The sequence below is a fragment of the Longirhabdus pacifica genome (assembly GCF_004115085.1).
GTDB lineage: Bacteria > Bacillota > Bacilli > Paenibacillales > DSM-105158 > Longirhabdus > Longirhabdus pacifica.
Genome location: NZ_QXJP01000004.1, coordinates 57,672 through 173,014, shown reverse-complemented (window position 1 = coordinate 173,014; position 115,343 = coordinate 57,672). Strand labels below are relative to the sequence as shown.

Below are 115,343 nucleotides of genomic sequence, written 5' to 3'. Positions count from 1 at the left end.
GCCGTCATAGATGAGCAGGGCAACTTTCACAGTGAGAATAAAATGCAAACACCTAAGCCAGGTAATGATGAAATATATAAAATACTTACGGATCAAATAGAACAAGATAAAATAAATTATAAAGTAAAAGGAGTCGCTTTAAGTGTACCGGGCGCGGTAGACATTCATACTGGTCATGTGTATTATACGGGATCAGTCATGGATTTTATGGGACAAAATATGAAAGAAAAACTTGCATCCGTTGGCTTGCCTATTGAATGTGAGAATGATGCACATTGTGCTGCATTAGCTGAAAAATGGCAAGGAAACGCTATAGATGTGAACAACTTCATTTGCATTACAGTGGGTACAGGGATTGGTGGTGCACTTTTTTTAAACGGTGATATTTATCGTGGGAAAAGAGGTATGGCAGGGGAAGTTGGTCTCATGATGCTGCATAATCCGTCTTACACTTTACCAGAGCAACTTGCTAACGTGATCCATACAGAGACATTAAGTAGATTGGGATCGACATGGAATTTACTAGATCGTCTTCGCAAAAAAAATATACATGTCACAGGTCAGGAAGTATTTAAGCTATATGAAGCCCAGCATAAAGATGTACGTAAAGAGTTGGATGCGCTCTATAATGCTTTGGCGGTTGGCATTTGCAATATAGCGCATAGTATTGCACCAGAAAAAATCATCATTGGTGGCGGGATTAGCCAGCAACCTTCATTTCTACATCCCATAAAAGATAGAGTGACCAACATTGCTCCTACATTACTAGAGTGGATGGAATTGGAACATTGTAGATTTTATAATCAAGCGGGACTGGTTGGGGCGTTGTATCACTTTTTAAAGATGCAAGCGAAATTACCAACCATAAATGACTTTCAAATATAAGCTAACGCAACAGGGAGGAGTATACACATGCTATTTGGTTCGATAGAAGCGGGAGGAACAAAATTCGTATGTGGGATCGGAAATGAAAAAGGAGACATTTTAGAGAGACTCTCTCTACCAACGACTACACCGGAGGAAACATTAGCAGGGTGTGAACACTTTTTTGAAGGCAAGGACGTTTCTGCCATTGGCATTGGCTCATTTGGACCAGTGGATCTAGATCCTTCAAGTGCAACATACGGTCATATCATGAATACACCGAAGTTAGCGTGGAAGCATTTTGACCTTTTTGGTGCAGCAAAGTTGCGCTGGAACGTACCTATTGGACTAGATACAGATGTGAATGCAGCCGCATTAGCAGAGAGTAAATGGGGTGCAGCTGCCGGATTACAAAACTGTTTGTATATTACGGTTGGAACAGGTATTGGAGCAGGTGCAGTGGTGGATGGACAGATGCTCAAAGGTATTTCGCATCCAGAAATGGGACATATACTTGTACGCAGACGTCATGACGATACGTATAAAGGTGGATGTCCATATCATACAGACTGTTTAGAAGGCTTAGCAGCAGGGCCAGCCATTGAAGCTCGTTGGGGCAAGAAAGGAGTCGAATTACAGGAAGATCATAAAGTATGGGAATTAGAAGCGTTTTATTTATCGGAAGCACTTGTGAACTACATCTTAACGCTAGCTCCCAAAAAAATTATTATGGGCGGGGGTGTAATGAAACAACGACAGTTATTTCCACTTATTCATCACCAAGTACAGCAAAAACTAAACGACTACGTTTTCTTTTCACAGTTAACTTCTGAAAAAATTGCTGATTACATTGTACCTCCACAATTGGAAGACAATGCAGGAATTAAAGGCGCAATGGCAATTGCACAACAAGCTTATGACGAGACATCTTAAAAAAATGATCACGCAGTATACTTATCTGACCTCCAATTTAAGGGAGGTTTTTTTATGCAAATATCTTGTAAGGCACACTAAATTGCAGTAAGATAATATTAAAACACGAATATTATATGATAAGAGGTGATCTAATGTTCGGTAATTACCGTACTAAAAAAATATTGTTGCTTGGGTCAGGGGAATTAGGGAAAGAAGTAGCAATAGAAGCACAGCGTCTTGGAGTGGAAGTTGTTGCTGTCGATGCTTATGATCATGCACCTGCTATGCACGTCGCTCATCGTTCTCATGTGATTGATATGCTAGATGCAGTACAGTTGCGTCATGTCATAGAAAAGGAAAAACCAGATTTTATAGTACCTGAAATAGAAGCAATCGCAACGGAGGAATGTTTAAAACTAGAGGAAGAAGATTACCATGTCATTCCTACAGCGAAAGCCGCATATTTAACGATGAATAGAGAAGGAATTAGAAGACTAGCAAGCGAAAAACTAGATTTGCCGACAGCGAATTACCGTTTTGCAGAAACGTTAGAACAACTTATTCAAGCGGTGAATGAGATGGGCATGCCATGTGTCGTCAAACCAATCATGTCTTCTTCAGGTAAAGGACAAAGTGTCATTAAAAGTGAAGGGGATATTGAAAAGGCCTGGCAACTGGCACAGAGTGATAAGCGTGGGAAAGGCGAGCGTGTCATTATAGAGCAATTCGTACATTTTGAATCGGAAATTACCTTGCTGACAGTAAGGGCGGTGAACGGGACATTCTTCTGCCCACCTATCGGTCATATCCAACAACAAGGTGACTATGTTGAATCGTGGCAACCTCACCCTATGTCAAAAGCGCAACTAGATCAAGCACAAGAGATGGCACGTAAAATGACAGAGGAACTAGGTGGATACGGATTATTTGGTGTGGAACTCTTTCTTACTGAAGATGGAGTAATATTTAGCGAAATCTCACCTCGTCCTCATGATACGGGCATGGTCACGATGGTAAGCCAGGATCAGTCTGAATTTGCACTGCATGTGAGAGCCATATTAGGCTACCCTGTGGAAAACATCGAAGTCCAGACACCTAGTGCTAGTGCTGTCATTAAAGCAAAAGAGGTGAGTGATGGGTACAGATTCACCGGCATGGAACAAGCATTACAAGTCCCAAGCAGTCAACTTAGATTATTTGGTAAACCAATAACGAAAGTAGGCAGAAGAATGGGCGTTGCACTTGCAAAAGGAAATACGATAGAACAAGCAAGGGATCGAGCGAAACAAGCAGCAAATAGGATTCAAATTCATACTGTTTAGAGACAGTGGACATCATTTATTGTTGATCTTGCATCATACCAGTTTACATCGTTAAAATACAGGTGCATAAACGAGAGTCTCTCGCATATATTTTCATTAATTTAGTAGCATCGGGAGGATGTGAAATATGAAATATGTAGCTTTAGGGGACTCATTGACCGTTGGTGTGGGAGATATATTAGGGGGAGGTTTTGTCCCTATTTATAGATCGATGGCACAGCAATATTTCAATAGAAATATTTTATTGTATGACATTGCTGTATCTGGTGCAACAACAGGAGATTTACTTGTTATTATAAAAAAAAATAAACAAGCTCGAGAAGAAATAAGATCAGCAAACATCATTACGATAAGCGCGGGTGGTAACGATCTGATTAATGCGGCAAAATTATATATATCGAAGGAGAAAAAAGATCCATTTCGCCCTTCTCTATCTAGTTGCAAAGGGAACTTTGGTGATTTAATTGGCATCATTAATCAGTTAAAGCGTGAGAGTAATGTCCCTTATATAATTCGAACGATGAATCTATACAATCCATTTCCACAAATTAAAATGGCAAAACATTGGGTGAAGCAATTTAATCTTTACATTGCTAAATTTCAAAATAAATGCAGTAAGATGGCAGATGTGTATACTGCTTTTAAAGGAAACGAGAGCCAATTGCTCTCCGCAGATCGTTTTCATCCGAATGGTCCTGGTTACGAGCTGATCGCCTATAAACTTCATCAGCTTGGTTATAAACCTTTAAGTTAAAGTAGAGAAACGATGACATTAAGATGTCATCGTTTTCTTTAGCAGTTAACAACGAAATATTTAAGCACACGATTTCCTACTTGAATCGTTGTTGTACCCGTATTTGCCGTATCGGCAGTGATACTGAGTGTATAAATCCCAGGTGGTGGATCAATAGTAGTATGCTTAAGATTGAGTAGCATGCAGTTCTGTATTTGCGGTGTTACCGCTAACTGACCGAAATTTAAAGAACGCTTAAACTGTTTAATGACAGCTCCTGTAGGGTCACTTAAAGTTAGACTAGCGTTTAATTCTACATTGGTGTCTTGTTCATCCTGAAATATATAACTAAAAACAACTTCACACAAGGCTTTAAAGCAGGCTTTGCCAGGGAATGCAGGAATGTTTAATAACAATATATCTTGGGTTACTCCTGGTGTTAAACCGACAGTGCCCGTGAGTTGTGTCCCTTCCTTCAGTGCTTGAATGGGTCCAGTCGCGCCTGTTGCCCCCGTTGCTCCAGTAGCTCCAATAGCCCCAGTATTACCGGTTGCTCCAGTAGCTCCAGTTTCCCCAGTATTACCCGTCGCGCCCGTCATCCCTGCTACACCAGTATTACCTGTGCCTCCAGTGACCCCTGTGAGACCCGTCGCGCCAGTAGCTCCCGTAATGCCCGTTGCCCCTTGGTTTCCTGACATCCCGGTCATTCCTATGCCTGTTACACCCGTGTTTCCAGTATTCCCTGTCGTGCCCATTTCTCCGTTACTTCCACTCGCTCCAGCACTCCCTGTAGCACCAGTTGTGCCCGTCGTCCCTGTCACACCCGTCGTCCCTGTCATCCCGGTTGCGCCTGTTGGTCCATTTGTCACTCGCAGTAACTCGACCGCATCGATAATCATGTCTACCGCATCAAAGGTAGACGTCTTAACAAATGTTAATACTGCTGTGGTTGCAAGTAATGGAACGGTATCGAGATTAATGTAGATGGTTTTAAAATCCCCGACCACTGCATTCGGTAAATTTCGTTGTAAAATAGTAAATGATTCACTGGAGAGCGGCATCATGCCATCGTCGAAGTATTCAATAGTGACTGAAAGTGCAGCAGAAGATAATGCGCCTCCCCCTTTATTAGCAGCAGAAAATAATAATTCATATTTTTCTCCTGGTACAACAGGAATAGAGGATTGCTGTAAAAACACCGGGTCTACTCCACCAGGTAACACTACAGCATAAGATCCATATAAATTAGGACTGTTTACGGGAGTGGGTGGGTTGAAAAATAATTGTACGTTCGCAGCAGGTACTCCTGTAGTCCATGGTGCAAGCAATCCAGTTTCAAAACCTCCATTCATAACTAAATTATGGATTGAAGTCAATACACTACCTCCTTTTTATGAAGCTAGTATATTGTATGTGTAACAATGAAAATTGCTTGGGTACCCCACCTTGAAATAAAAAACGATGACATTAAGATGTCATCGTTTTCTTTAGCAGTTAACAACGAAATATTTAAGCACACGATTTCCTACTTGAATCGTTGTTGTACCCGTATTTGCCGTATCGGCAGTGATACTGAGTGTATAAATCCCAGGTGGTGGATCAATAGTAGTATGCTTAAGATTGAGTAGCATGCAGTTCTGTATTTGCGGTGTTACCGCTAACTGACCGAAATTTAAAGAACGCTTAAACTGTTTAATGACAGCTCCTGTAGGGTCACTTAAAGTTAGACTAGCGTTTAATTCTACATTGGTGTCTTGTTCATCCTGAAATATATAACTAAAAACAACTTCACACAAGGCTTTAAAGCAGGCTTTGCCAGGGAATGCAGGAATGTTTAATAACAATATATCTTGGGTTACTCCTGGTGTTAAACCGACAGTGCCCGTGAGTTGTGTCCCTTCCTTCAGTGCTTGAATGGGTCCAGTCGCGCCTGTTGCCCCCGTTGCTCCAGTAGCTCCAATAGCCCCAGTATTACCGGTTGCTCCAGTAGCTCCAGTTTCCCCAGTATTACCCGTCGCGCCCGTCATCCCTGCTACACCAGTATTACCTGTGCCTCCAGTGACCCCTGTGAGACCCGTCGCGCCAGTAGCTCCCGTAATGCCCGTTGCCCCTTGGTTTCCTGACATCCCGGTCATTCCTATGCCTGTTACACCCGTGTTTCCAGTATTCCCTGTCGTGCCCATTTCTCCGTTACTTCCACTCGCTCCAGCACTCCCTGTAGCACCAGTTGTGCCCGTCGTCCCTGTCACACCCGTCGTCCCTGTCATCCCGGTTGCGCCTGTTGGTCCATTTGTCACTCGCAGTAACTCGACCGCATCGATAATCATGTCTACCGCATCAAAGGTAGACGTCTTAACAAATGTTAATACTGCTGTGGTTGCAAGTAATGGAACGGTATCGAGATTAATGTAGATGGTTTTAAAATCCCCGACCACTGCATTCGGTAAATTTCGTTGTAAAATAGTAAATGATTCACTGGAGAGCGGCATCATGCCATCGTCGAAGTATTCAATAGTGACTGAAAGTGCAGCAGAAGATAATGCGCCTCCCCCTTTATTAGCAGCAGAAAATAATAATTCATATTTTTCTCCTGGTACAACAGGAATAGAGGATTGCTGTAAAAACACCGGGTCTACTCCACCAGGTAACACTACAGCATAAGATCCATATAAATTAGGACTGTTTACGGGAGTGGGTGGGTTGAAAAATAATTGTACGTTCGCAGCAGGTACTCCTGTAGTCCATGGTGCAAGCAATCCGGTTTCAAAACCACCGTTGACAATGAGGTTTTTAATACTTACCAAATCTTCATTCCTCCTTTCTCTTTCTTTTACTTTTTGTTAACAGTCTACAATTAAAGCTTTTAATATTCTGTTCCCAATGATAAATCCACTGTCAGCTGGAATGCTTGTAGTAGGCGTTAACACTAGTTCATAAAGAAATTCTCCGATTGGAAGGGAATTAGGTTCTGCGGAATGAAGTAATTGTAATTCAAAACAGTTGTTAACTCCTGGTGGGAAAATACTGAATTGAAGTATCTCTTTAAAGGTTTTAATCTCTGTGGATGTGGCATTAGTAACAAATAAAGATAATGTACCGCCTGCAGCATATTGTGGTTGCGTAACACCAGTAGATGACATAATTTGCAATTCGCTTAAAGCTTGGAAACATACCTTCTGATTAGGTTGAACGTCTAGTGTTAAACCTAAAATCGTAATCCCTTCATTAAATGTTAAACCTACAAGAGGGAGTGCTTGTTGTATTCCTTCCTTAAACACTTGCGGTCCCGTCGGTCCCGTCGGCCCTGTTGGTCCCGTCGGTCCAGTTGCCCCCGTCGGTCCCGTCGGCCCCGTCGGTCCGGTCGATCCAGTTGCCCCTGTTGGTCCCGTAGGTCCTGTAGCCCCCGTCGGTCCGGTCGCTCCGGTAGGTCCCGTCTGCCCCGTAGATCCGGTCGGCCCAGTCGGCCCAGTAGCCCCCGTCGGTCCCGTCGGTCCAGTGGCTCCTGTTGGTCCTGTAGGTCCAGTAGCCCCCGTCGGTCCCGTCGGCCCAGTAGGTCCAGTCGCTCCGGTAGGTCCCGTCGGCCCTGTAACTCCCGTCGGCCCAGTAGGTCCAGTGGCTCCTGTTGGTCCTGTAGGTCCCGTCGGTCCGGTTACTCCTGTTAATCCGCCAGGAACAGCCAGCAATTCAACCGCATCTATGACCATATCCGCAGCATCAAACGTTGCGGTTTTGACTAATGTTAATGTTGCAGTAACACAACCACCTGGAACAGGTTGCAAATTACGATAAATTGTTTTGAAACAACCTTCTTCTGCGTTAGGTAAATTTTTCTCTAGTATGACGAAACTCTCTGATCCAATACTCATCCCATTGGAAAAGTACTCGATAATGACAGTTAATGAAGCAGAAGACAGTGCCCCTCCCCATTTGTTACCGACAGATAAAATAAGCTCGTATTGTTCGCCTTCCACAACGGGGATGGACGATTGTTGTAAAAAAATAGTATCCAATCCACCTGGTAATACTGCTGCATATGATCCATATAGGTTAGGAGAGTTTACAGCAGTTGCAGGGTTGAAAAACAGTTCCACCACAGCAGGTGGTGCTCCTGTTGTCCATGGAGCAAGACTGCCTGTTTCAAAGCCTCCATTTGTAATCAAGTTCGTGATTGAAGCCAATATATTACCTCCTTTTTATTAAGCTAGTACAGTGTATGTATGGAAATGAATTTTGCTTGGGTACCTATGGTTTGAAGCAGAAATTGATGCAAATGGAGTGGGGGAAGATACAACAGAAATAAGCCCATTTATAATAAATGGACAGATAGTAGTGGCAAATATATTAAGATGTAAATACCTAGCATCTCATTCGTTTATTCATCGTGCACAATCCTAACTGTAAATAGTCTCCACAGGGATAGAAAATGTTTTGCACGTGTTCTGTATATACGTGTCCAATTGCTCTGCTGGATGGTGTATCGCCTCACCGTGACAAATTTCTAATCTTTTCGGTTGCAACTGTTCGATGATCGTACTGCTTTTGACCGCCTGCTTCATATCTGCTGTAAACATAGGCATCGGGCGATGAAGTTGCCTTTTCTTCGAAATAAATAAATCTCCAGCTAGCAGCACATTATCTTCATGATGGTAGTAGACGACATGACCTGGAGAATGTCCAGGGGTATGATAGGGAGTCAGTCCAAATAAGGACATCAACGCTCCAGTATGTTGATGTGAGGGCAATGATGTTGTTAAACCTTTTTGTACGGTTTGTTGGGCTTTTTTTCTTCTAGGATAAGGATTTTCTCCTTCCATGTATGTCAATTCATCATGATGTGCATAAACAGGTACAGGGTATGTTGTCCTTATTTTATCAATGGCGCCCACATGATCGGAGTGACCATGTGTTAGAAGAATAGCCTGCAGTTCCCCTTGATGATGCTGTTCTATTGCTTTTACTATTCCTTTGGCCATATTACTAATTCCTGCATCCACTAAAACCATGCCTTCTTTACTTTGAACAAGCCATACGTGTATAGGAATGAGCATCCAACTTTTTAAACTCCATATATGTTTCGAGATTTTGCTAACTTTTACTCTCATCACTTGTTCCTCGTTTCTAACTTTTGTTTAAAACCAAGTAATAACAGATGGAAAGATTCCTTAAATGTTGCCTCAAGTCTACTTAATAATTGTTGCGGAGTTTCCTTGCTATGTTGGTAGGTAGTAATTAACCCCCACAACATGTAAAAGTATATTCTAGTAAAAGAGAGCAACTGAGCATCATCAGGTTGTAGTGAAAGAGATAGCTGAAGTGCTTGTTGTAGTTGATCAAAAATATTATTTCGCAATAAAGTTAAGGCAGAAGTACTATGTTCATCTACTCGTTCAGCGTTTTCTGTGAAAAAAATGGTGTATACATCCTTATGTGTAAAGCAAAATGTAATAAACAATAAACTTATATCCTCTATGATTGAATCACGTTGCATCGTTTTATGATGCAGCATGTGAAACATATCTGTTTTAAGCTTGTTTAATGGCTGTTTCGAGATGTGTAGCAATAATTGCTCTTTATCTTTGTAGTACAAATAGATGGTGGTGTGAGAGCACTCCGCTTCTTTTGCGATTTCCCGAATGGTCACATGATTGAAGCCTTTAGCTGCAAATAGTTTTGCTGCTGCAATTTCTATGGCTAGTTTCGTCTGTTGTGACCGTTGTTTTTGCTGCATGAAGTTGCTCTCCTTTTCTTTTCATATTAAAGAAATAACCGATGGTTAGTAACCGTTGGTTATATTATAACCATTGGTTATTTTTATTGTCAATGATATAAAACGCTGTAATTGTTAATAACAATAAAATAAAGTGTTTCAGCTGGGCTGTTGTACATTAAGGTGATTATCGTATGTAAATAAAGGGAGTAGACATATGTTACATATGGAATATGGTAAAGTTACAGGCATTATAGCGGAACGTGAGGGTCTCCAAACAGTAGAAGTAACGATGAAGAGTGGTGTACATACTGCATTGCATTATAGTGATACATTTGGGAAGTTAAAGATAGATGACGACGTCGTGTTAAATACGACAGCAGAAAAATTAAAACTTGGCAGCGGAGGCCATCATTTTGTAATGCATGTCGTTAAAGACGTGCAGATACATAAGAAAGAAGATAGAAATGAAAAAGAGGAATGTGACGCTCCACTTTTACAAAAGCATTTAGGTCATATTATGAAAATGCGATATACCCCTTATCAACAAAGTGTACTTACTGCAGAAGAGCAGGATAGCCCCTATCACGCGATGTTAAAAGAGAAGACAGATTTAAATCGTATGCCAGTTTTAATTGGTGAATTACATAGTATGTTGCCGATTGCATGTTGCTGGTTAAAAAAGCAGGAATCCAAAACAAGTAGAAATGTTAAAATAGCCTATATCATGTCTGATGGAGGTGCGCTTCCGCTTTCGCTTAGTGATCATGTAGCGACTTTAAAACAACTGGGATATGTTAACCATACGATTACATACGGTCACGCATATGGTGGGGATATGGAGACAGTAAATAAATTTACTGCGCTTATGGCAGCAAAAGTAATATGTAAAGCAGACATCATCATATGCTGCATGGGACCCGGATGTGTTGGGACAGGGACAAAATATGGTTATAGTGGAATAGAAACAGGAGAACTGGTCAATGCTGTTTCAATTTTGGGGGGAACGCCTATTGTTATTCCTCGCATGAGTTTTGCTGATGGTAGGTCAAGACACTATGGAATAAGCCATCATGTTTTACACAGTATGAGTGAGATAGCATTAAGAAAAGCCGTTATCCCTATGCCGAACATTCAGAACCAGGAAAAAGCACAGTACGTGCGACAACAATTAAGTGACCACGCTTTAATGCCTTTGCATCACATAAAATGGATGGAAGTAGCAGGAAATGAGCTGCTGCAAGCTATAGAGCATTATCCGAAGACGCTAACGTCAATGGGTAGAACGTATCAAGATGATCCTATTTTTTTTGCTGCAGTCGCTGCTGCTGCTCAGTACGGTTTGGATCTAATACTTGGGAAAGCTTAACATGAGGGGAGCTTGTCCGTACTAATTGATTAAAATAAGCTTTAATTTGCCAGGACTTTCCTACTAGATACAACGTTTTTTTGGATTGAACTTTAATCATTGTATTCCCTCCATTTTTAAGGTTTTAAGTCCATTTTCATTTATTATTCCCATTTTCACCTTGCTTAGGATCATGATGAAATAAAAATGCAGTAACGCATGCTTATTCTACATTTTTCAGACTTTAGTTTCTCAGCGACAATTGTCCGCTCTATGACTATAATGAGTATATGAATAACACTAAAAAATATGACTACCGTTAAGGAGAGAATGAAAATGGATGAGCGCAAAAACAAATATGAAGAGAAAACAACGCAAATTGAACCGATATATGATGGAAAGGTTATTTCGTTGCAACTGGAACATGTATCGTTGCCAAACGGAAATACATCGATAAGAGAAGTAGTAAAACATCCTGGTGCAGTCGCTGTGCTTGCTATTGTAGATAATAAAATGCTCGTCGTTCACCAATACCGTAAGGCATTAGAGCGAAGCATTATCGAAATTCCAGCAGGAAAGATTGATCCAGGAGAAGCATTGGAAAAGGCGGCAAAAAGGGAGTTAGAAGAAGAAACAGGATTTATCGCACAATCGTTGACGTTGATTAGTTCATTTTATACTTCGCCTGGTTTTGCCGATGAAAAAATATATGTGTACTTTACGGATGAAGTCCTAAGCGGAGAGATGGATTTGGACGATGATGAGTTTCTAGATTGTGATCAAATTACATTGCAGCAGGCGAAACAATATATCGCAGATGGAGACATTCAAGATGCTAAAACCATTTTTGCCGTTTATGCATGGGAGAAATACATATTAACAGGCACCTTAACATGAACCGTTATTTTGCTGATCTTCACATTCACATCGGTGTAACCGAGAAGGGACAAGCGGTAAAAATAACAGGAAGCAAGCAGCTTACCCTTTTTAATATTCTAGAGGAAGCTTCGGACCGCAAAGGGATGGACATCATCGGGATCATTGATTGTCATTCCCCGGGGGTACAAGCGGAGTTGCAAAGTTATATAAATAGAGGGGAGATGCATGAGCTTGCAGGTGGTGGCATTCGCTTTCGTAATACGACATTATTGCTAGGTTGTGAAATGGAAGTGAAGGAACCGGGCATGGGTCCCGTACATGTATTGGCATACTTTCCAGACTTGAAGACAATACAGCAGTTTACTACCATGCTTCGTTCTCATGTGACCAACGTGCATCTCAGTTCACAGCGGGTGTACATGCCGTCTAAACAACTCCAGCAAGAAATAGTAGATGTGGGAGGCATGTTTATTCCCGCACATATTTTCACTCCGTTTAAGAGTGTATATGGAAGCGGTACCGATGAAATGCAAAAGCTTTTTGATATGAAACATATTCACGCTGTTGAACTTGGTCTGAGCGCAGATACGACAATGGCTTCTTATTTGTCTGAACTCGATGATGTAACTTTTCTAAGTAATTCTGATGCACATTCTGTAGGTAAAATCGGTAGAGAATATAATGAATTGCAACTGAAGGAAGCTAATTTTCAAGAGTGGGTTAAAAGTGTCAAAAGAGAAGATGGAAGGAAGGTAACAGCAAATTATGGATTGAATCCTAAACTAGGCAAGTACTATCGAACGTGCTGCAGAAGTTGTGGAACTGTCTTCACTGGAGAAGAAGGTATTACGGATGGCTGTCCTACATGTCACCGTCAGCATATCGTATGTGGGGTAAAGGATCGTATTTTGAAGATAGCTGATCGTAAGGAGCCTAAGATTGCTAGTCATCACCCTCCTTATTTTCAACATATACCATTATCATTTATACCAGGAGTAGGTTCAAAAACTTTGGAAAAGTTGCTAGATCATTTTGGCACGGAAATGAATATCATTCATCGTGTTCCATATGAAAAATTAGCTGAATGTGTGAAGCAAGACATAGCTAGCAATATTGTAAAAGCTAGAAAAGGACTGCTTGATGTTAACGAAGGTGGCGGCGGAGTATTCGGGAGGATAAAAGGGTAGTTTTGCTTTGCAAAACTTGTAGTCCTCATCCTTACGAAGTAGTTTTGCTTCGCAAAACTTGTAGAAATAAGATTTCACTTTTTTTCTCATCCTTCCGAAGTAGTTTTGCGAAGCAAAACTTGTAGTCCGAAATCAGTGAAATAAGATTTCACTTTTTTTTCTCATCCTTACGAAGTAGTTTTGCGTTGCAAAACTTGTAGTCCGGATCCAGCTAAGCGAGCTTAGCTTTTTATCCTCTTTGCTTACGAAGTAGTTTTGCTTCGCAAAACTTGTAGTAATAGTTTCTCTTTCTGTTCATATATTAATAGTATAGTAGAACAATGGGAGGAATGGGATAATGCAATTACTCAAGCAGTTAAAGCAAATATGGACTAGTCAAATGCCAATTACTATTTTTATATGCGTGCTATTTTTAATGGGAGCTATTTTTGGAGCACTGATGGTTCAATCTCTTTCACTAGAGCAAGAGAATGCGCTGATGTCTGATTTTGCAACTTTTATGCAAAATGTTTTAACAGGGGAAGCAGCAACAGGGTACTCTCCTTCTTTTATGCACGTGTTCTCTTCTCATATCACATGGATTGTCCTTATTTATGTATTAGGTATTTCCGTTATAGGGTTTCCTCTTATTTTTATCGTTAATTTTTTAAAAGGAATTTTAGTAGGGTTCTCTTTCGGTTTTTTAATGGAACAACTTTCTTGGAAAGGAATTGCATTCGCACTTGTTACGGTTATCCCACAAAATCTAGTTGTCATACCAATTATCATTTTAGGTAGTGTATTGGCTGTTACTTTTTCTCTCTCACTTTTTCGAAGCCTTGTTATGAATCGAAAGTCATCTCCTAGCCAACCATTGCTACTTTACTCCATGACGTATCTACTTTTTGCTTCCTGTCTCTTTGTCGTTGCTTTACTTGAAGTATTCCTTACTCCAGTCTTGACGGAGTGGATTAGTGTCATGATCAAAAGTTAATGATTAAGGATATATAAATAACTTAATAAATAAATGTAAGTATAACAATAGTGAAATTTAATGATAAAAGGTTAAAATGATTATTTTTCATACTTATGTAACATTTTGTACTTTTTTGTAGAAACTATTGAGATATTGCATGATATTGGTATAGAATGTTTCTAATGTGAAAATTTCTCCATCTTATGGTTAGCGTTAATAAGTTGTCTGGATAAATTCATTCAACTTACTAATAGAAATGATGGAGCACAGTTTTAAGCATCAGTAGCCAGGCGTAAAGGTGGTGATGAAGAAAGTTTAAATAAAAGAGAAAAGGAGGCAGATGATTGGAAACGAAAACAGAACAAAAAGCAAAACCTATGTATCATATACTGACTAACCGAAATTTTCTATATGTTTTTTTAGGAAACTCCATAGGTCACTATACTTTTTATTTTTTTATTTATGTACTTCCTTTTGTAATATATGAAATGACAAATTCTCCATTTGCCATGAGTACGATGAGAGCGATAGAAATGATTCCACCTATTTTACTAGGTTTGGTTATCGGGGTCATTATAGATCGATATAATCGAAAAATGATTTTATTGTTATCTATTGCATTGCAAGTGCTTTGTATCACGTTCATTGTCGTCGGTATGTATCAAAGTTTTATTACGATTTGGATGATTTATGTTGTTGGTTTTTTTGTTTTTTTGTTTAGTAATATGTTCAATAATACATATCATTCTATTATTCCTCAAATTGTGGCCAAAGATGAATTAACAGAAGCAAATTCACTTCAGATGATGATTATGAGTATTTTCCGTATTGCTGGCCCTGCTGTCGTGCTGAGTATAGTTGCCTTAATAGGATATGAGCAAGGTTTTATTATTTGCATTATAGGTTTAGTTCTTCTTTTTACTTTTGTTACCTTGCTCCAGTTAGATTCAATAGAGAAGGAGGAGCAGCCTGAAAAAAAGGAAAAGAAAAGTTTTGTAAAAGATATAAAAGAAGGGTGGCACGAGCTTACCTCTAATAAAACATTATGGACACTTACGCTCATTATACTGGGATTAAATATTTCCCAATCAACGACCGGTGCTGTTTTTATATTTAATGTAATAGATAATTTAGAAGCAGAGATCGGACAAGTAGGATTAGTTCAATCTGTGACGGGAATTGGAGCGTTACTAGGCTCTTTACTGGCAAGAAAAACGAAAGAAAAATTTAATAGGGGACAAGTCATGCTCTTTATGATGACCATATCATTCACATCACAAATTATTTATTTTTTAGCCCCTAATTATATAATATTAGCATGTGGTACATTTTTAATGGGCTCATCGGTTTCCATCGTTAACATTCATTTTATGACGATAAGACAGGAAACAACGCCAAATCATTTGTTAGGAAGAGTATCTGGAACGACACTCATGCTTTCCAATTTAGCTATGCCAATAGCGTATTTATTAGTTGGTGGAATTGGGGAATGGGTTAACGTAAAATATATGTTTCTTGTATCAGCTTCCATTACACTTTCTATGCTGTTTGTAGCTTTCAAAGCTAGGATTTCTAGATTTACATAATGATTGTATTTAAACGTTTTGTGGTTGGTTTCTGTGGTGGATTGGAGTGTTATTTATAATCATTCTAAAAAAGTTGACTTTACCCATCTTCTACTCATATAATAGAGTTATACATGGCAAATCTACAGCATTTTTTGACGTTGTTGTGAGATTAGGGGGAGCGAAATGGAATCACGCATTGAGAAAATAAAACAAGAGCTACACGGCAAAGGGTATAAGTTAACTCCACAGCGGGAAGCAACTGTGCGTGTGCTGCTTGAAAATGAAGAAGACCACCTCAGCGCAGAAGATGTTTTTATGTTAGTAAAAGAAAAAGCTCCGGAAATCGGACTTGCAACGGTTTATCGTACGTTGGAATTGCTTTCAGATTTACATGTAGTGGAGAAAATGAATTTTGGTGATGGAGTAGCAAGATATGATTTGCGTGGAGACTCCAGCAAACATCATCACCATCATCTTATTTGTGTACAGTGTGGTGCTGTAGACGAAATTATGGAAGATTGGTTACTTCCTTTAGAAGAAAGATTAGAACGAGAATTTCAATTTACTGTAGTAGATCATCGTCTTGATTTTCAAGGCATATGTCATAGATGTAAAGCAGGCAAAGATAAATCAGAGGAAGAATAAAAAATACTCTTGTACTTTATTATAATAAAGCGCAAGAGTATTTTTAATCCCAATTCATTTGAGTGTTTAACGTAAAATCCTTAAAATAATCAATATATATATAAAACAGATGAAGAAATAATGAGATATAAGTTTACGCCTCAGTACCCAGGCGTAAAGATGATGTATGTAGTTTCTTCATCTTATGTATAGCGGTAATAAGTAAGTTCATTCAACTTATCTATCAGATGTAGAAGTTCCTACATCTTATTTAGTGAGCTTAAAGCCGTTAAGCCTTACTTTTGAAAGCGATTACGTTTAGGCTCATCCATGCTTTAAGTATAGTAAGCAAAGTATTTGTATATATTGCAGGATTACATTGTTATGCATTCAATAAACGTTATGGAGGTTTTCATCATGATAGTAGGTGTACCCAAAGAAATTAAAAGTAATGAACATCGTGTTTCGCTTACTCCTGCAGGAGTGAATGCTATCGTACAAGCAGGTCATAAAGTGATGGTAGAAAAATCTGCTGGGGAGGGCAGTGGATTTTCTGATCATGATTACATATTACAAGGTGCAACGATAATCAGTACGGCTGAGGAAGTGTGGCAACATGCTGAAATGATCTTGAAAGTAAAAGAACCTCAAGTTAGCGAATATCCTTATTTCAGAAAAAATCAGCTTTTGTTTACATATCTTCATCTTGCCGCAGAAAAGCAATTGACAAAAGCATTAATGGAGAAAAATGTAACGGCCATTGCTTATGAAACGATACAATCAGCTAACGGTTCCTTACCTCTTCTCACTCCAATGAGTGAAGTGGCTGGCAGAATGTCAGTGCAAATTGGTGCACAATTTTTAGAAAAATATTATGGTGGAAGCGGCACATTACTAGGCGGTGTACCCGGAGTATCCCCAGGAAAAGTAGTGATCATTGGTGGAGGCATTGTGGGAACAAACGCTGCTAAAATGGCAATAGGACTTGGTGCACATGTTACAATGATTGAGCGAAGTACAGATAGGATGAGATATTTGGACGATATTTTTCAAGGTAGAGTGGAGACATTAATGTCCAACGAATTTCATATTACAGAAGCCTTGAAGCAAGCAGACTTAGTCATCGGAGCAGTCCTTATCCCTGGAGCCAAAGCACCAAGATTAGTGAAAGAATCTATGATTGCACAAATGAAAAAAGGTTCGGTTGTTGTGGATGTAGCCATTGATCAAGGAGGCATCTTTGAAACGATTGATAGGGTGACTACCCATAGTGATCCTGTGTTTGTAAAGCATGATGTCATTCATTATGCTGTAGCGAATATTCCTGGCGCGGTTCCACGTACTTCTACTTTTGCACTAACGAACGTCACACTGCCTTATGTGATGGAACTTGTTCAACATGGTTTTGAGCATGCAGTGAAAAACAATGAGAGCTTGTACCATGGAGTAAACACATGGAATGGTCAGTTAACCTACGAACCTGTTGCACAATCGTTACAGCTGCCATATGAGCGTTTGCAAGTTTGATTTCGCATAACAATAAATACCCTATACCATTTACACCCACAAGCACATAAACTCTTACAAGCATCTTAAGCATCTGTAAGCATATTTATTGACCAGTATCATACATGTATATTGGATGCTTTTTTCTGATTGAACGAAGTAATGCTTGGAGGAATGTAGATGACGATATTTATTCCTATCAAAAAAACACTTAAGCGTTTTTTGTTTTTATGTTTATTTGTCATGCTTACGTATTTGGTTGCTCATCTTCATGTTTTTATGATGGACAGACTAAACCCAATGCATAACGGCACATTACCTGTACCGAATGCGATCGAAGTATCAACAACCACGAAAAATGAAAAAAATAGTACCACAGTGTTAGATCAATTACGGTTGTTTTATTGGTATGGGCCATAGCGATGTTCATGCTAAATAAAATAAAGAATCATAACCAAATATATGCCGAAGTAGCCATGCGTAAAGGTTATGGTATAAAGATTTCTCTAACTTATGTATAGCTTTAATAAGTTGTTTAGAAGAAGGATTTTGACAAAACATATGGAATGGTGTTTTATAGGATATAAGGAAGGGAAATGTGTCTATGAAACATCATTTACAAGCTTTTATTCATTATTGCTTTGTTGAAAGAGGACTAAGTAACAATACATTAGCCTCCTATGAGTTAGATATCACGCAATTTATACATTTTCTTGAGCAAAATGGGGTAACTTCCATCAATGATACGCAACATGCCCATATTACGAAGTATTTACTTCATTTGCGTTCATTAGGCAGAGCGTCATCGACGATTTCACGTTCTATCGTGTCGATTCGCTCTTTTTACCAATTTCTTGTCAGGGAGCATCATGTCAAGCATGATCCTGCTAGACATATACAAATGCCAAAAAATGAAATGCGATTACCGAAAACATTAAGTTTAGATGAAGTGGAGCAAATATTAACATCTCCGGATTTATCCACTGCTTTTGGAGTTCGCGATAAAGCCATGTTTGAGCTGTTGTATGCAACAGGAATGCGAGTTTCTGAATTAATTGATCTGAAAACGGAAAACTTAAATTTAAGCATGGGCTTCGTTCGATGTATGGGGAAGGGTTCGAAAGAAAGAATCATTCCCCTAGGCAAAACGGCTATAGATCAATTAGAACTATATTTATCTACAACCAGACATGATCTATTAAAACAGAATAAAAGGGAAACTGCACTTTTTTTGAATCGATTAGGAAACAAACTGACTAGGCAGGGCTTTTGGAAAATACTTAAAAAATATAGTGATCAGCTAGGTATTCAAAAAGAGATTACACCACATACCCTTCGCCATTCGTTCGCCACGCATTTGCTGGAGAATGGAGCAGATTTAAGATCAGTACAAGAGATGCTTGGTCATGCAGACATATCTACAACGCAAATTTATACGCATGTTTCCAAAGTGAGAATGAAAGAAATTTATGATCAAACTCATCCAAGAGCAAAAAAATAACGGACATAAGAGAGGATGTACTAACATGAAGTTCAAACGAATCGCCTTGATCGTACTAGATAGTGTGGGGATTGGTGAGCAACCAGATGCACCAAAATTTAATGACGAAGGTGCACACACATTAGGTCATATCGCAGAGAACATGAAAGATTTGAATGTGCCTCACATGCGTGCACTCGGTCTAGGAAATATAACAGATATTGCTGGTATTCCTCCAGTGGACAACCCTACTGGATACTATGGTAAAATGCAGGAAGTATCGGCCGGTAAGGACACGATGACAGGTCATTTTGAAATTATGGGTGTGAAAGTTCCGATCGCTTACAACACATTTCCAAATGGCTTTCCTGATGAACTGATTCAACAATTTGAAGAGAGAACAGGACGTAAAGTCATTGGAAACAAACCAGCATCTGGTACGGAGATATTAGATGAATTAGGGGAAGAACAAATGAAAACGGGCGCTTGGATTGTGTACACATCTGCGGATAGTGTATTCCAAATTGCGGCGCATGAAGATGTTATCCCGTTAGAAGAGTTATATGAGGCTTGTAAAATTGCGCGTGAACTAACATTAGATGAACCTTATGCTGTCGGAAGAGTAATTGCAAGACCGTATGTTGGAGAGCCAGGTGATTTTAAAAGAACACCGAACCGTCACGACTACGCGCTTAAGCCACCTAAACCGACAACACTTAATTTTTTGAAAGACGGTGGATACGACTCCATAGCTGTCGGTAAAATCAACGATATTTTCTCAGGCGAAGGTATTACACAAACGACTTCAACAAAAAGTAATTTAGACGGTATTTTAAAAACAATCGAGGTACTAAAGCAACCGTTTACAGGACTCGCTTTTACTAATTTAGTGGATTTTGACGCTTTGTTCGGTCATCGCAGAGATCCAGAGGGTTACGGAAAAGCATTGGAAGAGTTCGATCAATACTTGCCAGAAATTCAAGCGCAAATTGGTGAAGAAGATCTGCTTATTATTACAGCAGACCACGGAAATGATCCTGTTCATCACGGAACGGATCACACGAGAGAATACGTACCACTATTAATTTGGAATCCGAAAATTGGCAATGGCAGCATCGGAATTAAGGAAACGTTTTCTGACTTAGGTGTGACCATTGCAGACAACTTTAAGGTCACATTACCTGAGAATGGGTCTAGCTTTTTAGGTGAAATAAAGTAATACAAATAGTGGAGGGATGAACAATGGAAATGAACAGTAAACATATACAGGAAGCAGCTGAAGCGATTAAGGGGAAGATTTCAAGTCAGCCCAAAATAGGATTAATCTTAGGTTCTGGTTTAGGTGTATTAGCGGAACTTATTGAAAACCCGAAAGTCATTGCTTATGATGAAATTCCTCACTTTCCAACGTCAACCGTAGTGGGACATGCTGGGGAGATGGTGATAGGACAATTATCTGGAAAAGAAGTCATCATGATGAAGGGACGCTTTCATATGTATGAAGGCTATGACCCACAAATCGTCACATTCCCTGTACGTGTCATGAAGCAGCTAGGTGTAGAATCGCTAATTGTTACCAACGCAGCAGGTGGAATTGATGAATCATTTTCAGCGGGCGACTTAATGTTGATTACGGATCATTTGAATCTTACATTCAGAAATCCATTAATCGGAAAAAATGATGACGCACTAGGAGCTCGTTTCCCCGACATGTCACAAGCATATAACAGAGACCTTCAACAAGCTGCATTACAAACGGCCAAAGAAGAAGGTATTGAACTACAACAAGGTGTATATGTAGGGTTGCTTGGACCAAGCTATGAAACGCCAGCTGAAATACGCATGTTGCGCACTTTTGGTGGCAGCGCTGTCGGAATGTCTACCGTTACGGAAGTGATCGTGGCTAATCATGCTGGAATGAAGGTGTTGGGCATTTCCTGCATTAGTAACATGGCTGCTGGAATACTAGATCAACCACTTTCTCACGAAGAAGTGATGGAAACAACAGAACAAGTCAAAGAAAAATTCAAAACATTAGTATTAAAAGTATTACCGAAAATGTAATGCTATTTCAACCATCTAAGGGGGAGCAAACAACATGAGAATGGTCGACTTAATACATAAAAAAAGAGAAGGACATGTACTGTCGTCAGACGAAATTAATTTTGTTATTGAAGGATATACAGCAGGAAGCATACCAGACTACCAAATGTCTGCATTATTAATGGCTGTGTGCTTTCAAGGCATGCAAGAACAGGAAGTAGCGGATCTCACGATGGCAATGACAAACTCTGGTGATACCATAGATTTGTCAGACATCAACGGTACGAAAGTAGACAAACATTCTACTGGTGGAGTAGGAGATAAAATTAGTTTAATTGTCGCTCCCATGGTCGCTGCTGTCGGAGTGCCCGTAGCTAAAATGAGCGGAAGAGGACTGGGTCATACAGGCGGTACAGTAGATAAATTGGAAAGTATTCCAGGGTTTCAAATTGAAATGAGCAAAGAACAGTTCATTGAAAATGTGAACCAGTATAAAATAGCATTGGTTGGACAATCTGGAAACTTGACGCCAGCAGATAAAAAAATGTATGCACTAAGAGACGTAACAGCAACAGTGGAATCCATTCCGCTCATTGCAAGCTCCATTATGAGTAAAAAAATTGCTTCCGGTGCAGATGCGATTGTGCTCGATGTGAAAGTAGGCAAAGGTGCATTCATGAAACATATTGAGGATGCAAAAGCACTTGCTTCAGAAATGGTTCGCATTGGTAAAAATGTAGGACGTAATACGGTAGCCGTTATTACGGATATGAACCAACCGTTAGGCCTAGAAGTAGGTAACGCCAACGAAGTAGAAGAAGCGATAGACGTGTTAAAAGGCAAAGGTCCAGAAGATTTACGCATTCTGGCATTGACCATCTCCTCTCACATGGCTGTACTAGGTGGTATTTATGCCAACTATGAAGAAGCTTATGAAGCGATGGAAGACATCATTCATTCCGGTAAAGCTTTAGACACGATGAAGCAGTTCGTAGAAGCGCAAGGTGGAAATGCAGCTATCGTGGATGATACGTCATTGCTGCCGCAAGCGAAGTACCATCAAGAAGTAAAAGCAGAAGCTGATGGTTATGTCACAGCGATTCACGCAGAAGAAATCGGCTTGTCTGCGATGTTGTTAGGAGCGGGACGTCAAACGAAAGAAGATAATATTGACTACGCAGCTGGCATTACATTGCATAAAAAAGTAGGCGATGCAGTAAAACGTGGAGACTCCTTATGTGTACTGCATTCCAATCAAGAACAAATGGTCGATGCGATAAATAAAGCAAAGCAAGCTTATACTATTGAGGAGCAGCAGCCAGAAGTGACAACATATGTTCACGCTGTGATTCAATAACGCTATTCGTTAATTTCCATTTCGCACTGAAAGTCTAGTGTGTTTAACCTTATGATTTTGTGGTATTTATCATCATGGACTAGTGGTACACGTAATACGTTGCCACTAGTTTTTTGTTGTATTCTTTTTATTATCTTGTAGTTTCGCAACAAAAAGTGTACTTTTATAATTTTTGAGTATAATTAAACTTGAAAATTACCTTTTTTAGGATTATAATTATACTTGTAATATATAAAAGTATAGATGGAGGTTGGTGGGATGAACGCTATAGTCACCACTGATTTAACCAAGTTTTACGGAAAACATCGTGGGGTTTCTCATATCAATTTGCAAATCAAACAAGGTGAGATATTTGGTTTTATTGGACCCAACGGTGCGGGAAAGTCTACAACAATCCGTATGTTAATGCAGTTAATGTATCCATCATCAGGAAGAATTGAAGTGTTAGGGCAACATATTACAGGACAACAACATGAATTACGTAAAAAAATAGGCTACTTACCTTCTGAGATTCAACTATATAAAGATATGTCAGCGAAAAAAATATTAGAATTTTCTGCGAGATCGTTCGGGTTGTCTTTGAAAGAAACAAAGGTGTTTGAATATGCGGAAACGTTGCAATTCGATATGAACAAGAAAGTGAAAGCGTATTCGATGGGGAATCGAAAAAAGCTAGGCATACTATTGAGCTTATTACACCATCCACAACTACTAATTTTAGATGAACCAACATCGGGACTTGATCCGTTAGTACAGCATTCCTTTTTCGATTTATTACAGCAGCTCAATAAGGAAGGGATGACGATCTTTTTTTCTACGCATGTGTTATCGGAAGTGGAGAAAGTATGTGACAGAGTAGCCATGATACGAAATGGCGAGATTATCCGTACAGCGCAAGTGAATGACATGATGGAAAATCAAGTGCAAGCGGTAGAAGTTTATTTTAAAGAGAGTGGAGACTTAATACAAAAATATGAGATGCAAGAGTGGAATGGCAATGTAGAGTATGACAATGGCATGCATCACTTTATGGTGAAAGGTGACATGCACGTATTTTTACGACATGTTTCTAACCACCCCATTAAAGACATTTCTATTCACAAACCAACTTTAGAGCAGTTATTTATGCAATATTATGAGGAGGGTGTGAAAGCATGAATCTGAATCTCATTCTTCATGAACTGCAATTAAATCGAAGAGGCACCATCATTACGGGTGTAATCTTTATTTTACTCAATGTCATGTTTGCTAGCATCACAGCTTCCTATATTGGAAATGGAGAATTGGTAGATATTTTGGAGACGATGCCCGCTGGTTTACTTGAAGCGGTAGGCTTTTCAAATTTTGAAATGATGAACTCTTTTGCTGGATTTTTAGGTACAGAACCATATATATTTAATATATTGTTACTCGGTTCGTTTGCAGCAATATGGGCATGTGCTTCCATTGCAAAAGAGAAGGATAGACAAAGTAGTGAGTTCTTATTTACGCTGCCCTATCGTCGCTCACAAATATTTTTATCTAAAGCCGCAGCGCATTTTATACAGCTTACTAGCATTTATTTGCTTTCTACTGTTATCGTTATAGTTATTGGCTTCGTTACAATGGATACCATCTCTGTTCGTGCGGTTTTTCTTGTCATGACCTCACTTTATTTTATATGTTTAGCTTTTATGGGCATAGGTTACAGCACTACTTCATTACTGTCATCGGAAAGAGCGGCAACATCTATTGGCGTAGGTATTGCACTTTTAACGTATGTATTGGATGTTATATCTAATTTGCATGAGAATCTCCAATGGATGGCATATGTAAGTTTAATCTCCGCATTTGATACTGCGAAAATCGTATTAGAATCGGAGTTTGCCATCACTGGTGTTATCATCACACTAAGTATATATATTGTAGGCATCATCATAGGGAATATGGTACTGAGAAAGCAGGATATTCAATCTTAGATGAAGGGGGAACAACATTGCAAAAAAAGCAGCAAATGATACAGACAGCAGAGCAGTTATTTATAACACAAGGCATTGCACAAACAAAAATGGACGATATTGCACAAGCCGTGCCCGTTTCTAAGATGACATTATATAAATATTTTGAAAGTAAGGAACGATTGACAAAGGAAGTGTTGTATCACATCATGGACCGTTATCAAAAAGAGTTGGATATCATGTTTGAAAAAACGAAAGATGATCCATTGCAGTTTTTAAGTGACGTTACGGCGATGCAACAACAAGCAAGTGAACAGTTGCCCAATGCATTCATTGAAGAGCTGATTCATTTGTATCCTGAACTTAGTTTAGAGCTGATTCAACTGCAAAAAGAGAGCATTCTTCCAATGTTTGAAGAAATGATTTTTCAAGGGCAAAAACAAGGGAAAATTCGTAAAGACATTTCCCCACATGTCATTACACTTTGGTTGGTAAGCTTGAAGACGTTTTTTTCTAATCCTAATAACTTTGAAGCGGGAATGGACCTTCATGCGATAGGCCAACAGTTTATGACGATATTTTGCTACGGCATCATGGCACCAGATGAAATTAAGAACGATAAAATTTCAAAGAACATGTAAGTACGAAGTTAGTTATTTATAAAAAGCCATGGTTGAGAAAGATTTTAATCTCAATCATGGCTTCTTTTTTCCTTTGTGATTTAATATAGCTATTTAGCGTCTTTTTAGAACGAAGATTTTAACAAAGTTTAAACAACACGAAGCGTATGCAAAAAGAGGTTTATATCATTAACATGTTGATTTTATTTACATACTTTGTTTGTTTATGGAGGGAGAGATTCGAGGGTGTAAGAGCGTGAGAAGAGGGTAAGAGTTAAAAGATTCCAAGAGTTAAAAGAGAAAAGAGACAGGCTTGGTTTTGTTGTTTTGAGTATATAGATAGTTTACAGTAGTGAATATTTTTTTTGTATTTAGTTGTATTAACTGGACTATTTCGCTCATATCTTTTAAAAGAGATATGAGCCCTCCGGTGGTTTTGCAAGATGATTATATCCAGGTGGGAGAAATGGTGGATTGTAATGATTTTGTTTAGGTCGATGTATGAGAATTATATGCTTCAATTCTTCTTTATTTCAAAGTAGATAGCTAATAATATTCCTATAGTAATCGATTGATAAATCAAAACCATTTCAGTTTCAAAGAAATACAAGTCATAAATACTAAATAACCAGGCAAAAAAATAATTTAAAATTAATGCCATAAAAATATAAAAAAATATCAATTAACACAACCTCCCCCTGATCATAAATACATAAAACAATTAATTCCCTTTTTTATCTATTATCTATTTATTGCAAAATAAATAATGGTAATGGATCATAATATCCATTACCATTATAACACTTAATAAGTAAAATTGTATCTGTCCTCGTATACTTCTGTTAAAACTGGTGTAAATGAAACATCCCCGTAGTTTAAAGTAACCGTAATACTTCCTGGACCTAATCTATGCGCATAACCAACCTCAAGTGCACCAGTTGTTCCTTCATATTTTGTAGGAACTCTGATTTCCATATAACCTTGTCCCCACTGTTCAACGTCAGGTCCACCTGCCTTCACGTCTACCTTCCATGAAGTTCCTTCTAATTCTTGCTTATCTACTGGTAAATCCCAACTTTCTGGTGGGTGTTCACAGCAATCGAGTACAAGTTGAGTATTACCAAATCCACTAGGATCGCCGTATGGACCAGCTTTACTCTGCCAAGCAACGGCTAATTTATCAGTATAAAAATTGAATGGACTTTCACTCCACTTATAATAAACCCAAACGCTATAGCTATTTTCTGAAGAATTACTTTCATCTTCATTTTTTGATACATATGCCCACAAACTGAAGATATCGCTACTTGAAGAACTACTTGAATTAAAAACAGAAGGTGTGGATGACAAAGATGAATTATAATCCATTTTTCTACCAAATTGATCATAAGTAACAACTTCTGAGCTTGTCTTAGATAACTCTACTTTCTTACCACCTTTTTTTGCAATGTCAGCTTTTAATTGTGTTGACATTACTTCAATTTCTTTTTTCTCAAAACCCATTTTAATCAAGTAATCATCTATCATTTCTTCTGTTGCATTTTCCAGATTTAGAAAAGGAAATACTAAATTATCATTATTTTCATCTGATGCGAGAACGGGTGTAATTAAAAATAGTGAAAATATTGTCATTAAAATTGCTATTTTTAAGTTTCTATTTATCATTTCTATTCCTCCTATTTTAAAAGTCATGTATATCCTCTTTGCCGGTAAAAGAAGTATCTACTGCACTAATGCTTAATGCTAATAATAAATAAGTAAATAAAATTTAAATTTAATGAAAAGAGTAGTAAACAAAGTAATCTACTGTTTAATTAGTAGGTAAAATTGTACACGTCATTATATGATATTGTTCCCGATCCGAATGAAATACTTGCGTAACCTATGGTTACTGAAACACTTCCTGGAAGTATTTTATGTCCATATCCAACCTGAATTGAACCAGTTGTATCTTCATACTCAGTAGGTACTCTAATTTCTTGATAACCTTGTCCCCACTGTTCAAGTACTAAACTTCCTTTCACATCAACCTTCCAAGAATTACCTTGCATTTGTTCCTTATCTACTGGAAGGTCCCAATTTTCAACATCAATTAATTGATCGCCAAATTTTGTTCCTTTAGCACCAAATCCACCAGGATCGCCGTATGGAGTAGCTTTATTCTGCCAAGCAAGGGCTAATTTATCAGTATAATAATTCAATGGAGTGCTACTCCACTTATAATAAACCCAAACGCTATAGCTATTTTCTGAAGAATTACTTTCATCTTCATTTTTAGACACATATGCCCACAAAGTGAAATTATCGCTACTTGAAGAACTACTTGTATTAAAAACAGAAGGTGTGGATGACAAAGTTGAATTATAATCCATTTTTCTACCAAACTCATCATAAGTAGCAATTTCAGAACTTATCTTAGTTAACTCTACTTTCTTACCACCTCTTTTTGCAATGTCAGCTTTTAATTGTGTTGACATTACTTCAATTTCTTTTTTCTCAAAACCCATTCTAATCAAGTAATCATCTATCATTTCTTCTGTTGCATTTTCCAGATTTAGAAAAGGAAATACTAAATTATCATTATTTTCATCTGATGCGAGAACGGGTGTAATTAAAAATAGTGAAAATATTGTCATTAAAATTGCTATTTTTAAGTTTCTATTTATCATTTCTATTCCTCCTATTTTTGGTGATATATCCTTTTCCGGCAAAAGAATTATACAATATAAACCAATTATATTGATTTTTATAGTAATATTCAACAATAATATTTAAAAATAACTAAATTACCATTAATCATCTCATCTCGGAGTTAGTATAAAAGATGAATACAATGAAGTTAAGTCTCTATAAAAAAACATTAGAGAGGGGGTTGATGATTTTTATGATAGTTTGCAAGAGATGAAGGGTGCGTATAAGGAAGGTTGGAAGTAGGTTGTGGCAGAGTGTGTTGCCGAAAAAAGCATGAGGTGTGATTGTTTTTTTCATGATTTTAACGAGATCGTTGCTTTTTTAGAAAAAGAGTGTGGGTTTGATATAAGGTGATGTTTTTAGGATCAAGTAGCTAAACCTATTTCAGCAAGTGAATTAGGTTTAGTTATTAGGTATGTTAGGATTGTTCATGGGAAACAAGATGATTTGCTTTTTCCTCTTCGTAAAATATCAGGAATTTCAATCCTTTTTCTGTCATTTCAAAACGCTGTTTTCCTTCTGGAAGTTTTATTTTTCTTACTAAGTCATATTTCATAAGATTAGGAATTAAGTTCATGATTAAATAGTATGTTTCCTTATCTATTTTTTTTGTGTGTATTCCTATAATTAATCTTTGTTGGTATAGATGAAATAGAGTAAGGCTATTTATTATAATTTCTGGGTTATCTTGTTCGATTTCACCTATAGATTTAAGTTTGTCTATAATGTCTTCGGGAAGTTCAACATGATAATAATTTTCAAGTTTGTTTAGTATGTTTTGATATTCTTCAGTTTTTTCTGCCTGTTGCATTGTGCTTAGTTGTTTTAGTAGTTCTTTATTTTGTTTTAGTAGTTCGTAGTTTTCACTGAGTAGTTGGGTTTGGTTTTGTATTTCTTGGCCAGAGATCCATCCTTTTAGGTCTTCGTTTTGTTCGTGTTCTTTTAGGGATTCTAGAATGGCTATTTTGATGTCTTTTTCGTCGGTGAAGAATTTGATTATTTTGCTTAGTACTTGTTTCCTAAAAGCTTCGTATTTAGGTTGTAAGGCTTGTTCGGTGACGGCTAGTCCGTGTTCTTTTATTCTTTTTTCGAGTTCTTCTTCTTTAATGACGATGGCAAAGTGGGGTTTGCTTTTTTCTAGAGCATAGTCGTATTCCCAATGGGTATAGCTTTTTCCACTTTCTTCGTCGATGCTGCCGTATCTTCCTCCTAGAATGAGAAGGTATATATCTGATTCATTTATCCATTTTTGGATGGTTTCTTTTTGACTTTGATCTCCGGATTTAAATAGTTCCATTCCTGCAGGGATATGACCAGCGTTGAGTACGGCTTGTACTGCGGTTTGGCGTTCGCTTTTCAGGTCGGTGTAGGTGGAGGAGATAAAGACTTGTAGTTTTTTTTGCATCGGTTGTTTTCCTTTCGTTTGTGTTGTTTTTATCGTATCACCTCTTCTAGCAGCTCTAATTTAGACATGAATCAAAAGAGAAAAGCGATTATTTATCTCTAATTTTTCTTTTTTGAGCGATACCGTCAAGGGCAAAATCCCTAGGTCCTAGAAAAGACATCTTGCATGTAGCGTTCTTAGAAGTATTGTATTGTTTGGTCTACATGTATTTGTAAGTGTTATGGATTTTGAACAAACTGTCCATGTACTAAGTCTTCGAAATCTGCTAATTGCATACGAATGGATGTACCTTCTTCAATAGTAGCACTGTCTGAAACTTGCAAGTGAAGATGTGCTTCAGATGAATTTCCTGAATTGCCACATTGTCCTAATAAGTCACCCGTATTCACAACATCCCCAACTTGAACAACAACAGAATTTTGTTTTAAGTGAACATAATAGCTGTACTCATCGTTGCCGTGATCTATAATGACATAATTTCCTAAAAGTTGTTCTTCATTCATCTCGCCAGGAATATTGTCTGGAATAGTATTTTCTATAGCAACGACTGTGCCTGCTGCTGGAGCAATAATGTCTTTCCCAAATGCATAGTAGTCTTCATTTTTAGAACCGTCACCTTCATAAGTCATGTCGTCTTTCACAATAACTAAATCATAAGCATAACGTTGAACCTCTAATTCGTAATGATAGTTATCTAATACATTCGTTCCCCCCCAACCAACATACCATTCTTCGTTAAATGGAAGTTTAAAGGATGTGGTAGTGTATTTTTCATCTGTTTCTGGGTGAGGAGTTAATGGCTCTAATAATAAACCATGAATGATATGTTCTTCGTCCAAGTAAGCAACAATAGCTTTTGTTTTTGTACCATCCATCCAAATGTAACGATATAAACCTTGTTCAGGATAGTTGCTATAAAGTTCATACGCCTCTACCCCTTCGTTAAAGGGTAGCGCGACTTGTTCTAAATCTTGCAGAGAAACGTCTTTTTGAAAGCTTTCACTCATTTGCTCATATATCCTTTCAAACTCTTTTGCTAAAAATACGTTGGCTAATTGCTCTGGTAAAATTAATTCCATCTCTTTGTCTTCGTCCATATCCTTTTGATTCATATTTGTACTTTCTTCTTCCGTATTACTTTGTTCGCTAGTGCTATTTCCTTGTTCCATGTTATTTTGATCGCTTTCTGACACGGTATCATTACATGCGGCTAAAACCATTGAAAATGCTAGTATCCATAATGTTAATTTTAATTTCATCCTGTGTTCCTCCTCAGATTTAGTTGCTTTTGGTATCACACTTAATGTGCTCATTGCTATAGGTCATGTGTTGAAATGAAGTAAAGTGCAGCATCGAAGTATTTTTTAATTTTCCCAAAATCTTAGTTCGTTGCTGATTTTTTACTAAATCATTTATTTATGTATAGTCATAGGTTGAAATTGGAGCAAAGGTTTGTAGTAGTGAAAGGATTGATATGTTCCTCCTGTAAAGAAGGAGCATACCAATTACTTTAGAATGTATATTTTGTTGTGCATGTTTAGTGAGTAATATAGCCCAATTTTACATCTCATTTATCCAAATAACACATCGAGGACGTTCCCTAGTTCTCCTCCTTTTCCATCTAATATTTTTGAATTGTAAACCTCGACATATCCACAATTGGTACAGGAAACAAACAAAAAACGATTGTATTGAATGTCAAACATTTTACTTAATCCTGTTCCTGTCATGGATAATTCTTTGGATTGACATGATGTTCCCTGGCATTTACTGCACACAAATTTACTTTCTATAGCATCTTGTACGTTCATCTTCTTCACTCCTATTGATGCTCTTTAATGAGCTGTTCTAGTTACTTAATACGTAAGAGATGGTATAAAGTTGCAACAAAAAAGATATAGTCTGGTGGATATAGGATGGATAAGACGCTTTGACGCGATACAAAGCTGGAGAGTGTGAAGATGGAGACAAACTGGCGACCAACATATGCTTCGGCAGTATATGCTTTGTTTTCGCCAGTTCCATCGTAACAAGCGTAAGCGTCCTTCCTCACTTCACTGCGAGTGTCATCCCGTCATCCAGGTTATATCCCACAATGCTTTTCACCTTGGCAAGTGGATATAGGATGGATAAGACGCTTTGACGCGATACAAAGCTGGAGAGTGTGAAGATGGAGACAAACTGGCGACCAACATATGCTTCGGCAGCTCATCTATGTTTCGCCAGTTCCATCGTAACAAGCGTAAGCGTTCTTCCTCACTTCACTGCGAGTGTCATCCCGTCATCCAGGTTATATCCCACAATGCTTTTCACCATGGCAAGTGGATATAGGATGGATAAGAGGCTTTGACGCGAAACAAAGCTGAAGAGTGTGGAGATGGAGACAAACTGGCGACCAACATATGCTTCGGCAGCTAATGCTTTGTTTTCGCCAGTTCCATCGAAACAAGCGTAAGCGTCCTTCCTCACTTCACTGCGAGTGTCATCCCGTCATCCAGGTTATATCCCACAATGCTTTTCACCTTGGCAAGTGGATATAGCATGGATAAGACGCTTTGACGCGATACAAAGCTGGAGAGTGTGAAGATGGAGACAAACTGGCGTCCAACATATGCTTCGGCAGCTCATCTATGTTTTCGCCAGTTCCATCGAAACAAGCGTAAGCGTCCTTCCTCACTTCACTGCGAGTGTCATCCCGTCATCCAGGTTATATCCCACAATGCTTTTCACCTTGGCAAGTGGATATAGCATGGATAAGACACTTTGACGCGATACAAAGCTGGAGAGTGTGAAGATGGAGACAAACTGGCGACCAACATATGCTTCGGCAGCTCATCTATGTTTTCGCCAGTTCCATCGAAGCAAGCGTAAGCGTCCTTCCTCACTTCACTGCGAGCGACATCCCGTCATCCAGGTTATATCCACAAAAAGATAGCATATGAAATTAGGCGCGAATAGTATAACTCAAATGAACAATAGAAAGGATGATACATTTGAGTACTTTTGATCCTAACAAATTGTCAGTCACATATTTTAATGGAGTAACTAAAGATAAGCCCGTTTTTCAAAGATACTATACGTTAACGCATTCTGATGAAACGGGTGAATTATTTCTAGATATCGGCCCTACTTATCGTACAGAGCAAATTGATGCACAAATGCGCGATGAAGTGCTAGGTTACTGGGTGATGAAGAAAGGGTGTTTGTTTTTCCACGGTTATGTGTATGTATCGGGTGGTGAGTTTAATAAAGAAGTGTCAAAAATAAGATATGACGTTTTTAGAAGAGAGCTTCCGCTAGCATTAACAGCAATACGTTATGGTGATCAGCATTTATTCGACTTATATCCTCAGTTGGATGAAGCTACAATATGTATGCATTTTCAATCAGTCTATCCGGAGTACCACGGTGTACAGTGTTGGGGAAAATTTAAAGATTATAATGTTTTAAATCATAGTGCACGTAGTGTTAGTAAGTGAAATATTAACACCATACATGCGGTGTCACGGAATGTTATCGGTTGCTGAACATCATTAAATAGTTTGCTCATTCTATCAGTTGGATTTGCAAGAAAAGGTTGGATAGCATGTGAAGGGATGGTTTGAGAGGGTAAATGAATGCGCCCTCTCTGCTGGCTTGTGATTAGGATGGGCATTTTTCATTCATTTTGTCATGATACCCTTAACAAATCGCTGAAGATGATATGAGGGGTTAAAATCATACATCACTATTTTCAAGCTATTTGTTGAGTATAGGAAATTTTTCATCAAAAGGGATGGCGTTCTTTTCGTTGTATTTGTCTAGAGCATCTGTTTTCAATTTGTTGTCGGTCCATATGTCTAATGTTTTTCTCTCTTCTACAAAGTCATAAATCGGTACGGCATAACCACAACTTGTTTGCACCGCTTCTATTTCACATGTAATGACTTGACGCAACCTTTCTGGAGGTGTGTTAGGAAAATACTTATTTGTCCACGAAATAAAAGTATCTGTACCTTTGTGTAGGACTTTGCCGTAACCGTATACGCGTAAGATGAGTGGTTTAGCGGTATAGCTACACCACATGAATGTTATTTTTTTATTTTCTGAAATGTGATTGGCTGTTTCGTTTCCACTTCCACTGTAATCCATGTAGCCGATATGATGATGATCCATAATTTTGAGGCAGTCATACCCTTTAGGAGAAAGGTTGATTCTTCCATCTCCAGTAGGTGCTGTCGCTACAAAGAACATGTGTTGTTCATGAATAAATTGTATGTGTTTATCTTCAAGTTGATGAAAGTAGCTTGCCATGGTATCACTCTCCTTCAACATATAAACTGTAAATACTATTTCCATGATCCAGTATAACATCTTTCCTCGTGTATGCTCAAAGACGACCAGAGGTATAAATTATCTATACCTAGGAATATATTTGCTTCTCTTAGTCAAAACTATGGACAAGAGTTGTATGTTGTTTTCATGATCACTAGGGAGGGATTATGTATTATGTTGAAGCGTTTGATAGTAAGTGTAATGCTAATAACGATGTTTTCTATTTCATTTGCGCCCTACGTATCGGCAGAAGAAGAGAAAGATAAATCCAATGTTGAAATTACTCCAAATGCAATGTCGGCCATATCTATCGATGCATCCTCAGGTAAAATATTGTACGAGAAAAATGCGCATAAACGTCTACCACCAGCCAGTATTACGAAAATTATGTCTATGTTACTGATTATGGAGGCCATAGATAAAGGCAAATTAAAACTGGATGAAATGGTACGGACAAGTGAATATGCTGCTTCCATGGGAGGCTCACAAATTTTCTTGGAACAAGGAGAAGAAATGAGTGTGGAAGATTTGCTGAAAGGAGTAGCGATGGCGTCAGGAAATGATGCAACGGTCGCACTTGCTGAAAAAGTAGCTGGCTCCGAGGAATTGTTTGTAGAGATGATGAATAATAAAGTTAAACAATTAAAATTGGAAAATACGAGGTTCGCCAATACAAACGGTTTACCTGCACCAGATCATTATAGTACTGCATATGATATTGCTATTATGTCCAAAGAACTGTTGAAGTACGAAAACATCACGAACTACACAGGGAAGTATGAAGATTACTTACGTAAAGATGAAAAGAAGCCCTTTTGGTTGGTCAATACAAATAAACTAGTTCGTTTTTACCCTGGTGTAGATGGATTGAAAACGGGGTATACGAGTGAAGCTAAATTTTGTTTATCTGCCACAGCAAAAAAAGATGATTTTCGCGTCATTTCTGTCGTATTAGGAGAGCCAAATACGAAGACGAGAAACGCGGAAGTAAGTAAATTGTTTGATTATGCATTCTCGCAATTTGAAAGTTACGCTATATATGACAAAGGTGACGTGATGGATTCCATTACCGTAGATAAAGCGTCTCCTAAGACACTGTCATTAGTTGCAGATCAACCTTATCGGGTTGTTATTAAGAAAGGTACACCTTCTGATGAAATTAAGCATGCATTGGAACTAGATGAAATTCAATTACCGTTACAAGTAGGACAACGTATAGGCAAGCTGGTTGTCACGATGGACGATGAAATATTACATGAATTTGATATTGAAAGTTCTATTCATATGAAAAGAGCATCGTGGTGGGAGTTATTCAAACGATCACTAACGAAAATGGTCACACTATAGTTGTTCACGGAATCAGATGAAGCGACAATAAAGCTTCATCTGATTCCGTCATATTATATATTGGAAGAAGCGTCATCTTTTTGTCTGATATTCAGAGCTTTTTACTAGTTTTGTCATGTAGCAGGAATCCCCTAGTTTATTATAGAAAACGTAGGTAGGAACTGACGAGAAGGAGTGATAGATGTTGAGCTTGAAAGTAGACATTGAAACAAATAGACAAGCAGTCATAGTAAGGCTGAAAGGTGAGCTGGATCATCACACAGCAAGTATGGTGAAACAAAAGATGGAAGAGGCATTAGATAGAGAAAATAGCTGTCATATTATTTTAAGTTTAAAAGATCTCAAATTCATGGATAGTTCAGGTTTAGGTGTCATTATTGGTAGGTATAAACAAGTAAAAGATAAGGGCGGTAAAATGGTCGTTTGTGATATTAATCCACAAATATATCGATTATTTGAAATGTCAGGTCTGTTTAAAATTTTGAATATTGAGCAGAATGAAAGCAATGCACTTTCTAGTCTGGGGGTAGTGTCATGAGTGAAAATAATATGAAATTACAATTTTCTAGTCGTTCCGAGAATGAATCTTTTGCTAGAGTGACCGTTGCAGCCTTTGTAAGTCAATTAGATCCTACGTTTGATGAGCTAACAGATATTAAAACGGTCGTTTCTGAAGCGGTAACGAATGCTATTATTCACGGTTACGATAATGATCCAAACGGAATGGTTACCATTACAGCTAAAGTAGAGAAAGATACTGTGTACATCATGGTAGAAGATGAAGGGAAAGGCATTAGTGATGTAGATCTAGCAAGACAACCATTGTATACGTCTAAACCAGAATTAGAGCGATCTGGTATGGGATTTACGATTATGGAAAACTTTATGGATGAGTTTCAAATTACGTCGAGTATGGATGAGGGCACACGAATTCGTATGATGAAACGTATTGAATCAAAAAAAGCATTATACAAATAAGGGGCTGGGTATGATGAATAATGATGTCGGAAAAAACGGTTCACATAGCCACCTAAATGATGACGAAGTGAAGCGGTTAATCGCTCTCAGTCAAGCTGGAGACACCACAGCTAGAGATACATTGGTAAGCTGCAATACACGGCTAGTGTGGTCCGTTGTGCAGCGTTTTTTGAACCGAGGTTATGAAGCGGACGACTTATTTCAAATCGGTTGTATTGGGTTACTCAAGTCAGTAGATAAATTTGATTTATCTTATGATGTTAAATTTTCCACTTATGCTGTACCCATGATCATCGGTGAAATACAGCGCTTTTTAAGAGATGATGGTACGTTAAAAGTAAGTCGTTCCTTAAAGGAATCTGCAAATAAAATAAGAAAAACACGGGATGAATTATCTAAAAATTTAAATAGATTACCTACCATTAACGAAGTTGCAGAACAATTAGATATGACACCTGAGGAAGTGGTGTTTGCACAAGAAGCAAACAAGCCTCCGTCTTCGATACATGAAACGGTGTTTGAAAACGACGGGGATCCTATTACATTGATGGATCAAATTGCAGATGTGTCACAGGAAAATTGGTTCGAAAAATTGGCATTGCACGAAGCAATTCAATCGTTAAATGAGAGAGAAAAGCTCATCGTATACCTTCGATATTTTCGTGATCAGACACAGTCTGAAGTGGCGAGTAGGCTTGGTATTTCTCAAGTACAAGTATCAAGGCTAGAGAAGAAAATATTAAAGTTAATCAAAGAACAAATTGCGCAGTGAATTAGAAATATATAAGATGAACAAACTACCTCCTAAATCCACTTATAGTGTATCGTCTGATGTTCATGATGATCTCATTGCCTTGCAACGATGAGTACAAATTTTATTGAATAGAATACATTGTTTGAGTTCCTTTACTGTGATAAATTTTTACATACTAAGGATAACATCGAAAGGGGAACGATGATGTATTTACATGGCACAAGCAAAATAAATGAGCGTGAACATCTGGAAATTGGAGGATGTGACACCGTCGATCTTGTGAAGCAATATGGTACACCGCTATATGTCATGGATGAAGCTTTCATTCGTCAGCGTTGCCGTGAATATATAGATGCATTTAAAACGTTTACGGATACATTTCAAGTGGCGTTTGCTAGTAAAGCATTCAGTACAAAAGCAATGTGCGTTCTGGCTGCACAAGAAGGGCTCTCATTAGACGTTGTATCTGATGGGGAATTATATACAGCACTAGAAGCAGGTTTTCCAGTGGAGCGCATTCATTTTCACGGAAACAACAAAACGCCAGAGGAAATTGCATTTGCACTCGATGCAAATATTGGTTGTTTTGTCGTAGATAACGATGTGGAATTAGACATGCTTGCTAACATGGCGAATGAAAAAGGAAAGTCAGTCAACATTTTGTTGAGAATTACTCCAGGGGTAGAAGCACATACACACGAATTCATTACAACAGGACAAACAGATTCTAAATTTGGGTTTGATTTAGAAAATGGTGCTGCTTTTGAAGCGGTGAAGAAAACCCTTGATAAGCATAACCTAAGTCTCTTAGGTGTTCATACGCATATTGGTTCACAAATTTTCGAAGTAGAAGGATTTTCTCATACGGTGAAAGTGGTTGCGGCATTTGCACAAAAAGTGCGAAGTGAGCTTCAGCATACATTTTCAGTTATTAACTTAGGTGGAGGCTTCGGTATTCGCTATACAGAGGAAGATAAACCTCTGTCGGTGAGACAGTACGTAGAAGCGATGATGAAAGATGTCACAGAAACATTTGCAGCACTACAACATCCAATACCTGAAATTTGGGTAGAACCAGGGAGAAGTATTGTTGGTGAAGCGGGAACAACATTGTATACGATAGGAACCCACAAAGATATACCTGGTATTAATAAATACATCGCCGTAGATGGTGGTATGTCAGATAATATTCGCCCAGCTTTGTATGGAGCGAAATACGAATCAATGCTTGCTAATCGTGCTAACGATCCAAATGAAGAAGTAGTGACGGTAGCAGGAAAAGCATGTGAGAGTGGAGATAAAATAATATGGGATGCACATTTGCCAAAAGCAAAAAATGGGGACATACTAGCTGTTTCATGTACAGGCGCTTACAATTACAGTATGGCGAGCAATTACAATCGTATTCGTCGCCCAGCTGTAGTATTTGTACAAGATGGACAGGCAGATATTGTGGTGAAGCGAGAGAGTCTAAATGATTTACTGCAAAATGATCTTGTACCTGTGCGGTTGTCCAATGCTGTGGTGACATCATAGTTAAGCATAATTGAAAAGTAAGAGGATGCATGTTTTCTATGCGTCCTCTTTTTTGTGTTTTTCTTAACATTAAATTCAGAATTTTCAATATAAATGCTATTAATATGGTAAAATATAGATGAATAATAGTAGAAAAGCTGAATGAAGGAGGAAAACAGGTGCAGCAGCAAGAGTATTTGGGTCAGCGAATGTATGATGAGATTGCTGACCAACTCTTGATGGAACAATCTGGAGTGAGTATAGGACGTATAATGTCTACTCCAGCGATTACTTATCATCACAAAGTGTTTGCGTTCTATGCAAAAAAACATAATAAGATGGTATTTAGATTTGGTAAAATGTTTCTCCCCACCACCATACCATCAACGGGCTGCCGTCCCTTTAATCCCTTTGTTAACAAAGGGCCTTTAGCAGGTTGGTATGAAGTGGACTATAGCGAAAAAGCACAATGGTATGATCTTGCCTTGCTGTCTTTACAAAATCTAAAAAAAGAGGTGGATAAAAATTGAGTCAATTATTAATGATTTTATCGCAAGAATTTGAAAAAGAAGCAGAGGGAACGCGCCGTCTGTTGGAAAATATGCCGGAGGATAAATTAGCTTGGAAACCTCATGAAAAATCACACTCACTAGGAGAGTTAGCACTTCATATTGCTTCTATTTCTGGTCCTGGATTCTTGAAAGCAGTCGAGATGGATGAGGCAGACATTACTTCTTTTAAACCAGCAGAGCTGCCATCTGAACTTACCAAAGACATCGTCTTAGCCAAATATGATGAAAGTATAAACGCGGTTAAAGGTGAGTTTATGAAATTGGATGAAGAAAAGTTAATGGACCTTTGGAAACTAAAAAATGAGGAAATCACGTTAATGTCTATGCCAAAAATATTTCTGCTCCGTACGTTAATGTTTAATCATATATATCATCACCGTGGACAGATGACGGTCTATCTTCGATTATTGGACGCGCCAGTTCCACCATTATACGGACCAAGTGCAGATGAAAATCCGTTCCTTACAAAAGTAAATCAAGCATAATATTTGCTACATGGCGTTGGAACGATTACAATAATAGATGCACATGGATGCGATGAATATGGAGGAGGAAATATTAAATGCCAAAACAAGCAACAGTAGTAATGGAAACTGGAGAGGAAATCATCATTGATTTATTTGACAATGATGCGCCTAATACAGTAGCAAATTTTGAAAAGTTAGCAAATGAAGGTTTCTACGATGGGTTAACGTTTCACCGTGTCATTCAAGGGTTCGTCGCTCAAGGAGGATGTCCTAACGGTACAGGAACAGGTGGTCCTGGATATACGATCGATTGTGAGATCAACTCCAATAAGCACGAGAGAGGCAGCCTAGCGATGGCACATGCAGGCCGCAATACGGGTGGAAGTCAATTTTACATTTGTTATGAACCACAACCTCATCTAGATGGACAACATACGGTATTCGGTAAAGTGGTAAAAGGAATGGAAACCGTAGATACATTTCGTGGTCAAGAAAGAATGAAGTCTGTAAAAGTAACAGAAGCTTAAACACATATTCTGTTTCCACTATACATGAAATAAGCCAAAGTCGATGATGGCATATCGCTGTCATCGACTTTTTTATTCTTTTTTATTTTGAAAAGTTTCGATCATTTTCTCACCCTTTGTATTTTGGAAACTAAATTTAGCATAAATAACAGCAGATCGATCAAAATTTATATAGAATAATAGAAATAGGAGGAGAGAAGGGGAAGGCTTCATGTTTAAAGTCACCAGGGGTTTAAATATGTAATTGTAAGTATATGTATGTCGTATGAAGTAAGATGATATAACTAATAAATGTCCAGTATAATGTGAAAGAAAGAAAGAAAGAAAGAAAGAAAGAAAGAAAGAAAGAAAAGTAAATAAATAATTATATAGTATATATAAAATAAATAACTAAACCAGGATATAAAAAAAGCATGATATCAACGTATTTCATGTAAAGCTACAAGCTACGATTATAACGCTGACATACATTCTCCTATAATGTCATTTAGATGAACCTCACGATGTGAGGTTAATTTTGTTTCTCTACGATTATTAACTCATAGTTTGCTTGGTTACATAGTGAAAAAATACTTTAATTAGTAATATCAGAAAATTTTATGTACTGTATATTTTATGTTTTTATTTTATGGTTTCGCCCTTGTGCATTGAGGTGTTAGAAGTATTTGGAGATGGAAAAGACGGAAAGACGAGATTGGTTCTGCGGTTGACATTAAAAAAGTCCACACGCTATGATGAAACTAAAAATACTTAGGGGGATGAGCATGGAGCGAAGTTTATCATTAGAACTTGTCAGAGTAACCGAAGCAGCTGCGTTGTCATCTGCAAGATGGATGGGACTAGGGAAGAAAAACGAAGCAGATGAGGCAGCCACTTCCGCAATGAGAAGTGAGTTTGAAAACGTCCCGATGGATGGTGAAGTTGTCATCGGGGAAGGTGAGATGGACGAGGCTCCTATGCTTTACATTGGTGAAAAATTAGGTAGAGGTGGACCACCATATGTCGATGTTGCAGTAGACCCCTTAGAAGGAACCAATATTGTAGCAAATGGAACGTGGAACGCTATTGCTGTTATTGCGATAGCCGATAAAGGCAACTTGTTGCATGCACCAGACATGTACATGGAGAAAATAGCAGTAGGACCGAAAGCAGTAGGGAAAATAGATATTAATGCCCCTGTAGCAGACAATTTGAAAGCGGTTGCTGCTGCAAATGGCAAAGATATCGAAGATCTAGTCGTTGCAACGTTAGATAGGGAACGTCATCAGAAGATGATACAAGAGATTCGTGAAATGGGTGCGCGTATTCGTTTACTTCCTGACGGGGATGTGGCAGGAGCTATCAATTCTGCTTTTCCTGATACAGGGGTAGATATTTTATTAGGTTCAGGCGGAGCACCTGAAGGAGTCCTTGCAGCAGTGGCATTAAAATGTTTAGGTGGGGAAATTCAAGGTAAGCTATTACCACAGAATGAAGAAGAAATAGCCCGTTGCAATCAAATGGGAATTCATCATCCAGCAGAACAGACGCTATTTATGAATGACCTCGTCAAAGGCGATGATGCAATTTTTGCTGCTACTGGTGTAACGGACGGAGAGTTACTACGAGGCGTGCGCTTCCAAGGAACTAGAGCAACGACGCAATCGGTCGTCATGAGAGGGAAGACGGGAACAGTTAGATTCATTGATGGCAACCATAGACTAGAGAAAAAACCAAGATTGTCTGCTAAATAAGGAATATAGAAGGAGAGGAGGCCAGTTCCTCCTCTCTTATTATTTCAATTGACTATCTATAATATTTTCTAGTTGATAGGATATGTCCTCTGTTGAACGCTGAAGTAAATCAGATTCATGGAAGATGATTCTAGCAAAACGTTCATCCATATCAAACTCTTCTGCAAGTATACCGAAGAAACCTCTTGCACGTCGATCAATTTCAAATAGAACTTCTAATTGCTCTCCATCTAAATAGAAAATCATTTCTAATTCATCCAAGTACTTTTTGTAATCCCCATACGGTTTAAATTCAAATTCCTGTACGAATGGAAATCTACGTCCTAACTTTCGATTCTCTTCGCAATCCACTTTATAAAGTCTAAATCCAAGTTGCTCTGTGGCGGAGATGATTTTATTCATCATCGGATGTGGAATAATTTGCAAATGGTCGTTATCCCCAGGATCTATCGCATTTTTAATGTCCAACCCTGTTCTTAAATAGACAGATTGTTTTCCGATGGTCAACGGTGTATCATCAGGAATTTGAAATGAAAACGGTATTTGTTTCTCTTCATCTGGCTGTAATGTAAAACGAGAACTGATTTGATGTTGATGTAGCCTTACTGTTTTTTTTATGTTTTTATCGTCCACTTCTTTTTCATAAAAAGTTTCTAAAAACATATATATGTCATCAATTTCTTGTTCAATGTTTCCTCCTATAATATGCACTTCGCCCTCTATCCATTCTCCTGGATAGAGTTCAGCTTCATGTAGTTTTGTATCCACTTTCGCTGAACCAATACCTACACTTGCAAGGGCTTTCTTAAAAAATGACATCTTTCTTCATCCTTCCAATCCATTGAATTTAAAATAGCTCATATGTTTCAAACTTACTATGCTATACGTATCATCGTTACATAAGTTTCCACTATTTTCGAAAGACTAGAGGATGTTGATTCTTTACTCCTTGCACAATAAAATGAACAACGAAAAAAGTTGATTTATTTTAGAAACGGTGTTATATTGAGTTTAATTTAAAGCTAATATTTGCTTTATACTGAATAGCTAACAATGAACATAACAAAAACAACTAAATATCGACGTCATCCTTCGGGGCAGGGTGAAATTCCCAACCGGCGGTGTTATCTGTTAACGTATAACAGATTCAGTCCGTGAACCGTACATATACTGCTTTACGTGTATGGTTGATCTGGTGAAACTCCAGAGCCGACAGTATAGTCTGGATGGGAGAAGGATTTCGCGTAACGAATGATCGTGATCATTGTGTCATTGTGAAAGTAAGTTCATATTTTCACAAGATACCATGATGTTTGTTTATACATTTTATATGCAAATAAAACTGTAATGCTTATTTGGTTCTTGGTCACTGGTTTGATCAGGGTTCATTATTTCATTAGAATTTATTTGCATCGTTATCATTTGTTCACAACAGGATCATAGATAGTTGCTGTGCTTAGACGGCTTCTCTTTACCTTACATTGTCTTTGGTGTGATACGACGTTGTTTTAAGACTCTTTCCGTAAGAGTATCAAAAAACGAAGTTAGCACAGAAAAAAGTGATGTATAGGTTTATTACTCCTCTGTTGTGTACATATCCATTTTACTTCGTTGCGCTTGTGTATAATTTTCCCAACGCCCCTTTACTTTGAAAAGTGATGAGGGTGTTTTTTATGTCCTTTCATTAGTGTTTTTGTTTCAGATGGTAGGAGGAACAAGAGATGGAACAATTAAACAATCTTAACCATGAACATTACATGCGACAAGCTTTGCAGCTGGCATCAGCTGCAAAAGGGCAGACGAGAACCAACCCATGTGTAGGTTGTGTGATCGTGAAAGACAATCAAATATTAGGTTTAGGTTCTCATCTAAAACAAGGTCATCATCATGCTGAAATTCATGCTTTACATATGGCTGGGGAAGAGGCAGAAGGAAGCACTGTCTATGTCACTTTAGAGCCATGTAGTCACTATGGGAAAACACCTCCTTGTGCAAAAGCACTCATTGACGCTAAAGTTCGCAAAGTGATCGTAGCTTGTGAAGACCCTAATCCGCAAGTGGCAGGATCGGGAGTTTCATTATTACAAGAACACGGTATAGAAGTGAAAGTAGGCTTGTTAAAACAAGAAGCTCAGCGTTTGAACGAAGTGTTTTTTACGTATATAACAAAACGCAGACCGTTCGTTACACTGAAAACAGCGAGTACGTTAGATGGTAAAATTGCTTCTGCAGATGGAGACAGTAAATGGATAACCAATAAAGCTTCCAGGGAGTTTGTGCATACGCTTCGTCATCAACATCAAGGCATCATGGTCGGTGTGAATACATTATTACAAGACGATCCACAGCTGACTACCAGGCTAGAAGATACTGGAAAACATCCCGTTCGTATCATCATTGATTCGACCCTTCGAACACCATTGCATGCTAAGGTCGTTACCGATAAACTTGCACCAACGTGGATTGTTACTTCTGAAATGTCATCAAAAGAAAAGGCCGAACAATTAGAGCAAGCAGGCATACGTATTTTTTATAGTGGCTCACGCTCCCGAGTGGATTTGCCTGAAGCGATGAAGCAATTAGCTGAAGCAGGCATTTCATCTATTTTGCTAGAAGGTGGGGGTAAACTAAACGGTGCTATGCTGGAATCCAGCTTGATCGATAAGATGATCCTCTTTTATGCGCCTAAAATTATTGGCGGCATAGATGCCCCATCCAACTTTAATTTTGATGGATTTAGTCATATGCAAGATGCGTTGCAATTGGATGAATTACAAATAGAGCGTTTTGGAGATGATGTTTGTTTTATTGGCTATCCAAACTATAAGGAGGAGTAGCGATGTTTACCGGAATTATTGAAGAACTAGGTCGTATCGAGCAGATTAGCAATCAAGGGCATACGCTCGTGTTAAAAGTAAAGGCAAAACACATACTAGAAGATGTGAAAAATGGAGACAGCATTGCTGTAAACGGCGTGTGCCTTACTGTTATTGCATTTGACAATCACACCTTTACGGTGGATGTCATGCCAGAAACATATAACAAAACGAATTTACATGAACTGCAAAAAGGTCATATCGTCAATTTGGAGAGAGCCATGATTGCGAATGGTCGCTTCGGTGGCCATATTGTGCAAGGACATGTAGATGGTATCGCTAAAATTTTAAGTAAACAAATTGTCGAAAATGCGGTGGTGTTTACTCTACAACTAAACGATACATCGTTAATGCCTTACGTGATGGAGAGAGGATCCATAACGATAGACGGCATTAGCTTGACCGTGATTAAAGTAACACAAGATACATGCTCTGTGTCCATTATTCCTCACACACTGCAATACACTAACTTACAGCACAAAGGTGATGGACATATGGTGAATATAGAGACAGATATTATAGGAAAATATATAAAACGATTGCTATCATTCGATGAACAACAGGGCCAAAGCCAGAGTACATTGAACATGGAAATGTTAATACAAAAAGGTTTTGCATAAAGGCATAAGAGGAGGAGAATACAATGTCAGACATTCAATTAAACAAAATTGAGGACGCAATTTATGATTTAATGTTAGGAAAACCCGTTATTGTAGTAGATGATGAAGACCGTGAAAATGAAGGGGATTTAATTGCACTTGCAGAAAAAGCAACACCTGAAATGATTAATTTTATGATTAAACATGCTAGGGGACTTGTTTGTGTCCCTGTGACAGAAGAGCGGGCTAGAGAGTTAGATTTCCCACCAATGGTGACGCAAAATACGGATTATCATGGTACTGCTTTTACCATTTCTATCGATCACGCAACAACGACGACAGGTATTTCTGCTGCGGAACGGTCTACAACCGTTCAGGCGATCATGGACCCTGACGCAAGGCCACAAGATTTTCGTAGACCAGGACATATTTTTCCTCTTATCGCTAAAAAGGGTGGTGTCTTAAGACGAGCAGGGCATACCGAAGCAGCAATAGACTTGGCTAAAATGTGTGGCTCTTATCCAGCAGGTGTCATTTGTGAAATCATTAAGGAAGATGGTAGCATGGCAAGACTGCCGGATTTAGCACAATTTGCACAAGAACATGACCTGAAATTGATTTCCATTGAAGATCTTATTCAATATCGTAATCAAAAAGATAAATTAGTGAAGCGTGAAGTAGAAACGAAAATGCCTACAGATTTCGGAACGTTTAACGCGATTGGCTATAGTAACGAGGTAGATAATAAAGAGCATGTGGCCTTTGTTAAAGGGGAAATAGATCCAGAGCAACCTGTTTTAGTTCGTGTGCATTCGGAATGTTTAACAGGCGATGTGTTCCACTCGCAGCGCTGTGACTGTGGTCCTCAGTTAGCTGCTGCACTTCAAGAAATCAACAGAGTCGGTCAAGGGATTTTATTGTATATGAGGCAAGAAGGAAGAGGGATCGGTCTCTTAAATAAATTGAAAGCTTACGAATTGCAAGAACAAGGATACGATACGGTAGAAGCGAACCAGAAGCTTGGGTTTGCTCCGGATTTACGCGATTATGGCATCGGTGCACAAATCTTGAAGGATCTTGGTGTAAGGAAAATGAGATTGCTCACGAACAATCCAAGAAAAATTACAGGGCTAGAAGGATACGGTATCGAAGTGGTGGAAAGAGTACCAATCCAAATGCAAGAGAACACCAACAATGAGAAGTATTTGCACACAAAACAAGAAAAATTAGGGCATTTGTTACACTTTCATTCCTAATCATTTGTAAAATACAAAGAGGGATAAGTGGAAATGTGTCGAATGAAGTCATTCATGGTATGATAGTAACTATTAATAGTAGCTATATGAGATGAAGAAATGATTTGTTGTGAAGATGATTCATCTAGTTAAATCAAATTACATTATGTTGAGTGAAGGAGATTATATTCATGGTAAAAACATTCGAAGGACATTTAGTCTCGGAAAATTTAAAATATGGCATCGTAGTTGGACGTTTTAACGAATTTATTTCAGGTAAATTACTGTCAGGAGCTTTAGATGGTTTCAAAAGGCACGGAGTAAAAGACGAAGAAATCGACGTGGCTTGGGTACCAGGTGCATTTGAAATACCGCTTATTGCACAAAAGATGGCACAGTCAGGAAAGTATGATGCGGTCATTACACTAGGAGCAGTTATCCGTGGATCTACACCACACTTTGATTACGTATGTAATGAAGCAGCGAAAGGCGTATCTGCAATCGCACTAAAAACAGGTGTACCAACCGTATTTGGTGTACTTACGGTGGATACGATAGAGCAAGCGATAGAAAGAGCAGGAACAAAAGCGGGCAATAAAGGATGGGAGGCAGCTGTTACTGCTATCGAAATGGCCAATTTGAGTCAACAAATTGGGGGATAAATTGTTTTGGGGATAGAATATAAATTAGACATGTTTGAAGGTCCGTTAGATTTGTTGCTTCACTTAATCGAGAAAGCAGAAGTCGACATCGCAGATATACCGATTGTTGAAATTACGGATCAGTACTTAGCATACTTACAGCAAATGAATACGATGCAGTTGGAACCGACTAGTGAGTTTTTAGTCATGGCTTCCAAGCTGCTACATATTAAAAGCAAGATGTTACTACCTAAACCACCTGTTATGATGGCAGATGAATGGGAAGAAGAGGAAGAAGATCCTCGTCAGCAATTAGTAGAAAAATTACTAGAGTACAAGAAATATAAAAGTATTGCAGAACATTTAAGAGATAAAGAAGTCGCGCAAAGTTTAGTGTATTCTAAAGAGCCAATTGATCTGAGTGTGTTTCTACCCAGTGCACCTAAAAACCCTGTGCAAGGGTTAGATCTGACAGATTTAATGATTGCATTTCAGAAAGCACTGCATCGGGCTGGAAAACGAGATCAAGTGTCCACTATTGAAAGAGATGAGATTTCGATTCAAGAAAGAATGGAAAATATCCTTGATATTTTCAAACAACGCAAAGAGCAAAAAATACTATTTTCTAAAGTCGTAACTGCTCATTCTCGCATGGAAGTGGTGGTCACATTTTTAGCTATTTTAGAATTAATGAAAACAAAGCATATTAGAGTGTATCAACATACTAATTTCGAAGACATTGTGATGGAGTATAGAGGAGAGGGCAAAACGGATGGACAGGCAACAACGGAAAGCAGTAATTGAAGGGTTACTATTTGCTGTTGGCGACGAAGGATTGGACGTCAAACAGCTAGCTAACATAATGGACACACCACAACAAGAAATAATAGGCATCCTTCAGGAAATGAAAAGGGAGTTCGTAGATCAGCAGCGAGGTATCCAACTAATGGAGATTGCAGGCGGATATCAACTTACGACGCTTTCGGAACATGCACCTTATTTTCAAAAGTTAGCACATACGCCTTCAAGAGGAACATTATCTCAAGCGGCATTAGAAACGCTTGCGATCATTGCTTATAAACAGCCGATAACGAGAATTGAAATTGAAGAAATAAGAGGTGTACGTTCAGAGAGAGCATTGCAAACATTAGTGGTGAAAGATCTCGTGACCGAAGTGGCAAGAGCAGATACTATTGGTAGACCTATTTTATATGGGACAACGAAATTTTTTCTTGAGCATTTCGGACTGAATGAACTACAAGACCTTCCTAATGCTGCTCAGTTTGATCCAGAAGATTTTGAGGCAGAAGCGAAGATGTTGTTCGATAAATTAGATAACGTAGAGCAGTTAACATTCGATGATATAGAAGAAACATAATATTTTACTCCTTGGAGAAGCTATAGGTATACATACTTATCTATCTTTCTTACTAAGGAGTTTTTTTATATGCTTTGGTTTGTCCTCATTTCTATTGTGCTGCTCGTTTTGGTTGTCATTGCACTATGTAGTCTTATACATATCACGTTTCACTTTAAAAAAGATGATAAAAATGATCTTATAAAATTAGAAATAAAGGCGTTGTATGGACTAGTCAAGCGAAAGTATGATGTCCCCAAGTTGGAGTGGGAAGGGTTAAAAAGAGGACTGCTGCTTAAAGTAAGTAAAAAGAAGGAGCAGTTCAATCAAACAACCGACAAAGTAAAAAACGAGTTGGATATTGATATGGATACGATACACCTATTTATGGATCGTCTTCGCTTCATGGTAAAGCATACGTTCAACATTAGAGAACTACTTATCGATGCTTTGCGCCATATTCATATTACAACATTGCTTTGGCAAACGAAAATTGGTTTTCGCGATGCAGTCTATACCTCCCTTAGCACAGGGGTAATGTGGACCATGAAAAGTGCAGTTATCGGGGTAGGCACTTCGCTAGTATGTTGGGAAAAAGAGCCTAAGATTACGGTCACTCCTCAATACAATGCAAATGTATTTAAAACAGACATCAACGTAGTGATGCACTATCGTCTGTTTTTTTTATGTAAAATGTTTGTCCTTCTGCTTTGGAGGTTGATAAAAAGCTCAGATCGAAAAACGATTTGGAAGTTATTCATACACCCCAAACAAATTCCAGATCATTAACACATATCGCGGTGGAACTATGGGAACGATAAGGAAGTATAAAACTTGCAATGGTTGATGAAGGAGGTATATTTTTTGACAGATCATCCAATTGGAGACTTGATGGAAACTGCATTGGCGAACATCAAGGAAATGGTTGATGTAAATACGATTGTAGGTAATCCAGTTCAAACACCAGATGGAAGTAGTGTCATTATGCCTATTTCCAAAGTCGGTTTCGGATTTGTTGCTGGCGGAAGCGACTATCAAATGAATGGGGAACAGCAGCAAGCAGAAAGTGAAGAGCAACCCGCTTTACCATTTGGTGGTGGGAGCGGTGGCGGCGTCTCTATTACACCTATTGCCTTTTTAGTGGTTGGCAAAGAAGGAGTACAAGTCGTACCTCTAGATAATCAAACGCACCTGATGGATCGCATCATTGATTCAGCTCCCCGTATGGTAGATAAACTTCAAGAAGTGTTTTCTAAGGGAGATAAACAGGATCACTCGACTGGTGTAATGTAAAAGTTTTGTTTCATTTTTTATTTTCACATATGACAACATGAGTCAAGGTGTCTCTAATAGGGACATCTTTTTTTTATGGAAACATATTGGAAGTGGATAAGCATATATATGAAAAAAAGGAACAACATCACGTCATGATATAACAAATGACTTGTAGTACAGGAGGATTGGATATAGGTGAGAAAGAAAATAGGTTTGATCACAATCGTTATGATGTTGCTCGTCCCTTCGTCGTGGATACAAGCAGAGGGAATCCACATTCATGCTGAGTCAGCTGTACTAATAGATGTGACTTCAGGCAGGGTTTTATATGAGCGTAACGCAGATAAACGGATGAGAATTGCAAGTTTAACGAAAGTGATGACCGCGATTGTGGCAATAGAACATGGAGATTTATCTGACAAAGTAACAGTGTCACGTAATGCAGAAGGAGTAGAAGGTTCTTCTATTTATTTGCAGACGGGAGATGAAATGAGTTTAGAACATTTATTATACGGACTCATGCTCCGATCAGGCAATGATGCTGCCGTTGCCATTGCAGAACATGTAGGTGGCTCCTTAGATGGGTTTGTTTACTTAATGAATGAGAAAGCTACAGAACTTGGCATGGAGAACAGTACATTTAAAAATCCTCATGGTTTAGATGCAGATGGACATTTATCTACCTCCAAAGACGTTGCGAAATTAACGGCCTATGCACTGAAAAATGAAGCATTTCAAAATATCGTGAAAACCAAATCAGTCCGAGTTCCAGACCCTGAAGAAGACTGGGATATGATTTGGCGTAATAAAAACAAAATGTTATCCCGTTACGAAGGTTCAGATGGGGTGAAAACAGGCTATACCGTAAGCGCTAGAAGGTGTTTAATTTCTTCAGCGACGAGAAACAATCAGCAGCTGGCTGTCGTTACGTTAAATGACCCCAATGATTGGGTGGATCATGCGAACTTATTAAATTATGGATTTGAAACATATCCATTACGTTCACTAGTGGAAGAAGATAGCAACCCTATCGAAAATCAATACATACCTTCGCAATCATTTTACTATCCATTAACAGAAAGTGAACTTTCACAAGTGAAATATGATATTGATTTAGAAGATAAAGCATCCTTATCTTATCGTTTAGGAAAAAGAGGGAAAATAAACTTCTATTTGAAAGGTCACCATATTGGCAATGTGCCATTAAACATAATACAACAAGACAAAGAGCAAATGAAACCTGCCTCTGCTTCACTCTCTGTTGATGAAAACAGCGATAGTGGCATAGGGAAATGGATGAAGACGTTACAAGTGGTACTGACTGGTAGTCGGTAGCCTAGAGGAGTTTTGAACATGGTTAATTTTATATGGTTGTTCTTTATCGTCGTAAGCTTTATTGTCGCCATCCTGCAGGGAAACATAGAACAAATGACAGAAGCCGTTTTCGAAGGTGCAAAAACTGCTGTTACGATATGTTTTGGACTCATTAGTGTACTAGTGTTTTGGCTAGGTATGATGAGGATAGCAGAAGATGCAGGATTACTACATAAGTTGGCTAAATTATTAAGGCCAATCGTATCTTGGTTGTTTCCTTCAGTGCCAAAGGATCATCCCGCTATGGGATATATTCTATCCAACATGAGCGCTAATATGCTGGGGTTAGGAAATGCTGCTACGCCGATGGGATTGAAAGCGATGCAGGAATTACAAAAATTAAATCAACATTCCCAGACAGCAAGCGCGGCCATGTGTACGTTGTTAGCTTTGAATACGTCCAGTATTACGGTGATACCGACGACCATCATTGCGATCCGTATGAGTTTTGAGTCGCTGCAGCCAGCAGAAATAGTAGGTACGACCATCATCGCGACTTGTATATCTACCATGACGGCCATTACGGTAGATAAATGGTATCAAATGAAAGAAATGAAGTCTGTGAGGCGATAATCGTGTATGCAATTGTGACCACCATATCTATATGGGCAATTCCAATCATTATAGTTGGCATTCCGCTTTATGCAGCATATAAAAAAGTTCCGGTGTATGAATCGTTTGTAGACGGGGCACAAGATGGTTTTGGAACAGCGATTAAAATCATTCCACATCTAGTTGGTATGCTGGTCGCTATTAGCTGTTTTCGTGCTTCAGGGGCGCTGGATTTATTTATTGAAGCAATTAAACCGATCGTGACGCCGTTAGGTGTGCCAGGAGAAGTACTGCCATTAGCGATTTTACGTCCGATTACAGGAGCAGGCTCACTGGCCTATACATCCGAACTCATGAACGTATTCGGACCTGACTCTTTCATCGGTAGAATCGCATCAACGGTACAAGGGAGTACAGATACTACACTGTATGTCCTTACCGTTTACTTTGGCGCTGTAGGAATACGTAAAACGAAATATGCGTTGAAAGTAGGTCTTATTTCGGATTTTGTGGGTTTTGTGGCAGCAGTGACCATTTGTTATCTTGTTTTTGCTTGAAGCTTTGTTTTTGCTTCATGCTGAGGGTAATATATGGATAGAGTGCAATAAATACATAATGACTTGTGATTTTAGTTATATATAGGTAAGATATAACTTGAGGTGAAAGTGAACATGGAAAGACTACAAAAAGTGCTCGCACAAGCAGGTATCGCATCCAGAAGAAAGTGTGAGCAGATTATTTTAGCAGGAAGAGTCGAAGTAAACGACGAAATTGTTAGTGAACTTGGAACGAAAGTAGATGTAACGGAAGATATCATTAAAGTGGACGGCAAGCCTATTCGCTCTGAGGAAAAAATCTATCTTATGTTTCATAAACCAAAAGGGGTAATATCTAGCATATCTGATCCTGAAGGTAGAAAAGTCGTGACAGATTATTTAACGAAAGTCAAACAAAGGGTATATCCTATCGGTCGTCTAGATTACGATACCGAGGGTCTTTTGCTGCTTACAAACGATGGTGAATTCTCGAATATGCTGATGCATCCGAAGTATAAAATTCCGAAGCACTATCATGCTGTAGTAAAAGGTGTGCCGCACGGAAATGATTTGGAAAAGCTTCGTCAAGGCATCATGCTGGAAGGGAAGATGACAGCACCAGCAGAAGTAGAGTATGCGGATGTACAGCCAGATATGAGTCAATCCGTTATTTCGATCATTATACATGAAGGAAGAAACCGTCAAGTAAGAAAAATGTTAGAACATATTCGCGCTGACGTGTTAAAATTAAGAAGAGTAAATTATGGTCCACTATCCTTACAGGGTTTATCTAGAGGCAAATACCGTCATCTAAGTGAACAAGAAGTGAAATCGATGAAAAAATTAGCTTCCAAGTCACATTAAATTCAAAATGTATCTTTATAAGATGGATGTCAATCGGTATAATCAAGGTAAATATGAATGGAATGTTCAAATGTTAAAATATTTCATTTACAATGGTACAAAGTTAACACTAGATGGGTGAACCGATGCATGATGGTCACCTTTGCAGCAGTGGAAAGGATGGGTAATGATGAGTGAAAAACAACGCATATTAGTTGTAGATGATGAGGAGCGTATTCGCAGACTTCTAAAGATGTATCTTGAAAAAGAAGGATTTCATATTGAAGAAGCGGAAGACGGGGAAATTGCGGTACAAAAAGCATTAGAAGAAGATTACGAACTCATTTTATTAGATGTCATGCTTCCTGGTATTGATGGGGTGGAAGTGTGTGAAAGAATTAGGCAACATAAGTCAACACCAATTATTATGTTGACTGCAAAAGGGGAAGAAGCAAACAGAGTACAAGGATTTGAAGTAGGTGCAGACGATTACGTCGTCAAACCATTCAGTCCAAGAGAAGTCATTTATCGTGTCAAAGCGATTTTGCGCAGGTCTTCTACTACAGCATATTTATCGAAAGAAACAATGACAAATAACAGTATTGTTTTCGAACATTTAGTTATTGAGCATGATGCGCACCGAGTTACCGTTGATGGAGTAGAAATTAGTCTGACTCCAAAGGAATACGAACTGTTGCACTTCCTTAGCAGTGCTCCTGACAAAGTATATTCTCGTGAAGATTTACTGCGGGATGTGTGGAATTATGAGTTCTTTGGTGATCTAAGAACGGTAGACACGCATGTGAAGCGTTTACGTGAAAAATTAAATCGTATTTCTCCTGAAGCAGCGAATATGATTACTACCGTGTGGGGTGTAGGGTATAAATTAGAGGTGCCTAAATAAAGTGAAATTAACCAAAAGTGTTGTTGGTAAGCTATGGATGACCATTATAGGACTTGTATTAGTCGTGCTAATTATTGTAGGCTTCTTTTTGTTAGAATATATTAATGTTAAAACGGACGAGCAGGCACAATTAGATATTCGAAGACTTTTTATATACACTGGTATTATTGGTTTTCTGCTTTCCACGTTTTTTGCGTTTTTTTTATCAACCAAAATAACACAGCCGCTATTAGAATTGAAGAAAGCAGCGGATTCAATAGCGGAAGGTGATTACTCTATACGTGTTCCGTACCGTTCCAATGATGAAATGGGCAAGTTAGCTCAAACTTTCAATCAAATGTCACACAAAATGGAGCAGTCTATTCATGATTTAAGTCACGAAAAAGAACAACTTGGCTCTATTTTAAGAAGCATGAATGACGCCGTCATTACATTTGATGCCGACGGTAAAGTAATGTTAGCCAATCCAAAAGGAGAAGATATGCTCCGTTTCTGGAAAGAAGGAAAAGGAGATAATGCTTCCTCCAATTCCAACTATATTCCACTTCCCCTCATTGACTTGTATAAGCAAGTAGTAAGGGAAAGCAAAGAGAAAACATCGAAAATACACTTAACGAACAATGCATATTCAGTCGTTATGACTCCCCTATATTCCCTTAATATGGTCCGTGGTGTTGTCGCAGTATTTCGTAACATTACAGAAGAGGAACAATTAGAAAAATTAAGGAAAGATTTTGTTGCTAATGTATCTCATGAGTTGCGCACCCCGTTATCTATGATGCAAGGATATAGCGAAGCGTTACTGGATGACATTGCAAGTACATATGAAGAACGACAAGAATTAGCGAAAGTCATTAATGATGAATCGAAACGCATGAGTAGATTAGTGCATGATTTTCTTGATTTGGCGAGGATGGAAGCGGGTTATGTTGAAATGAATTTTCAACAACTCAACACAACAGCGCTACTGGAGAGAGTCGTGAGAAAGTTTCAAACCTTAGCGAAAGAGCAAGGTATTACGTTGCAATTGGATTGCGACGATGACCTCCCTATACTGGAATGTGCTGATGAAGACAGACTAGAACAAGTACTTACTAATCTCATTGATAATGCTTTCCGTCACACTCAATCAGGCAAAAACATAACCATTTGGGCAAAAAGCGATACATTGAACCGAAAACAAGGGGTCAAAATTGCTGTGACAGACGAAGGAGCCGGTATAGATCCAAGTGATTTACCTTATATATTTGAGCGTTTCTATAAAGCAGACAAAGCTAGGACGAGAGCTTCCAATACAGGAACAGGACTTGGACTTTCTATTGTGCGAAATATTATAGAAGCCCATCATGGCACGGTAGATATTGTAAGTGAAGTGGGGAAAGGAAGTACATTTTTCTTCATTATTCCTACGGCATGTCCCAAGAAAATATCGTAGCATGTCACTTGCTTTATGTATGAAAGGCTTTATGTATGAAACAAAATGATGTGAGATGCAAATAAAAAGCGTAACGAAGGTTACGCTTTTCGTATGCCTAAAATCTATCACTAGAAAAATGATCTAGAGAGTAGAGCTTACGCGAGAATCCCTTTTATAATCAACCGTATGGCAATGACAAGAAATGAGATGCGGAGCGTCCACAACAGCGCTTTGCTGCTCATCCTTGTAGTAATTTTTGCTCCTGTAATGCCCCCAAACCATGCTCCAACGGCAAGTATCAGTGCTAAGGTGATATCGATATTCCCTTGCCAATAATGTGACACCGTGCCTAAAATAGCCGATAAAAAAATAATAAACATCGAAGTTGCTGTTGCGACATGGGGAGGATATCGGAATAAGATAATCATAGCGGGTACAAACAAAGAGCCGCCGCCTACGCCAAATAACCCGGATAAAAATCCGACAAGTAACCCGATCAACATCGCTACAGCATGACTATGACCATATGTGAAGGATTGTCCATGTTCGTCTATGTATGTCTTTTGCTGCTTCCAGTGTATGTTTGCCGTGTTAAATTTATTTTTAAATATAAGTAGCAACGAGACAAACAGCATAAAAATACCGAAAGATAATTCAAACGTTGCCGTATTCATCAGAGCGGTAACAGATGCTCCCAACATGGCTGCAAGTCCACTAGTGACAAAGAAGCTGATAGCGCTTTTCTCATCTACTCTTTTTTGCTTGCGAAACTGCAGTGTAGAAGACAAAGAGGTAACGATAAGTACAGCCATCGAAGTCCCTACAGCAACAGGATGAGATATTTCTATATCTAACAGAGTTGGAGCTAAATACATTAAAGATGGAATGATAATGATTCCGCCGCCTAGACCGACAATGCTGCCAAAAACGGCGGAAAGGTAACCTATCATTAACAGTAAAGCAATAAAGGTAATACTCATTTTTTAGATCTCCTTTAGTACTCAGTGAGATAAGAGGGTTGAGCCAAGCCATTTGTGTAACGCTTTAGGTACTTTAACGGAACCATCTTGTTGTTGATGCTGCTCTAATAAAGCAGGTACAAGTCGACTAGTAGCTAGTGCAGAAGCATTTAATGTGTGAACATACTGTGTTGCATTTCCTTCTTCTTTAAACCGTATGTTGCCTCGTCTTGCTTGATAATCCTTGGCATTAGAAGCAGAGCTGACTTCTTTATATTCGTTCATACTTGGAATCCACACTTCCACATCAAATGTTTTTGCCATGGAATGACTACAATCTTTTGCAGCGAGTTTTGTAACTTGGTAATGTAATTCTAATTGTTGAACTAAGTGTTCCGCTGTATGCAGCATCTCATTCAAAGCTTCATCTGATTGCTGGGGGGTCGTAAGTTGAACTAATTCTACCTTGTTAAACTGATGACCGCGTATCATGCCTCTTTCATTTGCACCATAACTTCCTGCTTCCCTCCGATAGCATGGAGTATAGGCGACATATTTTGTTGGCAATGTTTCAAGTTGTACAATTTCGTCACGATGAACATTGACTAATGCAGTTTCAGAGGTTGGTAATAAAAAGTGTTGACGATCGTCCGTATAAAAAACATCTTCTTTAAATTTGGGGAATTGACCTGCACTGTAACCGCACTGCTCATTTAAAATGTGTGGTGGTAAAATAAATTGATATCCATTTTTAATGTGCGTATCAATGAAAAAGTTAAGTAACGCCCATTCCAATTGAGCCCCTTGCGAAGCATACATCCAATGACCGCTTCCTCCAAGTTTAGCACCGCGTTCATAATCTATGATGTGTAATGTTTTAGCAAGTGCCATATGATCTTTCCACTCAAAATCAAAGGTAGGTTTTTCTCCCCATTGCTTCATGACCTGATTGTTTTCTTTTCCACCTGCAGGAACATCATCTTCGGGTATATTTGGTAACTGTACTATCATATCATGCTGTTGTTCTTCGCAATGTTTCAACTTTGTTTCGATTTGTGTAATTTGTTCATTCACATTTTGTATATAAGACTTCATGTTGTTCAGTTGGTCAGAAGCATCGGTATCCCCTTTTAGCATTCCAATTTGTTTTGAAAAAGTGTTCCTGTCCATTTTCAATTTTTCTACTTGTTGAATGTATGCTCTTCTTTCTTCATCTATTTGAACAAGCGGTGTGAGATCGACGTTATCCATACGTTTCTTTAGCGCAGCTTCCACTTGTGCTTGTTCTTTGCGAATACGTTTCATATCTAACATGAATCATGTCTCCTTTCATACATTGTGGATAAAAATAGAGAGCCAGAAGAATGAACTCCCGACTCTCCTTTTTGTTTTAGCATACCGAAATAGGCAATGTTACTGCAGGACAACAGATTTCACAGAAGTTAATGCTTCAAGTTGATGCAGTGCTTGTAATACAGGCTTATCAAGCAGCCTGTCCACAGTAAGCACCATGATCGCATCTCCACCTGCTTGCTTACGTCCTACTTGCATCGTTGCGATGTTGATATCGTTGCTACCTAATAACGTTCCAATATGACCAATCATTCCTGGCTTGTCATGATGAGAAACATAAAGGAAATTACCATCTGGCGCGATATCTACTGGGTAGTGATCGATTTCCACAATGCGTGGACCATAACCGTTTAACAACGTTCCTGCAATTTGTCTTTCTTCATTATTCGTATGAATGCTTAAAGTTATTAAGTTTGTAAAACCTTTTGTTTTTGAAGATTTCATTCTTTCAATATGAATATCTCTTGATTTAGCTAAATGCATGGCATTGACAATGTTGACATCATTGCCAAAGTGATGCGACAATATGCCCTTTATAATTAAACGTGCTAGTGGAGTCGTATCCACATCTGCTAGTTCTCCAGAGTAATTTATTTTAATCTCTCGAACGCCACCGTTCGCAATTTGCCCCACGAACTGACCCATTTTTTCTGAAAGTTCAAAGTATGGTTGTAATTTGTTTAGCACACTTGGAGAAACAGGAGGAATGTTTACTGCATTTTTAAATGGCTCTTGACGCAAAATATGCAGTACTTCTTCCGCAACATCGATAGCTACATTTTCTTGTGCTTCCACAGTAGATGCACCTAAATGTGGAGTAACCACAACTTTTGGATGAGATAAAAATGGATGATCTGGTGCAGGAGGTTCTTGTTCAAATACGTCAAATGCTGCTCCAGCCACGATGTCCATATCTAAAGCTTCTACCAATGCCTGCTCGTCAATGATGCCACCTCGTGCACAGTTAATAATGCGAACCCCTTTTTTCATTTGCATAAATTGATCTTTCCCAATGATATGGTGTGTTTCTTTCGTTAAAGGAGTATGCACGGTAATAAAATCAGCAGCCGTAATCACCTCTTCTACAGACCCTAAGGTGACTCCTAATTTCTCTGCTCTTTCCTCTGAAAGAAACGGATCATAAGCGATGATTTGCATGGAAAATACTCTCGCTCTTTTCGCTACTTCACTACCGATACGACCCATACCAATAATACCGAGCGTTTTACCGCGTAGTTCCGCTCCTACAAACGACTTGCGGTCCCATTCTCCAGTTATCGTTTTAGCATAAGCTTGGGGGATATTTCTTGCTAAAGAAATCATCATAGCAAAAGCATGTTCACAAGTGGAAACGGTGTTTCCGTCAGGAGCATTCACAACAATAATGCCTCTCTCTGTTGCTGCATCCAAATCAATATTATCCACACCAACCCCAGCTCTTCCGATGGCTTTTAAACGTGTTGCTTGTTCCATGATACGTTTGGTTACCTTAGTTTGGCTACGGACGAGAAGTGCATCATATTCATGGATAATAGAAAGTAATTCTTCTTCAGCAAGTCCCGTCTTTTTGTCTACCTGTACATCTGTAGCATCGTGAAGCTGTTGAATTCCAATATCACTGATTGGATCTGAAACTAGTACTTTAAACATGGTATGGTTTCCTCCTAAAGATAAAAGTGTATATAAAAAAACCCTCGCCCCATACTTTTATTTGTATGAAAAGGGACGAGAGTTATTTTCGCGTTGCCACCCTAATTTACCGAACGTTCACACGTTCAGGCCTTAGTAGGTCATTGACCTTAATGATAACGGTTTTAAACCGATTATATCTACTTACGTACGTTCAACATAATCACTCTGGAGTGCTCCGCTTTTTCGCAACACCGATTTGCACCATCCATCGGCTCTCTAAAGTTTACGATATAAGTTTGGCTCCGTCATCGTGTTTTAATTTTTTACAACTTTATCATGAGATTTTTGTACTGTCAACTACTCATTTGGCTTAAGTTGCATTCTCATTACTTGAATTTTAACGTTTGATTGGTTATGCTGAGATTATTAAAAGTGTGGTTTACAACAGCAGGAGGGAAAAAAATGAGCGTGAAACAAATAGAAGTAGATGAATTTTTGCAAAAACTCGAGAATCAAGAGCTGGCTCAAACTATTATCTTAGATGTGAGAGAACCGCATGAATATGAACAATATAAATTAGATGAAGCATTATTTATTCCTATGAACGATGTACCTTATTCTTTAGATCGTTTACCAAAAGATAAAGCTATTTATTCCGTTTGTGCACACGGCATGCGAAGTCAATTCGTTGCGGACTATTTAGTGAATCATGGTTATGAAAATGTCATCAATGTTGTAGGTGGAATGGCTGCTATCGCTGCACAAAAAGGTGTTGCATACGACTGAAAGTGGAAGTGGTTGCAACTTGTTGTAACAATGATGGAGAGGATTTTGATGAAGAAAAAAAAATATCGTTTAAAATTCAAACGTGTAAACATAGATAATATAAGCGATCGCTTGTTGTTGATAAATTTATATTTTACGCAAGGTTTAACGTTAACGATCGCGCTTATCATGTTGTTTTTTCAACAACGAGTGCCACCAGGATTATTTTCTCCTTTATCCAATTATGAAACATGGTTATGGTGGGGCTTAGGGTTTGCAATCGTACTTATGTTATTGGATCTTGTTTTATCGCAATTTGTTCCGGAACATGTGATTGACGATGGTGGAGTGAATGAAAAGATTTTTGGTAATCGTAACATTTTGCACATTGCGGTGCTTTCTTTCATCGTTGCTTTCTGTGAAGAGATGTTATTTCGCGGAGCATTGCAGCACGCTTGGGGAAATTATTGGACAAGTGTATTTTTTGCCGCTATACATTTTCGTTACTTACAGCACTGGTTGATGACCAGTATCGTTTTTGCATCCAGTTTCGGATTAGGATATATTTATGATGTGACAGGTACGTTATGGGCTCCTATCTTTGCTCATTTTCTCATTGACTTTATATCCGGTTGCGTGCTTCGTTTTAGGAGGAAAAAATGAATAATCAACATATGCCAAGGGTGGAATTGGACTACGAGAACTTACAAAAAGAACAACAAAAAGATCAAGCAGCAGAAGAGTATGCTTTTACTTCTCGTAGACACAAACATCCTTCTAATAAAGGGAAATACATACGACTTTATTATTTGACGTTAGTACTAGTATTTTTAGCTCTCACTGTAAGTTTAATGATGTGGGGGAAATCATTGTAGAATCCTGCATTATGTTTCACGGTATATTACGCCCACCTTTTTTAGGTGGGCTTTTTTAAAATAAGTTAAAGTAATGTCTTCAACTGGTTTTGCAAATGTTAATTAATACGCGTAGTAGCTCACTTTTGCATCATATCCATTTGTCTTTCTAGTTCGTTTATTCGGTTTTCCAATTTTTTTCTTTTCAAATCACATTCAACAGCAATTCCTAGTGCAACACAAGCTATATAAGATGGAGAAATAATGAGATACAAGTTTACGCCTCAGTAGCCAGGCGTAAAAACTGATGTAGAGATTTCTCCATCTTATGCTTAGTGGTAATAAGTTGGTTGAACAAGTTCATTCAACTTATCTATAATCCATTCCATTTTCATTTCTCCCTATTCTAAACAATCTCAGTAGAAATTCAGTTTACATTGATATATGAGACCTGCCGATTTTATTATTCTACTTCATAATGAATATCAATGGCTGCAGGATCTACGAAGGAATATCCTTCTTCTTCTAGTTTGGTTAATAACGTATCTAGTGCTTCAATCGTCCAGGTGTTTTCGTGCATAAGAATATTGCTCCCTTGATGGAGTTGGTTCATGACGTTATCGATGACAAATTGTGCATTTTGCTCATCGGGATTGGCACTCCAATCCAGTGAGCCATTGGACCAATTCATATATAAAATATCCGAAGCTGCTAACTTTTCTCTTAAGTACGTATTCGTTTTTCCATGTGGTGCGCGAAAGAATTGAGGCGCTGTTCCTGTTAATGTTTCCACTATGTCTTGCACGTCATCGACTTGTTGGTCAATCTCTTCATTCGTCAATTCATCCAATAGAATATGATCCCACGCATGGTTGCCAATGATTTGCCCTTTTTCATGAATGGTAGTAAGTAGCTCTGGATTTACTTCTATTCTATGTCCATTAACGAAAAAAATGGCTTTCGCATCATGGTCTTCCAAAATATTTAACATTTCCACTACCGTTTCTTCTTTTTTCGGTCCATCATCGAACGTTAATAGTACGACTTTGCTGTCTACATTTTCATTCATCGGCTTTATGATGTAATTTTGATCCATATAATATATTTTATCGACTTCTACAGACTGGTTATTTTGTTCTTCCATGTCATCATCTTGGCTCGTTTCTTCTGTATTGCTCTCATTATTATCTTGTTCCTGCTCCTTTGTGCCGTCAGTTACCACTTGTTCCACTACCTCCTGAGAAGGTTCTGTTTCATCTGTGGCTGTATCCAACGATGAATCGGATTGACATCCAGCTACGACGAGAAAAGCTAACATTGAAGTTAAAAGAATTTTTTTGTTCATACTTTTTTCTCTCCCATTATGTTTAAATTTGCTAAAAGTGAATGTATTTACATTATAACGGTTTATGAAAAATGTGCCTACTACTGCGTTCACTTTTTCCTACATTTACGTTGCATGAGATAACGTAAGTAGCAAAAGCTAAAAGTGCTACAAAAAAGAGAAGAATGGAGGTTACAGCCATGCGTACTACTGGGTTTATAATGGGTGTTATGTTCGGTGCCGTAGCCACAATGTATATGAATGAAACTAAAAAAGCACGAATGCAAATGATGACAGAAGTGGGAAACGGTCTGAACACCATGATGCATTCTGCAAAAGATGCTATGAAAGATATGGTAGACGGCAGATTAGAGCAATATTTTAGTCAACAAATGAACCATACGAAGCTAGACACCAGCAGCAACAGTAGCACAAACAGTAAGTCATCCATGCATAGCAAAAGTGTGAGTAGTAGTAAGGGAAAAGATGGAGTGGGGTTAGACAAGGTAAAGGAGCTTGTAAATCAAGATCCGAAAGTAAAGCATGAAGTGGACAAAATATTAAGTGAAAGCAAGGAACAGTCAACAAGCGTTCATTAAATGTAAATGAACACCTGAAACAAACACAATGTCATACTCATTTTAACAAGAAATCATTTCCATTTATTATATGTAGTGGAAATGATTTTTTCGTTGCATTTTTTTTATTTAATATTATATTTTTATAGTGCAAAAATGAGTGATTAATGATACGATGATGTTGTATCATAATTTTTTGATCCAACATTTCAATAAACACTTTATATTATATCTTTATCAGCAAGTGAATATTTCGTACACGCCTTTTTTATTCACAGTTTTTAAGGTATAACATATTTTAGACATATAGGATGTAGCAAGGAGGGTCCTTCATGAAAATAGAACGATTAAGTCAAGACAAAATAAGGATTTTCCTAACATTTGACGACTTGGTAGAACGCGGCATTCAGAAGGATGATATGTGGAGGGAAATTCCTAAGGTTCATGAATTATTTAGTGATATGATGGATCAGGCTTATACAGAACTAGGGTTTGAAGCGATAGGACCTTTAGGTGTTGAGGTCTTTTCTTTACCCGCACAAGGGATGGTTGTTATTGTGACAAAAGGAAAATTTGATCATGATAAGTCAAATGAAGAAATGGATGACATAGAGTTAGAAGAGCATATGTATGATATGCAAGTCACGATGGATGATGAGGAAGATGAATGGTTAACGGTTTCTTTCGCCGATTTTGAAGATTTAGTCTCTGCTGTTCATAGACTTCATCTTGAGGTGGAGAACGGTGGCACATTATATCATTATCAAAATCAATACGTACTGCAGTTTAGTCCTTTTGATAGTGAAAGCACAGAACATGCTTTACTAGATGCTACTTTATTAGAGTACGGAGAAAAAGTAGTGCTGACAGAAGCTTTTCTAGTGGAGTATGGTAAAGTAATCATAGCGGAAAATGCGCTGGAGGTTATTAAGCAGCATTTTAATTCATAAATAAGATTTCATTGTTTAGTTCATCTTTATTTAGCGGGTGAGCCCCAAGTCTACACATGTAAGGAAGAATGATAGCGGGTGGTTGTTACAAACCATCTGGTTTTTCTGCCCTTGAACATGGACTAAATAACACGGTGAAGTCTTTTTTTGTTTGGGGGTTAATTCAGTTGACGGTCATTTCTGGAATTATTGCAGCACTTGCTCCTGGAATTGCCCTGATGCTCTATTTTTATTTAAAACACGAATATACATCACCACCATTTCAGCTCATCTTAAGGTTATTTGTAGCAGGAGTTTTAATTGTTTTGCCCGTAGTTATTATTCAAAGAGGGCTAATTCTTTGGGTTGGACAAGGTGTTGCTGTAAATGCTTTTATTGTATCTGCACTCGTTGAGGAATTTCTGAAATGGTTCATTTTATATTATCTGGTTTACACACATTCATCATTCGATGAACCTTCTGATGGAATCGTATATGCTGTTTCGGTATCATTAGGTTTTGCGACTCTAGAAAATATATTGTATGCATGGTCACTTGATGCTAGTATCACCGTGATGATGCTTAGGGCATTACTACCTGTTTCAGGACATGCTTTGTTTGCCGTTACGATGGGTTATTATTTAGCTTTATCTAAGTTTGATGTAGCAGGTACGAAGAAATATATGTATGTAGGGCTTTCGATCCTATCTCCAGTGTTATGGCACGGAAGTTTTAATTACATTAATATGAGTCAATATAACGTATGGATGCATGCTATCATTATTCCATTTATGTTATTTCTATGGGCTTTGAGTTTATACCGACTGCAAAGCTTAAACAAAAAGTCACCATATTTTGTTGATGTTAGTATATAAGTTAGTTTGAATGGACTCTGTTTAACCAACTTATTACCGCTAAAATATTGATGTTATATCTAACTAAAAATGCATAAAGCTCCTTCTTCCAACGAACAATAAAGTCATTAACGTTGAGGAAGGGGTTTTTTTATGTACAAAAAAATAAGCGCTATTTTATTTCCTATCTGTGCACTTTTATTAATAGGGACAGCGTATTGGGGCTACAATGAAAATCAAGAAAAGACAGCAGTGTTAACGAAAGCAGAAAATACATACCAGCGATCGTTTCATGATTTGTCTTATCATGTGCAAATGCTAAATCAGGAACTAGGTAATGCGTTGGCTGTAAGTTCTACTTCTACAGATTTTCAGAAAAAAAGTTTGATCAACATATGGAGAATAACGAATCAAGCACAATCCGAAATCAGTCAATTGCCTTTAACGTTGATGCCTTTTCATAAAACAGATCAATTGTTGTCCAACTTATCCAGCTTCACTTATCAAACAGCTATTAGAGATTTAAGTGTCAAACCAATGAGTAATAAAGAAATAAAAACATTAGAAACCTTGTATAAACGTACAAAAGAGATTTCTGGTGAAATCCAAGGGGTGCAAAAATCCGTCTTAGCAGATAATTTGAAGTGGATGGACGTAGAATTAGAATTAGCAACTACAAAAGAAAAGTTTGATAATAAAATCATAAACGGTTTTAAGTTAGTGGATAAAAAAGTTAGCGAGTATGATGAAGTGGAGTGGGGGCCATCTGTATCTAGCTTTGGTGAAAAGAACTACGAAATATTATCAGGAACACCTTCTACAATGGCTGAAATTAAAGAAAAAGTGACAAAGCTGTTCAAATTAGACAACAATAATCAAGACATTAATATTGCTGAAAATGGAAAAAAGACAAAGTATCAAACGTTCAGCGTAAGCACCACAATCAATGACAGTAAATTGAACATGGACTATACAAAGCAGGGCGGCCACTTGATTTGGTATTACAAAGATAAAGAAATTGGTGCGAAACAACTCAGTACGGATCAAGCAATAGAGAAAGGGAAAAATTTCTTACAACGCGCGGATTATGGTGATATGCAAGTAACAAATGTAGATGAATATGGCAACGTCGCTAGTATTACTTATGCTGTTCATCAAGACAATGTCATCATATACCCTGCAAAAGTAATTGTAAGAGTAGCTTTAGATAATGGAGATATTACTGGTTTCCAAGCATCAGATTATGTATTTGAAAACAAAGAAAGAACGATAGAAGAACCGGAAATCACTATGGACGAAGCAAAAAGGAAATTGAATGGGAATTTCAAAATACAAGATGTCACACTGGCTATTATTAAAAATGGTTTGAATGAAGAAGTGTTATGCTATCAATTTACAGGACGCTCTAACGGAAGTGTATATCGGCTTTACATTAATGCAAAGACAGGAGCAGAAGAAGAAATAGAAAGAATTTAAACACTATAAAGGAACATCTTACCGCTAAAATGCTACAAAAAAACTAATGTTGTTACAAATTTTGATCATGGTATAATAATGAAAAAGAGCATTGGGTGGGGTAAGATGTTTCCAAAAATTAATGATTTTTTATTTACACATGTAGAGAATGAGGTGGATAGTGAGTACAGATCCCGCGTTGCAGACATCAGGGGAAAAGAAATCATTGTCGAAATTCCGATAGACGTGAAAACAGGTAAAGTAAAAACGTTGTATAGAGGAGAAAACATTTCATTTAGCTTTATCGATAATGAAGGTATTCAACATTTTTTCGAAAGTAAAGTACTTGGATTTATGTTGGAGAAGGAACATATGAGACAGGTAATGATAGAGAAACCTGCATTAGATCAGATTACAAGAAAACAGCGTAGAAGTTTTTTACGCATGCCAGCAAGTTTAGAATGTAAGTTTAAGATTAATAATAATGGATTAGATAGGCAATGTTTTACCCATGATATTAGTGGGGGCGGCATGTGTTTTATTTATGAGGATGATGTGCTACTTTTCCCAGAGCAAACGATACAAGGGAATATTTATATCATGTATAAAAACAAAGATAAGGTAAAAATCACGTTTGAAGGTGAACTTGTAAGACAAGAACCAGAGAAAAATTTGATTAAAAATATGGTTAAATTTACAAAAATAAGTGAGCAAGACAGGCAGCATGTCGTTAAATTTTGTATTGAGCGACAGCTAGAATTGTATAAGAAAATGTAAACATGTGGTGATATCATGAAAAACAACCATTACATCAAAAATTTCATTCTTTTCAGTAACGTCGTACAAAAGTGGCTTATCGTTGCAGCTATCGTATTGCTTCTGCTGCTTATTTTAGCACAGTCGTTGCTGCAATTTGAATACCTTAGAAATAGGCTTGTAGAAACTGAAAAGATGGAAGGGGTAAAATTGCTGGAGTAACGTCTTCTACTCTTTACAAAAAAAGATATTTCATGATATAATGTTTATCGTTCGCAGGCTTTGCCTGCTTTTTTCGTGGATAATTCATCTCATTTAGGAGGGGCTGCATTGAAAAAAATCAATGTTGCAATAGATGGCCCTGCAGGAGCTGGCAAAAGCACCGTAGCGAAATTGGTTGCAGATGAGCTCAAGCTTACATATATTGATACTGGTGCAATGTATAGAGCCATAACGTGGAAAGTGATGGATGCAGGAATTTCTGTAGACCAAATTGATGAAGTGGTTACTTTGATGCGCAACACTGAACTTTCTTTTGAAAGTGGCGGGGAAGTCATTTTTGCAGATGGTATCAACATAACAAATGAAATTCGCGATCCTAATGTTGGTCAATTAGTTTCTCACATTGCCAAGATTAGAGAAGTTCGTGAAATTCTTGTTGCAAAGCAAAAGCAACTAGCTGATGCGAAGGGTGTCGTAATGGATGGAAGGGATATCGGCACAGAAGTGATTCCAGATGCAGAAGTGAAAATTTATTTGACTGCTTCCGTAGAAGCAAGAGCGACAAGGCGATATGAACAATTGAAAGCCAATCATGTTTCCATTACTTTTGAACAATTAAAACAAGAAATTATGGATCGTGATCATATAGATCAAAACCGGGAAGTATCACCTTTGCAAGTTGCTAAAGATGCTGTTGTTATTGATGCTACAGAGTTAAGTATTGAAGAAGTTGTTCAGCAGATCATTACACAGTGTAGACAAGTAAGCCCTGTATAAATAAACCATGAGAAATGCAAAATAATATAAAGTAAGGCGAAATGAGCATAGCCGATGACATTTCAGCGTTAATAAAATGAAGAAGAAATTTGTTTCCTTTGCAAGGATAAAGCGAAACATCGTTCTTATATTATTCATTTTATATAAATACATTAAGCTAAATCTTTCTACGATTTGAAGTGTAGAGAGAATGAGGAGGTAACATAAAATGACAGAAGAATTGAATAAAAATGAAGTAACAGAAACAGAAGCAAAAACTGACATTGAGTCTGCAATGAAAGAAGTTTCAACTCTCAAAGCTGGAGACGCAGTTACGGGGAAAATTGTGAAGATTGATGATGATCAAGTATTTGTTGACATTGGATATAAATATGATGGTATTATTCCTATTCGCGAACTTTCCTCTGTAAAAGTTGGAGCTGCAGAAGATGCAGTGAAAGTAGACCAAACAGTAGAAGCAAAAATCATCAGCGTTGATGATGAAAAAGAGCAATTAATTTTGTCTAAGCGTGCTATTGATGGTGAAAATGCTTGGGAACAGTTAGAAGAAAAATTAAATAACAACGAAATATTTGAAGCAACTGTAGCTGACGTGGTAAAAGGCGGTTTAGTTGTTGACGTTGGAATTAGAGGATTCGTTCCTGCTTCCATGGTAGAACTTCACTTCGTAGAAGACTTCAGTGATTACCAAGGTCGTACATTGCGCTTAAAAGTGAAAGAGTTAGACAAAGAAGCAAACAAAGTTATCCTTTCACAAAAAGATGTCCTTCAAGCAGAGCAAGAAGAGACGAAAAAAGAAGTTATGGGAAAATTAGAAGTTGGTCAAGAGCTTGAAGGTACAGTACAACGTTTGACTAAATTCGGAGCTTTTGTTGACATCGGTGGTGTAGATGGATTAGTTCATATTTCTGAACTATCTTGGAAACACGTAAAAGAACCTTCTGAAGTAGTGAAAGAAGGGGACAAAGTAAATGTCAAAGTACTTAAAGTAGAGCAAGAAGCAGGTAAAATTAGTTTAAGCATGAAGCAAGCACAGCCTGGTCCTTGGGAGTCTGTAACAGAAGATTTCTCAGAAGGAACAGAAGTTGAAGGTACAGTGAAGCGTATTGCTGATTTTGGTGCGTTTGTAGAATTAAAAGATGGTGTGGAAGGTTTAGTACACATCTCTCAAATTGCGAACAAACACATTTCTACTCCACATGAAGTGCTAACGGTTGGAAATAAAGTAAACGTGAAAATTCTTGAAATTAATACCGATGCAAAACGCATTTCTTTAAGCATTAAAGAAACAGCGGAAGCGAAAGCACAAAACACTGAAGTGAATGAAAATGTGGAATTAACGAAAGAAGAAAAGAAATTGATCGAAGAAAACAATCAAGGTCTTACGATGACACTTGGTGAGCGTTTCGGAGATAAATTAAGTAAATTTAAATAAGGAGATAGGTTTTCCTTTTCCTTTTAACAACCATATTAAAAACAGACTCTAAGGAGTCTGTTTTTTTGTGTATAAATGTGGCATGAATCCTCATCCTAAAGAAAAGACTAAACAAAACATCATGATAAAAATCATGATGCTTTTTGATGGATAAGGAGGATAACATGTTCCAATTCGATTATTTGTTTGAAGAGCGGTACACGTTGGGAATTATAATCGGCATTATATTCGGTTTGGTTGCTAGACTATATATGTTGCAGACGGATTATAGACAATATCCTACATACCCTCATGGAATCATTGTTCATATGTCTTTAGGTGTGATTGCAGCTGGATTAGGGTCGGTGGCCATTCCGGCACTTTTTGAACAAGATTATACGGCAGTGACTTTTTTGGCACTTGCTGCACAACAATTTAGAGATGTACGCAGTATGGAAAGAGAAACGTTAACCAAAATTGACAGCTCTGAACTGGTCCCACGTGGCTCCACCTATATAGAAGGCATTGCATTAGTGTTTGAAGGGAGAAATTATTTAGTTATTTTCACTTCCTTTTTCACGGCTTTATTTGTGGTGCTTTTTTCCTTTTGGGTTGGTATTCTAGCTGGTATCGTTACTATAATTATTTCAGCCATGCTTAAAACAGGCAAAACAATCTCCCACGTTGCAGATGTGTATGCTGGGAAGGTAAACGTAGAAAAAAGCAATGTGTATGTGGATGATATATACATGATGAATGTCGGATTAAAAGTGAATCAAGATTTGATCAAGCAACATGCAATCGGTATCGTGCTGGTCCCAAAAAATAAAAATAGTGCTGCATCGTTATCTAATTTAGGTCAACGAAAAGCCATTCTTCATGATCTGTCGACGGTGTTAGGTGCCTATAGGGATTCAGGTGAGCCAGCATTAATACCTATGGCTAAGTTAGACATCAACGATGGCAGACTAGGGATTTTACTGGTGGTAAAAGACTGCAACATAGATAAAGCCGTACAAATGGTCAAAAATGTCCCTTTACTTGAAAGCAGTGTTCGAATGCCTTCCGAGGCTCCTGTAAAAGGGGGGGAATAAATAAACATGAAAAGAATTATGGCGGTCGTGACACAAAATAAAAGTGTAGTCAACGGCAAGTATATTTTTTATACGAATAGTGAAGAAGAATTGCAGCAAATTTCGTTCACACTAGAAAAAATATTAGACGCAACAGCACATCAAATATCGGATGATACAATCATGTTAGTGGATCACGGTTAAAATGGTGTGATTATCGCTAAAAAATGCATGGTATTGTTGAAGTTTATAGCGTTTCCATAACATTTCTGTTATCATGTTATAATGAGAATTGACGAGGAGTTGAAACAACATGACAAAACCGGTTGTCGCAATTGTAGGACGACCTAACGTCGGTAAGTCAACGATCTTTAACAAAATTATTGGTGATCGTTTGGCTATTGTGGAAGATAAACCGGGGATAACTAGGGATCGTATATACAGCTTAGCAGAATGGAAAGATAAATCGTTTCATATTATTGATACGGGGGGGATAGAGAATAGCGAAGATGAAGTTGTTCGTTCGATCAGGGTTCAAGCAGAACTAGCGATTGACGAAGCAGACATCATTGTATTCATGCTAGATGCTAAAACAGGGCTTACACCTGCAGATGAAGAAGTGTCTCAAATTTTATATCGCTCCAAAAAGCCAGTCATATTAGCGGTAAATAAAGTGGATAACATTCAAAGACAAGATGCTATCTACGAGTTTTATAATCTTGGTTTCGGTGAACCTATTGCTATCTCAGGGGCACATGGAATTGGAATTGGAGATTTACTGGAGGAGATCGTTAATCATTTTCCACCTTACGAAGAAGATGAATACGAAGACGATGTCATTAAAGTTGCATTAATTGGAAGACCCAATGTAGGAAAATCATCACTTGTAAATGCGATTTTAGGCGAGGAACGTGTACTCGTCAGCAATGTTGCAGGTACAACGAGAGATGCGATTGATACTCCATTTGAAAAAGATGGTCAGAAGTATGTGCTCATTGATACAGCAGGTATTCGAAAAAGAGGAAAAGTATATGAATCCATCGAAAAATACAGTGTATTAAGAGCAATGAGAGCGATTGAAAGAGCAGACGTAGCCGTGATCGTGGTTAATGGAGAAGAAGGCATCATTGAACAGGACAAACATATAGCAGGATATGCTGACGATGCGGGAAAAGCTGCGATTATGGTCGTCAATAAATGGGATGTAGTAGAGAAAGATGATAAAACGCATCAGGACTTTACGAATAAATTAAGAGATAACTTCCAGTTTATGAGCTATGCACCAATACTGTTTGTTTCGGCGAAAACAAAGCAGCGATTACACAAGTTGCTTCCACTCGTTACGCATGCTGCAGAACAACATGCACAAAGAGTCGAGACTAATTTGTTAAATAATGTGGTTGCGGATGCAGTAGCTTATAATCCACCACCAAGTAAAAAAGGAAAAAGACCAAAAATCAACTATGCAACACAAGTAGCAGTCAAACCACCTACTTTTGTGATGTTTGTCAATGCACCAGAACTCATCCATTTTTCCTATCAAAGATATTTGGAAAATAGAATTCGCTCAGCATTTGAATTTGAAGGAACTCCGGTTCGTTTTATATTTAGAAAAAAGAATGCAGATGAATAGGGGAGATTGTATTGATCTATGTCATTCCTATCGTTTTAGGTTATTTGATCGGTTCCGTATCCTTTAGTTACATTTTGGGGAAAAGTTTAAAAGGGATTGATGTAAGACAATATGGAAGTGGAAACGCAGGGGCTACCAACACCCTGCGTGTATTAGGTGTGGGTCCAGCCATTGCCGTGCTTTTACTGGATGTATTGAAAGGTATCGTACCTGTACTGCTGACCATGTGGTGGTTCCCAGAACATGTGACGATGCACGTGGTTGCAGGAGTCTCTGCAATCATCGGACATAACTGGCCTGTCTTTTTGAAATTTAAAGGTGGAAAAGGTATAGCTACTACCATTGGTGTAGTTGCTTCATTATGTTTTCTACCTGCATTGTTTGCTGGTATTATTGCTATCATTTCGATCGTTTTTACTAGATATGTATCACTTGGATCTTTAATATTTACGTTCTTACTTCCTATTTTCTTGCTTTTTACGGACTATGAAACACCTATTTTCATCTTAAGTATCTTTATTTTTATTTTTGCATTAATAAGACATCGCAGTAACATTGTAAAACTATTACAAGGTCGTGAGAATAAGATAGGTGCAAAGAGTGCAAAAAAAGCATGATATAGGTGTTTCTTTCAGCGCGTTGAATAAGGCTTGAATAATTGAAGGAGGTAAATATATGAGTAAAGTAGCTGTGATTGTAGCAGGGAGTTGGGGGACAGCGCTTGCTTCTGTGCTAGCAGAGAACGAACATGAAGTAATCATGTGGTCTAGAGATGAGCAACAGGTCGATGAAATGAATATACATCATAGTAATGAAAAATATTTACCAGGTGTAAAGCTGTCCTCTCGTATTACTGCAACGGCATCAATGGAGGAAGCAATGTTACATACAGAAGCTGTTGTGCTTGCTTCACCTTCGCATGCGATGCGCCAAGTGGTATCTCAAATGAAACCCTACTATAAGCATGGTGTGCCTGTTATTCACGTAACAAAAGGCTTTGAACCCAAAACATTACTTCGTATGTCAGAGGTGATTGAGGACGAACTGCAATTGCAGGACAACGATGTCGTTGTGTTGTCTGGTCCAAGTCATGCTGAAGAGGTTATACAAAAATGTCCAACGACTGTCGTTGTGGCATCTAACTGTAAAGAAAATGCCGAGAAAGCACAAGATCTATTCATTAACTCACATTTTCGGGTGTATACCAATCCTGACGTCGTTGGTGTAGAACTAGGCGGGGCTTTAAAAAATATTATTGCGCTTGGAGCAGGACTTTCAGACGGTCTAAACTTCGGTGATAATGCAAAAGCTGCACTTTTAACACGTGGTTTGGCTGAAATTGCTCGTTTAGGCATGACCATGGGCGGTGACTCACTCACTTTTGCTGGTTTGTCAGGTATTGGTGACTTGATTGTGACGTGTACGAGTAAACATAGTCGAAACTGGCGTGCTGGTTATATGATTGGTCAAGGAAAACCTTTAGATGAAGTGCTAGAGCATATGGGAATGGTCGTTGAAGGCATAAAAACAACGGAAGCTACATACCAAATCGCAAGTAATTTAGACATAGAAATGCCTATAACAACGCAATTGTTCCAAGTCCTATTCCAAAATAAAGCACCAAAGCTAGCGGTAGAGGATCTAATGGGTAGAGGAAGAACACACGAAAATGAAGAAATAGTTAAATCAAATCTTTCAGCATGGTCACTATAGCCTACACTTAACTTACCCCTCCTACATACATATAGAGAGATAACAATCGTGAGGAGGGGTAATACATTATGCCACAGCGTCCACAGCGACAACAGAGAGATCTTTCTAAAGAAGTGTTGAAAAAAGTGAAGAAGAACACTGGAAAAAATGTTTCTTCTAAAGAAATTAATAAATTAGCTAGTACGGTAAAACCATCAACGATGAAAAATGAGGATCAATTAATGAAACTCATTGACCAAGTATCGAGCTTAGTAAATATACCAGTATCCGATAAAACCAAAAATGATATCGTAAAAGCAGTAAAAGCAAGTGATTTAGATGGAGGTCATTTGGAAAAATTAATAGGAAGAATGATCGGTAAATAATGAAAAAAATCGGGGAACGTTCCCCGATTTTTTATTATATCCATACGTTTGATTGTTCATAGTATGATATAATCTCAGATGTATCATCATATTAATTTTTCAGTATTTAGCATACATTGCAATCATAAATGGATAGTACAGGCCATAGTAAACAAAGCCCAGCTTTGTTGGAGAGTAGGAGAATACGTATGGAACCAACATTATCAGCACTAGACAAAATGTGGATATCTTTTATTGCCATTGGATTGATGGTTATTGCTTCGTTAATTATTAGTTTTGCTCGTGTGAAGACGAAGGGAATAGTGCGTGTTATTATATCTATTATAGCTTTCGTTTTATTATTTTTTGCCGTTATAGCCGGTTGTGTTTCCATTGTGTAGAAAGTTTAGAAAAGAGGTGTTCGAGGAATGATTGTACTGAAAGGAAGAACAATAGAAAAAGAAATTACACCAGAACTAGGGAAGACGCTACTGGATTTAGCAGTACAACATAAAATAGATTGGAATCATGCGTGCACAAGAGGAACGTGTGCAAAATGTCGATGTAAAATCGAAGCAGGGTACCCATTATTGAATGCACCCACCAAAGAGGAACTAGCTCGATTGACAAAAGAAGAAATAGAACAAGGGTTTAGACTTGGTTGTCAGGCAACCATGGTACAAGACGGAGAAGTGAAAGCATTAAACAAGCCTTATTTTCCTTAAGGGGAATGTTATTGAAGATAACCGTTCATCGGATGAATGATTGGAAAAGTAGTGAGGAGCGTTCTGACAACAATGAATACAACACAAGTCAATCCTGACGTGATGGTACACGTTATCGATAAATTGGACAGATGCTTAAAACCTCAAGGTGTTCATTATGTCATTGGGGGCAGCAGCAGTTTGATGTTGCAACATGTTGAATTAAATCAACATCCAAATGATGTGGACGTGTATGTTGCTGAGTCTGACGTTTTAAAAGCGCACGATGCATTAAAATCTTATGCCATCGATACTCCTCGTATAATTGAAAACGGTATGTTTCGCTCTAATATGAGCGGATATGTTATACATAATATGTTGGTGGAGTTAGTAGGTGGATTTCAGATCACAACTTCTGCTACGAAATTCGCACTCATTATAGATAGAGATCATCCCTACCATGTTTCAGAAGTGTATGTATTAGGTAAGCGCATTGCCATCACTTCACTTGCTTATGAATTCGTTTTTAACGTCATACGTGAACGTGCTGATCGTTACATACCTATCGTACAGAAAATGAACAAACAAATGGAGCTCCATCATGATGATTTGCAGCGTATGTTACAGCACCATATCATCAGCATGGAACATAAAAATAAAATTTCGCAATTAATCCATACACATACATCGCTGTCATAAAAAAGGGATGGAAAGGGGAGAAAGTATGTGAAAGTATGCATCCTTCCGATGGGGAAAATCGTAGAAGTACACAAAGGAACTTCCCTTTTACATGCTATCAAAAAATCCAATGTACCTATAATGTCAAGGTGTGGTGGGAAAGCCGCTTGTCTCACATGTAAGGTGGAGAGTAAAGATGGCAAAGGATTGACCCCAATTTCGGATAAAGAAAAAAGAAAGCTTGGTGACGGCGGAACTTATAGACTTGCATGTCAAACCAAAGTAACATCAGATACAGAAATATATGTGCCTGAAGATCCATTAAAGAAGGCGATAAGGAAACAATTGCAACAACTAAAGGAGAATGAACGTTAATGGATAGGAATTGGATGAAAGTTTGTTCTGTTTGCATGTTGCTGCTTGTCATGTTAACTGGATGTTTGTACCCTCAAGATCAATCAAACAATCAGGAAGGGTTAGCCTATGTACCTGTCGTGCAGTCAGCAATTGACATGTACCAAGAGCAAACAGGATTATTACCTATTAAAAACAGTGAGTTAGACACCCCTTTATATGAAAAATATATTGTTGATTTTGCAAAGTTAAAACAACGTAACATATTGGCTGATATCCCCCCAAATGCTTTTGAACAGGGTGGTATTTATTATTACGTACTGATTGATGTGGAGACAACACCAACCGTAAAATTGCTAAATTTGCAGTTGACTCAACAAGTGAATGAAGTGCAGAGAGAAGTGAAGTTGTATGCCATCGATACGAATAAACTTCCATATGGTGAATCCATCTCACAATCTTGGTATGAAATAAACTACGATCTTTTGGGGATAGATCCTGTTACTGTACCTAGCTTATATGGTGCATATGAAAACAAATTAATGTTACATGAGTCTGGTATCGTTTATATCGATTATGCACAAGATATTATGCGAGAAATACAAAATATTCAAAACTGGGATAGCATCAGTAATGATTTGGACTTAAGAACGTATTTAATTGAGAATTATCCATATGTTCCTATTAAATCTTACCCTTACTATTGGGAAAATGATGAGCCTGTTGTTTCTGACTCATAAAGGATAAACCGTTCCATAAAGCAACACAAAAATAGGTAGTCAAAAAGATGATGATAAAAGATTGGATGAATGCTATGCATTGATTCAATCTTTTTTTTGTACATAAAAATGTCCAAGCCCCCATACAATGATATATAAAAGGAAGAAATAATATGATATAAGTTTACGCCTCAGTGAAATGATAGGATACAAGTTTATTTTCAATCGTAATGGAATATTGGTTATATTCAGCATAGAACTACATATATTGTTATAAGTGAATGTACGAGTTAGGAGGGTTCTCATTGGAAAAAGTAGATATATTTAAAGATATCGCGGAAAGAACCGGAGGAGATATTTATCTTGGAATCGTAGGCGCGGTGCGAACTGGAAAATCCACATTTATTAAAAGATTTATGGAGGCAGCGGTTGTTCCTAACATTAAAAATGAAGCCGATCAATTGCGTGCAAAAGATGAATTGCCTCAAAGTGCTGCTGGTAAGACGATTATGACGACGGAACCAAAATTCGTTCCGAATCAAGCCGTTGAAATCAGCGTGGCTGAAGGTCTTGATGTCAACGTAAGATTAGTAGATTGTGTAGGCTATGCAGTATCAGGTGCGAAAGGTTATGAAGATGAAAATGGCCCAAGAATGATTAATACCCCTTGGTTTGAAGATCCAATTCCTTTCCAAGAAGCTGCGGAAATTGGGACGAGAAAAGTCATACAAGAACATTCTACATTAGGCGTCGTGGTGACGACAGACGGTACGATAGCAGATATACCTCGAGATCAGTATTTAGAATCAGAAGAGCGTGTAGTGGAGGAATTAAAAGAAGTAGGTAAACCATTTATTATGGTGGTGAATTCCACTAATCCACATCATCCCTATACACAAGAGCTGCGAAATGAATTAGCTGAGAAATATGATATCCCTGTCATGGCAATGAGTGTGGCGAGCATGAATGAAAGTGATGTCATGAATGTATTGCGGGAAGTGTTGTATGAGTTCCCGGTACATGAAGTAAATGTCAACCTTCCTAGCTGGGTGATGGTGCTAGACGAACAGCATTGGTTGCGATCCAGTTATGAAAACTCCGTTCGTGACACGGTAAAAGACATTAGAAGACTACGCGATGTAGATCAAGTAGTGGATGGCTTTACACAATATGATGTTATCGAACGAGCGGGACTTGCTAATATGGATATGGGGCAGGGTATTGCTGAAATAGACCTGTATGCTCCTGATGAATTATACGATAACATCTTAATGGAAGTCGTTGGCGTGAAAATAAGAGGAAAAGATCATTTACTCGAATTGATGCAAGATTTCAGTAAGGCAAAAAGAGAATACGATCGATTTGAGAGTGCACTGGAAATGGTCAAAGCAACAGGATACGGCATATCTGCCCCTGTGGTGGAGGAAATGTCGCTTGACGAACCTCAGCTTATTCGCCAAGGCTCTCGTTTCGGGGTAAGATTAAAAGCTACAGCTCCTTCTATTCATATGGTGAGAGTGGATGTGGAATCTGAATTTGCTCCAATCATCGGTACAGAAAAACAGAGTGAGGAGTTAGTGCGATACTTAATGCAAGATTTCGAAGATAATCCTGCAAAAATATGGGAGTCTGATATATTTGGAAGGTCCCTTCATTCTATTGTACAAGAAGGGATTAATGGAAAACTATCACATATGCCAGATAACGCAAGAAATAAGCTGCAGGAGACATTGGGGAGAATCATTAACGAAGGTTCTGGTGGTCTCATCGCTATTATCTTATAACCATTCGTTTGTGCATCATCTGCTTGTGATAACCTATAAAAAAGCAATGTAAGAGTAAAACTCTCTCATATTGCTTTTTTTTATTTTCCTTGTTTTAATAACCAAGATTCGGTATAATGAATTTTCGGTACATACAGGAAATGGGATGTTCAGCATACAAAAATATAAATTAAGACGATAGACGCATGTCCATAGGATGATTTATATTACAATTATTGAGTTATCTATTGCATTCCATTGTACTCTGTATTACTATAAGTTTATTGTTGAGGAATATTGATTTTTAAGGAAAATCTTTGTTTTTCTACATATTTACCATGGATGAGATGTATAATTTATGCAAAAACAGTTAACAAAGAATGATAGAAAGTGATTGTAATCGGGGGGAGGTGAAAGCATGAATAAATCTGAATTAATCACAAAAGTATCTGAATCAGCAGATATGTCTAAAAAAGATGTGACCAAAGCTGTTGATGCTATTTTCAACACAATCTCTGAGGCACTTAAAAATAACGAGAAAGTCCAACTAGTTGGATTTGGTAACTTCGAAGTACGTGAACGTTCTGCAAGAAAAGGTCGTAACCCGCAAACAGGTGAAGAAATCGACATTCCTGCAAGCAAGGTTCCTGCTTTTAAACCAGGCAAAGCATTGAAAGAAGGCATTAAATAATTGCATGGTACATATCATCTAAACGTTTGAGTTTTTAGGTGTCCTTAAAAGGACACCTATTAAATTCTATCCCATTATTTGATTTGTTCATTCCTCCATATTATCCATAAGCTTTAAACTCTCTACAGTCAACCATACACATGCTTTTTCTTTATCATTCCTTTCATCATTTACTAAAATTTTTGCTTTAGTATTCTATTAAATTTTCCTAAGTATTGGACTCTATGACAAAAAAGAGTTAAAATGAAATTAATTATATTTTAAATATACTGACCTCAGCTCTAATCCTTTTTTTATCATGAAATATTCCAACCTCTTCTTTCAACCATAATATACAATATTTAATAAATATATGGTAATAAAATGATGCAATGTAACGTACTGAACATGAATCACCCTTGAAAGTATAGGTTTCTTTATGCTGCTTATTATGAATATAGGGGTTGATGATTATGATTGAATTTGAAGCATATGGTATTGCTCTTATTCCTGTCATTGTTGGTTTAGTTTCTATTATGACAACGTTTGGTTTGTCTAAACGTTATGCACCTATCGTTTCTATTGTACTAGGTATAATCGCGGCTATTGTATATATTGCACCTGATGATGTGAAACAAGCCGTTCTTGTTGGCATTACGATAGGTCTTGCGGCTAGTGGACTATACAGTTCTACAAAGCATATGGTAAAGCAGCGTAAAACACCATCATAATTTGTTTTCATATGCTTCTTACCTTGTGATGAAACAGTATTTGCAGTGAAAAATAAGTTACGCTATAATGGCAAGTAGTTAAATGAGTAAACTTTATCGTATCATAAGGATGAACTTAATGGTTACGACAGGGAGAGATTTTATTGAATATGAATAACACAGATTATATTGTCATTAAAGCAAAGGATAATGGTGTGCAAGTCATTGGTCTCACGAGAGGCAATGATACACGTCTTCATCATACGGAAAAATTGGATAAGGGTGAAGTCATGATCGCCCAGTTTACAGAACATACTTCAGCAATGAAAATTCGTGGTAAAGCTACACTGTACACAAAACACGGAGAAGTTGAAATTGATGAATAAGGAACTCATTTTATTGAAAATGCAGGCATAGCCTGTATTTTTTTTATGTACAATAATATTAGTATCATTTTACAATCAACAATACATATACCGGGAGAAACATAATGAGGGGGAAAACAATGAAAGGAATCATGAGATGGGCTTTTGTTTCGTTACTTTGCATATTATCAGCTATGTTGTTGTATCCATTACAGCAAGCAGTAAATGTAACGGAAAAGTCCAACCCTCAAGTTACTTTTTCCAGTGAAAACTTAGTGGATTACATGCAGCAAGTTCCTTTAACGTTGAAAAAGAAAAATGTAAAGTGGAGCAATAACATCTTATTCCTTGATTTGTCGATAGAAATGAAACAGTTTCAAAAAAAGTATGTTTTTCAAGATATGATGCAATTAATACGGTTTAGTTTTTATACCACCAATAATATTCATCAATTGTATGTCAGAGTTCTCTTTGCGGAAGAACATAAACAACAATTAGTTATTGCCATGGAAACATCAAGGGAAGATTGGTCTTCTGCAACAATGAAAAATAATGATGAAACCGTGGAAGAGATCATTACAGAACAAGCTAACGTTACCTATGGGCCTTTGTGGCAGTGGATATCTCCTCCTAACTAGATTAGGTCGTGTAAACCGCTTGCATGTATGATATAATGGTTTGCGAATTAAGCTGATAAATCACAAGAAACAGCAAGTTAATGTGCGGAGGAATTATATGGAGTCAATAGAGAAATTAGCACAAAAATATACACATCGAGAAATGATTGTAAAGCATACTACGTTACCGCCATTTCCGCACTATCGCAGTGAATTATTACATTGTGTCTTAAAACATGATCAACAACAAGATCATAAACTTTATACATTAGTTACGGCGCTAGTACAGTTGGGAATGGATTCACATGATATGGTAGACGTAGAAGAGAAAAGCAGTTCATTAAAGCAAATGAGAAAGCAACAACTTCATGTACTAACAGGAGACTATTTAAGCAGTAAGTTTTATCAATTGCTTTCTCAAGCGGGGAAGATAGGGATGGTTAAACAGTTTTCACAAGCCATTTGCGAAGTGAATAGGCTCAAAATCATTTGGTACGAAAAACTTAAATCATTGCAGTATACTGGGGAACAAGCATTGCAAGATATGATAGACATTCGTATGCAACTATATATTCCATGTTATCAGCTTTTACAAGATGTTACGGAAAAAGATTGGATGAAGCTGTTGCGTGGTTTTACGGCTTGTGAAGTTTTGCACAATGAAATAAAAGAGATAAAACATCAGACACTTTTGCAAGACAGCTTTGCTTATCGATACGTATTGGAACAAGGGGAAAATTGGCAAGAGACGTCTGTATTTACTACTGATCAGTGGAAGCGATTTGATGAACAATATAACGTTAACTTTTGTTTGGAGCAAAAGTTAAAGCAGCAGTGGAGCAAATTGAAGCAAGATATTGTGCAATTAGAAGACGATAAGCTCGTAAAACCGTTGCTCTCACTAGGTCAGTCATTTGCAAGTCATTCTTAATTCATCGAGGGGAGAAAGAATAGGAGCATGAAGCAGCCCAAAGAGCAATTCGTGTTGGAAGTGTTTGAAAGTATTGCACCGAAGTATGATATGATGAATAGTTTAATTAGTTTCCGTCGTCATAAAGCATGGCGGAAGTTTACGATGAAGAAAATGAACGTACAAGAGGGAGATACGGCGTTAGATTTATGTTGTGGTACATGTGACTGGACGATAAGTACTGCAGAAGCTAGCCGTACAGGTAAAATAATCGGTCTTGATTTTAGTCGTAATATGCTAAGCATTGGACAAGAAAAAATAAACCATAAAGGAATGCAGCAACAAATTGAGTTGATCCATGGAGATGCCATGCAATTGCCATTTGAGGATAATCGTTTTGATTATGTGACGATTGGATTCGGACTTCGCAATGTACCCGACTTACGCCAAGTGCTAAAAGAAATGCAGCGTGTCGTAAAACCGGGTGGAAAAGTAGTTTGTTTGGAAGTGTCCAAACCAACTTGGCAGCCGTTTAAATCTCTTTATTTTTTATATTTCAATAAGATACTTCCGCTTATAGGGAAGTTGGTAGCAAAAAAGTACGAACAATACCGTTGGCTTCCTGAATCATTAGTGAATTTCCCTGACCACAAGCAATTGCTGCAAATCTTTAAAGATACAGGTTTTGAACAATCTGTTGCTTATCCATTAACAGGAGGCGTGGCAGCATTACACATTGGAACAAAAGGGGAACAGTCATGATCGTACGTAAAACAAAAATATTTTTAGAAATGATAAAGTTCGAACACACCATCTTTGCTTTGCCATTTGCTTACATGGGGGCACTACTCGGTGCTTTTATGACAACTGGAAAACTACCTTCATGGGCAGATATAGGTTGGATTACATTGGCGATGGTAGGCGCAAGAAGTGCTGCAATGGGACTCAATAGGGTGATTGATAAAGCGATAGACGCGAAGAATCCAAGAACGAAAGGACGAGCTATTCCAGCTGGATTAGTATCGTCAAAAGAAGCGCTCATATTTATTGTTATCTCCTTTATATTACTATTGGTTTCAGCAGCACAGCTGAATACACTATGCTTAATTTTAATGCCCGTAGCGGTATTTTTTCTCGTGATGTATTCATATACAAAGCGTTTTACATGGTTGTGTCATGTGTTTTTAGGATTAACCATCGGATTAGCTCCGCTTGGGGGTTGGATTGCTGTGACGGCTAGCGTGGATTGGATAGCGATTCTCTTCTATTTGGCTGTCGCGTTTTGGATTGCTGGATTCGATGTCATTTATGCTTGTCAAGATACAGAATTTGATAAGAAAAACGGATTATATTCCATTCCCAGTCAATTTGGTATAGCGAAGGCATTGATGATAGCGAAGTGTTTTCACGTGATTACTTCCATTGGTTTTATTAGTTTGATCATGTTAACGGATTTAAGTTGGTGGTACATGATTGGCGTCATTATTGCTATTGGTTTGTTATATTATGAACACCGCCTCGTTAAACCACATGATCTATCTAAATTAAATGCGGCTTTTTTCACCATGAATGGGGTACTGAGTGTAATCGTATTTGCTTTTACTTTGATTGATTTGGTGGTGTTAACAATATGAATAGCAGTCAAGCAAAACAACGAAATTGGGTTGTGGGAATAACAGGCGCCAGTGGGGCAATATATGGCGTGAAATTTTGTCAGGCTTTATTAGAACGAGGTTTTTCGATTCATCTTGTCATTACGGATGCCGGATGGAGAGTGCTGCACGAAGAATTAAATTGGAGTGCATCCAAAAGAATGGATAGTTTAGCATCCGCTTTTGGTGATTATCCTGGAACGTATACGTACCATCCTGTACAAGATATAGGGGCATCCATCGCTAGTGGGTCATTTAGAGTAGAAGGGATGGTCATTATTCCTTGTTCTATGGGGACACTTGCTAGGGTAGCACATGGCCTATCCGACAATTTAATGGAGCGGACTGCGGATGTGATGCTAAAAGAAAAACGGAAACTGATTATGTTACCGAGAGAGACGCCACTTCATACCATTCATTTGGAAAACATGTTAAAATTGTCCCAAATGGGTGTGTCGATGGTCCCTGCCATGCCAGCTTTTTATTACAAACCAGAGACGTTAGATGATATGGTGGATTTTTTAATTGGAAAAGTAATGGATTTAATGCAGCTAGACAATCAAATGTTTCGCAGATGGGGCGAAGAAAATGAACAGTAAACAAAAAATGGTGATAGGTCAAATTAATTTTACAAACGTCTGGCCTATCTCGCTATTTTTTCCATATAAACAGTTAGCAAACAGTGTCAAAATAATGACTCAAGTACCAACACAGCTCAATCATGCAATGAAAAATGGGGAAATACATATCGGGCCCATTTCTTCATTTGCTTATGCTGAAAATAAAGATAATTACTGTATTTTACCGAATTTATCTGTATCTGCACATCAAAAAGTAGGCTCCATTTTATTGTTCCATAAAAAGCCGATAGAGGAGTTAGGCCATGGCAAAGTGGCGCTGCCTACAACATCAGCGACGTCGGTAAATTTACTAAAAATTTTATTAAATAAATACTATGATGCTTCTCCAAATTATTTTTTTGCTCCTCCAATTTTAGATGAAATGATGAAAGTGGCGGATGCTGCTTTGCTCATTGGAGATGATGCAATCAAAGCAGACTGGTATAATAAACAATACATGGTTACGGACCTTGCACAATTGTGGTATAAGCATACGGGGCATTGGATGACGTTTGCTGTATGGGCAGTGCAGAAAGACATCATGAATACAAGGAACGAAGAGATACAACGCATATATGATGCACTGCAAAGTAGTAAAGAGCAGGGAAGAACAAGAATAAAAGAAATACAGCAATTGGCATGTGAAAAAATTGGTGGTAATATCGAATATTGGGACACTTATTTTCATCAGCTTTCTTATGATTTTAATGAAGAACAGCAACAAGGGTTGTCTTTTTACTTTCAATGTGCGCAAGAATGTGGACTTTTACCACATCACATTACATTGGATGTGTTATCAAATCAAACGATAGTATAGGTGACATATGAATTTACTAAATATTTATAAGAAAATGAAACCAGAGTTAGCTTATGTAGAGCAACAGATGGAAGCCACAATAGATACAGATCAGCATGTATTATTCCAAGCCTCCACCCATTTGTTAAAAGCAGGCGGGAAAAGAATACGACCTGTTTTTGTGCTCCTATCGGGGCAATTTGGTACATATGATCGGGAAAAAGTGATGAAGGTTGCTGCATCGTTAGAATTAATTCATATGGCAACACTCGTTCATGATGATGTCATTGATGATGCGGCGACGAGACGTGGAAATTTGACCGTGAAATCGAAGTGGGACAATCGTATCGCGATGTACACAGGTGATTATTTATTTGCTAAAGCATTAACCGTTGTTACGGATATTGATAATGAAGAATTACACTGTATCTTATCTAAAGCCATGGTAGATATGAGCATTGGTGAAATGGAACAAATTCGTTTGTTTTACGATACAGATCAAAGTGTGTACGACTATTTACTTCGTATAAGACGGAAAACCGCAATATTAATTGCAATTAGCTGTCAACTTGGAGCCATTGCTGCTGGAGCAACCAGAGATGTTGCACGTCGTTTGTACCGATTTGGCTACAATGTTGGCATGGCATTTCAAATTATTGATGATATTTTAGACATCAACGGTACGGAAAAACAAATTGGAAAACCTCCTGGTAGTGATATGCGACAAGGTAATATTACGCTTCCTGTCATTTATGCGTTGCAACATGAAGATATTCGTGAACAGTTGCTTCATGAAATTGCATTGTTCAAAGAACATGACGGTCAAGTGGACGCATCAACATTTATTTCTCTCATTCGTGCCAGTGATGGAATAAATCAATCTCAGGCACTTGCCGATAAATATATTGCAAAAGCAATGGATGCAATAGAATCGTTACCAGATCTAACAGCGAAAAAGGATTTAATTAATATTGCTAATTTTATCGTCAAGAGGAAGTATTAACTTTCCATTAACTTTACAACTTATGGTTGATCTATTCTACATATCATGTGTATAATCCAATTATGTGCAATATTTTTTTACACCTTACATAGGAAATGTGTTAAGCGTTTTCAAACAAAAAAGGGGGATACACATGATGGAACAAACATTTTTAATGGTAAAACCAGATGGTGTGCAAAGAGGACTAATAGGTGAGGTTGTCAAAAGATTTGAGCAAAAAGGATTTCAAATGACAGCATGTAAAGTGCTAATCCCAACGGTAGAACAAGCAACTTTTCATTATGAAGAACATAAGGACAAGCCTTTTTTTCAAGAATTAGTGGATTTCATTACTTCAGGACCTGTATTTGCTATGGTATGGAAAGGGGACGACATTATCCAACTTTCTCGTACGTTGATTGGCAAGACGAAAGTGACAGAAGCTCAGCCGGGAACCATTAGAGGGGATTTTGCTCTTCATACAAGTAATAATATTATACACGGCTCCGACTCCCCAGAAAGTGCAGCAAGAGAAATAGGTAACTTCTTTAAACAGGAAGAAATCGTAGCATATGATAAAACAATCATGAGCTGGTTATAGTAATCTAAATTTATTGTAAATAGAGAAAAATAAGAGGAGTGAGATTGATGGATAATCTTGACTTCTCTTTATTTGTTGAAAAGATTAAAAGAATTACAGCAATTGATCTTTCACAATATAAAGAGGCACAAATGAAACGGAGAATAACAACACTTCGTGATAAAAGAGGATATCATACTTTTGATGAATATTTTTTGGCATTATCTAGAGATAAAAATTTACTAGATGAGTTTTTAGATCGGATCACAATTAATGTATCAGAGTTTTGGCGTAACGTGCAGCGATGGAATACGTTAAAAGATAACTTTTTAGTGGATATGGTCAAAGAAAAAAGGCAACTGAAGTGTTGGAGTGCAGCTTGTTCAACGGGGGAAGAGCCGTATACGTTAGCGATGATATTGGATGAATTAAATGCATTGCATCAATCTAAAATTATAGCTTCGGATTTAGATGAAAATGTACTGCAAGTTGCACGTAAGGGAGTATATGACGATCGCGCGATAAGAGAGATGCCAGAAGCCTATTTAAACAAGTATTTTTCGCTAAAGGAAGGCAATCATCATATATCCAATGTTTTGAAACAAAAGATTCGATTTGAGCAGAAAGATTTGTTAGTCGATGAATTTGAAGAACAATTTGATCTCATTATTTGTAGAAACGTTATGATTTATTTTACAGACGAAGCGAAGGATAGACTTTACAGGAAGTTTTCCAACGCATTACGTGAGGGAGGCATTTTCTTTGTTGGCAGTACAGAGCAAATATTTTCTTCCAATCAATATGACCTAGAATCTCTGAATACTTTTTTCTATCAAAAAAAGAAAGCATAGTATGAGCGTGAGGATAGGGAGCAGAAGTTACTTGTTGTTTTATGGTTTTAAACTATAGTGATTTTAATTTGCTTAATAATGCATCTATCTTCTCGTTTGTGGCGTGTAACTCTTTTTTTAATTGATTCATTTCATCGTCTTTCTCTTTCATTAATTTCATGTTTTTTTGGTGATCGTTGCCGTTGAATAGGATGAGGATTTGATGTTTTCCTGTGCGTTTCAATACACGGTAGCCTTGGTTGGAAGCGGTAGCGATACCTTCATGATTTGGCATACAGTATCCGTTGACATGACATGATCCATCGTCTCTCACACGCAATTGTCCTATGAGGCCAATCGGTGTCCATTCCGCTCTTTCCTCACGAGAAAGATAAGGTAGACTAGGGTCATATGCTGGATTTACTTTTCTTCGTTTTACTTTGTTTTCAGGCTTTGCGATTTGTCCTTTATCGTTTTGGTGAGGTGGAACGGTTATCGTTTCATATACATATCTCCCCCATTCATCTGTTTCGTATTGTCCTTGCCAATGCAGGGTAGAAGAACCAGCTAACACTGCGGGTGTGGCACTCGATACACCAAGAATATAGGCATCGTTATCTGTTGCTTTACGCACTTTATCGTCTTCTACTGTCACAAAGTAACCGACATCGATCGCTTTTCCGTCCATACTTTCAAACATTTCAGCAAAATCACACTGATTACAATTGCCCCCAGTAGTCACGTTATTAAAGCAAGCATCTCCTTCATTACCTGCATCCCCTCGAATAAAAGCAGCGAGACCATTACCTGGAATCGTGTTACCATTAGCAAGATGCCAAGAGTAATCGAATTTTGCTTCCCCACTACATCCCATGATATGAGCACCAGTTAACGTGTTACCAATCGTAGTGTCGATGCCCTGCGCATGAGAAGCGATACCATCTACTATCGTTCCTCTTCCTTCAGCGTGGGAAAAATCACCATTGGCTTGCGTATTAAATCCCTCTGCATGCGAAACAAGTCCGCTTGCTATAGAGCTAACTCCTTCGGCATGAGAGCTGTCACCGCTTGCTGTACTGCCACTTCCCTCCGCATGTGCAGCTGGGCCACTAGCTATCGTATTTAATCCTTCTGCGTGCGAACCTAAATTCGATGCCGTTGTTCCCATTCCTTCAACATGAGACGCTATTCCACTTGCTGTTGCGTTGTATCCCTCCGCATGGGCTGCGGTGTTACTGGCAGAGGTGCTAACTCCTTCTGCATGTGCCGCCATCCCGCTTGCATTAGCTAGACTTCCTTCTGCATGTGAAAAACTACCGGATGCAGTGGTGACACTTCCCTCACTGTGTGAAAAGTTTCCTGTTGCAATGGTGGAGTTTCCTTCTGAATGAGATCCAAAACCAATGGCATTTCCGCTCACTTCTGCATGGGACATATCACCAATAGCAATGGTTAAACACCCTTCCGCATGTGATTCGATGCCAGAAGCAACACTCTCTCTTCCTTCCGCATGAGAAAATGCTCCTGAGGCTTCAGTTCCTGATCCTTCCGCATGAGAAACAAGTCCACTTGCTATTGTTTCTTCGCCTTCCGCATGGGACGAATCTCCGCTGGCTTCAGTAGTATTTCCCTCGGCATGTGCACTATCTCCACTGGCTGTGCTTAAAAACCCTTCCGCATGGGAGTTAGATCCACTGGCTTCAGTAGAATTCCCTTCCGCGTGAGAGATGTTGCCCGATGCTAAAGAGCTACTGCCTTCCGTATGAGAAGCATTTCCCATTGCTGCTGTTCCCTGTCCTTCCGCATGGGAGAAATCACCTATAGCACTACTGAAATTCCCTTCCACATGTGATTCCGTACCCATTGACAATGTAACGAATCCCTCGGCATGAGAGCTATCTCCACTGGCTGTGCTTAGAAACCCTTCTGCGTGGGCATGCGCACCATCTGCACAAGTTGTGTTTCCTTCCGCATGCGAACTGTCCCCATTGGCTTCAGTGTCATTTCCCTCGGCATGCGAATTTTCGCCCGCTGATTCTGTGCTATTCCCTTCCGCATGTGAATTCGCACCAGTAGCAACAGAAAAGACTCCTTCCGCATGAGAATTAGAGCCTTGAGCCATCGTTGCATTCCCTTCCGCGTGAGCGTTATCTCCAGAAGATAAAGTAGAAATTCCTTCCGCATGAGCGTTCACTCCTACTGAAATGGATAAATTTCCTTCCGCGTGAGAAGCAAGGCTACAAGATTTTGTTTGAAACCCTTCTGCAAGTGAAGCTTGACCTTCTGCGGTTGTACATTGACCTAAAGCGGTAGAACAAAGTCCTATCTCTATTCGTTTGCATTCATTATTCATAGCATACCCTCTCCTTATTGATTAACAACGATTTAATAGAAACGATTAACAACACATACACTGATCTGTTCGTGAAAAAGTCTTAATAGTATATTCTTTTAGGTCATCACTGCTTGTGCGGATGAAATGAAATAAATAACTATATTTGTATAAGGAGAACGAGGGGTGTATAGTAAAGAGAAACGTTTTTGTAAAGTGAAAATAAATGAAAACGATGAAGTATAAGATGGAATCAATATCACAAATATAAAATGGAGAAATTACAATATCACAACCTTATCTTATCTATTGTTCATATAGATGTTGTCAAACGTAAAGAGCTATACTATAATTTACTCAAGATGTTTGAACGCTTAAAAGCGCTAAAGTGAATGGTTGAGATAAAAGGATGGAGGAGAAACATACATGAGATACTTAACTGCTGGAGAAACGCACGGACCTCAATTGACGGCTATTATAGAAGGATTACCAAGTAATTTAACGATTGATTTTAATGAGTTGAATGTTCAACTTGAACGTAGACAAAAAGGGTATGGTCGTGGCAGAAGAATGCAAATAGAGAAAGATGGTGCACAGGTAACAGGTGGCATTCGTCATGGCAAAACAACAGGGGCGCCTGTGTCCCTCGTCGTAGAGAACAAAGATTGGACTCATTGGACGAAAATTATGAACATCGAGCCGATTGAAGGTAGTGATGAGGAGAAGCGTCGTGTTCATCGTCCACGTCCTGGACATGCTGACCTGAATGGTGGCTTGAAATACAATCAAAGAGACTTAAGAAATATATTAGAAAGATCTAGTGCGAGAGAAACGGCTGCTCGTGTTGCAGTAGGCGGCATGGCAAGACAATTGTTAGCTGCGTTTGGCATTAAAGTCGCTGGACAAGTGATTCGTATTGGAGAAATAGAAGCGGAGCGAAAGCAGCTTCCGATAGATGAATTAATTAGCGTTACAGAAGCTTCGCCTGTTCGTGTCGTGGATAAAGACGCAGAAGCAAAAATGATCCAACATATTGATGAGGTGAAGAAAGAGGGCGATTCCATCGGTGGCATTGTCGAGGTGATTATCGAAGGGGTTCCGGTTGGACTAGGTAGTCACGTGCAATATGACCGTAAGTTAGATGCTAGAATCGCACAAGCCGTTGTTTCCATTAATGCATTTAAAGGCTGTGAAATCGGCATAGGATTTGAGGCTGCGGAGAGAAGAGGATCTCAAGTGCATGATGAGATTTTGTATGATGAAGACAAAGGTTTCCATCGCGCTTCCAACAATGCAGGAGGGTTTGAAGGTGGAATGACAACGGGAGAACCGATCGTCGTTCGCGGTGTCATGAAGCCTATCCCAACACTGTACAAACCATTAAAAAGTGTGGATATCGATAATAAAGAAGAGTTTACTGCTCAAGTAGAGCGTTCTGATAGTTGTGCCGTTCCAGCAGCAAGTGTAGTGATGGAGCATGTGGTAGCGTGGGAAGTCGCGCGTGCCTTTATGGAGAAATTTGGTGGGGATTCTATCGAAGAGATTCAAGGAAACTTGGATCAATACCTTGAGCAAGTAAGGGCGTACTAACGTATGAAACTGCTCAATGTAGATTTAGGTGATCGCTCTTATCCCATTTATATTGAAGAAGGACTGCTGCAAAAAGTACCAGCATTGTTGCAAGAACATCACATTACCCAGCGTTCTACACTAGTGATCGTGACAGACGATAACGTGGCTCCGCACTATTTGCACAGCCTAGTACAAACATTACATGAAGCTGATTATAACGTCGTTACGCACATCATACCAGCGGGAGAAGCCTCTAAATCGCTGCATCATTTTGAGTCTATTATGACGACGATGATTGAACATGGTTGTGATCGCAACACTACGGTGCTAGCGTTAGGTGGAGGCGTAGTAGGAGATATTGCAGGCTTTGCCGCTGCATCGTTTATGCGCGGGGTGTCGTTTGTTCAACTACCAACGACCATTCTTGCACATGATTCGAGCGTAGGTGGTAAAGTTGCAGTCAATCATCCACTAGCTAAAAACATGATTGGTGCATTTCACCAACCTAAATTAGTCATATACGACTTAGCTACATTAAAAACGCTGCCACAACGTGAAGTGAAAGCGGGATTAGCTGAAGTCATAAAAGAAGCTTTTTTGTGGGATGCAGCATTTTTAGATTGGTGCGAGCAGAACACAGAAAAACTATTGGGACTAGATTATGCAGCGTTAGAATATGCATTATTTAAAGGATGTTCCATTAAAGCTGAAATTGTATCCAACGATGAACGAGAAGCAGGAATACGTGCGTTTTTAAATTTAGGACATACGATTGGACACGCCATTGAAGCGGTAGCGTCTTATGGAAATATTTTGCATGGAGAGGCTATTTCGATTGGGATGGTAGGTGCAGCAAAAATTAGCGTTTTACTCGGTTGTGATCCAACTGTGGAAGAGCGCATGATAACGGTATTGGAGAAATTTCAATTACCTGTCTCTCTACCTTCCTCCATCGATACAGAAGAAATCTTGCAAGCGATGATGAGAGATAAGAAAGTGGTAGATGGCAAATTAGTGTTTGTAGTACTTACGCAGATAGGAAAAGTCAAACTTGCAGATCATATTGACCCTGACATGGTGCGTACTGTGATTAATGAATTAAAATAAGTTTGTTGGAGAGGATGGAGATTTTTCTATGTACGTTCGAGGAATTAGGGGAGCGACAACAGTAGAAGAAAATGTGGAGCAAGAAATATTAGATAAGACTTCCGAGTTGCTTCGTACCATTGTAGAAGAAAACAATGTGAATCCTGCTGATATTTGTAGCGTATTTGTGACGGTAACTGCGGATGTTGATGACGTTTTCCCTGCTTTGGCGATTAGAAATATGCCAGGATGGGAAATGGTTCCGTTAATGTGCTCGCTTGAAATACCAATTAAAGATAGCTTGCAAAAATGTATTCGTCTCATGCTTCACGCGAATACGGAAAAAGAGCAAGGTGATATGCGCCATGTCTATTTACATGAAGCCAAAAAGCTAAGACCTGACTTATGTGAGTAATGGCATGGATGCTAATTCGTAATGAAATGTACCTTTTGTAGTTGACACTCTTGCGATAGCATAGTATAGTACCTATAAGATTAGTAGTTTATTTTACCTTGATGGCTCATCATAGGATGGTCATAAGGAAATAAATACGAATAGCCGAGAATAGAACAGTATAGTATAGAGTAGATGAGCTATAATTGAATGATGATCATGCGCCTTATACATGTTTGGATGACATGTAAAATTCATTATATGTAAAGGGCAATGATGACTACTATACACAAAACTCTGTTCTTGGACAGAGTTTTTTTGCGCTATATACTTTTTTTACTGTAAGAGAAGGAGTGAACCATAGTGGAGACAGAGAAAGAATTACAGTACGTCATACAACAAGCCAAACAATACAATTTAATCCCAATAGAGAGAAACATACTTGCGGATACAGAAACGCCTATTCGTTTATTTCATCATTTTGAACAAGAGCCCTATGCATTTTTATTAGAAAGTGTGGAAGGCGGTACGAATTGGGCAAGATATTCTTTTATCGGCACAGATCCTTTCTTGCATATTAGAGGTAAAAAAGGAGCAATTGAAATAGATTTGAACGGAAAAAAACAGACGCTTACAGACAAGCCTATGCAAGCGCTGAAACAATTGCTAGCACGCTATCAAAGTCCTAAGTTAGAAGATATGCCTAGATTTACAGGTGGAGCGGTTGGTTTTTTCGGTTATGATCTCATTCAATATTACGAAAATATACCACCACACCGCATCGATGATTTAAACATGCAAGATATTCAGTTTATGTTCTGTGATCAAATTATTGTGTTTGACCATTTGAAACAACAAGTGAAAGTGATCGGTAATGTGCACGTCCATGAAGGTGATTCCATTGAAGACATCACACAAGCGTATCAGCTGACCGTTCAAAAATTGCAGCAAACGATTCAACGTATACACCAGCCGCTTCACATTCCTATGTTTCACCGATCTAGTATGGCGCATGAAGTAGATTTAGAAAACGTGGTATCCAACATTAGCAAAGAAGATTTCATGCGTAATGTGGACAAAGCTAAAGACTACATTGCAAGTGGTGATATTTTTCAAGTTGTATTATCACAGAGATTCGAAATGGAAAGCGAAGCGTCACCACTGCATGTGTATCGTGTACTTCGAACGATGAATCCATCGCCTTACATGTATATGCTCAAACTAGGAGACGAGGTGATCGTAGGGACATCACCAGAGCTGCTCGTACGAGTAGAAGGAGATCGGGTAGAGACGAGACCTATTGCGGGTACAAGGCCTAGAGGGCGCAATGAAGAAGAGGACATCGCGCTTGAACATGAATTGCTCCATGATGAAAAAGAGCGTGCAGAACATGTGATGTTAGTAGATTTAGGACGAAATGACATCGGTAGAGTTGCAAAATATGGCACAGTAGAAGTAGATAGTTACATGGATATAGAGCGCTACTCTCATGTGATGCACATCGTGTCTAACGTTTCTGGTGAATTGCAGGAAGAAAAAGATTTCTTTGATGCATTCATTTCATGCATGCCTGCGGGTACCGTTTCAGGTGCACCTAAAATTCGGGCAATGGAAATTATAGCGGAGCTGGAACAAGAAGCAAGAGGTGCTTATGCAGGTGCTATAGGGTATTTAGGATTCAATGGTAACTTGGACACGTGTATTACGATCCGAACGATTATTTTTAAAGGGAATAAAGCTTATGTGCAAGCAGGAGCAGGGGTGGTATACGATTCTATTCCAGAAAAAGAATACGAGGAAACGGTAAATAAAGCAAAAGCACTGCTGACATCGATAAAAGTAGCAGAGAACATTTTCACGAAAGAAGAACAAGTAGCGCTCTAAAAGAGAGGTATCAAATAAAAATAGGATGTAGCTTACATCATTACGAAAAATATATCATCATCCTGAAAATATAAAAATATGTTTTTACGGTAAGGAGAGAGGACAATGAGAGTCGTATTGGAGCAGTTATTACGAGGTGAGCATTTAAGCAAAGCACAAGCAGAAGCAAGCATGGACACTATTTTTTCCGGGGAAGCAACAGAAGCGCAAATCGGTAGTTTGCTTACTTTATTAAGAGTAAAAGGAGAAACAGTAGACGAAATTACAGGTTTCGCCTCCGCCATGCGAAATAGAAGTCCGAAAGTTTATTATCCAACCAAAGGACTATTAGATACGTGTGGTACGGGTGGTGACGGTGCGAATACGTATAACATCTCGACAGCGGCAGCGATTGTGTCCGCGGCAGGGGGAACACCGGTTGCAAAACATGGGAACCGCGCAATGTCTAGCAGCACAGGAAGTGCAGACGTGTTAGAAGCTTTAGGCGTTAATATTCACATTAATGAGACACAAGCACAGCACTGTTTGCAACAAGTAGGGATCTGTTTTATGTTTGCACAGCAATTTCATCCGTCTATGAAATTTGTAGCTGGCGCTCGAAAGCAACTTGGTTTTCGTACGGTTTTTAATATGCTAGGTCCTTTAACCAATCCAGCTGGGGCAGAGCATCAATTAATGGGCTTGTTTGACCGAAGTAAAACAGAGACTGTAGCTAAAGTGATGCGGGAGTTAGGTGTGCAGCGCGCTTTAGTCGTAGCGAGTGAAGATGGATTGGACGAAATCAGCATCTCTGCTCCAACGAAAGTCACAGAGCTTCGTCATGGTGAAATCACGACGTATCATGTTACGCCTGAACATTTTGGCTTGCAGACACATCCGATAGAACATATAAAAGGTGGAAATACAGAAGAAAATGCAGCAATTATCCAATCTATTTTTGCAGGGGAACAAGGTGCTAAACGTGATATCTTAATTGCGAATGCTGGTGCAAGTTTATATGTCAGCGGTCAAGCCTCTTCTTTACTTAGTGGAGCAAAGCAAGCGGCTGAAATTATAGATCAAGGGTTAGCAAAGGAAAAACTACAGCAATTAGTTCAGATGACAAAGGAGTTTAAACATGTTTCTTGACCGTATAGCAGCAACGAAAAAAAACGAAATAGAACAGTTGAAATCATTGATATCGTTATCAAAAATGGAACAAGCCATAGGAGAATGTTCACCTTGCCGTGATTTTACTACTGCTTTAAAAGAACGACAGCGATCGCTTGCTTTAATCGCCGAAGTGAAAAAAGCGTCCCCATCTAAAGGGCTAATTAGAAGCGATTTTGATCCCGTCTCTTTAGCGAAAAGTTATGAAAGGGCAGGAGCGAATTGTATTTCAGTCTTAACAGATCAACTATATTTTCAAGGTTCTAATACGTATTTACAAGCGGTGAAAGAAGCTGTAAACTTACCGATATTACGAAAAGATTTCATCATTGATCCAAGACAAGTATATGAAGCACGCATGATCGGAGCGGATGCTATCCTGCTCATTGCGGCTATGTTAAGTGCAAAAGAAATGCAACAACTGTATACATTAGCGAAAGATGTGGGCATGGATGTATTGAGTGAAGTCCACAATCGTTCAGAACTCGAAACGGTGCTTGAATTAGATGTTGAACTCATTGGCATTAACAATCGTGATTTACACACATTCAACACCACATTACAGACAACAGAGCAGCTGTCATCCTACATTCCAGATCATAAATTGAAAATTAGTGAGAGTGGTATCGGAAAAACAGAAGATATTGAATACCTACAACAATTACAAATGGACGGCGTACTGATAGGAGAACATTTTATGCGCCAACATGATGTGGAGCAGGCAGTACTTCATCTAATGGGGAGTGAATAACAAAGTGAATAACAACACGAACAACTTAACGAAAACGAAAGTTAAAATATGTGGCATTCAAACAGAAGCCATAGCGCAGCAACTATCTACTTTACCAGTAGATTTCGTCGGTTTCGTCTTTGCTGAGAGTAAACGTAAAGTAACAGCAGAGAAAGCAGCCGAACTCATTCAAAGCATGGAACGTGGTTCGTACGATCCCATGTTTGCTGGTGTATTTGTCAATCCAACCATGGAACAATTAGAAAATGTGTTGCATCATGCGCCGCTGCATATTGTTCAGTTGCACGGTGAAGAAAGCCCAGACTTTTGCAAGCAGGTGAAAGCATCATTTCCTAACATGAACATATTCAAAGTATTTTCTGTGAATACGGATGGAGAAACATCTATAGATGAACAACAGGGACAATGGCAAGCTATTATTGCACCGTATGCGCCGTATATTGACGGTGTGATGTTAGATACAGTGCACAAAGGACAAGCAGGTGGAACGGGAAAAACATTCGCATGGGACACCATTCCTGATGTAAAGCAATGTACGGACGCTTTATCCCTACCATTAATCGTGGCAGGTGGCCTTCATGCAGATAATGTTCAACCATGTATAGCGCAATATGCACCGGATGGCGTTGACGTTTCAAGCGGTGTCGAAAGTAACGGAGAGAAAGATACACAAAAAATAGAAGACTTCGTAAAACAAGTGAAAGAGATGGTGAACCAATGACAACAGTACCCGATCAACACGGACGTTATGGATCTTTTGGTGGAAGGTATGTTCCAGAAACTTTAATGAATGCTTTATATGAACTAGAAGAAGCGTACGCTCGGTATGCACAAGAGGATGAGTTTCAAGCAGAGTTAACGACGTTATTACAACAATACTCTGGACGATCTACCCCGCTATACTACGCGCAGGGATTGACCGCGCATTTGGGCGGAGCAAAAATCTATCTCAAGCGAGAAGATTTAAATCATACAGGAGCACATAAAATTAACAATACGATAGGACAAGCACTACTGGCAAAACGGATGGGAAAGAAAAAAGTCATCGCAGAGACAGGAGCAGGTCAGCACGGTGTAGCTACTGCTACCGTTGCGGCATTGTTTGGACTAGAGTGCAAAGTGTATATGGGAGAAGAAGATACGATCAGACAAAAATTGAACGTATTTCGCATGAAAATGTTAGGGGCTGAAGTGATACCTGTCACTTCTGGAACGAAGACGTTGAAAGATGCTGGAAATGAGGCATTAAGAAGCTGGGTGTCGAATGTCGAGGATACGTTTTACATTTTAGGATCAGTGGTGGGTCCACATCCATACCCGATGATTGTTCGTGACTTTCAACGAGTGATTGGGGATGAAGTGAAAGCGCAAATCATGCAGCAAGAGCATAAGCTTCCAGATACGATCATCGCCTGTGTCGGTGGTGGAAGTAATGCGATGGGGATCTTTTATCCTTTTGTAGAGGATGAACATGTACGTCTTATCGGCACAGAAGCAGCAGGAAAAGGCATCGATACAAGGGAGCATGCTGCCTCCATTACAAAAGGCACACACGGCGTATTTCAAGGATCGTACAGTTATTTGCTACAAGATCAATATGGACAAATACAAGAAGCACATTCCATATCGGCGGGATTAGATTATCCTGGAATCGGACCAGAGCATGCCTATTTACACGAAATAAAACGAGCAGAGTATGTCCCAGTGACAGATCAAGAAGCATTGGATGCATTACAGCTGTTGTGCAAAACAGAAGGCATTATTCCTGCCTTAGAAAGTGCCCATGCGATTGCGCATACATTGAAAGTGGCTCCACAAATGAATAAAGACCAAGTCATTGTCGTAAATTTATCGGGACGCGGAGATAAAGATATGGAAACGATCATGAAGGTAATGGGGGATTAAGAGATGAATGTTATTGACGTCACCTTTCAACAGTTAAAAGAAAAAAAGCAAACGGCACTTATTCCATTTATCACCGTAGGTGATCCAGACCTTGCAGCGACGGTAGATTTAATAGAGAGACTAGAAAGCGCAGGTGCAGATATGATAGAACTCGGCGTTCCATACTCTGATCCACTTGCGGATGGTCCTGTCATTCAAGCTGCTTCACAGCGTGCACTTGCCAATCAAGTGCATATCATGGACTGTATTCAAGTAGCGAAACAAGCACGGGAAAGAGGAGTAAAGCTCCCTTTTATTTTGTTTACGTATTATAATCCTGTTTTACAGTTTGGAATAGAGGAATTGTTTGCCCAATTGCAACAACATGATATTAGTGGGATCATTATTCCAGATTTACCTTGGGAAGAAAATAAACAAGTTATGCATTGCGCAAAGCAACATGGCGTACATTTAGTTCCGTTGGTCGCACCGACTTCCAAAGAGCGGCTGCACAACATCGTAGCACATGCACAAGGCTTCATCTATTGTGTTTCTTCTCTGGGTGTGACGGGAGTGCGCAATGACTTTACGTCAGGCATTGAATCTTTTTTAGCAGAAGTGAGAAGGGTAAGTGACATCCCGATAGCCATAGGGTTTGGTATTTCTACAGCAGAACATGTGGAAAGGTTTTCTGCGATGTGTGATGGTGTAGTAGTAGGTAGTGCTATCGTGAAAAAAATTGAACAGTGTGTCAAGGTAAATCAGACGAAGCAAGAGAGAGAAGCTGGATTGAGAGAAGTGGAGCAGTTTGTTGCAGCATTAAAAGGATGAAAATAGTAAATATTGAATACTACAGTATCCATGAATTTCGTTCATGGATTTACTTGTTTGCAAAATTTAAAATTTGTGGCATCATTAAATAAAAGTGAAGTAATGAATTAAAGCATAAAAGAAGTAAACTTAATAAGATGAAGAAATGATCTAATACAAGTTTACGCCTCAGTAGCCAGGCGTAAAGGTGTGGTGTGGAGATTTGTCCATCTTATGCATAGTGGTAATAAGTTGTATTAACAAGTTAATTCAACTTATATAGATACAATAACTTGGGGTGATTTTGTGAAAGCAAAGCAAAGAATAGTAGATCTTCCAGTATACAAGCCAGGGAAGCCAATAGAAGAAGTGAAGAAAGAATTAGGATTGAAAAACATTATCAAATTAGCATCCAATGAAAATCCTTACGGTTGTTCACCAAAAGTCAATGAAGCAGTGATAGCTGAATTAGAACAAACGAACATGTATCCTGATGGAGCGAGTAGTAAATTAAGACAAGCTCTAGCTGCACACCTTAATATAGAAGAAAATCAATTTATTTTTGGTGCGGGTTCTGATGACGTGCTACTTATGATTTGCCGTGCTTATCTCGAAGCAGGGGATGAAACTGTCATGGCAACACCGACATTTCCTCAGTATAAACACAATGCAGAAATTGAGGGTGCGGTAAGTATTGAAGTTCCTTTGAATAATGGAAACCATGACTTGCCAGCTATGGCTAAGGCCATTACAGAGAAAACAAAAATCGTCTGGGTCTGTAACCCGAATAATCCAACGGGTACCATGGTGAGTCATGAGGAACTAGTTGAATTTATGCAGCAAATTCCTACTCATATTCTGGTCGTGATAGATGAGGCTTACGTGGAATACAACTACAATAATAAACAATTCCCACGTAGTTTGGAGTTGCTACAGCAATATGATAACATGATGATTCTTCGTACGTTTTCCAAAATTTACGGACTAGCTGCGCATCGTATAGGGTACGGCATTGCAAACTCACACGTGATACAGACTGTCAATCAAGTTCGTGAACCATTTAACACAACGAGATTTGCACAAGCTGCTGCGATTGCGGCGATAAGGGATCAAGCATTTGTCACCACATGTTGTCATAAAAATGAAGAAGGTATCCATTATTTAAGTCAACAATTTAACCGTTTAAAGTTGCAATACTTTCCTGCGCATGGTAATTTTATTATGGTTCATTTAGATCGTCCAGCGGAAGCCGTGTTTGAATATCTGTTATCGCAAGGGATCATAGTAAGAGGGGGTAACTATTTAGGTTATCCAACTTCAATTCGTGTCACCGTAGGTACACAAGAGCAAAATGTTGCGTTTATTACCGCTTTGGAAAAAACATTGCAGCACATTAGCCCTGTCTAAGTGAATCCATGATTTTATATTTTCGCCAGACTGTTGTAGTATTGCGAAAATAAATGAAAGTGCGTGGTGATGAGAAATGAAAAAAGTAACGATATTAGGAATTGGTTTAATAGGTGGTTCGCTTGCACTATGCCTAAAAGATCATAAAGATGTTCATGTCATCGGACATGCAAGGCGACAAGAAACGATAGATACCTGTTTATATCGTGGAATTATAGATGAGGGAACAACGTCGCTGGAAGCAGCGGTGAGTGATGCTGATTTTATTTTCATATGTGTACCCGTTAGTTTGTTGCCCACTTACTTGGAGAAACTAAATCAGCTGCCTTTAAAAAAAGGTTGTATTATTAGTGATGTCGGAAGTACGAAACAAACAATCGTATCTAGTGCGAAAGTATTACAACATAAAGATGTTTATTTCATTGGTGGTCATCCGATGGCTGGTTCAGAACGCACGGGTGTAGACGCAGCTTCTTCTTATTTGTTTGAGAATGCTTTTTATGTGTTAACTCCGCTAGAAGATACACCTGTAGCGGTGTATGAGCAATTAGAAAGCTTGCTTCAATTCACGAAAGCAAAGATAGTGAAATTGGATGCAAAGATGCATGATGAAGTGGTTGGTGCTATCAGTCATTTACCACATATCATCGCCGCGGGTTTGGTGTACCAAGTAAGTCAGTACCATGAAAATAATGATTGGTATGGACTATTGGCAGCAGGTGGTTTTCGTGATATTACAAGAATTGCTTCCAGTGATCCTGTGATATGGCGTGATATATTAATGAACAATCGGGAAGTGTTGATTCAACTTTTAGATGATTGGCATGGGCAAATGGAAGATTTCAAACAGTGGCTTGAAGCCGCAGATAGCAAACAAATTGAAGAGCGTTTCGAGGCTGCGAGTCGTTTTAGAAATAGTTTACCTGAAAAGAGAAAAGGTGCTATAACATCCTTATACGATCTATATGTTGACATCCCAGATCATCCCGGAGTCATTGGAGAGATAACTTCCCAACTTGGAGCACAGCTTATTAGTTTGAGTAATATTGAAATTATAGAAAGTCGAGCAGAAGTTCCAGGGGTGCTTAGAATATCTTTTCAACATCAACATGAATTTGATGCAGCAATTAAGCTATTAAAGCAGTTAAACTACGATGTGCATATTTAAATGTCCATAGCATCATATCGCTTTTATATGAGTGGGAGGGAAAGGTAATGAGTGATCATCCTTTCCCTTTTCTTAGTTATAATATCGATTGAATAAAAAATTGGAAATTTCTTATTGACGTATGAAAGCGTATACATTATACTATAACTACAGTATGGTTTCTCTCCACTCCTATCCGAAATAGCACTATAATAAGTGCATCCACCCTATGGGTGGTTTTTTTTTGCCTTTTTATTTAAAACGTACGTATGATTTTTCAGGATAACTTATTTGTTTATTCATCCTTTTTTGAAAAAATAATTTTTCAGTTAAATAAAAAATGATTGTGAAAGCTTACAAATATATGTTAATATTTACATTGTACCTTTTTTAAATGTGAATTTTAACAAGGTGTGTAATATGATAAAATACAAAATAAATATAATAAATCAAACAAAAACTTAAAAATAAAATGGTGACAAGTTGAAGTCGTGTTTTAATATGTAGTACTATAAATAAAGTATGGAGTAATATAATACAAATGATGACAGTACAACTTAGCTGCATGACAATGCAACGATTTAATTAACAACCTTACTACTACACTACAAAGTAACCTAACTACATTACAACATCATTACAGTTCAACATTTTAGCCAGAAAAACAAATGGTCATGGCTAGATGTCATCGCTATGCCTGCAACCTATTACCATATCTTTCGTTCATTACATAGAAATATAGGTTTACCCGTTTAAAAAGGAGCATTTTTCACCATATATGAGCAAGTAAATTTTTTTAATGATAGCTATAAGTCAAACAAATAATGAGTTTTATTTTGCATACATAAATGTAAATTTTAAAATATATAAAATGAAGAAATCATAAATTGCAACTTTTACGCCTCAGAAGCGAGGCATAAAAGTTGATGTAGAGATGTCTCGATCTTATAAAATGAGCAAATATATCGGATAGAGCGCAACTTCTTACTTCTTTTGTAGTATAAAAGAGTGAATGGATCATCTGGGAAGTAGTTGTGGCGTTACAAGGAGGGTCGCTTGTAATGAATGATTCCCAGATTATTAGGGAAATAAAAGATGGAAATGCTGAGTGTTTTGAAGAACTTATTCATCGCTATGAAAGAAAGATTCTATCTTTTATTTATCATATGTTGAAAAGTTCACAACTGGATCATTTAGCAGAAGATTTATGTCAAGAGACCTTTTACAAAGCATTTAGAAGTTTGAAAACGTTTAGGGAAGTGGAAGCATCATTTTCAACATGGCTGTATACGATTGCGAGGAATACGGTGCTTAGTGAATTGAGAAAGCACAAGAGTGTTCAAGTGTCCATTGATGAAAGTGGCGTGGTTCCGGAAGCTCCTGCTGATCGATTACCAGAATCAGAGACGTTGCGTAATGAAAAAGTAGCATTAGTTCGTCATGCTATTAATAATCTACCTGAAAAACAACGATCCGCTCTCATATTAAGAGAATATGATCAATTAGAATATGTGGAAATTGCTAATATTTTAGGGCAAACAGTTAGCTCGGTAAAATCACTACTCTTTCGAGCTAGAAATAACGTGAAAACACAGGTAGAGCCATATTTTCTTGAACCAGTTTTTGCGGACTCAGAAAGGGTGAATAGGTCGTGAAGTGCCATGAAATTCAAGAAGAACTAGGGAAATATTGGGATCTGAACAATGATGATGCAAAAAAGCAACAGATTGATTTCCATATAAAGCATTGTTCTGCTTGTCGCCGTGAGTTTGAAATTTGGGAAGAAAGTAGACAATTAATTTCTTCTACGTCTTTTACAACTTCCTCATCGCCATTAGCTCATTCCTCTACATTTTCTTCTTCGATTTCTAATAAAGTCATGGATAGGATATATGAAGAAAATAGTTGGAATAAACCAATAGCCCGTCACTTGTATACTTTTTCTCTAAAACAAAGATGGACTTATTTATTGGCTATTACACTATTTTTATCGTTATTTATACTTAGTTTCGTGTTGTCTGTCATCATGCCATTTAGTGATCCAGTCTCACCTGTACAATTAAGTTATAATGCGATTGCCACCCCATTAGATGATTCGGTGGTACTGACTACAGCATCCAGAACAGCGGTAACATCTAAAATAGAAGATCCGTTTTTGTTAAGTATAGAAGATAACCCTAATTATTATTTGTTATTTTCTTCTGTTGGTATTATCATGCTACTGCTACTACTTCGTTGGTTTATTCAAATTAGAAACGAACATCAATTTGATTGAAGATCACCACACCATCACAAGGCTTTCATTAATGCATGTCATTAATGAAAGCCTTTGTGTATATAAGGATATTTTTAGAAGCAATGAAGAAGTATGTGAGGAGTGATATACATAATGAAAGTGATGTTGATTCGTCATGGTGAAACGGACTATAACGCACAAGGCAGGATTCAAGGACAAATTAATATTCCTTTAAATGAAATGGGAAAGCAGCAGTGTGAGTCCCTAGCACATCGTCTAAGTGTAGAAAAATGGGACTGTATATACAGCAGTGATTTGATGCGAGCACGGGATACAGCGCAAATAGTGGGCGATAAATTAGCCTTGCCTGTCATGACAGATATAAGATTAAGAGAAAGGAGTTTTGGAAAATTAGAAGGATTAACAAGAGAGGAACGAAAGCAATACGAAGATCAGGATGAAGCTTCTCTGTATGTAGAGTCTACAGCTAATCTAGTGCAAAGAGGAATGGGTTTTTTGAATAATTGTGTAGACCAGGATAAACAATCTCGCGTTATCGTTGTCACGCACGGAGGCTGGATCAATCATATATTACAACATATTTTAAATAAAAGTCATAGGCTGAGAGTAGATAACACATCGGTATCTGTTTTAGATTATGGTAAGCATAATCAGCAGTGGACACATACGTTGCTGAATTGTACGATGCATTTAGATAAGTTGAATTGAACTTGTTCAATTAACTTATTACCACTAAACATAAGATGGAGAAATTACAACATGATAACCTTTACGCCTGGCAGCTGAGGCGTAAACTTGGTTTTCAATATTTCTTCACCTTATATAAATAAGTTGAATTGAACTTGTTCAATTAACTTTCATAGAAAATAAGTAATGTGTAGATAACAGGAATATTTATGCAAAAATATCCCCATAATGAATTTAAAACCATCATTTTGTTATCAGCAGGGGGATTGCGATGAATTTAGCTGATATGTTAAGTTACTCGGATATTGATCAATTAAGTCAAATTGCAACGCAGTATAATTGCAGGTGTAGTTCTAACTCCAAGCGGGAGCTTATCCAAGCTATACTTATTGCTTTTTCGAGAAAAGATCAGTTTGAAGACTTGGTGAAGAACTTAACTTTGGAAGAAAGCCACTTTATGCAATTATTACTGTTTGAAAAAAAGAAAAAATATAGTTTAGAGGAATTAATGGCTAGAGCCAATTATAGCGTGATGGACAATAAAGATGAGCCTGAAAACAGAGGAAAAGGTCAGTCACGAAAAAAAATATCTAAATTCAAACAGTTAGGTTTTTTATTTAACGGAGTTTCTCATCAAACAAAATATGAATTTCAAGTTCCGACGGATCTGAAGCAAAAAATATTTGCAGTAATGTATAAGCAATTTAAATCGCATATGCAATATGTAAAGCCCCCACAAATATATCGTGATGAGAGTTCGTTGATCACCGATGACATTTTTAAGTTTTTAACCTTTGTTCAGGAAGAAGAAATACCCATTACGCCAGAAGGATTCATGTATAAACGCAGTTTACAACACATATTATCCCAAATGTCTGTAGCAGAACAACCAGTGGACAAAGGAGAATGGAGATTTGGATACGGCAGAAGGTTCAAAATGTACCCTAATCGTTTCTCTTTCATCTATGACTACTGTATTACAAGTAAGCTGTGTCAAGAGAAAGATGGCTTTATTCAGTTAACAGAAGAAGGAACAGAGAGAGTTGCAAAAAGATTAAAAGAAAAAAATATGCAAGTATATCATTTGTACATTAAATTGTATAAAGCCCCCATACGAAACATACTTGCACTAGTCGCTTGGATTCAAAACCTTGCGGAAAATTGGATAGCTGTAGAGCCGTTAAAAGAAGTATTGTTACCTTATGTAAAACCATATTTTTACGATAATCAACATGATATTTTAGAAAAAAGAGTACTAAAAATGATGCTACATTTAGGCATTATCACTGTGAGTGAGGATGAAGAAGTCGGAACATGCATTAAAACGACGCACATTGGAAAACAGTTGATGAACCAAGTAACCATTACAGATTTTGATACCATCATGCGTATTGACACCAGTTAGATGACCATGTACAATCACCCCCAAAGATGAAATAAGGGGGAAATCATATGTTATATCAATATGAAGGGTTTGTACCGTTTGTCTCACCATCGTCTTATATTGCTGAAGGCGCTAAAATCATCGGAGATGTACATATAGGGGAAGAGGCAAGTGTATGGTTCAATGCCGTATTACGCGGAGATAACGCACCAATACGGATAGGGAACAGAAGTAACATTCAAGATGGGGCCATTGGTCATGTCGATGCAACGATGCCACTTTTGGTAGACAATGATGTGACAATTGGACACGCGGCTATCGTCCATGCTTGTCAAATAAAACAGTACAGTTTGATTGGCATGGGAGCAAAAATATTAAATCAAGCCGTCATTCGTGAAGGTGCGCTCGTGGCAGCGGGCAGTGTCGTGATGGAAAATATGGAGATACCAGCCTATACACTTTGCGCTGGCGTACCAGCAAAAGTCATCAGAGAACTTAAGGATGATGATATAAAGCGCATGAAACTTGCTGCAGAAAGTTATGTTGTCAAGGCGAATCAATATAACCAGAAGCTTGTTCAAATAAAAAAAATGGAATAGAGCAAATTTAAAGGAGTGGTATGAATGGAAAGATTAAGTATTATTTATGATGCACTGTTAAGTCTTCATGCGGAGATGTTTTTAGATAAAGCACTCAAAGACTATAAAGTCGAACAATTATATGAAGCGATAGATGAAGCCTTACAACGTGGCGATCAAAATGAATTTTACACATTGACGTCTGAACTTAATTTGATTCAAGAAAATACATACTCTCATTGATAACATAACACATATACATATTCAACCTAGAAGGTGATTTTATTTTACGCTTCATCGCTCCGATAGGAGCTTTTTTTTGTTATAATTTAAATAAGTTGAGTGAACTTGTTCAATCAACTTATTACCGCTAAACATAAGATGAAGAAATTACAATATTATAACCTTTACGCCTGGCAACTGAGGCGTAAACTTGTGTTCTATGATTTCTTCATCTTAATTATAAGTTGAGTGAACTTGTTCAATCAACTTATTACTGCTAAACATAAGATGAAGAAATTACAATAATTTTTACGCCTGGCAACTGAGGCGTAAACTTGTGTTCTATGATTTCTTCATCTTAAATATAAGTTGAGTGAACTTGTTCCATCAACTTATTACCGCTAAACATAAGATGAAGAAATTACAATAATTTTTACGCCTGGCAACTGAGGCGTAAACTTGTGTTCTATGATTTCTTCAACTTAATAGTTTTACAGATCAGTGGTAGGAGGGTAGAGATGAAATTTAGTGAGATTGAAAGTGAACAATGGGAATCGTTAAAGCCATATTTGGATACCTGCTTACTTCCTCTTGGTGGTTTGCATGGAAGTGAAAGCCCAATCGAAGTCATTACTGCATTAGAAAAATTAAGAGATGTATTGGACATTGTGGAAGTCCCATACAAAGGAAGAGTCGTTACATATCCCGCCATTCAATATCAATGGCATGAGGAAGTCACATTTGTCCAAATGGTAGATCAAATTTGTCATCAATTAAAGCAGCAATTCACTTTTGTTATTGTGGTCACTGCAGATGAAAAAATAGAAAATATGCAGTTTGCCCATGCAGATATGTTGGTTTCATCTAAGCATTTGGACAACCCAATGAAAGAAGAAATATTACAATCTGTCCAGCAGTTATGGACGAAAGTGTGACAATTTCATAACATTTTGTTGTTTTTCGATCAGATCACAGCATAAAAGCTTGGCTAATTATTGACGCTTATGATGGCGCTGAGATATCATATTATTGTTATATTTATGAATTGGTTCATTTTAACTCTTACAACGATCAAAGTAATGAATGAACAATGGTAGGTTGAAAATGAGAACAACGTATGAAGCAATGCTTTAGACGAGAAGTAAAGGGGGTACTTGAACAAATGAGCGGAGAGCACAATGAACAGCCAAAGAAAAGTGTCTTTCGTAAAGAAATGTCCAGAAGGCAATTTCTTTCTTATACACTTGGTGGATCGGGAGCTTTTATGGTAGGTGTGCCACTTCTATATAATGTACGGTTTGCTGTAGATCCATTATTAAAACCGGACGCTGATGGGGAATATGTCAAAGTTGTAGAAGTATCAGAAGTGACGCAAGAACCGCAATCTTTTCAATTTGAACGTCTTATTGTGGATGGGTGGTATAAAAATGACACTACCTTTGAAGCTTGGATTTCTAAAGATGAAAGCGGTAATATTTTTGCCCTGTCTCCGGTATGTAAACATTTAGGATGTACGGTGAAATGGAACGGTAGTCAGGATTTCTCAGATGAATATTTCTGTCCATGCCATGCTGCTCGCTACACAAAAGATGGTAAAAACTTAACAGTGGCGCCGGCACCATTGGATGAATATCCGGTTAAAATTGAAGATGGCTGGGTGTATTTAAGCACAACAAAGCCAAACAGTAGAGTGTAAAGGAGGCGATATCAGATGTTAAAAAAAATGTATAATTGGATCGATGAACGTCTTGATATTACGCCGATGTGGAGAGATGTTGCGGATCATGAAGTTCCAGAACACGTGAATCCAGCTCATCATTTTTCTGCATTCGTATATTGTTTCGGAGGGCTGACGTTCTTCATCACGATATTACAAATTTTATCTGGTATGTTTTTAACGATGTACTACGTACCAGACATTACAAACGCATATAAAAGTGTTGACTTTTTACAACATGAAGTGGCATTCGGTGTCATTGTAAGAGGTATGCATCACTGGGGAGCAAGTTTAGTTATTGTTATGATGTTCTTACACACCTTACGGGTATTTTTCACTGGTTCCTATAAAGCGCCACGTGAAATGAACTGGGTTGTAGGTATGTTGATTTTTATGGTTATGCTAGGGCTAGGTTTTACTGGTTACTTGCTTCCATGGGATAACAAAGCATATTTCGCAACAAAAGTTGGTATCCAAATTGCAGCATCCGTACCTTTGCTCGGACCTTATATAGAAACTTTCTTACAAGGTGGAAGTATTACAGGTGCACAGACCTTAACACGTTTCTTTGCATTGCACGTATTTTTCTTACCAGGTGCATTGTTCGCACTGTTAGCAGGTCATTTCATTATGATTAGAAAACAAGGTATTTCAGGTCCATTGTAAACCGTTTAACGCTATTACATGTTAGATGAAGTACTTTGTATTAAGTAATGGTTGTATATGTAGTTGAAAGGAGGATACGATTATGGCGCATGATCATCATTCAAAAGATGAAAAAGTGATCTACGTTGGAGATTCCCGTGTTAAACAAGGTGGAAAATTTGTACCACCACCAGATTATTCTGCGTATCCGGGTAAATCGGAGGCATTTATACCTAATTTCTTATTGAAAGAGTGGATGGTTGGTTGTGTTGTGTTAATTGGCTTTTTAGCATTAATCATTGCGCATCCATCACCACTTGGATATCCTGCAGATCCAAATAACAGTGCTTTTATTCCGATGCCTGACTGGTATTTCTTGTTTATGTATCAGTTGCTAAAGTACCCTTATTTGTCTGAGGATTATGTCGTATTTGGTACGGTAATTATTCCTGGCTTATTGTTCGGTGCACTAACACTTGCTCCGTTTTTAGATACGGGTAAAGAAAGAAGATTTTATAAAAGACCGATCGCTAGTTCTCTAATGCTTCTTAGTTTTGCTGCAGTTGTTTATTTAACGGTAGTATCTTGGGATCATTACCAACATGAATTGGAAATCAATAACATCATTCCTGAGCATATTGAACGTGCAGAGAAATTAGCTGCTGGGGAAGATGTGCGAGAGGAAGAAGAAGAGACTGTCATTCCTATCGTTGGGCAAAGTGAAGTAGGGTATGAAATTTACGAAGCTTCTAGTTGTTTAAGCTGTCATGCTTCTGGTCTGGAAGGTCAAGCTAGTTTCCCACCACTTCTTGGTATAGGAGATAAGTATACAGAAGATGAGCTTGTGGACATCATGAAAAATGGTATTGGTACTATGCCAGCACAATGGGATAGTAATATCACTAATGGCCTAACAGAAGATGAACTAAATACATTAGCTGCTTGGTTAGCAACGCAAAAGGCACCAGCAGAAGATGCAGCTAGTGCAGAGTAATCTAGCTTATTAAAGCAGATAAATGTTTTGTTTAAAAAATATTTATGTTGCTGTTGATGCATCATAGTAAAACATAACATAGCATATAAGATTAGAATGAAGTCTGACCTCTCGTAAGGTCAGGCTTTTTCTAAAGAAGAGAGAAGGTTACATGGCTATGCAAAGTATTAAATTTTTTGTATCTCCTGCTTTTTTGCTACATAAAACGATATTGCTGGTGCTCATTATAAGCAATGGTTTAGGTACGATATATGGTTATGAATGGTATAGCGGACAGTTGGCTGCCACAGCACGAGACCATGCTAATATTTTGCTCATTTTTGTGCCAGATAGTCCGACTGCTAGTTTATTTTTTACTATCGTATTAATTTCATTTTGGCTCAGAGTAAGAAAAGGGAACGGCGATAATGTTTCACCATTACATAAACTTTACCATAAGCAGCGTAAACAAGGAGTCGGTTTTCATCTGCGTTCATGGATCGAAGCACTTGCATTGATTACGATGATTAAGTATGGGACGTGGGCTGTGTTGATGATTATAGGTGGAGCAATGCAAGGGAATGATTTGAATTGGCAGGATTATATGCTGCTCACATCCCATTCTGCGATGGCTGTTGAAGTGATGCTATATGCGCGGTTTATGCAATATCGTACAATTCATATTGTGTTGGCTGCGATCTGGACACTTAGCAACGATATTCTAGATTACTCTCTTTCCATCTTCCCTTATTTGCCTCGACCATTAAATGACGATGTATTTGTTGTGCAATGGATTACGATTGGGTTGAGTTTACTTTGCATAGGACTTGCTTTTATGTTTATGTTGCAAAGAAGAGAAATAGGAAGTAAAAAAGCGGTCTAAATGTGGACATCCCCCCATATGATAGTCATATAACGAGGGGGGGACAAGGTATGAGATTAGGATTCATTAGTTTTATGATCATCACAATTCTCCTACTGTTCGGATGTTCGATGGACAGCTCTGCTAACATAGATGCAACGAAAGTGCTTAGTGAACAAATAAATGAACAAGGATTAAAACAACTGGAGCAACAGGCACAATTGTTTTTTAATTATGTGATGAGTGGAGAATATGAACAAGCTCATGTTCATTTGCAATTACTTCGTAAGCAAGCGACACGAATTAATTTTGACTCCCGCACAGGGGTAGAAGGAATGCAGGCTTTTACGAGTAGTATCATTGAAGCACAAAAAATCTTTGCTAATATTCGTTTTTCCCCAGAACAAGCGAAGCTGGCAGCGACACAAGTGAGATATGCGGTAGATAGCCTCACCCATGCCGAGCGTCCCATGTGGATGGAGTTAAAGGCAAGTATGAGCAAAACAGCGAAGTTGCTAGTGGATGCGGTAAGAAATGAAAATGTAGAGGAAACAAAAACACATTATGTACAATTAAAACAGCAGTATCAAGTGTTGCGGCCTGCATTAGCAATTTATCATACACCACAAACCGTGCAGAAATCAGATTCGTTGTTTATATTTTTTGAAAAACAAGGAATGAAAGACGGGGACATCGACTTCAGTGTCCTATCTCACATTGGGGAACAAGTGCATGCCATGGTAGAAATGTTATTTTCCAACAAAGAAGATGCAGCAGCATTTACGAACGTCATTAACCCGAATCCCATTGTATGGATCGTGACGATTGGCTTGTTTATTGTCATGGTGCTGACGTATACTGCATGGAGGAAATACAAACATATTTCTTTCTTGTCTTAGATACAAACGTCTTAGGTACAAAACGCTAATACCAAATCTAAACATAAGATTCAAAAGATTCAATTACAAGATAAACATTGAATAGATATATAGTTATATTCACTTTAATAAAAAAGATTCATTATTCAAATAATTTTATTTTCACAAATAAAAAACAGGTCATTTCCTTCTTACAGATAGGGGAAGACCTGTTTTTTATCATTATCACGACATAAGATACACCATAAAGACATTAACTAAGTCATCTTATAGATAAGTTGAAAGAACTTGTTCAGTCAACTTATTACCACCGTTGATAAGATGAAGAAATTTCATTACCCTTTACGCCTGGCAACTGAGGCGTAAACTTGAATCCCATCATTTCTTCATCTTGTATACTATGTAGTTATTCTGTTTTAAACCCTTCACCAAGCACGTCGTGTACGTCATTAATGATCAAGAATGCTTTAGGATCAAGTTGTTTAACTAGTAATTTCACTTTCCTTACTTCTTGACGATATACGACACAGTAAACGACATCTTTTGGTTGCAGCTTATATCCGCCTTTTGCTGAAAAAATTGTTACCCCGCGCTCTGTTTCAGATTGTATTCGTTCTGCTATCATCGGTGCTTGTTCACTAATAATGGTGAATGCTTTTGCTCGATGTTCTCCTTCTTGAATAAAATCTATAATGCGTGCGGCAACAAAAACTAAAATTAAGGTATAAAATATTTTTTCGTAATGTATGTAGAAAGCAGATGTGGTAAGAACAAGGGCATCAATAGTCAGTAAGACTTGTCCCATACTCCAACCTCTCGTTTTGTTCCCTAGCCTCGCGATAATATCCGCTCCACCTGTCGTTCCCCCAAAGCGAAATACGAGACCTAATCCAACGCCTGTTGCTACACCGGCATACAATGTAACAAGAAGTACATCATCTAGCTCTGGTGGCATGATCAAGCCTTTACTCATCAAAAATTCAATGACCCATAAGAAAAACGAAAGAGATAAGGTTCCGAATATGGTCAGACCCATCGAGGCTTTCCCAATAAATCTCCACCCGACGTAAAACAGTGGAATATTAATCAATAATGTAGTGTAAGAAGGAGGAATATCGAGTGCATAATTAATAAGTAAAGATATCCCCGTCACGCCACCTTCCATTAGTTCATTTGGAATGACGAGCAAATGTATGGCTGCTGCATAAATGGCAGTACCAATCATAATCGGTATAAGTTGTTTCCATAACATATTTACGTTTAATTTCAAATTCATTCACCTGCTTGTTATGATGTATATAAGATGAGTAATGTAACTTTTCATCTTATGCATAGGGGTAATAGGTTGTATATCAGCATGCATTCAACCTACATAGTATCATCCAAAGTCAACAGTTGTAGTCTTATGGGATAACATGATAATATAATTTTAACCACACCTTATCCATTATAGCAGGAAGGGGCACAAGATGGCACAAAAAAAAACGATGGAACAAATGCAAAAAGAAGTGGATGATTACATCAGTCAATTTAAAGAAGGATACTTTAGTCCACTAAGTATGTTGGCTAGGATGTCAGAAGAAGTGGGAGAGCTTGCTAGAGAAGTGAACCATGAGTATGGCGAAAAGCCCAAAAAGAATTCTGAAGCCGAAAATTCAATTGAAAATGAATTGGGAGATATTTTATTTATTGTGATTTGCTTCGCTAATTCTCTAGACATAGATTTAGAAACAGCACTACATAAAGTGATGCATAAATTTAATACTCGTGACAAAGATCGCTGGACAAAAGTCCACACTGATTAATGATCTTGGACATAAGCTGTATTAACCTACGTTCTATAAGGAGGTTGTACAGTGTGGACGGAAATGATTATATAAAAAAAGCATATGAATCTTTACTGTACCATGATTTTGGTAAAGCGATAGATTATTTTAAGAAAGCCATTGCACTGGATCCATTTAACGCTTCTTTTCATCATAAATTATCTATCACCTACGATAGAAGTAACAAATTAGACAAAGCGATGCAACATGCAGAATGCGCTTGTTTATTACAAGAAGAAAATGGAGAGTACGAACTACATTACAATCACTTGAAAGCCAAGTACAATGTAGAAGAGGCAGAGAAAGATCTGGAGTTATCTAATAGAAGAACGACACATGCGTTGAAGTTATTGACTGAGGCGATTAAACTAGACCCTCTTTTAATAGAAGCATATCTGTTAATGGGCTTTGCTCACGCTCTAAACAAAAACTACGAATTAGCATCTAAAGCTTTGATTAACGCGTTAAATTTAAATCCAGATCACAAAGTGGCTAAACAACTATTACAAGAATACGCAGTGAGTGATTCAAAATATATTCATTAGATACAACTGAGGCGTAAACCATGAAATTTAGTATTTGTTCATCTTATATCTAGTTGAATGAACTTGCTCAGTCAACTTATTACCACTAAGCGTAAGATGAAGAAATTTCAACAACACAATAGATGATGTAATATACGATGTAATTGGACATGGGGAAATCAATAAAGAAAGATAATGGAAGTTGTCTGTATCGTACAACTTCCATTTCCCCTTCATTGTTTGCTCTTTTCATATATCAAATGATCAATATACATAAACACGAGGAGGATTTGAACTTGACGACACAGAAGATAAAAGTAGCAGTAGCTGGTGCGAGAGGGAAGATGGGACGAGAAGTGGTGAAAATGGTATTGGATGATGCTGCATTGCAATTAGTCGCAGCCATTGATACTGTGGAAGGAGAAGATATTGGTACAGCTATCGGTTTACCACACTGTGGTGTGACGACTTCAAGTGATTTAGGAATGTCTTTAGCACAAGTACAGCCAGATGTACTCGTTGATTTTACCGTACCACAAGTGGCATACAGCAACACGAAGGTAGCTTTGCAACATGGGGTAAGACCGATTGTAGGTACGACAGGATTTACACCAGAACAGATTGCACAATTAAAGGAATATTGTGAAGAACACCGTATCGGAGCTTTAATCGCACCCAACTTTTCCATTGGTGCGATATTAATGATGAAATTTGCGGCGGAAGCCTCTAAATATTTGCCAAACGTTGAAATTATCGAATATCATGGGGATCAAAAGTTAGACGCTCCTAGTGGTACGGCGATTAAAACAGCTGAAAAGATCAATGAACAGCGTGAAGAGATGAGGCAAGGGAATATAAAAGAAGAAGAGACCATCGAAGGAGCACGAGGGGGGTACTACCACGGTTTCCGTATTCATAGCGTACGCTTGCCAGGGGTATTTGCACAGCAGGAAGTGATCTTTGGTGGAGATGGACAAACGTTAAAAATAAGACACGATTCCTATGATCGAGCTGGATACATGCCAGGGGTAAATGTAGCGATAAAAAAAGTAATGCATAAAGAACAACTTGTCTACGGCTTTGAACACTTTTTGGAGGACGAGCAATGACCACATTAAACATTGCGCTGGTTGCCCACGATCGTAAAAAAGAAGAAATGATACAATTTACTATCGCTTATGAGCATATATTGAAGAAACATCAACTTTTTGCTACAGGAACAACAGGGACGCGCATTATGGAGAATACGAATTTGACGTTGCATCGTTTTATGTCAGGCCCACTTGGAGGGGATCAACAAATTGGAGCGATGGTAGCAGAAAATAAGATGGATCTCATTATTTTCTTCCGAGATCCATTGATGGCGCAACCACATGAGCCAGACATCATCGCCTTACTTCGACTATGTGATGTATATGGCATACCGATTGCTACGAATATGGCTTCGGGGGAGTTGCTAGTGAAAGCAGTAGAGAATGGGGATTTTGCTTGGCGAAACATGTACCATCAAGAGGAGAAGTGAAACCTTTGAATACAAATCTTGATTTTTTAATCTTTGCTGCTCATGCCGATGATGCAGAAATTGGCATGGGTGGTACAATCGCCAAATACAGTAGGCAGCAGTATGCTGTTGGTATTTGTGATTTAACGCAAGCGGAGATGTCATCCAATGGCAACGTGTCGCTTAGAAAGAAAGAAGCTGAATTAGCTTCACAATGTTTAGGACTGCAATATCGCAGTAACTTGCAGCTGCCCGACAGAGGGTTAACTGGTGATAAACAACAATGCCATGCGATTGTGGAAGAGATTCGCAAAAATAAGCCAGCTGTCGT

General features: G+C 38.2%; 125 protein-coding genes, 1 riboswitch and 1 other annotated feature (2 of these 127 cut by a window edge). Of the genes, 106 read left to right on the top strand and 19 right to left on the bottom strand.

Translation table 11 applies throughout. The features are described 5' to 3' along the window. From D1Z92_RS04795 to D1Z92_RS04780, 4 genes are all read left to right on the top strand, one after another. On the top strand, window positions 1-885 hold the 3' portion of the coding sequence (locus D1Z92_RS04795) for an ROK family protein (RefSeq protein WP_128894523.1). Its footprint begins 63 nt before the window's first position; the window shows 885 of its 948 coding nt (coding positions 64-948); its start codon lies off the left edge, out of view; its stop codon occupies window positions 883-885. A 27-nt stretch (window positions 886-912) separates the two neighbouring features. Further along, a complete protein-coding gene (locus D1Z92_RS04790; RefSeq protein ID WP_128894522.1) occupies window positions 913-1,797 on the top strand; it encodes an ROK family protein in 885 nt (294 codons plus the stop codon). Window positions 1,798-1,931: 134 nt separating this feature from the next. Continuing rightward, complete coding sequence (gene purT / locus D1Z92_RS04785) at window positions 1,932-3,101, top strand: formate-dependent phosphoribosylglycinamide formyltransferase (RefSeq protein WP_128894521.1); 1,170 nt, start codon at window positions 1,932-1,934, stop codon at window positions 3,099-3,101. A 127-nt stretch (window positions 3,102-3,228) separates the two neighbouring features. Beyond that, window positions 3,229-3,855, top strand: coding sequence for a GDSL-type esterase/lipase family protein (locus D1Z92_RS04780; protein WP_128894520.1), 627 nt, complete (start codon window positions 3,229-3,231; stop codon window positions 3,853-3,855). Between the two features lie 38 nt (window positions 3,856-3,893). Here the strand turns inward: D1Z92_RS04780 and D1Z92_RS04775 are convergent, their stop codons facing one another. From D1Z92_RS04775 to D1Z92_RS04755, 5 genes are all read right to left on the bottom strand, one after another. Next, window positions 3,894-5,210, bottom strand: coding sequence for an NTTRR-F1 domain (locus tag D1Z92_RS04775; protein WP_206099709.1), 1,317 nt, complete (start codon window positions 5,208-5,210; stop codon window positions 3,894-3,896). Window positions 5,211-5,321: 111 nt separating this feature from the next. After that, entirely contained in the window at window positions 5,322-6,638 is a 1,317-nt protein-coding gene (locus tag D1Z92_RS04770; RefSeq protein ID WP_128894519.1) for an NTTRR-F1 domain, read from the bottom strand. A 36-nt stretch (window positions 6,639-6,674) separates the two neighbouring features. Further along, entirely contained in the window at window positions 6,675-8,012 is a 1,338-nt protein-coding gene (locus D1Z92_RS17950; RefSeq protein WP_128894518.1) for an NTTRR-F1 domain, read from the bottom strand. A gap of 213 nt (window positions 8,013-8,225) precedes the next feature. Continuing rightward, window positions 8,226-8,936 carry an MBL fold metallo-hydrolase gene (locus D1Z92_RS04760; RefSeq protein WP_128894517.1) on the bottom strand — a complete coding sequence of 237 codons (711 nt, stop codon included), beginning with the start codon at window positions 8,934-8,936 and terminating at the stop codon, window positions 8,226-8,228. Continuing rightward, window positions 8,936-9,562: a TetR/AcrR family transcriptional regulator gene (locus D1Z92_RS04755; RefSeq protein ID WP_128894516.1), complete on the bottom strand. Its 627-nt coding sequence runs from the start codon at window positions 9,560-9,562 to the stop codon at window positions 8,936-8,938. Before D1Z92_RS04755 ends, D1Z92_RS04760 begins: the two co-directional genes overlap by 1 nt. A gap of 196 nt (window positions 9,563-9,758) precedes the next feature. On the opposite strand from D1Z92_RS04755, the gene D1Z92_RS04750 reads away from it, so the two are divergent. From D1Z92_RS04750 to D1Z92_RS04680, 15 genes are all read left to right on the top strand, one after another. Beyond that, a complete protein-coding gene (locus D1Z92_RS04750) occupies window positions 9,759-10,910 on the top strand; it encodes a DUF3866 family protein (protein WP_128894515.1) in 1,152 nt (383 codons plus the stop codon). Between the two features lie 315 nt (window positions 10,911-11,225). Continuing rightward, complete coding sequence (locus D1Z92_RS04745; protein WP_240666571.1) at window positions 11,226-11,786, top strand: NUDIX hydrolase; 561 nt, start codon at window positions 11,226-11,228, stop codon at window positions 11,784-11,786. After that, complete coding sequence (locus tag D1Z92_RS04740; protein WP_240666570.1) at window positions 11,783-12,955, top strand: endonuclease Q family protein; 1,173 nt, start codon at window positions 11,783-11,785, stop codon at window positions 12,953-12,955. The genes D1Z92_RS04745 and D1Z92_RS04740 overlap by 4 nt, the downstream gene beginning before the upstream one ends. Window positions 12,956-13,292: 337 nt before the next feature. Next, window positions 13,293-13,928 carry a stage II sporulation protein M gene (gene spoIIM, locus D1Z92_RS04735; RefSeq protein ID WP_128894512.1) on the top strand — a complete coding sequence of 212 codons (636 nt, stop codon included), beginning with the start codon at window positions 13,293-13,295 and terminating at the stop codon, window positions 13,926-13,928. Window positions 13,929-14,254: 326 nt separating this feature from the next. Further along, a complete protein-coding gene (locus D1Z92_RS04730) occupies window positions 14,255-15,496 on the top strand; it encodes an MFS transporter (RefSeq protein ID WP_128894511.1) in 1,242 nt (413 codons plus the stop codon). A 165-nt stretch (window positions 15,497-15,661) separates the two neighbouring features. Further along, entirely contained in the window at window positions 15,662-16,123 is a 462-nt protein-coding gene (fur, locus tag D1Z92_RS04725) for a ferric iron uptake transcriptional regulator (RefSeq protein ID WP_128894510.1), read from the top strand. A gap of 396 nt (window positions 16,124-16,519) precedes the next feature. After that, a complete protein-coding gene (ald, locus tag D1Z92_RS04720) occupies window positions 16,520-17,629 on the top strand; it encodes an alanine dehydrogenase (protein WP_128894509.1) in 1,110 nt (369 codons plus the stop codon). Between the two features lie 159 nt (window positions 17,630-17,788). Beyond that, on the top strand, window positions 17,789-18,028 hold the full coding sequence (locus tag D1Z92_RS04715; RefSeq protein ID WP_128894508.1) for a DUF4227 family protein: 240 nt from the start codon (window positions 17,789-17,791) through the stop codon (window positions 18,026-18,028). 184 nt (window positions 18,029-18,212) lie between these two features. After that, the gene (gene xerD / locus D1Z92_RS04710) at window positions 18,213-19,109 is read left to right on the top strand and encodes a site-specific tyrosine recombinase XerD (protein WP_128894507.1); all 897 of its coding nucleotides are present in this window, start codon (window positions 18,213-18,215) and stop codon (window positions 19,107-19,109) included. Window positions 19,110-19,134: 25 nt separating this feature from the next. Further along, window positions 19,135-20,307 (top strand): phosphopentomutase, encoded by a 1,173-nt coding sequence (gene deoB, locus D1Z92_RS04705; protein ID WP_128894506.1) that lies wholly within the window; start codon window positions 19,135-19,137, stop codon window positions 20,305-20,307. A gap of 29 nt (window positions 20,308-20,336) precedes the next feature. Next, window positions 20,337-21,152: a purine-nucleoside phosphorylase gene (locus tag D1Z92_RS04700; protein ID WP_128894572.1), complete on the top strand. Its 816-nt coding sequence runs from the start codon at window positions 20,337-20,339 to the stop codon at window positions 21,150-21,152. 34 nt (window positions 21,153-21,186) lie between these two features. After that, the gene (locus tag D1Z92_RS04695) at window positions 21,187-22,488 is read left to right on the top strand and encodes a pyrimidine-nucleoside phosphorylase (protein WP_128894505.1); all 1,302 of its coding nucleotides are present in this window, start codon (window positions 21,187-21,189) and stop codon (window positions 22,486-22,488) included. 258 nt (window positions 22,489-22,746) lie between these two features. After that, window positions 22,747-23,646, top strand: a complete 900-nt coding sequence (locus tag D1Z92_RS04690) for an ABC transporter ATP-binding protein (RefSeq protein ID WP_128894504.1) — start codon at window positions 22,747-22,749, stop codon at window positions 23,644-23,646. Beyond that, complete coding sequence (locus tag D1Z92_RS04685; protein WP_128894503.1) at window positions 23,643-24,446, top strand: ABC transporter permease subunit; 804 nt, start codon at window positions 23,643-23,645, stop codon at window positions 24,444-24,446. Before D1Z92_RS04690 ends, D1Z92_RS04685 begins: the two co-directional genes overlap by 4 nt. A gap of 17 nt (window positions 24,447-24,463) precedes the next feature. Then, window positions 24,464-25,066, top strand: a complete 603-nt coding sequence (locus D1Z92_RS04680; protein ID WP_128894502.1) for a TetR/AcrR family transcriptional regulator — start codon at window positions 24,464-24,466, stop codon at window positions 25,064-25,066. Between the two features lie 783 nt (window positions 25,067-25,849). Here D1Z92_RS04680 and D1Z92_RS04675 read toward each other — a convergent pair. From D1Z92_RS04675 to D1Z92_RS04650, 6 genes are all read right to left on the bottom strand, one after another. Continuing rightward, the gene (locus tag D1Z92_RS04675) at window positions 25,850-26,710 is read right to left on the bottom strand and encodes a hypothetical protein (RefSeq protein ID WP_128894501.1); all 861 of its coding nucleotides are present in this window, start codon (window positions 26,708-26,710) and stop codon (window positions 25,850-25,852) included. A 149-nt stretch (window positions 26,711-26,859) separates the two neighbouring features. Continuing rightward, on the bottom strand, window positions 26,860-27,714 hold the full coding sequence (locus D1Z92_RS04670) for a hypothetical protein (RefSeq protein ID WP_128894500.1): 855 nt from the start codon (window positions 27,712-27,714) through the stop codon (window positions 26,860-26,862). 440 nt (window positions 27,715-28,154) lie between these two features. Then, a complete protein-coding gene (locus tag D1Z92_RS04665) occupies window positions 28,155-29,141 on the bottom strand; it encodes a DUF4062 domain-containing protein (RefSeq protein ID WP_128894499.1) in 987 nt (328 codons plus the stop codon). Window positions 29,142-29,359: 218 nt separating this feature from the next. Then, the gene (locus D1Z92_RS04660) at window positions 29,360-30,400 is read right to left on the bottom strand and encodes a M23 family metallopeptidase (protein ID WP_164931453.1); all 1,041 of its coding nucleotides are present in this window, start codon (window positions 30,398-30,400) and stop codon (window positions 29,360-29,362) included. Between the two features lie 312 nt (window positions 30,401-30,712). Further along, window positions 30,713-30,952 (bottom strand): zinc ribbon domain-containing protein, encoded by a 240-nt coding sequence (locus D1Z92_RS04655; protein WP_128894497.1) that lies wholly within the window; start codon window positions 30,950-30,952, stop codon window positions 30,713-30,715. A gap of 445 nt (window positions 30,953-31,397) precedes the next feature. Beyond that, entirely contained in the window at window positions 31,398-31,610 is a 213-nt protein-coding gene (locus D1Z92_RS04650; RefSeq protein ID WP_128894496.1) for a hypothetical protein, read from the bottom strand. 524 nt (window positions 31,611-32,134) lie between these two features. On the opposite strand from D1Z92_RS04650, the gene D1Z92_RS04645 reads away from it, so the two are divergent. Then, complete coding sequence (locus D1Z92_RS04645) at window positions 32,135-32,620, top strand: staygreen family protein (protein WP_128894495.1); 486 nt, start codon at window positions 32,135-32,137, stop codon at window positions 32,618-32,620. 259 nt (window positions 32,621-32,879) lie between these two features. Here the strand turns inward: D1Z92_RS04645 and D1Z92_RS04640 are convergent, their stop codons facing one another. Beyond that, window positions 32,880-33,434, bottom strand: a complete 555-nt coding sequence (locus D1Z92_RS04640; RefSeq protein WP_164931452.1) for a pyridoxamine 5'-phosphate oxidase family protein — start codon at window positions 33,432-33,434, stop codon at window positions 32,880-32,882. 198 nt (window positions 33,435-33,632) lie between these two features. Between D1Z92_RS04640 and D1Z92_RS04635 the strand changes: the two genes are divergently transcribed. The 9 genes from D1Z92_RS04635 to glpX all read left to right on the top strand — a co-directional run bounded on the left by D1Z92_RS04635 (window position 33,633) and on the right by glpX (window position 41,348). Beyond that, the gene (locus D1Z92_RS04635; protein WP_370741219.1) at window positions 33,633-34,802 is read left to right on the top strand and encodes a D-alanyl-D-alanine carboxypeptidase family protein; all 1,170 of its coding nucleotides are present in this window, start codon (window positions 33,633-33,635) and stop codon (window positions 34,800-34,802) included. A 181-nt stretch (window positions 34,803-34,983) separates the two neighbouring features. Further along, window positions 34,984-35,340, top strand: a complete 357-nt coding sequence (gene spoIIAA / locus D1Z92_RS04630; protein WP_370741212.1) for an anti-sigma F factor antagonist — start codon at window positions 34,984-34,986, stop codon at window positions 35,338-35,340. Then, on the top strand, window positions 35,337-35,780 hold the full coding sequence (spoIIAB, locus tag D1Z92_RS04625; protein WP_128894492.1) for an anti-sigma F factor: 444 nt from the start codon (window positions 35,337-35,339) through the stop codon (window positions 35,778-35,780). The genes spoIIAA and spoIIAB overlap by 4 nt, the downstream gene beginning before the upstream one ends. Window positions 35,781-35,793: 13 nt before the next feature. Then, complete coding sequence (gene sigF, locus D1Z92_RS04620; protein ID WP_128894570.1) at window positions 35,794-36,552, top strand: RNA polymerase sporulation sigma factor SigF; 759 nt, start codon at window positions 35,794-35,796, stop codon at window positions 36,550-36,552. 186 nt (window positions 36,553-36,738) lie between these two features. Then, window positions 36,739-38,070: a diaminopimelate decarboxylase gene (gene lysA / locus D1Z92_RS04615; protein WP_128894491.1), complete on the top strand. Its 1,332-nt coding sequence runs from the start codon at window positions 36,739-36,741 to the stop codon at window positions 38,068-38,070. 158 nt (window positions 38,071-38,228) lie between these two features. Next, complete coding sequence (locus D1Z92_RS04610; protein ID WP_128894490.1) at window positions 38,229-38,579, top strand: PH domain-containing protein; 351 nt, start codon at window positions 38,229-38,231, stop codon at window positions 38,577-38,579. Further along, complete coding sequence (locus D1Z92_RS04605) at window positions 38,576-39,106, top strand: DinB family protein (protein WP_128894489.1); 531 nt, start codon at window positions 38,576-38,578, stop codon at window positions 39,104-39,106. The genes D1Z92_RS04610 and D1Z92_RS04605 overlap by 4 nt, the downstream gene beginning before the upstream one ends. Before the next feature lie 77 nt (window positions 39,107-39,183). Next, window positions 39,184-39,615, top strand: coding sequence for a peptidylprolyl isomerase (locus D1Z92_RS04600; protein WP_128894488.1), 432 nt, complete (start codon window positions 39,184-39,186; stop codon window positions 39,613-39,615). A gap of 764 nt (window positions 39,616-40,379) precedes the next feature. Beyond that, the gene (glpX, locus tag D1Z92_RS04595) at window positions 40,380-41,348 is read left to right on the top strand and encodes a class II fructose-bisphosphatase (protein WP_128894487.1); all 969 of its coding nucleotides are present in this window, start codon (window positions 40,380-40,382) and stop codon (window positions 41,346-41,348) included. A 39-nt stretch (window positions 41,349-41,387) separates the two neighbouring features. Here the strand turns inward: glpX and D1Z92_RS04590 are convergent, their stop codons facing one another. Beyond that, window positions 41,388-42,167 carry a sporulation protein gene (locus D1Z92_RS04590; RefSeq protein ID WP_128894486.1) on the bottom strand — a complete coding sequence of 260 codons (780 nt, stop codon included), beginning with the start codon at window positions 42,165-42,167 and terminating at the stop codon, window positions 41,388-41,390. 265 nt (window positions 42,168-42,432) lie between these two features. Beyond that, window positions 42,433-42,590, top strand: a riboswitch (FMN riboswitch). A gap of 479 nt (window positions 42,591-43,069) precedes the next feature. Between D1Z92_RS04590 and ribD the strand changes: the two genes are divergently transcribed. The 14 genes from ribD (at window position 43,070) to D1Z92_RS04520 (ending at window position 54,975) form a co-directional block, all read left to right on the top strand. Then, the gene (gene ribD, locus D1Z92_RS04585) at window positions 43,070-44,185 is read left to right on the top strand and encodes a bifunctional diaminohydroxyphosphoribosylaminopyrimidine deaminase/5-amino-6-(5-phosphoribosylamino)uracil reductase RibD (protein WP_128894485.1); all 1,116 of its coding nucleotides are present in this window, start codon (window positions 43,070-43,072) and stop codon (window positions 44,183-44,185) included. Window positions 44,186-44,187: 2 nt separating this feature from the next. Next, a complete protein-coding gene (ribE, locus tag D1Z92_RS04580) occupies window positions 44,188-44,844 on the top strand; it encodes a riboflavin synthase (protein WP_128894484.1) in 657 nt (218 codons plus the stop codon). Window positions 44,845-44,867: 23 nt separating this feature from the next. Beyond that, window positions 44,868-46,079 (top strand): bifunctional 3,4-dihydroxy-2-butanone-4-phosphate synthase/GTP cyclohydrolase II, encoded by a 1,212-nt coding sequence (locus tag D1Z92_RS04575; RefSeq protein ID WP_128894483.1) that lies wholly within the window; start codon window positions 44,868-44,870, stop codon window positions 46,077-46,079. A gap of 170 nt (window positions 46,080-46,249) precedes the next feature. After that, window positions 46,250-46,720 carry a 6,7-dimethyl-8-ribityllumazine synthase gene (gene ribH / locus D1Z92_RS04570; protein WP_128894482.1) on the top strand — a complete coding sequence of 157 codons (471 nt, stop codon included), beginning with the start codon at window positions 46,250-46,252 and terminating at the stop codon, window positions 46,718-46,720. Window positions 46,721-46,726: 6 nt separating this feature from the next. Further along, window positions 46,727-47,503, top strand: coding sequence for a segregation and condensation protein A (locus D1Z92_RS04565; RefSeq protein ID WP_128894481.1), 777 nt, complete (start codon window positions 46,727-46,729; stop codon window positions 47,501-47,503). After that, a complete protein-coding gene (gene scpB, locus D1Z92_RS04560) occupies window positions 47,472-48,077 on the top strand; it encodes an SMC-Scp complex subunit ScpB (RefSeq protein WP_128894480.1) in 606 nt (201 codons plus the stop codon). Before D1Z92_RS04565 ends, scpB begins: the two co-directional genes overlap by 32 nt. Window positions 48,078-48,146: 69 nt before the next feature. After that, a complete protein-coding gene (locus D1Z92_RS04555) occupies window positions 48,147-48,845 on the top strand; it encodes a DUF2953 domain-containing protein (protein ID WP_128894479.1) in 699 nt (232 codons plus the stop codon). Between the two features lie 75 nt (window positions 48,846-48,920). Next, complete coding sequence (gene ytfJ / locus D1Z92_RS04550; protein ID WP_128894478.1) at window positions 48,921-49,349, top strand: GerW family sporulation protein; 429 nt, start codon at window positions 48,921-48,923, stop codon at window positions 49,347-49,349. A 210-nt stretch (window positions 49,350-49,559) separates the two neighbouring features. Beyond that, a complete protein-coding gene (locus D1Z92_RS04545; RefSeq protein WP_128894569.1) occupies window positions 49,560-50,666 on the top strand; it encodes a D-alanyl-D-alanine carboxypeptidase family protein in 1,107 nt (368 codons plus the stop codon). Between the two features lie 18 nt (window positions 50,667-50,684). Beyond that, window positions 50,685-51,278: a nucleoside recognition domain-containing protein gene (locus D1Z92_RS04540; RefSeq protein WP_128894477.1), complete on the top strand. Its 594-nt coding sequence runs from the start codon at window positions 50,685-50,687 to the stop codon at window positions 51,276-51,278. 2 nt (window positions 51,279-51,280) lie between these two features. Further along, entirely contained in the window at window positions 51,281-51,814 is a 534-nt protein-coding gene (locus D1Z92_RS04535; protein WP_240666569.1) for a spore maturation protein, read from the top strand. A gap of 114 nt (window positions 51,815-51,928) precedes the next feature. Further along, window positions 51,929-52,657: a pseudouridine synthase gene (locus D1Z92_RS04530; protein WP_128894475.1), complete on the top strand. Its 729-nt coding sequence runs from the start codon at window positions 51,929-51,931 to the stop codon at window positions 52,655-52,657. Between the two features lie 169 nt (window positions 52,658-52,826). Then, entirely contained in the window at window positions 52,827-53,540 is a 714-nt protein-coding gene (locus D1Z92_RS04525) for a response regulator transcription factor (RefSeq protein ID WP_206099708.1), read from the top strand. A gap of 1 nt (window position 53,541) precedes the next feature. Further along, entirely contained in the window at window positions 53,542-54,975 is a 1,434-nt protein-coding gene (locus D1Z92_RS04520) for an ATP-binding protein (protein ID WP_128894474.1), read from the top strand. A 137-nt stretch (window positions 54,976-55,112) separates the two neighbouring features. On the opposite strand, the gene D1Z92_RS04515 is transcribed toward D1Z92_RS04520, so the two are convergent. From D1Z92_RS04515 to serA, 3 genes are all read right to left on the bottom strand, one after another. Then, window positions 55,113-55,937 carry a sulfite exporter TauE/SafE family protein gene (locus D1Z92_RS04515; protein ID WP_128894473.1) on the bottom strand — a complete coding sequence of 275 codons (825 nt, stop codon included), beginning with the start codon at window positions 55,935-55,937 and terminating at the stop codon, window positions 55,113-55,115. Window positions 55,938-55,958: 21 nt separating this feature from the next. Continuing rightward, on the bottom strand, window positions 55,959-57,230 hold the full coding sequence (serS, locus tag D1Z92_RS04510; RefSeq protein WP_128894472.1) for a serine--tRNA ligase: 1,272 nt from the start codon (window positions 57,228-57,230) through the stop codon (window positions 55,959-55,961). Window positions 57,231-57,329: 99 nt separating this feature from the next. After that, window positions 57,330-58,919 carry a phosphoglycerate dehydrogenase gene (gene serA / locus D1Z92_RS04505; RefSeq protein ID WP_128894471.1) on the bottom strand — a complete coding sequence of 530 codons (1,590 nt, stop codon included), beginning with the start codon at window positions 58,917-58,919 and terminating at the stop codon, window positions 57,330-57,332. Between the two features lie 68 nt (window positions 58,920-58,987). Next, window positions 58,988-59,219, bottom strand: a binding site (T-box leader). Window positions 59,220-59,363: 144 nt separating this feature from the next. Between serA and D1Z92_RS04500 the strand changes: the two genes are divergently transcribed. Genes D1Z92_RS04500 through D1Z92_RS04490 form a run of 3 tightly spaced genes read left to right on the top strand, consistent with a single transcriptional unit; the run spans window position 59,364 to window position 60,541 of the window. Beyond that, entirely contained in the window at window positions 59,364-59,687 is a 324-nt protein-coding gene (locus D1Z92_RS04500) for a rhodanese-like domain-containing protein (protein WP_128894470.1), read from the top strand. Between the two features lie 48 nt (window positions 59,688-59,735). Continuing rightward, a complete protein-coding gene (locus D1Z92_RS04495) occupies window positions 59,736-60,329 on the top strand; it encodes a CPBP family intramembrane glutamic endopeptidase (RefSeq protein ID WP_128894469.1) in 594 nt (197 codons plus the stop codon). Next, window positions 60,326-60,541 (top strand): hypothetical protein, encoded by a 216-nt coding sequence (locus D1Z92_RS04490; protein ID WP_128894468.1) that lies wholly within the window; start codon window positions 60,326-60,328, stop codon window positions 60,539-60,541. The genes D1Z92_RS04495 and D1Z92_RS04490 overlap by 4 nt, the downstream gene beginning before the upstream one ends. A gap of 442 nt (window positions 60,542-60,983) precedes the next feature. Here D1Z92_RS04490 and D1Z92_RS04485 read toward each other — a convergent pair whose 3' ends face one another. Further along, window positions 60,984-61,865: a polysaccharide deacetylase family protein gene (locus D1Z92_RS04485; protein ID WP_128894467.1), complete on the bottom strand. Its 882-nt coding sequence runs from the start codon at window positions 61,863-61,865 to the stop codon at window positions 60,984-60,986. A gap of 179 nt (window positions 61,866-62,044) precedes the next feature. On the opposite strand from D1Z92_RS04485, the gene D1Z92_RS04480 reads away from it, so the two are divergent. From D1Z92_RS04480 to D1Z92_RS04330, 32 genes are all read left to right on the top strand, one after another. Beyond that, window positions 62,045-62,443: a hypothetical protein gene (locus D1Z92_RS04480; RefSeq protein WP_128894466.1), complete on the top strand. Its 399-nt coding sequence runs from the start codon at window positions 62,045-62,047 to the stop codon at window positions 62,441-62,443. A gap of 311 nt (window positions 62,444-62,754) precedes the next feature. Further along, window positions 62,755-63,372, top strand: coding sequence for a genetic competence negative regulator (locus D1Z92_RS04475; RefSeq protein WP_128894465.1), 618 nt, complete (start codon window positions 62,755-62,757; stop codon window positions 63,370-63,372). 68 nt (window positions 63,373-63,440) lie between these two features. Continuing rightward, entirely contained in the window at window positions 63,441-64,226 is a 786-nt protein-coding gene (prsW, locus tag D1Z92_RS04470; protein ID WP_240666568.1) for a glutamic-type intramembrane protease PrsW, read from the top strand. 132 nt (window positions 64,227-64,358) lie between these two features. Then, entirely contained in the window at window positions 64,359-65,681 is a 1,323-nt protein-coding gene (ypeB, locus tag D1Z92_RS04465) for a germination protein YpeB (protein ID WP_128894463.1), read from the top strand. A gap of 105 nt (window positions 65,682-65,786) precedes the next feature. Next, the gene (locus D1Z92_RS04460) at window positions 65,787-66,437 is read left to right on the top strand and encodes a flagellar brake protein (RefSeq protein WP_164931451.1); all 651 of its coding nucleotides are present in this window, start codon (window positions 65,787-65,789) and stop codon (window positions 66,435-66,437) included. A gap of 15 nt (window positions 66,438-66,452) precedes the next feature. Beyond that, on the top strand, window positions 66,453-66,638 hold the full coding sequence (locus D1Z92_RS04455) for a hypothetical protein (RefSeq protein WP_128894461.1): 186 nt from the start codon (window positions 66,453-66,455) through the stop codon (window positions 66,636-66,638). Between the two features lie 108 nt (window positions 66,639-66,746). Further along, window positions 66,747-67,415: a (d)CMP kinase gene (cmk, locus tag D1Z92_RS04450; RefSeq protein ID WP_128894460.1), complete on the top strand. Its 669-nt coding sequence runs from the start codon at window positions 66,747-66,749 to the stop codon at window positions 67,413-67,415. 208 nt (window positions 67,416-67,623) lie between these two features. Further along, window positions 67,624-68,850, top strand: a complete 1,227-nt coding sequence (gene rpsA, locus D1Z92_RS04445; RefSeq protein ID WP_128894459.1) for a 30S ribosomal protein S1 — start codon at window positions 67,624-67,626, stop codon at window positions 68,848-68,850. Window positions 68,851-69,014: 164 nt separating this feature from the next. Continuing rightward, window positions 69,015-69,923: a YIEGIA family protein gene (locus D1Z92_RS04440; protein WP_128894458.1), complete on the top strand. Its 909-nt coding sequence runs from the start codon at window positions 69,015-69,017 to the stop codon at window positions 69,921-69,923. Between the two features lie 6 nt (window positions 69,924-69,929). Beyond that, the gene (locus tag D1Z92_RS17210; protein ID WP_164931450.1) at window positions 69,930-70,106 is read left to right on the top strand and encodes a capping complex subunit for YIEGIA; all 177 of its coding nucleotides are present in this window, start codon (window positions 69,930-69,932) and stop codon (window positions 70,104-70,106) included. A gap of 109 nt (window positions 70,107-70,215) precedes the next feature. Further along, window positions 70,216-71,535, top strand: coding sequence for a ribosome biogenesis GTPase Der (gene der / locus D1Z92_RS04435; protein ID WP_128894457.1), 1,320 nt, complete (start codon window positions 70,216-70,218; stop codon window positions 71,533-71,535). Window positions 71,536-71,546: 11 nt separating this feature from the next. Then, window positions 71,547-72,152, top strand: a complete 606-nt coding sequence (plsY, locus tag D1Z92_RS04430; protein WP_164931449.1) for a glycerol-3-phosphate 1-O-acyltransferase PlsY — start codon at window positions 71,547-71,549, stop codon at window positions 72,150-72,152. Between the two features lie 58 nt (window positions 72,153-72,210). Next, window positions 72,211-73,248: an NAD(P)H-dependent glycerol-3-phosphate dehydrogenase gene (locus D1Z92_RS04425; RefSeq protein ID WP_128894456.1), complete on the top strand. Its 1,038-nt coding sequence runs from the start codon at window positions 72,211-72,213 to the stop codon at window positions 73,246-73,248. A gap of 68 nt (window positions 73,249-73,316) precedes the next feature. After that, window positions 73,317-73,613, top strand: a complete 297-nt coding sequence (locus D1Z92_RS04420; RefSeq protein ID WP_128894455.1) for a stage VI sporulation protein F — start codon at window positions 73,317-73,319, stop codon at window positions 73,611-73,613. A gap of 188 nt (window positions 73,614-73,801) precedes the next feature. Then, window positions 73,802-73,993 carry a DUF2768 family protein gene (locus D1Z92_RS04415; RefSeq protein WP_128894454.1) on the top strand — a complete coding sequence of 64 codons (192 nt, stop codon included), beginning with the start codon at window positions 73,802-73,804 and terminating at the stop codon, window positions 73,991-73,993. Between the two features lie 27 nt (window positions 73,994-74,020). Next, the gene (locus D1Z92_RS04410; protein WP_128894453.1) at window positions 74,021-74,317 is read left to right on the top strand and encodes a 2Fe-2S iron-sulfur cluster-binding protein; all 297 of its coding nucleotides are present in this window, start codon (window positions 74,021-74,023) and stop codon (window positions 74,315-74,317) included. A 72-nt stretch (window positions 74,318-74,389) separates the two neighbouring features. After that, entirely contained in the window at window positions 74,390-74,995 is a 606-nt protein-coding gene (locus D1Z92_RS04405; RefSeq protein ID WP_128894452.1) for a hypothetical protein, read from the top strand. Between the two features lie 27 nt (window positions 74,996-75,022). After that, entirely contained in the window at window positions 75,023-75,349 is a 327-nt protein-coding gene (locus D1Z92_RS04400) for a 2Fe-2S iron-sulfur cluster-binding protein (RefSeq protein ID WP_240666567.1), read from the top strand. Beyond that, a complete protein-coding gene (locus tag D1Z92_RS04395) occupies window positions 75,349-76,068 on the top strand; it encodes a YphF family lipoprotein (protein WP_128894451.1) in 720 nt (239 codons plus the stop codon). Before D1Z92_RS04400 ends, D1Z92_RS04395 begins: the two co-directional genes overlap by 1 nt. Before the next feature lie 284 nt (window positions 76,069-76,352). Next, window positions 76,353-77,831, top strand: coding sequence for a stage IV sporulation protein A (gene spoIVA / locus D1Z92_RS04390; RefSeq protein WP_128894450.1), 1,479 nt, complete (start codon window positions 76,353-76,355; stop codon window positions 77,829-77,831). A gap of 397 nt (window positions 77,832-78,228) precedes the next feature. Continuing rightward, on the top strand, window positions 78,229-78,501 hold the full coding sequence (hbs, locus tag D1Z92_RS04385) for a non-specific DNA-binding protein Hbs (RefSeq protein ID WP_128894449.1): 273 nt from the start codon (window positions 78,229-78,231) through the stop codon (window positions 78,499-78,501). Between the two features lie 452 nt (window positions 78,502-78,953). Next, window positions 78,954-79,211, top strand: a complete 258-nt coding sequence (locus tag D1Z92_RS04380) for a hypothetical protein (protein ID WP_128894448.1) — start codon at window positions 78,954-78,956, stop codon at window positions 79,209-79,211. A 149-nt stretch (window positions 79,212-79,360) separates the two neighbouring features. Continuing rightward, window positions 79,361-79,576, top strand: a complete 216-nt coding sequence (mtrB, locus tag D1Z92_RS04375) for a trp RNA-binding attenuation protein MtrB (protein ID WP_128894565.1) — start codon at window positions 79,361-79,363, stop codon at window positions 79,574-79,576. 119 nt (window positions 79,577-79,695) lie between these two features. Then, window positions 79,696-80,193, top strand: a complete 498-nt coding sequence (locus tag D1Z92_RS04370; protein WP_128894447.1) for a hypothetical protein — start codon at window positions 79,696-79,698, stop codon at window positions 80,191-80,193. Window positions 80,194-80,290: 97 nt separating this feature from the next. Next, window positions 80,291-81,103 (top strand): heptaprenyl diphosphate synthase component 1, encoded by an 813-nt coding sequence (locus D1Z92_RS04365; protein ID WP_128894446.1) that lies wholly within the window; start codon window positions 80,291-80,293, stop codon window positions 81,101-81,103. A 27-nt stretch (window positions 81,104-81,130) separates the two neighbouring features. Next, on the top strand, window positions 81,131-81,844 hold the full coding sequence (locus D1Z92_RS04360; RefSeq protein ID WP_128894445.1) for a demethylmenaquinone methyltransferase: 714 nt from the start codon (window positions 81,131-81,133) through the stop codon (window positions 81,842-81,844). After that, a complete protein-coding gene (locus D1Z92_RS04355) occupies window positions 81,841-82,716 on the top strand; it encodes a UbiA-like polyprenyltransferase (protein ID WP_370741209.1) in 876 nt (291 codons plus the stop codon). The genes D1Z92_RS04360 and D1Z92_RS04355 overlap by 4 nt, the downstream gene beginning before the upstream one ends. Further along, window positions 82,713-83,333 (top strand): UbiX family flavin prenyltransferase, encoded by a 621-nt coding sequence (locus D1Z92_RS04350; RefSeq protein WP_128894444.1) that lies wholly within the window; start codon window positions 82,713-82,715, stop codon window positions 83,331-83,333. Before D1Z92_RS04355 ends, D1Z92_RS04350 begins: the two co-directional genes overlap by 4 nt. After that, window positions 83,323-84,171, top strand: a complete 849-nt coding sequence (locus tag D1Z92_RS04345; RefSeq protein WP_128894443.1) for a menaquinone biosynthesis protein — start codon at window positions 83,323-83,325, stop codon at window positions 84,169-84,171. Before D1Z92_RS04350 ends, D1Z92_RS04345 begins: the two co-directional genes overlap by 11 nt. A gap of 7 nt (window positions 84,172-84,178) precedes the next feature. Then, window positions 84,179-85,153, top strand: a complete 975-nt coding sequence (locus D1Z92_RS04340; protein WP_128894442.1) for a polyprenyl synthetase family protein — start codon at window positions 84,179-84,181, stop codon at window positions 85,151-85,153. 136 nt (window positions 85,154-85,289) lie between these two features. Then, the gene (gene ndk / locus D1Z92_RS04335) at window positions 85,290-85,733 is read left to right on the top strand and encodes a nucleoside-diphosphate kinase (RefSeq protein WP_128894563.1); all 444 of its coding nucleotides are present in this window, start codon (window positions 85,290-85,292) and stop codon (window positions 85,731-85,733) included. 47 nt (window positions 85,734-85,780) lie between these two features. After that, complete coding sequence (locus D1Z92_RS04330) at window positions 85,781-86,563, top strand: CheR family methyltransferase (RefSeq protein WP_128894441.1); 783 nt, start codon at window positions 85,781-85,783, stop codon at window positions 86,561-86,563. A gap of 52 nt (window positions 86,564-86,615) precedes the next feature. On the opposite strand, the gene D1Z92_RS04325 is transcribed toward D1Z92_RS04330, so the two are convergent. Further along, the gene (locus tag D1Z92_RS04325) at window positions 86,616-88,895 is read right to left on the bottom strand and encodes a peptidase G2 autoproteolytic cleavage domain-containing protein (protein ID WP_128894440.1); all 2,280 of its coding nucleotides are present in this window, start codon (window positions 88,893-88,895) and stop codon (window positions 86,616-86,618) included. Window positions 88,896-89,300: 405 nt separating this feature from the next. On the opposite strand from D1Z92_RS04325, the gene aroC reads away from it, so the two are divergent. From aroC to D1Z92_RS04210, 23 genes are all read left to right on the top strand, one after another. Further along, window positions 89,301-90,464, top strand: a complete 1,164-nt coding sequence (gene aroC, locus D1Z92_RS04320) for a chorismate synthase (RefSeq protein WP_128894439.1) — start codon at window positions 89,301-89,303, stop codon at window positions 90,462-90,464. Window positions 90,465-90,467: 3 nt separating this feature from the next. Next, window positions 90,468-91,553: a 3-dehydroquinate synthase gene (gene aroB, locus D1Z92_RS04315; RefSeq protein WP_128894438.1), complete on the top strand. Its 1,086-nt coding sequence runs from the start codon at window positions 90,468-90,470 to the stop codon at window positions 91,551-91,553. A 28-nt stretch (window positions 91,554-91,581) separates the two neighbouring features. Further along, window positions 91,582-91,947: a chorismate mutase gene (aroH, locus tag D1Z92_RS04310; protein ID WP_128894437.1), complete on the top strand. Its 366-nt coding sequence runs from the start codon at window positions 91,582-91,584 to the stop codon at window positions 91,945-91,947. A 342-nt stretch (window positions 91,948-92,289) separates the two neighbouring features. Beyond that, window positions 92,290-93,810: an anthranilate synthase component I gene (gene trpE, locus D1Z92_RS04305; protein WP_128894436.1), complete on the top strand. Its 1,521-nt coding sequence runs from the start codon at window positions 92,290-92,292 to the stop codon at window positions 93,808-93,810. Window positions 93,811-93,915: 105 nt separating this feature from the next. Further along, window positions 93,916-94,938, top strand: coding sequence for an anthranilate phosphoribosyltransferase (gene trpD / locus D1Z92_RS04300; RefSeq protein ID WP_128894435.1), 1,023 nt, complete (start codon window positions 93,916-93,918; stop codon window positions 94,936-94,938). Next, the gene (gene trpC / locus D1Z92_RS04295) at window positions 94,928-95,710 is read left to right on the top strand and encodes an indole-3-glycerol phosphate synthase TrpC (RefSeq protein WP_128894434.1); all 783 of its coding nucleotides are present in this window, start codon (window positions 94,928-94,930) and stop codon (window positions 95,708-95,710) included. The genes trpD and trpC overlap by 11 nt, the downstream gene beginning before the upstream one ends. 4 nt (window positions 95,711-95,714) lie before the next feature. Then, entirely contained in the window at window positions 95,715-96,431 is a 717-nt protein-coding gene (locus D1Z92_RS04290) for a phosphoribosylanthranilate isomerase (protein WP_128894433.1), read from the top strand. Further along, window positions 96,428-97,615 (top strand): tryptophan synthase subunit beta, encoded by a 1,188-nt coding sequence (trpB, locus tag D1Z92_RS04285; protein WP_128894432.1) that lies wholly within the window; start codon window positions 96,428-96,430, stop codon window positions 97,613-97,615. The genes D1Z92_RS04290 and trpB overlap by 4 nt, the downstream gene beginning before the upstream one ends. A gap of 3 nt (window positions 97,616-97,618) precedes the next feature. Continuing rightward, the gene (gene trpA, locus D1Z92_RS04280; RefSeq protein ID WP_128894431.1) at window positions 97,619-98,425 is read left to right on the top strand and encodes a tryptophan synthase subunit alpha; all 807 of its coding nucleotides are present in this window, start codon (window positions 97,619-97,621) and stop codon (window positions 98,423-98,425) included. A 285-nt stretch (window positions 98,426-98,710) separates the two neighbouring features. Then, on the top strand, window positions 98,711-99,811 hold the full coding sequence (gene hisC / locus D1Z92_RS04275; protein WP_128894430.1) for a histidinol-phosphate transaminase: 1,101 nt from the start codon (window positions 98,711-98,713) through the stop codon (window positions 99,809-99,811). A 76-nt stretch (window positions 99,812-99,887) separates the two neighbouring features. Beyond that, a complete protein-coding gene (locus D1Z92_RS04270; protein WP_128894429.1) occupies window positions 99,888-100,979 on the top strand; it encodes a prephenate dehydrogenase in 1,092 nt (363 codons plus the stop codon). A gap of 1,040 nt (window positions 100,980-102,019) precedes the next feature. Further along, window positions 102,020-102,613 (top strand): RNA polymerase sigma factor, encoded by a 594-nt coding sequence (locus D1Z92_RS04265; RefSeq protein WP_128894428.1) that lies wholly within the window; start codon window positions 102,020-102,022, stop codon window positions 102,611-102,613. Then, window positions 102,610-103,233 (top strand): anti-sigma factor family protein, encoded by a 624-nt coding sequence (locus D1Z92_RS04260; protein WP_128894427.1) that lies wholly within the window; start codon window positions 102,610-102,612, stop codon window positions 103,231-103,233. Before D1Z92_RS04265 ends, D1Z92_RS04260 begins: the two co-directional genes overlap by 4 nt. A 114-nt stretch (window positions 103,234-103,347) precedes the next feature. Continuing rightward, entirely contained in the window at window positions 103,348-103,923 is a 576-nt protein-coding gene (locus D1Z92_RS04255; RefSeq protein ID WP_128894426.1) for a histidine phosphatase family protein, read from the top strand. A 250-nt stretch (window positions 103,924-104,173) separates the two neighbouring features. After that, window positions 104,174-105,307 (top strand): hypothetical protein, encoded by a 1,134-nt coding sequence (locus tag D1Z92_RS04250; protein WP_128894425.1) that lies wholly within the window; start codon window positions 104,174-104,176, stop codon window positions 105,305-105,307. 47 nt (window positions 105,308-105,354) lie between these two features. Then, window positions 105,355-105,885 (top strand): gamma carbonic anhydrase family protein, encoded by a 531-nt coding sequence (locus D1Z92_RS04245; protein ID WP_128894424.1) that lies wholly within the window; start codon window positions 105,355-105,357, stop codon window positions 105,883-105,885. A 24-nt stretch (window positions 105,886-105,909) separates the two neighbouring features. Beyond that, window positions 105,910-106,107, top strand: a complete 198-nt coding sequence (locus D1Z92_RS04240; protein ID WP_128894423.1) for an IDEAL domain-containing protein — start codon at window positions 105,910-105,912, stop codon at window positions 106,105-106,107. Window positions 106,108-106,604: 497 nt separating this feature from the next. Continuing rightward, window positions 106,605-107,021: a DUF2487 family protein gene (locus D1Z92_RS04235; protein ID WP_128894422.1), complete on the top strand. Its 417-nt coding sequence runs from the start codon at window positions 106,605-106,607 to the stop codon at window positions 107,019-107,021. 182 nt (window positions 107,022-107,203) lie between these two features. Next, entirely contained in the window at window positions 107,204-107,782 is a 579-nt protein-coding gene (locus D1Z92_RS04230; RefSeq protein ID WP_370741207.1) for a Rieske (2Fe-2S) protein, read from the top strand. Window positions 107,783-107,797: 15 nt separating this feature from the next. Continuing rightward, complete coding sequence (gene qcrB / locus D1Z92_RS04225) at window positions 107,798-108,469, top strand: menaquinol-cytochrome c reductase cytochrome b subunit (protein ID WP_128894421.1); 672 nt, start codon at window positions 107,798-107,800, stop codon at window positions 108,467-108,469. Between the two features lie 82 nt (window positions 108,470-108,551). Next, window positions 108,552-109,442: a menaquinol-cytochrome c reductase cytochrome b/c subunit gene (locus D1Z92_RS04220; RefSeq protein ID WP_128894420.1), complete on the top strand. Its 891-nt coding sequence runs from the start codon at window positions 108,552-108,554 to the stop codon at window positions 109,440-109,442. A gap of 151 nt (window positions 109,443-109,593) precedes the next feature. Next, the gene (locus D1Z92_RS04215; protein ID WP_128894419.1) at window positions 109,594-110,304 is read left to right on the top strand and encodes a DUF1405 domain-containing protein; all 711 of its coding nucleotides are present in this window, start codon (window positions 109,594-109,596) and stop codon (window positions 110,302-110,304) included. A gap of 50 nt (window positions 110,305-110,354) precedes the next feature. After that, window positions 110,355-111,182: a sporulation protein YpjB gene (locus D1Z92_RS04210; RefSeq protein WP_128894418.1), complete on the top strand. Its 828-nt coding sequence runs from the start codon at window positions 110,355-110,357 to the stop codon at window positions 111,180-111,182. Window positions 111,183-111,567: 385 nt separating this feature from the next. On the opposite strand, the gene D1Z92_RS04205 is transcribed toward D1Z92_RS04210, so the two are convergent. Continuing rightward, entirely contained in the window at window positions 111,568-112,437 is an 870-nt protein-coding gene (locus tag D1Z92_RS04205) for a YitT family protein (protein WP_128894417.1), read from the bottom strand. Between the two features lie 193 nt (window positions 112,438-112,630). Between D1Z92_RS04205 and D1Z92_RS04200 the strand changes: the two genes are divergently transcribed. The 5 genes from D1Z92_RS04200 to bshB1 all read left to right on the top strand — a co-directional run. Then, window positions 112,631-112,966: a nucleotide pyrophosphohydrolase gene (locus tag D1Z92_RS04200; RefSeq protein ID WP_128894416.1), complete on the top strand. Its 336-nt coding sequence runs from the start codon at window positions 112,631-112,633 to the stop codon at window positions 112,964-112,966. A 53-nt stretch (window positions 112,967-113,019) separates the two neighbouring features. Continuing rightward, entirely contained in the window at window positions 113,020-113,532 is a 513-nt protein-coding gene (locus D1Z92_RS04195) for a tetratricopeptide repeat protein (protein WP_164931448.1), read from the top strand. 275 nt (window positions 113,533-113,807) lie between these two features. After that, window positions 113,808-114,620, top strand: coding sequence for a 4-hydroxy-tetrahydrodipicolinate reductase (gene dapB / locus D1Z92_RS04190; RefSeq protein ID WP_276318861.1), 813 nt, complete (start codon window positions 113,808-113,810; stop codon window positions 114,618-114,620). Next, window positions 114,617-115,033 (top strand): methylglyoxal synthase, encoded by a 417-nt coding sequence (gene mgsA, locus D1Z92_RS04185; RefSeq protein ID WP_128894414.1) that lies wholly within the window; start codon window positions 114,617-114,619, stop codon window positions 115,031-115,033. The genes dapB and mgsA overlap by 4 nt, the downstream gene beginning before the upstream one ends. Before the next feature lie 5 nt (window positions 115,034-115,038). Next, on the top strand, window positions 115,039-115,343 hold the start of the coding sequence (gene bshB1 / locus D1Z92_RS04180; protein WP_128894413.1) for a bacillithiol biosynthesis deacetylase BshB1. Its footprint extends 412 nt past the window's final position; only the first 305 of its 717 coding nucleotides appear in the window; it begins with the start codon at window positions 115,039-115,041; its stop codon lies beyond the right edge, outside the window.

Bases quoted from the DNA above. Each gene is read 5' to 3' on its own strand.
- D1Z92_RS04790 (WP_128894522.1), top strand. From the start codon at position 913: ATGCTATTTGGTTCGATAGAAGCGGGAGGAACAAAATTCGTATGTGGG.
- purT (WP_128894521.1), top strand. From the start codon at position 1,932: ATGTTCGGTAATTACCGTACTAAAAAAATATTGTTGCTTGGGTCAGGG.
- D1Z92_RS04780 (WP_128894520.1), top strand. From the start codon at position 3,229: ATGAAATATGTAGCTTTAGGGGACTCATTGACCGTTGGTGTGGGAGAT.
- D1Z92_RS04760 (WP_128894517.1), bottom strand. From the start codon at position 8,936: ATGAGAGTAAAAGTTAGCAAAATCTCGAAACATATATGGAGTTTAAAA.
- D1Z92_RS04755 (WP_128894516.1), bottom strand. From the start codon at position 9,562: ATGCAGCAAAAACAACGGTCACAACAGACGAAACTAGCCATAGAAATT.
- D1Z92_RS04750 (WP_128894515.1), top strand. From the start codon at position 9,759: ATGTTACATATGGAATATGGTAAAGTTACAGGCATTATAGCGGAACGT.
- D1Z92_RS04745 (WP_240666571.1), top strand. From the start codon at position 11,226: ATGGATGAGCGCAAAAACAAATATGAAGAGAAAACAACGCAAATTGAA.
- D1Z92_RS04740 (WP_240666570.1), top strand. From the start codon at position 11,783: ATGAACCGTTATTTTGCTGATCTTCACATTCACATCGGTGTAACCGAG.
- spoIIM (WP_128894512.1), top strand. From the start codon at position 13,293: ATGCAATTACTCAAGCAGTTAAAGCAAATATGGACTAGTCAAATGCCA.
- fur (WP_128894510.1), top strand. From the start codon at position 15,662: ATGGAATCACGCATTGAGAAAATAAAACAAGAGCTACACGGCAAAGGG.
- ald (WP_128894509.1), top strand. From the start codon at position 16,520: ATGATAGTAGGTGTACCCAAAGAAATTAAAAGTAATGAACATCGTGTT.
- D1Z92_RS04715 (WP_128894508.1), top strand. From the start codon at position 17,789: ATGACGATATTTATTCCTATCAAAAAAACACTTAAGCGTTTTTTGTTT.
- xerD (WP_128894507.1), top strand. From the start codon at position 18,213: ATGAAACATCATTTACAAGCTTTTATTCATTATTGCTTTGTTGAAAGA.
- deoB (WP_128894506.1), top strand. From the start codon at position 19,135: ATGAAGTTCAAACGAATCGCCTTGATCGTACTAGATAGTGTGGGGATT.
- D1Z92_RS04700 (WP_128894572.1), top strand. From the start codon at position 20,337: ATGAACAGTAAACATATACAGGAAGCAGCTGAAGCGATTAAGGGGAAG.
- D1Z92_RS04695 (WP_128894505.1), top strand. From the start codon at position 21,187: ATGAGAATGGTCGACTTAATACATAAAAAAAGAGAAGGACATGTACTG.
- D1Z92_RS04690 (WP_128894504.1), top strand. From the start codon at position 22,747: ATGAACGCTATAGTCACCACTGATTTAACCAAGTTTTACGGAAAACAT.
- D1Z92_RS04685 (WP_128894503.1), top strand. From the start codon at position 23,643: ATGAATCTGAATCTCATTCTTCATGAACTGCAATTAAATCGAAGAGGC.
- D1Z92_RS04675 (WP_128894501.1), bottom strand. From the start codon at position 26,710: ATGATAAATAGAAACTTAAAAATAGCAATTTTAATGACAATATTTTCA.
- D1Z92_RS04670 (WP_128894500.1), bottom strand. From the start codon at position 27,714: ATGATAAATAGAAACTTAAAAATAGCAATTTTAATGACAATATTTTCA.
- D1Z92_RS04665 (WP_128894499.1), bottom strand. From the start codon at position 29,141: ATGCAAAAAAAACTACAAGTCTTTATCTCCTCCACCTACACCGACCTG.
- D1Z92_RS04660 (WP_164931453.1), bottom strand. From the start codon at position 30,400: ATGAAATTAAAATTAACATTATGGATACTAGCATTTTCAATGGTTTTA.
- D1Z92_RS04655 (WP_128894497.1), bottom strand. From the start codon at position 30,952: ATGAACGTACAAGATGCTATAGAAAGTAAATTTGTGTGCAGTAAATGC.
- D1Z92_RS04640 (WP_164931452.1), bottom strand. From the start codon at position 33,434: ATGGCAAGCTACTTTCATCAACTTGAAGATAAACACATACAATTTATT.
- spoIIAA (WP_370741212.1), top strand. From the start codon at position 34,984: ATGTTGAGCTTGAAAGTAGACATTGAAACAAATAGACAAGCAGTCATA.
- spoIIAB (WP_128894492.1), top strand. From the start codon at position 35,337: ATGAGTGAAAATAATATGAAATTACAATTTTCTAGTCGTTCCGAGAAT.
- sigF (WP_128894570.1), top strand. From the start codon at position 35,794: ATGAATAATGATGTCGGAAAAAACGGTTCACATAGCCACCTAAATGAT.
- lysA (WP_128894491.1), top strand. From the start codon at position 36,739: ATGTATTTACATGGCACAAGCAAAATAAATGAGCGTGAACATCTGGAA.
- D1Z92_RS04600 (WP_128894488.1), top strand. From the start codon at position 39,184: ATGCCAAAACAAGCAACAGTAGTAATGGAAACTGGAGAGGAAATCATC.
- glpX (WP_128894487.1), top strand. From the start codon at position 40,380: ATGGAGCGAAGTTTATCATTAGAACTTGTCAGAGTAACCGAAGCAGCT.
- D1Z92_RS04590 (WP_128894486.1), bottom strand. From the start codon at position 42,167: ATGTCATTTTTTAAGAAAGCCCTTGCAAGTGTAGGTATTGGTTCAGCG.
- ribD (WP_128894485.1), top strand. From the start codon at position 43,070: ATGGAACAATTAAACAATCTTAACCATGAACATTACATGCGACAAGCT.
- ribE (WP_128894484.1), top strand. From the start codon at position 44,188: ATGTTTACCGGAATTATTGAAGAACTAGGTCGTATCGAGCAGATTAGC.
- D1Z92_RS04575 (WP_128894483.1), top strand. From the start codon at position 44,868: ATGTCAGACATTCAATTAAACAAAATTGAGGACGCAATTTATGATTTA.
- ribH (WP_128894482.1), top strand. From the start codon at position 46,250: ATGGTAAAAACATTCGAAGGACATTTAGTCTCGGAAAATTTAAAATAT.
- scpB (WP_128894480.1), top strand. From the start codon at position 47,472: ATGGACAGGCAACAACGGAAAGCAGTAATTGAAGGGTTACTATTTGCT.
- D1Z92_RS04555 (WP_128894479.1), top strand. From the start codon at position 48,147: ATGCTTTGGTTTGTCCTCATTTCTATTGTGCTGCTCGTTTTGGTTGTC.
- D1Z92_RS04545 (WP_128894569.1), top strand. From the start codon at position 49,560: ATGATGTTGCTCGTCCCTTCGTCGTGGATACAAGCAGAGGGAATCCAC.
- D1Z92_RS04540 (WP_128894477.1), top strand. From the start codon at position 50,685: ATGGTTAATTTTATATGGTTGTTCTTTATCGTCGTAAGCTTTATTGTC.
- D1Z92_RS04530 (WP_128894475.1), top strand. From the start codon at position 51,929: ATGGAAAGACTACAAAAAGTGCTCGCACAAGCAGGTATCGCATCCAGA.
- D1Z92_RS04525 (WP_206099708.1), top strand. From the start codon at position 52,827: ATGAGTGAAAAACAACGCATATTAGTTGTAGATGATGAGGAGCGTATT.
- D1Z92_RS04515 (WP_128894473.1), bottom strand. From the start codon at position 55,937: ATGAGTATTACCTTTATTGCTTTACTGTTAATGATAGGTTACCTTTCC.
- serS (WP_128894472.1), bottom strand. From the start codon at position 57,230: ATGTTAGATATGAAACGTATTCGCAAAGAACAAGCACAAGTGGAAGCT.
- serA (WP_128894471.1), bottom strand. From the start codon at position 58,919: ATGTTTAAAGTACTAGTTTCAGATCCAATCAGTGATATTGGAATTCAA.
- D1Z92_RS04500 (WP_128894470.1), top strand. From the start codon at position 59,364: ATGAGCGTGAAACAAATAGAAGTAGATGAATTTTTGCAAAAACTCGAG.
- D1Z92_RS04495 (WP_128894469.1), top strand. From the start codon at position 59,736: ATGAAGAAAAAAAAATATCGTTTAAAATTCAAACGTGTAAACATAGAT.
- D1Z92_RS04490 (WP_128894468.1), top strand. From the start codon at position 60,326: ATGAATAATCAACATATGCCAAGGGTGGAATTGGACTACGAGAACTTA.
- D1Z92_RS04485 (WP_128894467.1), bottom strand. From the start codon at position 61,865: ATGAACAAAAAAATTCTTTTAACTTCAATGTTAGCTTTTCTCGTCGTA.
- D1Z92_RS04480 (WP_128894466.1), top strand. From the start codon at position 62,045: ATGCGTACTACTGGGTTTATAATGGGTGTTATGTTCGGTGCCGTAGCC.
- D1Z92_RS04475 (WP_128894465.1), top strand. From the start codon at position 62,755: ATGAAAATAGAACGATTAAGTCAAGACAAAATAAGGATTTTCCTAACA.
- prsW (WP_240666568.1), top strand. From the start codon at position 63,441: ATGATAGCGGGTGGTTGTTACAAACCATCTGGTTTTTCTGCCCTTGAA.
- ypeB (WP_128894463.1), top strand. From the start codon at position 64,359: ATGTACAAAAAAATAAGCGCTATTTTATTTCCTATCTGTGCACTTTTA.
- D1Z92_RS04460 (WP_164931451.1), top strand. From the start codon at position 65,787: ATGTTTCCAAAAATTAATGATTTTTTATTTACACATGTAGAGAATGAG.
- D1Z92_RS04455 (WP_128894461.1), top strand. From the start codon at position 66,453: ATGAAAAACAACCATTACATCAAAAATTTCATTCTTTTCAGTAACGTC.
- rpsA (WP_128894459.1), top strand. From the start codon at position 67,624: ATGACAGAAGAATTGAATAAAAATGAAGTAACAGAAACAGAAGCAAAA.
- D1Z92_RS04440 (WP_128894458.1), top strand. From the start codon at position 69,015: ATGTTCCAATTCGATTATTTGTTTGAAGAGCGGTACACGTTGGGAATT.
- D1Z92_RS17210 (WP_164931450.1), top strand. From the start codon at position 69,930: ATGAAAAGAATTATGGCGGTCGTGACACAAAATAAAAGTGTAGTCAAC.
- der (WP_128894457.1), top strand. From the start codon at position 70,216: ATGACAAAACCGGTTGTCGCAATTGTAGGACGACCTAACGTCGGTAAG.
- D1Z92_RS04425 (WP_128894456.1), top strand. From the start codon at position 72,211: ATGAGTAAAGTAGCTGTGATTGTAGCAGGGAGTTGGGGGACAGCGCTT.
- D1Z92_RS04420 (WP_128894455.1), top strand. From the start codon at position 73,317: ATGCCACAGCGTCCACAGCGACAACAGAGAGATCTTTCTAAAGAAGTG.
- D1Z92_RS04415 (WP_128894454.1), top strand. From the start codon at position 73,802: ATGGAACCAACATTATCAGCACTAGACAAAATGTGGATATCTTTTATT.
- D1Z92_RS04410 (WP_128894453.1), top strand. From the start codon at position 74,021: ATGATTGTACTGAAAGGAAGAACAATAGAAAAAGAAATTACACCAGAA.
- D1Z92_RS04405 (WP_128894452.1), top strand. From the start codon at position 74,390: ATGAATACAACACAAGTCAATCCTGACGTGATGGTACACGTTATCGAT.
- D1Z92_RS04395 (WP_128894451.1), top strand. From the start codon at position 75,349: ATGGATAGGAATTGGATGAAAGTTTGTTCTGTTTGCATGTTGCTGCTT.
- hbs (WP_128894449.1), top strand. From the start codon at position 78,229: ATGAATAAATCTGAATTAATCACAAAAGTATCTGAATCAGCAGATATG.
- D1Z92_RS04380 (WP_128894448.1), top strand. From the start codon at position 78,954: ATGATTGAATTTGAAGCATATGGTATTGCTCTTATTCCTGTCATTGTT.
- mtrB (WP_128894565.1), top strand. From the start codon at position 79,361: ATGAATAACACAGATTATATTGTCATTAAAGCAAAGGATAATGGTGTG.
- D1Z92_RS04370 (WP_128894447.1), top strand. From the start codon at position 79,696: ATGAAAGGAATCATGAGATGGGCTTTTGTTTCGTTACTTTGCATATTA.
- D1Z92_RS04365 (WP_128894446.1), top strand. From the start codon at position 80,291: ATGGAGTCAATAGAGAAATTAGCACAAAAATATACACATCGAGAAATG.
- D1Z92_RS04360 (WP_128894445.1), top strand. From the start codon at position 81,131: ATGAAGCAGCCCAAAGAGCAATTCGTGTTGGAAGTGTTTGAAAGTATT.
- D1Z92_RS04355 (WP_370741209.1), top strand. From the start codon at position 81,841: ATGATCGTACGTAAAACAAAAATATTTTTAGAAATGATAAAGTTCGAA.
- D1Z92_RS04350 (WP_128894444.1), top strand. From the start codon at position 82,713: ATGAATAGCAGTCAAGCAAAACAACGAAATTGGGTTGTGGGAATAACA.
- D1Z92_RS04345 (WP_128894443.1), top strand. From the start codon at position 83,323: ATGAACAGTAAACAAAAAATGGTGATAGGTCAAATTAATTTTACAAAC.
- D1Z92_RS04340 (WP_128894442.1), top strand. From the start codon at position 84,179: ATGAATTTACTAAATATTTATAAGAAAATGAAACCAGAGTTAGCTTAT.
- ndk (WP_128894563.1), top strand. From the start codon at position 85,290: ATGGAACAAACATTTTTAATGGTAAAACCAGATGGTGTGCAAAGAGGA.
- D1Z92_RS04330 (WP_128894441.1), top strand. From the start codon at position 85,781: ATGGATAATCTTGACTTCTCTTTATTTGTTGAAAAGATTAAAAGAATT.
- D1Z92_RS04325 (WP_128894440.1), bottom strand. From the start codon at position 88,895: ATGAATAATGAATGCAAACGAATAGAGATAGGACTTTGTTCTACCGCT.
- aroC (WP_128894439.1), top strand. From the start codon at position 89,301: ATGAGATACTTAACTGCTGGAGAAACGCACGGACCTCAATTGACGGCT.
- aroB (WP_128894438.1), top strand. From the start codon at position 90,468: ATGAAACTGCTCAATGTAGATTTAGGTGATCGCTCTTATCCCATTTAT.
- aroH (WP_128894437.1), top strand. From the start codon at position 91,582: ATGTACGTTCGAGGAATTAGGGGAGCGACAACAGTAGAAGAAAATGTG.
- trpD (WP_128894435.1), top strand. From the start codon at position 93,916: ATGAGAGTCGTATTGGAGCAGTTATTACGAGGTGAGCATTTAAGCAAA.
- trpC (WP_128894434.1), top strand. From the start codon at position 94,928: ATGTTTCTTGACCGTATAGCAGCAACGAAAAAAAACGAAATAGAACAG.
- trpB (WP_128894432.1), top strand. From the start codon at position 96,428: ATGACAACAGTACCCGATCAACACGGACGTTATGGATCTTTTGGTGGA.
- trpA (WP_128894431.1), top strand. From the start codon at position 97,619: ATGAATGTTATTGACGTCACCTTTCAACAGTTAAAAGAAAAAAAGCAA.
- D1Z92_RS04270 (WP_128894429.1), top strand. From the start codon at position 99,888: ATGAAAAAAGTAACGATATTAGGAATTGGTTTAATAGGTGGTTCGCTT.
- D1Z92_RS04265 (WP_128894428.1), top strand. From the start codon at position 102,020: ATGAATGATTCCCAGATTATTAGGGAAATAAAAGATGGAAATGCTGAG.
- D1Z92_RS04255 (WP_128894426.1), top strand. From the start codon at position 103,348: ATGAAAGTGATGTTGATTCGTCATGGTGAAACGGACTATAACGCACAA.
- D1Z92_RS04250 (WP_128894425.1), top strand. From the start codon at position 104,174: ATGAATTTAGCTGATATGTTAAGTTACTCGGATATTGATCAATTAAGT.
- D1Z92_RS04245 (WP_128894424.1), top strand. From the start codon at position 105,355: ATGTTATATCAATATGAAGGGTTTGTACCGTTTGTCTCACCATCGTCT.
- D1Z92_RS04240 (WP_128894423.1), top strand. From the start codon at position 105,910: ATGGAAAGATTAAGTATTATTTATGATGCACTGTTAAGTCTTCATGCG.
- D1Z92_RS04235 (WP_128894422.1), top strand. From the start codon at position 106,605: ATGAAATTTAGTGAGATTGAAAGTGAACAATGGGAATCGTTAAAGCCA.
- D1Z92_RS04230 (WP_370741207.1), top strand. From the start codon at position 107,204: ATGAAGCAATGCTTTAGACGAGAAGTAAAGGGGGTACTTGAACAAATG.
- qcrB (WP_128894421.1), top strand. From the start codon at position 107,798: ATGTTAAAAAAAATGTATAATTGGATCGATGAACGTCTTGATATTACG.
- D1Z92_RS04220 (WP_128894420.1), top strand. From the start codon at position 108,552: ATGGCGCATGATCATCATTCAAAAGATGAAAAAGTGATCTACGTTGGA.
- D1Z92_RS04215 (WP_128894419.1), top strand. From the start codon at position 109,594: ATGGCTATGCAAAGTATTAAATTTTTTGTATCTCCTGCTTTTTTGCTA.
- D1Z92_RS04210 (WP_128894418.1), top strand. From the start codon at position 110,355: ATGAGATTAGGATTCATTAGTTTTATGATCATCACAATTCTCCTACTG.
- D1Z92_RS04205 (WP_128894417.1), bottom strand. From the start codon at position 112,437: ATGAATTTGAAATTAAACGTAAATATGTTATGGAAACAACTTATACCG.
- D1Z92_RS04200 (WP_128894416.1), top strand. From the start codon at position 112,631: ATGGCACAAAAAAAAACGATGGAACAAATGCAAAAAGAAGTGGATGAT.
- mgsA (WP_128894414.1), top strand. From the start codon at position 114,617: ATGACCACATTAAACATTGCGCTGGTTGCCCACGATCGTAAAAAAGAA.